Source organism: Nostoc sp. JL23 (assembly GCF_017115065.1).
Taxonomy (GTDB): domain Bacteria; phylum Cyanobacteriota; class Cyanobacteriia; order Cyanobacteriales; family Nostocaceae; genus Nostoc; species Nostoc punctiforme_A.
Genome location: NZ_JABXKN010000132.1, coordinates 1 through 115,343, shown reverse-complemented (window position 1 = coordinate 115,343; position 115,343 = coordinate 1). Strand labels below are relative to the sequence as shown.

Here is a 115,343-nt window from a genome sequence, read left to right as displayed (position 1 = left end):
GGGATAAATCTCAATCCAAAGGCAGCAGTTATAGATGCCGTACTGATTCTTGCATCAGCCCTGACTGTATATCCCACTAGAAAACAATAATACCTAAAAGACCCCACAGCCTTGCTGCGGGGTTTATTTCATTGGGCATTCAACCCAGGACAAAGAGCAAACTGGCAGTAATAGATCGGTGCTGGTCAAAGAGCAGGGATGATCGAATAAAGGGCTATCACGACATCTCCGCAGAGAGAGCAGCACCACATTTGCGACACCGAATAGCCCGCACAACTCTTGGAGACGCTCCGCGTAGCTTGCTTAAGAGGAGGGGTACGACAAGCTACTTCTCTGCGAGAGGCTGCGCCAACGGTTGCGCTCAGTACAAGTTAGTGACCATCATAGACATCGCTATATTTGCACATAGCTCTTTTAATAGTACCTGGAATAAATACCAACTTTACAGGTACTAAATCAGGAAAATGTATAGACAAGTACAATACTTGCTACCAACTAGGTGGTAAATTTTACGACTGATAAAGAATTAAAAAGCGATGAACTTAACACCCAGTGAGTTAGAACGCTATCACCGCCAAATGATGCTTCCCAATTTTGGAGAAGCAGGACAAAAGCGCTTGAAGTCTGCAACGGTTTTGGTTACAGGTGTAGGGGGATTAGGCGGTACATCAGCACTTTATTTGGCAGTAGCAGGTGTTGGGCGGCTAATCCTAGTTCGGGGTGGTGACTTACGGCTGGATGATATGAATCGTCAGGTTCTGATGACAAATGATTGGGTAGGTAAGCCAAGAGTATTCAAAGCCAGAGAAACTCTGCAAGCTATTAATCCTGATATTCAGGTGGAAGCAGTTCATGATTACGTTACAAAAGAGAATGTAGACTCTTTAGTGCAATCTGCTGATATAGCTGTTGATTGCGCCCATAATTTCACAGAGCGGAACTTGCTCAATGAAGCTTGCGTGCGCTGGCAAAAACCAATGGTGGAAGCTGCAATGGACGGAATGGAAGCTTACCTGACAACGATTATTCCTGGTGTCACTCCTTGTCTATCATGCTTGTTCCCAGAAAAGCCGGATTGGGATCAGCTTGGGTTCGCGGTTCTCGGTGCTGTTTCTGGGACACTAGCTTGCCTTAGTGCATTAGAGGTAATAAAGCTGATTACTAAGTTTAGTCAACCCCTATTGTCACAACTGCTGACAATCGACTTGATGCGAATGGAATTTGCCAAACGACATTCTTATCACGATCCTTTATGTCTGGTGTGTGGTAGCCGTTCTTGCTCGGAAAATTCGTAAATAGTTGTATAGTCGTAGCGATCGCTTTATAAGCGGATCGCCACAACTTATCGACTCATTTCGAGCTATTATGTAGCAATTATGACATCCGATGCTTTAATCACAGCGATCGCTTGTTTTCCTTCTTGAAGTTGGAGATGCTCTACTGATTCCTTGGTAATAATTGCAGTTACTTCCACCCCAGGCACAATTTCTAATATCACCTCAGAGTTGACTGCTCCTGGGTGAATTTTCTTAATAGTTCCTTTTAAGGAATTACGAGCGCTAACTTCCATATTTTGATCCTCCCTTGTTATAAGATAATTCTGAACTGAGTAATACTAACAACAATCAGATTGTTGAATTATCCTCATTTAGTGAGATATCTTCAGCCTTACAGAAGAACTTAGATATCAGTCTGGTATTAGAAGATGAATTCTCCGTTGTAGGCGTCTTTAATCAGACGAGTTTTCAGAAATATTTTGGTTTCAAAGGAGAAGCAGGAGCAGATAATATGACGATATTTCTCACATTACTAACGTAACGACCTCCAGCTTTGTCACCTGGAACTACTAAACGAGCAAATCCTTCATCTGTTAAAGGCACGACTTTACCATCACTACCTTTTTTTGCAAATGCAACTAGCACTGTTTTCCCTTCAAAGTTAGGTTGAATTTCACCAATAGCTACGACTGCACCATAGCAATCTGTGGCATCAACTAGAACATATTGCCTCAGAAAAGAGTTTTTACTATTCACCCCAGAATTCCCAGGTTTTAGACCACCTCCGGCTTTCGGATTATTAATCAATTCCCATAGGGGGATTCCATAGTATGTTTCTGTTCGTGGCCCTGAGCCGGTTTGAAAGCTGACAGTGATTTCTGTAACTAATGCTGGATTTTGTTTTTTTAAAGCATCTTGTAAATTTCGCAGTTTTGGCAAGTTATAAGTGGTTGGATTATTGAGTTCTCCACCCAAGCGAAAACTTTGTGAAGAACCTCCAAGACACTTATTTTTATCCCAGATAGAAGGTGTTTTTTCTTCTTTTTCTGAGGGAAGACTACTTCTTGAGTCAGCTAAAGTAGGCTGACATAAAACCAGTATCGATAGCATTAAAGACGCAATGGGTATCGTGCGGGTAAAACGCATAAAACATTTCTCCGTTTACTATTGAATATTGAAAAAACTAGATTGTTTTGCTGAAAGCTGTTTGCTCAACCAAAATTAGTATCGTTATCGCCAAAATTGAGCAATTTGATAATAGATTCTGTTAGATAAAAATAAAAAGGGTTCTATCGTTAAACTTTCAACTCCTTACCAAACGCTACTAAATAGCTAGTTTTTAATATGAGTTATTAAAAACTAATAAATCCTGATGCCAAAGTTAGTCGCAAATCTCTTGTTAGATTTGCGTTTTTCCAATTGGATAAGTGTATCTGTGTAATCTAATGAAGATAATACCAACTTATTGAGTAAAATACCAACTAATATAGTAATCAAACACAAACAAAATTAATTTTTATTTCTTTTTAAAATAGTTCAGCTTAATATTGTATAGAAACTAAGCTGTCGTTATTTGCCTTATAAATAGGTAACTATCAAGCTAATAAACTTTTTATAAGTGAGACTCACCTGTAAATTGGAAAACTGTCTGAGTTATGGGGAAAGGTTGTAGTTGTCCCGACACTATAGTTGAAGCAAAACCATAGAGCGGCTAGACTATTCCGTGTATACAACCAGTGTATACAACCAATAGACCAAATAAATGCTACAATTCATGGTGCAGTGAATAGAGCGATTAGCCATCTATCGCTCTATTTCATCAACTGCTTAAGAGCTTCGCAAAACGCCCATTTACTTCCGTTCTAAGTCTTGCATAAGCGCTGTTCTTTCTGGCTCAACTTCTGCGTTTTAACAACTGCAATCTTAAGTATCAAACTAAATATAAAAATGCACTACTGTGCCATCGTCATTTTGACTGCAATATCGCATGGTTTACCAAAGTATGGTGAACTTGTCACTAAAATATTTACACCAGTACTAGCATAATCCTTTATATTTTCAGAGGTAATACCACCAGCTGCTGCTAGTTTTAAGTTTGGATACTGCTGCTTCAATTTCAAAACTAGAGGCTCAAGGTCTGGTAGGGGAATTTTATCAAACTGAATTAAATCTAAACCTGCTTGAGCAGCCATCCAAGCATCTTTTGGTGTATCTACTTCAACGCAAATATGTTGTTCTGGAAACTGTTGTCGCAGTTCAGTCATGCGCTCAATTAACCCAACCATACCTCCCAGGAATATCAGGTGTTGATTAAAGATCAGAACTGTTTCAGATAATCCTAAGCGATGAAAAAAACCCCCGCCAGCTAGAACTGCTTTGATGGAAAGCGCTCTAGTACCTGGAAAACATTTACGAGTAGTCACAATAGAAACAGACTGATTTACTGTTTTGGCAGTATCTACTAATACTCTTGTACGCGAAGCAATACCGGAGGCGTATTCCATCAAATTTAAAGCAACTCTCCAGCCACTGTGCAAAGCTTGAGCAGTGCCACTAGCTTGAAGAATTAATTGCTTCTCTTGGCAGACTGTACCACTTTCGACTTGATAATGAACTTCAGCACCACAATATTTTAATACTCTGGCTGCTTCTTCAGTAGCGCAAATGGTCATCGGATGACGGGTAGAAAACTCGATTTCACCAGGTTGCTTGCCAATGCCAAGTCCGTAGGTTGTCAAATCTAGGTAGGGAACATCTTCCTGAATTAACCTAGCGATCGCCTCATCTGAGAAGAAAACACTCATTTTAGTTTTATGATCGGCTGACAGATAAATAGCTCAATCAAGATTCACACTCAACCTAATCTCATTCAGTTGTAGGAATTGTAATAATTACTACTATTGTCCCAAATAGTTGGTAACAAAATAACTTTGTTAATAAAGAATATATACCTCAGTCGCCAAAATTCGTTAAATGCTGAAATTGACACAAATATGATGCAAGTTTACCTCTTCGTTTACCATTTTTTCTTATCCCCGTAAACTTGCAGTATGGACAATGCACAGTAGTGAATCCTAATTCATCCCTCTATTATGCAACGCCACCTTTTTTCACCATGACACTCAAAGTCTCTCTTTTTAGGAGAGAGATTTTCCAGATACCGTGAAAAGTCAGATTGTAGACATCGCTCCTGAAATAACCAAACATCTACCTGAAATTCCCAACCGCAAATACATATTGGTTAGTTGCAGATTTACACAGATACTTATAAAACTTTCGCAAAAACCATATTACGAATTACTTGTTGTACCAAGCTTTTCGCCACTGTTGCATGTCTTTAATTTCTATCTCTTGGGCTTTAACAATTTCTTGGGCTAATTTCTGGATTTCAGGGCGCTTAGACTTACTCAAAGCATCTTGCCCCATTGTTACTGCCCCTTCGTGGTGAGGAATCATCGCATTGATAAAGCGCAAATCAAACTCAGCATCAGCTGCACCTAAGTCTTGACTCATCATCATAGTTTTCATTTGGTCAGATGACATTTCCATCATGTGGCCCATTTGAGTGTTGTAAGCCATTGGTTTATCTCCCGCCTTGGGATACCAAGCTTGTCGCCACTGCTTCATCTGAGTGATTTCTTGGTTTTGCGATTTGATGATATTGTCTGCTAGTTTTTTGATTTCAGGACGTTTTGATTTCACCTGCGCAACATTCGCCATTTCCACAGCCCCTTGATGGTGCGGTATCATAGCGTCGATAAATCGTAAATCAAAATTAGCATCGGCTGGGCCTAAATCCATTCCCATACTGTGATTCATCATGCCACCACCGTGATTCATCATCTGCTTGTCATTAGCATTAGTGGCGGTTTCCTTTGTTGCTTGGCTTTGGTTCTGGGAAGCAGTACTAGTACAGCCTGTAATTAACCCACCGGCTGAAGCGATCGCAGTAAAAGTTAACGCCAAAAAGCAATTCCTTAAAAATAGCAGTTGCATAAATATTACCTAAGAGTTTTCTAATTCTAATGATGTAATGAACTAATGAAATTTAGATGAAATCTAAAGATCCCCGACAACTTTTACGAAGTCGGGGATCTGGTTTCTCATTTTTATGTTGTCACTAATACCTACATTGTCAAAAGCTGTAGGAATAGCTCTAAATTTTTTTACTTTGGCAAAACCTCGACCAAATAAGCTGATGCGTGTCTAAATTGTACATTGGAATTGTTAATACTGTCCTAAATCAATTGGTCATCTGTCCTTTGAAATACAAATGACTAAATATACAACTTAAATACGTAACAGCTTAGGGTTATTGCAACCTACTCAATAGCACGGTGGCTAAAAACAGACAAGTTGGAAATAACCAGATACTAGACCCACGCAAAGACAAACGGAAAGCCTTTGAGGACAGGGGTTTAGATAATTTATTAAGTTTTGAAAATTCTTTAGTTATTACTTATTCATAGCTATATAGTTATGAATGTTGATGTTTACCTTTACTCAAAGTTTCAGAGGTTTTAACATGGGTCGTCATTGGGATAATTCTCTGCAAGAATCTAGAAATAACACAATATTGCTGGCATCGCCTACCAACACAATACCCAAGGATTCACGGCAGCGATCGCAGCAATTCATGCAGAACTTACAGGATGAGATTTGCGCAGCCTTAGAGCAACTTGATGGAAAAGCACGCTTTCAAGAAGACTACTGGGAACGAGCAGAAGGCGGGGAAGGACGTACCCGCGTGATTCGGGAAGGGCGGGTATTTGAACAGGGTGGCGTGAACTTTTCGGCAGTTTGGGGAAATAGCCTACCGCCTGCAATTTTGGCTCAACGTCCAGAAGCCGCAGGACATGAGTTTTTTGCCACAGGAACCTCAATGGTGTTGCATCCTCGTAATCCTTACGTCCCAACAGTACATCTCAACTATCGCTACTTTGAGGCAGGCCCAATTTGGTGGTTTGGTGGTGGGGCTGATTTAACGCCATACTACCCTTTTGCAGAGGATGCAGTTCATTTCCATCAGACTCTCAAAAATGCCTGTGATGCCCACCATCCAGAGTATTATCCAACCTTTAAACGCTGGTGTGATGAATATTTCTACTTGAAGCATCGCCAAGAACAAAGGGGTATTGGTGGTATCTTCTTTGACTATCAGGATGGTAGTGGCAAGCTTTATGTTGGTTCTCAAACAGATACTCCAGCAGCACTCTACAGTCAGCAAGTAGAAACGGTATCTCGGAACTGGGAAGATATCTTTGCCTTTGTCCAGTCTTGCGGTCAAGCATTTCTACCCGCTTATTTGCCGATTGTAGAACGGCGACAGGAAATAGAATATGGCGATCGCCAACGTCAGTTTCAACTGTACCGTCGGGGTCGTTACGCAGAGTTTAATCTGTTGTATGACCGGGGAACGGTTTTCGGTCTGCAAACCAATGGGAGAACAGAATCCATATTGATGTCTCTACCACCACTGGCACGCTGGGAATATTGTTACGAAGCGGAGCCAGGTACACCCGAAGCACGGCTTACCGAAATCTTTCTCCAGCCTCACGATTGGACGAATAGGACTTTTGACCAAAAATAACCAGATTTTTAGCAATAAGGATTTCACAATGAGCAGCCATTTAGATGTTCGCTTGCGAGAAGGCACTAAACATTCGCACACAATGGCAGAAAACACAGCGTTTATGAAATGCTTTCTCAAAGGTGTAGTGGAAAGGAGCTTTTTTCGCAAATTGTTGGCGGATCTTTACTTTGTCTACAGTGCTTTGGAAGAAGAGCTACAGCACTATCAGTATCACCCGATCGTTGGGATGATGCACTTTCCAGAACTGTTTCGCCAGGCAAATTTGGAAAAAGATTTAGCTTTCTATTACGGTGAAAATTGGCGATCGCAGATTGTTCCTTCTAAAGCCGGTCAGGTATATGTTAACCGGATTCGTGAGGTTAGCAACACACAACCGGAGTTACTGATTGCTCATGCCTATACTCGCTATATGGGAGATTTATCGGGTGGGCAAGCATTAAGAAAGATTGCGCGATCGGCAATGAATTTACCAAGCGATCGCGGTACTGCAATGCATGAATTTGAACAGATTCCTACCCCGGAAGCTAGACGAGAATTTAAAGAGCAGTACCGTCAAGCATTGAATTTTCTACCTCTAGATGAGGCAATGATTCAGAAGATTGTGGACGAGGCCAACTATGTCTTTAGTCTGAATAGAAATGTGATTCATGAACTGGAAGCAGATGTGAAGGCAGTGATTGGTGAGCATATCTTTGATTTAATTACTCGCCAAGATCAAGTTGGTAGCACAGAGAGTACTTCTAAAAGTACTGCGGTAGAGATGATGGGAATGGATTACAGCATTTAGTTATGTAACTAGGTCGGTGCAATTAAAGCTAACTAGTGGGCGCTGTCATTTGTCCTTTGTCATCGGTAAGAGTTTTAAGCCTGTTTACGTTTCGTGACATAGTTCGATTTATTTCCGCCGACTTACTTATACCAATTTGAAAAATGATTGCGACAGATGGAAAACTGAAACACTTATCCAATAGATGTTTCACAATCTAAAATCTAAAATCCAAAATGGTATTAGATGCATAGTCATATTTTCATAGATTCTTCGCCTCACCGCTTCATTATATCTCTGCGTTTTTGCATCTTCTGCAAATGCCCAATTTGATTACATTTGTGGTTATTGAGGAAGTATTTAGTGAGATTTAATTCATTACAAACTTTGCCAGGGAAGCCTCTGCGTCTCGATTGGGTGGGAGTGGTATTTTTTACTACTGTTCATGCAGTAGCATTGCTGTCTCCTTGGTTTTTCTCCTGGAGCGCATTGGGTATAGCTGTGTTTCTACACTGGCTATTTGGCAGCATCGGAGTTTGTTTAGGCTACCATCGTCTGTTGAGTCATCGTAGCTTTAAAGTACCTCGGTGGTTAGAGTATGCGATCGCTATTTTGGGGGCGCTATCTTTACAGGGAGGGCCGATCTTCTGGGTGGCTGGACATCGTTTGCATCATGCTCACACCGAAGACGAATACAAAGATCCTTACTCTGCGCGCCGAGGTTTTTGGTGGAGTCATATCCTCTGGATTTTGTATCCCCGTGCAGAATTCTTTGAATATGAGCGCTATCAGCGATTTGCTCCTGATTTAGCGCGAGATCCCTTTTACCGTTGGCTCAATCGCTACTTTCTCGCACTACAAATTCCAGTTGGATTGTTGCTTTATGCACTTGGCGGTTGGTCATTCGTTATCTATGGTATGTTTTTGAGATGTGTGATTCTCTGGCATACGACTTGGTTCATCAACTCAGTCACTCATCTGTGGGGATACCGCAGCTTTGACAGCAATGATAATTCTCGTAATCTTTGGTGGGCAGCTATTCTCACCTATGGCGAGGGGTGGCACAATAATCATCATGCCTATCCTCACGTAGCCAAATGTGGTTGGCGCTGGTGGGAAATCGATATGACTTGGTGGGCAATTAGATTGCTGAAAACAGTCGGTTTGGCAAAAGATGTCAACCTGCCCCCTGCGGTGTAAACGATCGGTTTTGAGCCGGACACGATATTACCCCTTTCCTCAACCTCAAGCATCTATTTTCAGTAATGATGCCAGCTTACAGCCAGAATTATTGCTCTGGCTGCTTCTACTGTTGCTAGCTAATGCTTTGTTTTTGTTCTTCAACTCTACAATATCAGCGCTCTCTTATCTAGAGAGCGCTTTTCTGGTTTTACAAGTTAGAGACAGAGTTTCACATGGAAATTCAATACAGTTCAGAATGAGCAACAAAACCCTGATACACGATTTATCGCGTCTTAAAAGACCAATAATCTACACCAATAACCCTTAACCCAAGCGTATTGTCTAGAAATCCGCAAATAGTGGTTGATGAGAGGATAAATATAACTATATAGTAATATAAGATAGATGATAAATAAATTGAATCCTTATGTCAAAGATCCCTTCTCCAAAGAATACTTCTGAACTCCTTGCTCCTGTTGCTGAGTATTTCAAGGTACTCTCTGAAACTAGTCGCTTGCAAATTTTGAGTTGTCTCAGAACCGGGGCGATGAACGTTACCGAAATAGGCGAAGCTACGGGTTTAGGGCAAGCGAATCTCTCAAAACATTTAAAAGTATTGACTCAAGCAGGCTTGGTGTCCCGTCAGCAGAAGGGAGTTAGCGTCTACTATGCGATCAGCGATCCTGTGATTTTTGATTTATGTGAATTAGTTTGCGATCGCATTGGCAATCAAATACAAAAACGGGCTAAAGAATTTGAACAGATCAAAGCCTTTAGCACCCTATGAAAATAATCCAGAAGCCTTGGTCTGGAGTTTGTCGCAGACTTCTGAGTTCTAAGTTGAGAAATCAAATTTATCATTCATCTCTTGATTCCTCACAAGTTACTCAAGTTTTTTTCCTAATTTAAGAGTAGAGCCAAATTTTTCATAGATGTAACCATATTGTTTATTTATGAAAATCCTGGTGAAAACAATAATTTCAATTTCTTGAAAATACTAAATATTCGGAAACAATTGAACAACGAGGGGAAACGTTATGACTGTTTTCAGAACTATCAAACATCAAATACGCCATCTTCTCATAGCTTTGCAACGAGTTATTCAATATGTAGCACAAGCAGTTACTAAAATTTTTGCTCCCACTAACGATCAATATCCAGCAATAGGAGTTCAGCCGTTTACAGGAGAATCTGCCGATAAGAAAAAACAAAATCACTAGCTTTGAAATAATCAGAACACTGTTGAATATTTTTCAAATGCATCATTTCAAATTGACAGTGCTTCTTTATATTTAGCTAGATGAAGATAACTTTGCTTTTGATTAAATAATTCAACATAGAGTTTCTTATGGAGATTGTAAGGAAGATAAACGATGAGTTAGCGATCGCAGGACAAATCACACTCGAACAACTGCCACAAGTTGCCCAAGAAGGATTCAAGTCAGTAATTAACCTGCGATCGCCCGATGAGCAAGGATTTCTGAATAGCGAACAAAAAAAAATTGAGCTTTTAGGACTTTCTTACATCAATATACCCGTTCAGGTTGAGTTAATGAATGATGAAACTGCTACCTCTTTGTTCGAGCAGATTAACACACTATCCAAACCACTTTTAGTACATTGTGACTATGCCATGCGGTCTGCGGTAGTCGTATTAATGTATATTGTATTACGGCAAGGAGCGACTTTGCAGCAAGCATTTAAACAAATTGAACAATTTGGTTTATTTAGGGCTGTGAACGATTAGTTACTTCATCCACAATTGATTGAACTGGACAAAAAAACATCAAGATTTGATTCCAAATCTGAAGCATGAGCAATTAGTTAGAGGATGTTTGAAAAGTATTGGATGAATAGAATTCGCTACTACTTGAAGAAGTCAGAATAAAGACGCGACGCTCGTGACGCTCGTTCGCGTAGCGTGTCGCAGACAAGACTCGCTAACACTGCGCTATCGCCTTTGGCGTCTCTCCTTGGGAGAATACTCGCTACCATTACGCTATCCGCTCTTTCGTTCAAAATACCCAACTGAATTCTGTCTCCTGACTCCTGAATTCTGTTTTGATAAATTAGACTTTTCAAACAACCTCTTAGCAAGGCTCAATAACTACAAAAAGCGTAACGGTATGTTAACTCAATTATGACTAAAACAATTGTTAATTTAACATTGCAAGTGCTTGTTGGAGAAATTGAGAATATTTTAGAAACTTATCCCCATTATCCCTATCAGCAAGCTTTCGCAATTACTGAATTACGTCAAGAACTCATTGCTTACGTACTCAATAGAACTTCAAGTTGCTATGCCGTTGTTGATGAGCAGAAACAACAATCTATTGGCTTTAATTGTTTACCTTATTCCAAAGAGGAAAGGTTATGTATACAAACTTTAATTAGAGAAGGAATCAAGCAAATTATTCAACAAAATTCTGAAGAAGTTAGTCACCAAATCCCACCAGAAATTGAGTCAGCTTACGCTCCTTCTCATTGGTTTGGCTGAAATATTATAGTCTGGGTAAAGGGTAAATTTCAGCCTTTTCCCTTTTTTTTGGGTAAGGTTATATCAACCAAAGCAAGTATCCGTTACGTTCTGACTGGTTCCCAGCCTAGAGGCTGGGAACCCATTCTAGGAGGCTCCGCCTCCAGTAGCTTGACAAGAGGCAGAAGCCCACTTTAAATACATTCCCAGCTCTAGGCTGGGAACAAGACGAAACAAGCCTTTGGGCTTTTCTTAGTGCAAATATAAAATTTATTAATACGTATCTATCTTAGGTTATAGTTTATCTAGTTTATGAAGATGTGATAGTTGATGGTTTTCAACAGCATGAGAACTACACTCATACTGGCCATGTTTTACAAAAAAATAAATCTATATGCTATGCATAGACGAGCGCCTTTATCTTTATTTTTAGGAATATTAACGAGTTCTAGCTGTTTTATCTTCAGTGTAGTAGCCCAAGTCCCATCTAATTCGCAGCACTCCTCGACTCGGAGTGAAGCTGAAGCTGCTAGTTGGCTTGAAGCCCATCGCTCGCAGCCAGCCGCTTTACGAGCATTTGTACAGCGAATGCCGAAGGGAGGAGATATCCACAGTCATCTCAGCGGGGCTGTGTACGCAGAACACTATCTGGAGTGGGCTGCCACCGATGGGTATTGTGTGAATCCAAAGATGGGAACTTTAGTTGAACCTAAAGCTTGCGGTCAGGACAGTAGCTATTTTCCAGCCTCAGAATTATTAAACCGAACATCTGTTTATGATTCCCTAATAAATCGTTGGTCTACTCGTAACCTCCAATTTGCTGGAAAATCTGGACACGACCAATTTTTTGAGGCTTTTAGTGGTTTTGGGTCAATATCAGACTCTATGAGCCGTCGGGATGATATGGTTGCGTCAGTAGCAAATCGGGCAGCTTCGCAGCATATTACCTATCTAGAGTTAATGCTTACCGTTCAGGGCAGTGAGGTTCGACAGCTAGGGCGTGAAGTTGGTTGGAATAAGGATTTGCAAGAGATGCACCGTCAATTGCTCAAACAAGGATTAACCAAGCTAGTGACACTTGGCAGCCAGCAATTTGCACAGTTGGAGGGCGAAGTCTCGAAAACACTCGGTTGCGGCACTCCATCGGCACAGGCTGGATGTGCAGTGACGGTGCGCTATGTGCAGCAAACGACCAGAACAAAGTCGCCTGTTGAAGTGTTTGCTCAGTTAGCTTATGCCTTTGCACTAGCTTCATCGGATTCGCGGGTAGTTGGCATCAATCTCGTCGCCCCGGAAGATAACCCGATTGCACTGCGTGACTACACCCTGCAAATGCAAATGCTGCAATTTTTAAAACGCCAATATCCCAATGTCAAGGTTACGCTCCATGCTGGAGAGTTAACTCTGGGGTTGGTTCCAACCGAGGATTTACGTTTCCACATTCGGCAAGCTGTAGAAGTGGCACAGGCATCTCGCATCGGACATGGCGTAGATATTCTTTTTGAGGAGCGTCCCTTCGAGTTGATGGAGCAAATGCGCCGACTCGGCGTGTTGGTCGAAATCTGCCTGACCAGTAATGAGGTAATTTTGAATGTCCAGGGAGATCGGCATCCTTTTAGGGAGTATTGGAAGGCTGGAGTACCACTGACCCTTGCTTCTGATGATGAAGGCATTTCCCGCATCGATTTGAGTCATGAGTATCTGTTAGCAACAACGAGATATGGGCTGGGATATAAAGACCTCAAGCGACTGGCTCGCAATAGCTTAGAATATAGTTTCGCTCCGGGAAATAGTCTGTGGGAGTCGCCTGAATTTAAGGCAATGGTTGCAGCTTGTGCAAGCGATACCCCTGGTAAAACTTCTATTTCTCAAGGGTGCAGTGCTTTTTTGCAAAAGAGCGATCGCGCAGTTGAGCAAGATGCTGGCAAATTCCCTCTATTGAATAAGGTATTTCTGGAATCAAAATCACATCTGCACCGCCTGCTATACCTGCTTGCAGCGCTAAATGACCTGCTTTTCTACCCATAACCTCCACAATCATCACCCGGTCATGGCTGGCTGCTGTAAAAGTCAGAGCGTTAAGAGCATTTGTAATTGTGTTAACAGCAGTATCAAATCCCACCGACCTTTCTGTGAGTGCCACATCATTATCAATTGTTTTCGGAACACCAACAAAATTCCAATTTCCTTGGTGTGCAAGATTGTGAAGAATACTTAAGCTACCATCACCACCAATGCCTATTAGTGCGTCTAGCTCTAAAGTCTGATAATCGGCAATAATCTCACTAGCATGAGCCAGTGTATCTCCTTTGTTGATAGTTCCTAAGATAGTTCCTCCCATAAAAAGCAAGGGGTCAATCCCACGCAAGTCTAGACCGTGCATCTTGAGAGTAGTTGCTTTACCTTCTAGGAGTCCCTGCGTTGCATAAGAAATTCCCAGCACTTCCCAATCATAAGTAAGTGTTGCATGGCTGACAACAGCCCGAATCACAGCATTAAGTCCAGGACAATCTCCACCACTGGTAAGAATACCAATTCGTTTGCGGTTTTTCATAAAATTATTAGATGAGAAATATCTATACGACAGAAATTGCTGGTTAAATTTAGGATGCTACTTCTAACCAGTCAAAAATTTGGTTTAGCTGGGTAAGAGTTATTAGTCCATACTGCCAAAGAACCATAGGCAACAAACTTGGAGTTTGCTCAACATGACGTAAAGCCAAGCTAATAGCAGCAGCAGGAATTGCCAACTCCTCTAGTAAAAAGTTAATTAATTTAATGTATTTTCTAGATTCCATGTTGATTCCCCTCCTATAGCTTTGTCTATACAGGATATAGATAAAATTATGCAAAACATTTGAGGAACCTGTGAGGAAGTGCAATATTATCTCTTAAGTTTCATCAAATTCAGAAAATAAGACTAGTAAATATTTATACTTAAAAAAACCAAATGTCCAAGAGTCAAGTTTTGTATCATAATTGTCATCTTCACAACTTTCTCAAACACTTTTTGTACATTGAAGCTAGAGCCAAACTATGAATTGTTCTGGCTTTAGATAAGTTAAATATCTGGGAAAAAAGTTATGAATACTGCTGTCAAATATGACCTAGAAGTTGTTAAAGAAGAAGCGCGCCAACTTATTCACAAAGGACTTGTGAGGCGTAACCAGCCAATTTATGCCTTGTGTCAGTATATTCCTGGTCGTGATTGGGTTTGTGTTGAGCTTGAGCTAGAGAAAAACGACTTTTTACTCAGAGATAAGATTATTGATCTGCTGGGTCGTGAAGACTGGATTGAAGATTGAAACAATAAATGTAAAGCTAAAAGAGCAAACAAACAGTGTTGCTTGATGAATAATCAGGTGAGAGCCAATTTTTAGCAGGGTACAATTGGCAGAATTTATCTGTAAAATCAATCCCTTCTCCCAAGAGAAGAGGCTACGCAAACGGGTTCAGCAGTCGTTCATGGGGAGAAATCCCCTTCTCTACAAGACACTCTGCGTTGGCGTTAGCCTCTGGCTTTGGGAGAAGACCACACTGCTTCATCAAAATCTCAAATTGGATGACAGCTACCATCCAACATCCTCACAAGTTCCTCAAAGTATCTTCCTATAAACATAAGTGTCAGATAAATAAAATGCTCATTAACTAAAAGCAGCCCTTGCAACTTTCTGCACTTAATATTAAGGAAGTTTTACTATGGTGCTAAAAACACTTTCCAATCAAAACACCGAACATCAAGTGTTATCACAAGCTCTTGTGTTACCTTTGGAAAAAGTAGGAATTGCAGATATTCCTACAGTGGGAGGCAAAAATGCTTCTTTGGGAGAAATGATTCAGCAGCTTAAATCTAAAGGCGTGAAAGTTCCTACGGGATTTGCTACTACCGCTAACGCCTATCGCTATTTTATGCAAACAGCAGGCGGAGTGTTAGGAATCTTGATATTTCTCGTAGTTTAAAGTTAATTCATGCGATGCGCAACTTATTCTTGAAACCCCACTTTCATTCCTCTCTTTCTGTGGGGGAGAGGCTTTGATTCTTACTCCCCAATGTTAGTGAGGAAGCAGGGTGGTTTCATACGAAAAAAGAAAAATACATAAGTCTTGATTTCTCGTTTTGTGTCTAGGTTTTTTCCCTCACTTCCATTCCTCTCCCCCACGGAGGGAAAGGCTTTGAAACTCAGTCTTAATTGTTCTCTGCTTGTATGAAACCACCCTGCCCAACGTTAGTAGGGAAGTAGTTGGGGGTTAGGTTTAAGAGAAAGTTGCACACGGCGTTAATTCAACACGAATCGTTCGCAAAGCAATAGGCATCATTTATGGTAAATGATGCCTACTTGTTGTCCGTTACGCCGTCTGTTTAGAAGCCGTTTTTGAGTCTGCGGTTGATTTTAAGCGAGTGATGGTGGCTTTCCGAATGCGATCGCTTTTGCGTACCCCGCCTGTCATCTCGTATTCCCGGCTGTCTTTGCCATACTTCAATGCCACACCACTAACTAAGCGTTCTGAAGTTTCGCGGATGGTCTTTTCAAGGGTTTCTATTTTTGCCTTTGCTGAGTCAATGGCGGTTAGCATCATATTATACTGGTCAATTTGGTTGCGGAGTTGCCCGGTTAACTCGGTTAAATGGTTTAAACTGATGGAATCCCCAAAGTCAAGGCTGGAATCAATTGATTTAAATCCGATTACTCTCTGTTCGGTTTTTTCTAGCACGGGAGAAGTTCTTTTTTTGCGTGGCATCAATGCACATCTTTTACTAAACTTATCTTTCTAGGGTGTCTCAATGGGACAATGTAACGGTTCAATAAAGCTTGCAAATAAAGGTGTTTTTTGTAATAAGATTGGATTAATAGCTCAGTAATTACACGATGCTAGAGAATAAAAGGTTGAGAACGGACTTGTGTTCTGAACGAATGGACTTGTGTTCTGAACGAATAGACTTGTTTTGTGAACGAATAGACTTGTTTTGTGAACGAATAGACTTGTGTTCTGAACGAATAGACTTGTGTTCTGAACGAATGGACTTGTGTTCTGAACTAAAACCATCAAAATGCTTCCAGGTGTTTTGGTTATGGTGGGCGAAACCGTGACAGTGGCGATCGCAGCATACTCTGTAGGTGCTAACCAAGGTTACATTTATATTCGTGCTGAATATCCCGTCGCAATCAATCGTCTGCAAATTGCCATTCGCCAAGCCCAACGCCTCGGTGTCAACTAGGTTCGATGATGGGTTCCGGCGGCATGATTGTCATGGACGAAAGCACCAACATGGTAGATGTCGCCCGCTTTTTCATGGAATTCTGCATGGATGAGTCTTGTGGTAAGTGCATCCCCTGTCGCGTTGGTACAGTGCAGTTGTATAAATTGTTGACAAAGATTAGTGAAGGTAAAGCATCCTTTGCTGACTTGAAATTGTTAGAAGAACTGTGCGATATGGTGAAACATACCAGTTTGTGCGGCTTGGGACAGTCAGCACCCAATCCGGTATTTAGTACATTGCGTTATTTCCGGGATGAGTATTTGGCTTTGATTAAACAAACCGCCATATCTTCTTAAAAATACAAAAGGTACAACTTCACAACTTCCTCAACATTTTTGTTTACTCTTGAAGTATAACCAGCGATGGAGGGTGAGAAAATGAACGCACCTATTGCTCATACCGAAGAAAATATCGAAAAGATTCAAGCTGAGATCGTGGCTACAGAGTCGGAAGCGAAAACTGAGGAAAAGATTGCTGTGGAAGAATTTAGCATCCGTGGTGATGCCTTAGTTACCAAATTTAAGGAACTCATTCATCAAGGAAATATTCGCCGGATTATTATCAAAAATGAAGAAGGAAGGATATTGATTGAAATCCCGTTAACAGTTGGAGTGGTTGGTGGTGCGATCGGTGCGGCTCTATTTCCAGTCATCGCTGCTGTTAGCGTCATTGGCGCAATGGTAGCTCATCTCACTATTGTGGTTGAGAAACGAGAATAACCTGGGGATTGAATGGCATACTTGTAGCATGTATCGCCTCATTACAGCTATTTTCAGGTAAATAGACCATGTTCTAGGGGCGCATATCTGTGCGTCCCTAATAAGTTAGGCAAATGTTTACCAAAGTTTTTTTAAGCATTGCTGCATTGGTGGCAATCGCATTCATAATTCTAGTTATCATCGGTGTAAAGAACGAACAGGAAGTTGATAGAATTTGGCGATCGCTCGAAGGATTGCCAACAGAAAATCGTTTTACTAAAGATATGGTTGCAGGATTACCTGCTCCTGTACAACGCTATTTTTTACATAGCATTGCACCAGGAACTCCTCTTGCTTCCTCTGTCAGCTTGGAAATGAGTGGCAGTTTTAGGATGGCGCAGGATAAACCGTGGATACCAATGCAAGCTACAGAAATTCTCTCAACAAAAGGATTTGTCTGGAAAGCAAGGATTGGTAGTGGTTTGTTTCAAATGATCGGCAGCGATCGCTATACCAACAAATCTGGTCGAATGCGGTTCTCTCTTTGGGGACTGATTCCGCTCGTCAATGCCCACAGTCCTGATATTACTCGCTCTAGTATTGGACGATTCGCAGGAGAATTTTTCTGGCTACCTTCTGTTTTACTACCTCAGTGCGGCGTAAGTTGGAAAGTAATAGATGAGAAGACTATCCAAGCTAGTCTAAAAGTTGATGATGAACCTGTAACGCTGACACTGTTTATAGATGCTAACGGCAAACTCCTAAAGCTTTCTCTGCCACGTTGGGGAGATCAAACAGAAGATGGTAGCTATACTTACATTCCATTTGGCGGAGAGTACCAAGAAGAAAAGACATTTGGAGGATTTACAATTCCTTCCCAGATGAGTGCAGGCTGGTGGTTTGGGACAGAGCGTTACTCTGAATTTTTCCGTGCCACGATTGAGCAAGCTGAGTTTCGTTAAAGAATATAGCTATTTAAAAATGCTGAGGTCATAAATGTCAATAAAAACTTTAACAATCAACGATCAATTAATCAGCGCCCGTGAGGAAGAAACTATTCTCCAAGCAGCCCAGGATGCAGGAATTCACATTTCAACTTTGTGTCACTTGCAAGGGGTTGGGGATGTTGGGGCTTGTCGGCTATGTTTAATAGAAATTGCTGGCAGTAATAAACTTCAACCTGCTTGTGTGACAAAAGTTACTGAAGGAATGGAAGTTCAAACAAATAGCGATCGCTTACAAAAATATCGTCGCACAATTATCGAAATGCTATTTGCTGAAGGCAATCACATTTGTTCGGTTTGTGTAGCTAATGGTAATTGCGAATTGCAAGACTTAGCCATTGAAATGGGTATGGATCATGTGCGTTTGGATTACCATTTCCCCGATCGCAAAGTTGATATTTCTCACGATCGCTTCGGCGTCGATCACAACCGTTGTGTTCTTTGCACTCGTTGCGTCCGTGTTTGCGACGAAATCGAAGGAGCGCACACTTGGGATATGGCGGGTAGGGGGACAAATTCTCATGTAATCACTGATTTAAATCAGCCTTGGGGAACCTCAGACACTTGTACTTCTTGCGGCAAATGCGTTAATGCTTGCCCAACAGGCGCGCTTTTTTACCAAGGTTCCAGCGTCGGTGAACTGAAACGCAATCGCGCCAAACTTGATTTTTTAGTTACAGCACGAGAGAAACAGCAATGGAACCTTCAGAGATGAAATAAAAAATAATTATTCATTAATCTAATTACAAATTACGAATTATTATGGCTCGTTTAAAATTAGCAACAGTTTGGCTAGGTGGTTGTTCTGGCTGTCACATGTCTTTTCTCGATTTGGACGAATGGCTGATTGATTTAGCAGCACAAGTAGATTTAGTTTTTAGTCCTTTTGTTGATACCAAAGAATATCCCCAAGGAGTGGATGTGGTATTAGTTGAAGGTGCAATCGCTAATGAAGATCACCTGCAAATGATTCAGACAGTCAGAGAGCGATCGCAAATTCTTGTCTCCTTTGGCAATTGTGCTGTAACTGGCAATGTTACTGCTTTACGCAATCCTTTAGGTAGTGCCGAACCTGTCCTTCAGCTTTGTTACATTGAAGCGGTGGATATTCATGGTCAAATTCCCCATGAACCAGGTATTGTACCAACATTATTAGATCGGGTGATCCCAGTTCATACAAGAGTCAAAGTTGATGTATAATTACCAGATTGCCCACCTTCAGCAACTAGAATTAAAGCAGTATTAGAGCCACTATTAAGGGGAGAAAAGCCACACTTAGAAGGACGCGAATTTATTAAGTTTGGTTAAACTTCACAAGTTACTCAAATTCTTTATCTAAGTTGAAAGTAAAGTAATTTCCAAATAATTTGAGGAGCAATTATGGCAGTTAATTATCGCGAAAGAATTATTGCTCTTTGGACAGTATTTCTGCTAGGAATATTGTTTCATACACAACTAGGCTTAATGCCACTTTTTCACGGTTTATCTGTTGTCGAATCTCAAAAAGCGACAAATCTCAATGATATTTCTGGAATTATGTGGTTGATGCTGGGATTTTTTGCCCTACCAATGCTCGGAATTATCGTTACTGCTTTTACCGATTCAAAGCGTTATCGAAGTATTCATTTTGGTTTAACTATCTTTTACAGCATCATCAACTTACTACACCTGATTTTAGATTTCTTTGTCCAACCAGTTCTCTGGTATCAGATAGCCTTAATGGTCTTGTTATTCTTTGTGGGTTTATTATTAAACATTACTGCTTTTAAATGGATGCGGCTGCACACCAGGGCTAATCAATCACACCACAATCTAGAAAGCTCACATTTTTAGCTGTTAACTCAAATTGTTAGCGAGATTTTTTTGGTAATTTATAACCTATTGCAACTTCAACCAAATCAATTTAGATTTTCCATATACACCTTAAATATTGGGAAAAATCTATTCTCAATCTGAAGAATATTAAATTGATTAAATCCGTATTGCATCAGCTTCCTTATACATTTGGAGAGCATTATGTTGAAAGCATCTGACATTATGACTAAAGATATTGCTACGATTCGCAGTTCTGCAACGGTAGCTGAAGCAGTCAAACTTTTAAGGGCAAGGGACTGGAAAGCTCTGGTTGTAGATCATCGCCATGAACAAGATGCCTATGGCATTATTACCGAAAAGGATATTGTCTATAAAGTGATTGCTTATGATAAAGATCCCTCTAAAGTGCGTGTTTATGAAGTGATGACCAAGCCTTGTATCGTTGTCAATCCCGATCTAGGCTTAGAATATGTAGCACGATTATTTGCTGACCATAATTTGCAGAGAGCGCCTGTTATTCAGGGCAAACTACTGGGTATCATTTCCCTGGCTGACATTCTCGCTAATAGTCACTTTCTTGAAAAACCCCATACTATCCTACTAGAACAACAGCTTGAGGACGAAATTAAACACACTCGTGCCGTTTGCGCTCAAAAAGGTATTCGTTCAGAAGAATGTGCTGCTGCTTGGGATGCAATTGAGGAATTACAAGCTGAGATAGCACATCAACGGGCAGAGAAAGTTGTAAAAACTGCTTTTGAAGAATACTGTGATGAATATCCAGAAGCCAAAGAAATTTATGACAACTGGTGTAGTGGATAAGCTCATCAATACAGCAGTTTTCTTTTGCATAAAATGTTTTGAGGCAGAAGGCAACATTCTCAACTTGTTCATCTTCCTCCTCGGTTTGGGTGCATTCTGCTGGTGGTGGATAAAACGCGATCGCATGACAGTTAAGCAACTCCAAATGGTCTAGTGCTCAGTTCGTAGTAAGCACTTTAGTGCTTCAAAATTTAGGACTAAAGTCCTGACTACGAACTTATTGTTTCCTCATATATAGCGTCTCAAAAATAACAACTCACCACCGAAAAGAGAGGCTTATGTCTCAAAAAATTATTATCGATCCAGTTACTCGCATTGAAGGACACGCCAAAATCTCTATTTACTTGGATGATAACGGACAAGTCAGCGATGCTCGGTTTCATGTCACAGAATTTCGTGGTTTTGAGAAGTTTTGTGAAGGTCGTCCTCTCTGGGAAATGCCAGGAATTACGGCGCGGATTTGTGTAATTTGTCCGGTGAGTCATTTGTTAGCCTCTGCCAAAGCAGGCGATCGCGTTCTTGCGGTGACAATTCCCAAAGCTGCCGAAAAACTGCGCCGCTTAATGAATTTGGGACAAATTATTCAATCCCACGCCTTGAGTTTCTTCCATCTCAGCGCCCCAGATTTATTGTTAGGAATGGATAGCGATCCTCAAAAACGCAATGTATTTGGCTTGATTGCAGCAGAACCAGAACTAGCACGTGGGGGAATTCGTTTGCGTCAATTTGGACAAGAAATTATCGAACAATTGGGAGGACAAAAGATACATCCATCATGGGCGGTTCCTGGTGGTGTCCGCGAACCATTATCGCAAGAAGGACGCACCCATATTCAAAACCGCATCCCAGAAGCACGCACGATAATATTAGATGCACTGGGTAGATTTAAACGCTTAATCAAAGATTACGAAAAAGAAATACAAACCTTTGGGAATTTTCCTAGCTTATTTATGGGGTTAGTCACTCCCGATGGTTTGTGGGAACATTACGACGGACATATTCGCTTTGTAGATAGCGCTGGGAATATCATTGCTGATAAACTCGATCCTACTAATTATCAAGAATTTATCGGTGAAATAGTTCAACCGGATTCTTATTTAAAGTCTCCCTACTATCGTTTTTTGGGTTATCCTGACCAGAGCGATCGCTGTCGTTTAGATAGTGGTATTTATCGGGTAGGCCCGCTAGCACGTCTGAATATTTGTAATCATATTGGCACGCCTTTAGCTGATGCGGAATTACGAGAATTTAGAGATTATGGCAAAGGTACAGTTACATCATCATTTTTCTATCATTACGCCCGATTAATTGAAATTTTGGCTGGCATCGAACGCATAGAAATTATCATAGATGACCCAGATTTAATGTCTGCCAAATTGCGGGCTGATGCTGGGATTAACCAATTAGAAGCAGTTGGTTGTAGTGAAGCGCCACGCGGGACATTATTTCACCATTATCAAGTTGATGAAAATGGGTTACTTCAGAAAGTAAATTTAATAATTGCCACAGGTCAGAATAATTTAGCGATGAATCGCACAGTAGCTCAAATTGCCCGACATTTTATTCACGGTTCGGAAATTACTGAAGGGATGTTAAACCGAGTTGAGGCAGGAATTCGAGCTTTTGACCCTTGTTTGAGTTGTTCTACTCATGTGGCGGGACAAATGCCTTTACATATTCAATTAGTTGATGTTGATGGAAGTGTTGTTAATGAGGTTTTGCGAGAGTAATTTATTTAGAATTCTGGATCATTAATTCTTGCTTAAAAACAACACATTCATAAAAGTTCTCTCGTAACATTTCACCTTCATGTTTCTGTGATTTTCATTCCAAAATGCGAATCTATTAAGAGCGATAATACCTAATGTCACGATAACAGAAGCATGAAAGCGTGAATAGAAAACTCCTCATTTCTCCTCAAGAAATCACGTCACTGCTAGCAGAAAAATCATCACAAACTGTCATTATCGATACGCGAAGTCAAGAAGATTATGCTATTTCTCATATTTCTCAAGCCATAAATATTAGAGATTTTTTCACATATCTTTTAGAGAATTCCTCCCCAACAGGATTAAAGGAATTGCAAGAGTACTTTGCAGAAATCATGAGCAGCGTAGGAATATCTGGTACGGAACAGTTAATTGTTTACGAAGATGCTTTAAATAAAGGTTATGGTCAATCTTGTCGAGCAGCTTTCTTACTGAAATATTTGGGTTGCACTCACGTATCTATTTTACACGGAGGATATAGAGCATGGCTCAAGGCAGGATTACCTACTACCGATGAAGTACCGAAGCGTGAAAGCAGCATATTTAGATTGCATCCCAACGCTGACATAATGGTGACTACCACGGAGATGTTGCAAGCAATTGACAATCCAGTAATTATTAAATTAGATGTGCGCGATCGCAACGAATGGCTTGGGTTGAGTTCTTCTCCTTACCATCCTGATTTTTGTCCCCGCAAAGGCAGAATCCCTAACGCTGTATGGTTAGAATGGCATCATCTGATGAATTCTGAATCGGAAATTCCCACGTTTCGATCGCCAGATGAAATCCGAGAAATTTGTCAGTCAGTAGGTATTACTTCAGAGTCTATTGTGTATATTTACTGCTTTAAGGGTTCAAGGGCTGCTAATACATTAATAGCCCTTGAAGAGGCGGGAATTTCTGCTAGAAATTATTTTGGCTCTTGGAATGAATGGTCTCGTGATTTTTCACTACCAATTGATAGCAGAGTCATGCAATGAGCGTATCAAGCATTGCCTTCCCAAGATCGCCATTCTTGAATTCTGCGAGACTGATGAACTTGGGCGTGAGCGCTTAATCGAACGCTGAATAAACCTTACAACACCACACCAAATCTATGATTTAGGGGTGCAATAATTACGTGGTGGCTCTGAATCATCTACCCATTGATTCTGACTCCTGAATTCTGAATTATTCTTCAATCAAACATCAACATTTATCTGTTCTATCTGTCTAGCGGCTTTATCCCAAAGCTTTGCTGAAGTCTCATCTTGCCAATGAGTTCTCAGATTTTCCGCTTTTTTGTGACATATTCGCTCTAACATTTCTAATATTGCAGATAATGTCAATTTATTAATTAATGATTCTAAAATCTCCATATATTCTTTTTGCATGATACTCACCTCTTGAACTTAATCTAATATATGCTGACAAAACCCACTTCTTCTTAATCTATGTATTAAGAATTGTTGCAGATTGTACTAATATTTTGCTAGCTTATACATACAGTTTAACCTATTTTGAATAGTCAATTTTGAGAATTTATTTTTAATAGATGAAAAAACTGTTTAATTAAAATATTTCCTCACAAGTTCCTCAAATTTTTTATCTAACCTAAAAATAGGGTTGGATAAGTAAAAAGTATGAATTGTAATGCGATGGGCTATATTCTACCGGAGGCGGTCGCAATTGGTTACGGTAATGAGTTGCGTAGTGATGATGGCATTGGTCAACGAGTAGCTAAGATGTTGCAGTTATCAAATGTGAAATCCATTGCTGTCCACCAACTTACCCCCGAACTTGCCCAAGCATCAATAAATACTGCCAAAGCAGTATTTATTGATGCTTGTTTAGTGTCCAAAAGTTCCCAGGTGCAAGTACAATCACTCTTACCTAACTCTTCCAATGTTATCACCGGACATACAGCCGATCCGCGATCGCTCTTAACTTTGACTCTAGCCCTGTACGGTCATTGTCCGCCAGCTTGGTGGGTGACGGTACCAGGAGTGAACTTTGAATTGGGTGAGAATCTATCACCTCTTGCTGAACAAGGAATAGAGATAGCAATTGATAAAATCAACCACTTAATCAAAACTGCGAGGAAAGAATTATGCATGAAGTTGGCATGATGCAAAATATTCTTGATGCTGCTGTCAAACGAGCTAAAGACGAAGGCGCTCAACATATTCGTTTAGTACAAATGCGCGTGGGTGAGGCATCTGATGTAGTGCCAGATTCTTTGGAGGTTGCCTTTGATGTTGCCAAAAAAGGAACAATAGCGGAAGATGCCAAACTGCAAGTAGAGAATGTTCCTGTTGTTTGTTATTGCTCGAATTGCAACATTGAATTTAACCCAATTAGCGAACTGAATGAATGTCCAGAGTGTCAGCAAGCTTATTGTGAAGTGCGTCAAGGCAACGAGTTTGAACTGGCTTTTTTAGAAGTGTCTTGATTCATCGCCTGAATATTATTGAAGTTATCAATCAACTTGCAATGTATCAGGCAGATAAAATCAACTGTATAATAAATGTTTGAATAACAAAGCGCTCAACTAGTCCCCAATAAATTTTATTTCTTCACAAGTTTCTCAGTTTCTTGTCCTAATGTGGATTGAGCTTAATGATGGCTAGCTCTAACGGGACTTTCGCAGGTGCAAGAAGATGAAGAACAGAACATTTGCAACCATAGACGGCAATGAGGCTGTTGCCCAGGTTGTCTATCGAATCAATGAAGTCATTGCGATTTATCCCATTACTCCTTCTTCACCGATGGCTGAGTGGGCAGATGCTTGGGCTAGTGAAGGAAAACGCAATATTTGGGGTACTGTTCCCTCGGTGGTACAGATGCAGAGTGAGGGAGGTGTGGCTGGTGCTGTACATGGTGCTTTGCAAACTGGTTCACTGACAACCACATTTACAGCATCGCAGGGATTATTGTTGATGATCCCCAATATGTACAAAATTGCTGGAGAATTAACACCTACAGTTTTTCATATTGCCGCGCGATCGCTAGCCGCGCAAGCCCTCTCTATTTTTGGCGATCATAGTGATGTCATGGCGGCGCGTAGTACTGGTTTTGCTATGTTGTGTGCCGCATCAGTGCAAGAAGCACAAGACTTTGCTTTGATCGCAACACGAGCGACTTTAGAATCACGAATACCCTTTCTGCACTTTTTTGATGGTTTTCGTACCTCTCACGAAATTAACAAAATTGAACTGTTAGCAGAAGATGACTTACGAAAATTTATTCCCGATGAATTAGTATTGGCCCATCGGTCGCGCGCCCTCACCTCCGATAAACCTGTTTTGCGCGGTACAACCCAAAACCCTGATGTCTACTTTCAAGCTAGAGAAACTGTCAATCCTTACTATCTAGCTTGTGCAGACATCACCCAGAAAGTCATGGATGAATTTGCGGCGATGACTGGGCGACAATATCAACTATTTGAATACCACGGCGATCCAGCAGCCAAACGAGTTATTGTGCTTATGGGTTCTGGTTCTGATGCTGTACATGAAATAGTAGATTACCTCAACACCTGTGGTGAGCAAGTGGGCGTTTTGAAAGTACGACTATATCGCCCATTTTATGCCAAGTGCTTTGTCGCCGCCTTGCCAGCAACTACCTGCACCATCGCCGTTCTCGATCGCATCAAAGAACCAGCCGCATCTGGTGAACCATTATATTTGGATGTAGTTGCTGCTATCCATGAGGAATGGGGAGATAAGAGAGCAGGGGAGAAATTAGAGTTAGATTCCCCTCTGCCTAAAGTCGTTGGTGGTCGTTACGGTTTATCTTCTAAAGAATTTACACCAGCGATGATTAAAGCGGTCTTCGATAACCTTGCTGCATCTGAACAAAAAAAAATCATTTTACTGTGGGAATCAATGATGATGTCAACAGCCATTGCATCGCCCACGGTATCAACATGAGTACAGCAATGCATAATCAAAAAGCTGCTGTCGATTCCGGTCAATGGTTATTGTATCGATTTAATCCAGACCGTATCAAACAGGGAGAAAACCCACTACAACTAGATTCGCGTACACCAAAGTTACCGCTAGAGCAATATATGTATCTAGAAAACCGCTTCAAAATGTTAACTAAAAGTAATCAAGAAGCGGCACAACAGTTACTTAAAGAAGCTCAAGCCGATGTCAAAACCCGTTGGCAAATGTATCAATATTTGGCTGCCAGAAATTATGAAATCGAGCAATAGACTTCTTGCAGAAGTGGGAGAAAGGGATGGAATTTCTTTTAGCCTTTCCCCGACACAAATATGGCAAAACGTTCTAGAATTTTCTGATTAGCAAGAGGAAAAAGTTTTTGTGTGTCGAATTGAATATATTTGTGGCGACGCTTTAACCCACTTTCGGCAAAAGCTTATCTATGCCAAATCTTTATTAAGAAGCGTTTGAGCTATTTTAAAGTGAAAATCTTTTCTAATATCTGAAAACTTTGCAACAGTTTGTCAAATGAGAGAATGGGCATTGGATGAGGCAGAGGTGGAGAGGGGAAAGGCTTACTGCAACTTCTCCCCTGCTCCCCTCATCTCCCTATTTACTCGAATGCGACTTTTCCGGCATGACTATATTAGTGTGGCTTGCCTTGCCATTTTTGCCGTTAGTATGTCCGTTACCATTGCGGGGATGGATAACACCATAACCACCGTGGTTACGTTCGTAAATTACATTAATCTCTCCAGTTTCAGAATTGTGGAACATATAAAAGTCGTGTCCCACGAGTTGCAGTTGTTCTAGGGCTTCTGCAACGGTCATCGGCGGCATAGAAAAGTATTTGGTGCGGACGACTTCGTTGGGCAATTCGGCGGTGCGATCGCCAATTAAATCTGTTACTATCGACTCTGGAATAACTACTTCTGTTGGTAGAGCTTGAGTTTTGTGGTCTTGACGCCGTTCTTTATATTTCCGCAGTTGACGGGCAATTTTATCTGCAACTAAGTCAATGCTGGCATATAAGCTTTCGCTGCTTTCCTCGGCACGAATAACGCTACCATTAGCATAAATAGTTACTTCAGCCGCTTGTCTTGGATTAATTCGGGGATTCCGGGCGACGCTAAGATGCACATCCACTTCATTTGTAATACTTTGAAAGTGACTAACTGCTTTTTCAATTTTTTGATGTACATACTCGCGAATCGCATCGGTGATTTCAATGTTTTTGCCGTGGATGACAAGCTTCATGTAATACTCTCCCGCTGAATATTTTGGATGTGTGAATTTGCTTTGTATGAAAAGAAATTGCGGTAAGGTTTATTACCCCCGCCAAAACAAATTGTGAACTATATTGTATCTACTGCTGTTAAGCTGTCTCTCAGCTTACTGCATCTGAGGAATTGTCAACTATACCCTTGATTTACCTCCGCATCTCTGCGCTGATGTCTAATTGTATATCCAATTAGCACTCAAGAGTTGAGGAAATCTAATTGTCGCTTCTATGACTACCTTTTCCTTTAAAGGAATGCTTACAGAACTGTTGATAGTTGCTCCTTCTGTGTTCGATTGAGGTTTGCTTGCTGTTGTTCAAGAATACAAGGTTTTGTGGAAGTTTGATTCTGTTTAAAATGCAAACAATGATATTAAAGTCATCAGCCAGTACATTCTTCCTTATTGTCTTGGCATAATGCTTATTGCAGAGAATTCCTCCTAAAACCTATTGAGGTTATATATTCAAGCTAGCACTTTGTATTTTCTAATGCATGTTCCCTTGACTTTCCTTTAAAATCCTTTGCAAAGCTTGACAATTGTTTATTCTAATCCTGTAATTTGAAATATATTTCGTTCTTTATACGGTTGAATTTTGGCATGATCCATAGTAATGATCCACAAAAAAACATTTGTTTGCTGTATAACCAAGGATTAATGCCTTACTTGGAAGCTCATGGATGGCAGCGATCGCTTCTGACTGAGCGCATTCATGACCCAAGTCTAGATGATGTGTTAATTTTGCTAGAACATCCTCCTGTCTACACTTTGGGACAAGGAAGCAACTCAGACTTTCTCAAATTTGATATTGACAAAAGCCAGTATGATGTGCATCGAGTTGAACGGGGTGGCGAGGTTACTTACCATTGTCCCGGTCAACTGGTAGGCTATCCAATTTTAAATCTGCAACGTTATCGTAAAGACCTCCATTGGTACTTACGGCAACTCGAAGAAGTAATAATTCGCGTATTGGCAATTTATGGATTGCAAGGAGAAAGAATTCCAGCTTTTACTGGCGTTTGGTTGCAAGGGCGGAAAGTTGCAGCTATTGGTATTAAAGTCAGTCGTTGGATTACTATGCACGGCTTTGCGTTAAATGTTTGTCCAGACATGACAGGCTTTGAGCGCATTGTACCCTGCGGTATTTCTGACAAACCTGTAGGCAGTTTAGCCGAATGGATTCCAGGTATCACCTGCCAAGAAGTGCGTTTTTACATAGCACAATCTTTTGCGGAAGTCTTTGGCGTGGAATTAGTAGAATCTCAGCCTCAAGGATTTTTACGGTCTGAGTAAATTCAGCTTGTAATATGTAATAAATACTATAGCAGTCCTATTTAAATTGTGAGACACTAATGAGAGTAGTCCATATTTAATAGTATTAAAATAACTATTTAATACCCATTTGAAAAAAGAATGTGATAGATACAAACCTGAAAAGCCAGATTAAATCAAACTTTTTGAATTTTGAATTGGTATAACTGCGGTTGTCAAAGCTAGAATCTGATTATTTCTAGACTTATATACTAACTTTTTACGGCTGTCAAGCACAACTTTGCGCGTGAATTACTCAAATAATCTCCAGGTATATGCCCCATCGATAACATCTCTCAGAGAACGTGATTGGACAGCTTTGATAGAACTATTTGATAGAGACGACGGTGATGAAATTGAAGCCGACATTAGCGGTAGTTTATTTTGGCTAATACCTGAACCTTGTTGGGAAGACGATCCCTTTGATTTTTTGCGCGAGTATCTTTAAAGAGTGATGAGTGCTGAGTGCTGAGTGATGTTAGCGGGAGCGGTGCATTGAGCCAGTGATGAGTGCAAAAGAAGCCTTTAATTTATAACTCCTAACTCCTAACTCCTAACTCCTAACTATCTAACGTTGAGGCGACTTAGGAAAATACGTAGGCGATCGCTTTGGGGATTGGTCAGCACTTCATAGGCTGGGCCTTGTTCTGTCACAATACCTTTGTCCAAAAATATCACTTGATGGGCAACTTCCCGCGCAAATTGCATTTCATGGGTGACAACTACCATTGTCATCCCTTCTGTGGCTAATTGCTGCATCACTTGCAGAACTTCGCCGACGAGTTCGGGATCTAGGGCGCTGGTGGGTTCGTCAAATAGCATGATTTGGGGATTCATACATAAACTACGAGCGATCGCTACTCGTTGCTTTTGTCCGCCAGAGAGTTGTTCGGGATAAGCAGAGGCTTTGTCAGATAAGCCAACTTTTTCTAAATATAATCTCGCTAGTTGGGCGCTTTCTTTTGGTGTTTTACCCAAGACTTTACGCGGTGCGAGTGTCATATTTTCTAAGACGCTGAGATGGGGAAACAGGTTGAACTGTTGAAAAACCATGCCTACTTGTGTTCGTAGTTGCCGCAGTTGGCTATAGTTGACAGTGGGTCGGGATAAGTTAATTCCGTTGATGATTAAACGCCCTTTGTCAATGGTTTCTAAGCGGTTGAAGCAGCGTAGTAGAGTACTTTTACCACAACCGGAGGAACCGATAACTGCAACCACTTCTCCCCGATTGATTTCGCCGGTGATTCCTTTGAGAACTTTGAGGGAACCAAAGTTTTTTTCGATATTGTCAAAAATAATAGCGGGGATGGTATTGTTCATTACTTATGCCAAGCTGCTCTAAATTTGATTGTAAGATTTTTAACGAACCGCCAAGACGCCAAGAGCGCAGAGGGAAGAGAATATAATATGGTTAAATTTGGTTTTGTGCGCTGGTGTGTGGTTGTAGGTTTTTGCTGTTTGTTACTGGCTGGCTGTAGGGTGAATCCTAGTGCGGGGAAAACTCTGCGGGTTGCTACTGAACCGGCATTTCCACCTTTTGAGTTTCAGGGAAAAGGTGGCGAGTTGCAGGGTTTTTCGATTGATTTGATGAATGCGTTGGCGAAGCCCGCCGCAGGCATCGCTTCCTCTGCTAACTTTAAAGTGAATTTTCAAAGTCTGCCTTTTGATGGCATTATCCCAGCTTTGCAAGCCAAAACGGTAGATGCGGCCATTAGTTCGATCACGATTACAGAGGAGAGGGCGAAGACTATTTCTTTTTCCCGTCCTTATTTTAAGGCTGGGTTAGCGATCGCAATTCGTGCAGACAATCAAGATATTACTGGTTTTGACAGTCTCAAAAATAAAAAAATTGCTGTACAAATTGGTACAACCGGGGCTGCAAAGGCTAAGAGTATTCCAGGGGTGCAAATTCGCAGTTTTGATTCTGCACCCATAGCCCTGCAAGAATTGCTCAATGGTAATGTGGATGCAGTAATTAATGATGCACCTGTAACTTTATATGCAATTAATACAGGCAATCTTAAGGAAATTAAAGTAGTAGAGAAATTGTTGACGGAGGAGTTCTATGGCATTGCTACAGCTAAAGATTCGCCGAATTTGGCATTGATAAATGATGGCTTGGATAGGGTGTTAAAAAATGGCACTTATTCCCAGATTTACCAGAAATGGTTTAAAGTTGAACCGCCATCACTACCAGCTAAATCACCATTTGAGAATCAAACTAACGCTGGCGCACCTAAAATATTAACTTCAATTAGCGTGGTTTTGCAGGCTTTTCCAAGTCTGTTGCAGGGTGCATTGATAACGTTGCAATTGACGATACTTTCGGTAGTATTTGGTTTAATTGGCGGTTCCTTAATTGGTATTGTTCGCCTTTCTCATATTGCACCTGTGCGTTGGTTGGCGAGGGCGTATGTAGATTTTTTTCGGGGAACGCCTTTGCTGGTGCAAATTTTTATGATTTACTTTGGTTTACCAGCAATTTTACAAGAACTTGGTTTGACATTTTCTTTTGATCGTCTAAGTGCCGGGGTAATTGCTTTAAGTTTGAATAGCGCTGCATACATTGCCGAAGTTGTTCGTGCTGGGATTCAATCAATTGAACCAGGACAAGCAGAAGCAGCAAAATCATTAGGTTTAAGTTCTGTGCAAACTATGAGTTATGTAATTTTTCCCCAAGCTTTCCGGCGGATGATTCCACCTTTGGGGAATGAGTTTATCAGTTTGTTGAAAGATACTAGCTTAGTTTCTGTGATTGGGTTTGAAGAATTACTACGTAAAGGACAGTTAATTGTTGCTGATAACTATCGCGCCTTTGAGATTTACGCAGGTGTAGCGGTTGTTTATTTATGTTTGACGCTACTTTCTTCCCAAGCGTTTAGCCGATTAGAAGCTTGGATGAATCCCATCAAGCGCTAAGAGACTTTCAAAAAAAATTTCTCAAAATCTAGAGAGCGATCATAAATATAATTATTTAAATTACAAGGATAGCATTATACCTTTTTTCTAGCAATTATAATTTATTGTTTAATTTTAATTAATATTTTGCGGCGAATCCAATAAAAAAGTTATGTAATATCAATCAGATAACACTATTGTTATCATGTACTTGTAATCATTAAGAAATGTAAATAGTAACTATAACCGTAAGTCAATTTAACTTAATGATTTCGTGCTTGCTATTTGAGGGCTGATTATCTCAGTACACTAGAGTTGTAATTAAAACCCAGTAAATAGGTTTGAACTATTCAATGCAAGTCTAGTTTCGGCTGCATTGTAACAGTTCACCTTGCCAGCTTACCACGCCTAATTCAGGCACCAGTTTTGCTAGATGCGATCGTGATCGCATTTATTGCTAGTACAGAAAGTTTACTTTCAGCTGTAGCAGTAGATCGACTGCATACCGGGACAAGAACCGATTTTGATCGTGAATTAACAGCCCAAGGAATTGGCAACATTATATGTGGGTTCTTGGGTGCTTTGCCGATGACAGGAGTGATAGCCCGCAGCTCTGTAAACGTAGAAGCTGGCGCTAAAACTAGATTATCAACAATGCTTCACGGTTTATGGCTGTTAATTTTAGTAATTGCAGCCCCAACCTTGCTGAAAATAATCCCTATTTCTAGTCTGGCAGCAATTCTAGTTGTTACTGGTTACAAACTAATCGAAGTAGAACATATTCGCCAGTTAAAGAAGTATGGACGTTTTCCTCTGGTGATATTTGCTGCCACTTTAATCGGGATTGTTGTTACTGACCTCATCACAGGTGTTTTAATTGGTATTCTGTTGACAGGAGTTTTACTAATTCACAAAATGTCCGTGCTGAATATCCAAATGATTAAGCACGAAAATAATCAGAGAATAGACATTTATTTACAAGGTGCGGCAACATTTGTGAGGCTACCAAAATTAGCGAATATTTTAGAACTTGTGCCTCCAGGAAGTGAATTGCATGTTTATATGCAAGACTTGGCTTATTTTGCTTGAGAACTAACGCCCTAAGTGCGATCGCAATACACTTGACCAAAGCTATGATCGGGATGAATCTCAATCACTAAATCAACCACTGTCGCATCTTTTACCAACGGCTTGATGAATAATTCCGGGTGAAGCGATCGCCAAAAATAATTGACAAATTGCTCTATCTCTGAATTGCTCATTCCCGGTTTCCCCGCAGCAATCATCTGTTGTTCCGCCTGTTTGCGCCACTCCAAAGAACAGCGGTAATCGGTGGGATAAAGCACAATTAAACTGTCTAATCGCTCCCACAGCGGTAGATAATCGTGGAGGCGAAGATTGATCTCACGGGCAAATGCTCTATCTTCATCTGTGACAATTGGCGGTGGCGCAGTATCAAATAAACCAGGGTCGATTGGTCGCACACCCACAAACCAACCTTCAAATAGTACAATATCTACATCCGTCACCATTTCGGAAGTAGTGCGATCGCCAGCACCTCCATAAGCTGATTTATCAAAGCGGGGAAGCATCACTGGGCTTTGTAACTCACGGATTTGATCTAGTACATTTAAGCCTAAGTCTATATCGTGGGTTCCTGGTGGGCCGCGCCAAATTAAGCGGGGATCTTGCTGTGTTAGGAGTAAGCGATCGCTGTAAGTTTTATATAAGTCATCCAAAGATAAACTGACAGTCCTGTATCCCAACTGATTGACAACCAAACTGAGAACCTTTGACATTGTAGTTTTACCAGTGCCTTGTCCTCCCAATATTCCTTGAATCAGGGGGCGTCCTAACTGTTGGCGCTGCGATGCTAGTTTGATCCCTAAAGGCAACCACAAGTCCCACAACACCTGTAACATTTCCTGGGGTTGTACTTGGAGAGTAGCTTGGCAGAATTCGCTAAAAGCTGGGAAGACAGATTTTAGTAAATGCGATCGCTTTTCGATCATTTCATCAACATTTTCCGGCGCGATTCCAAAAGCTTCTGCCCTTAACTTATCTACCAGTGCTGCTTCTCTTGCTTTCTGCTTCCAAGTTTCCCCCACCTCATTGGTTGCTAAAATTTCACCCAGCCACAAATTCATAATTTCCCCCTCTGCTCCTCAGCCCCTGTGCCTCTTCTCACGATCCCAGCTTAAAAGCTTCGAGAAACAGGCTGTAGATGAAACCAACTTTGAGGAGATTTAGTGAGTCTACCAAGAGCGATCGCCTATCCAAAAAGCTGCGACTATAAAATATCCGGCTGGTAATTTCCGTTAACAGTACTAAAAAAGCCGCTACCACAATATCCAATACACCTTCTTGCCCAGCGGTTGTGGAAACTGCGTTTCCCAGAAAAAAACCGAACAAAAAACTAATTATTAGCAACGATAGCCGTCGCCAAGGATTTAAAAACCATTGCCCAAAGCGTGTAGCAATGGCATCGAACAAGTTGTTGAGACGAGTGTTTTGCATCAAAAGGACTTCTGGGAAAAGTCAAGATATCTTGAAATATATCTATATTATTAATGTAAGAAGGATATTGGTTTTAACATCAGCTTGTTTGTTACTATTGTATATATCTACTGGAATTCCAGTGTTTATTCAAATTTGACCATTCTATCATCTTTAGAGAAATACAGTTTCTGAGAGGATGTTTGGAAACAAGAAATATTTAGTTTGATCCCTACGAGCAAGCCTTAAAAAATGGGAAAATGATTCAAAATTCTCCTTTTTAAAGGAAGTTAGTCCGTTAAGCGGGTTTCCTGAGTTGTATTCATGTATTGGAAGTAAGCTACTCGTAGCGTCTCCCAACAGAATAAGGGACTTGCGTAGATTTAGGAAAGAGGATCTCTAAGCACTTGCTACATCACCAGACACTTTCCCAACATCCTCTTAAGGTGCTTTTTATAGCATAAGATAAAATACACCACTTAGATTTATCTGACGTTTAGCAAAGGACGCCTTATAGAGGCTGCTAGCGGTTTCAGGAAACTTTTATTTTTTGTACACAAATCAATGGGCTAAATAGGTATCAAATTATATTGTTTTTATCCATACTTACGGTCAAAGCCCAAAGTCATGGGTGTCTCGATTTCTTGTTTGTCAAACATCAAATGAATTATTCACTTCAAATGTTTTCTAATCAAAATGATATTTATAATACATTCGTTTTCCTAATTTTAGGCAAGTCTATATTCGGCTATTTTGTGTGATTACCTTTTGGGATAATAGGCTACTATTTGGTCAAGCCTAGACAAAATATTTATTTCTAATAACTATCAATATGAAATCTTCAGTGTATCGTAATGTCGGTATTACAGCTTCTTGCTTGGGACTGCTTGTTGCTCTGGTGGGATGCTTTGGAGTGAGCGTATCTTTTGAGCCTACAAACCCAGATACATCTTCAGAACTACCAACAGAAACTCAAGAGTGGCAGACAACTTCGGTTGTACCTGAAAAAGGTATTTCCGCTAGTTTATCTACTCCAGCACCTACCCCAACTAATCAAGTAGAACATAGCAGTAAACAGAAGACTTATCCTGTCTTGGCAGATCGTGATAAATCAGCAAGCATTGCCAAGGATCAAGGGACTTTGCGAATGAGCAATCAAACAAATCAGCCTGTGCGGCTGGTTCTACTGGCACGACAGTCAGTAGTAAAAGGGTCTAGTAAAAAACAGACTCACTATGATGTACCGGCACATTGGGATTTTGCTCCCCAAGAAGGTAGTGAGAAGGGACTGGTTCTATCCCTACCTCAGAATAATTTAAAGCTGGAGAAGGGAGATGTTTTAGTTGCTTTTGCCCAAGATGGTTCCCGCCGCTACTGGGGCCCTTATATTATTGGCGAAACTCAATTACCTAAGTGGAATTCCCAAAACAGAGAATGGCAACTTGTGCTGAGTCAATAAATATTGCTAAGTGGTAAATATTGAGTACGGAAGCAATTTTTGTAGAGTGGGCATTGTTTACCGTTTGCCCAAACCTTTATTTTTACATCCTTACCCTACAGTTGGTAAAGTGTTAGGTAATGGATAGAGGAAAATTGTTGAATTAAAAACTCTAAAGAACAAGAAGAACAAAAGATAGATAACCAACGACTATTGATTAGTGATTGTTGACTATTGACTAAATGAGAATGAAATTGAGTGTTAAGCACACTGTTGATCGGTGGTTCAACAAAATAGCAAAAAATCCAGCCCTGAGTGTAACTGTGTCGATTTTGTGGTTGATGGTGGTTGGCTGGGTGGCTTTTGGGTGGAATTTGGGCAACATTGGCTTAATTGATGAGACAGAGCCGCTCTTTGCCGAAGCTTCCCGCCAGATGTTCGTGACAGGTGATTGGATTACCCCATTTTTCAATGGTGACACTCGTTTCGATAAACCTGCTTTAATTTACTGGTGTCAGGCGATCGCATATCATCTGATCGGCGTGAATGAATGGGCAGTACGCCTTCCTTCTGCGATCGCAGCATTCGGCTTAGTTTGTTTAGCTTTTTACACCATCCAGTGGTATCTGGCTAAACAAGACGAATTAGAGCAAGTTTCACGTCCTACTCGTCGCTACTTAACATCTTTTATCGCAGCCGCACTCATGGCACTCAATCCCGAAACTATTATTTGGGCGAGAACGGGTGTCTCTGATATGTTGCTCACCGGATGCATGGCATCGGCTTTGTTATGTTTCTTTCTAGGGTACGCAGGGAAGGAAGGGAGCAGGGGAGCAGAATTAATCAGCAATGCCCAATCCCCAATGCCCCATGCCCTATTCCCTAATAAGTGGTACTTAGCTTTTTATGTGCTGATTGCTGGCGCAATTTTGACTAAAGGGCCAGTGGGAATTGTTTTGCCGGGGCTAATTGTTGCCGCCTTTTTGCTTTACGTGGGTAAAGTGCGAGAGGTGTTGCGGGAAATGCACCTTCTCGTAGGTATATTGATAATTCTCGCTTTGTCAGTGCCCTGGTATGCTTTAGTAATTTGGCGCAATGGCTGGAATTACATTAACTCCTTTTTTGGTTATCACAACCTGGAACGCTTTACAGAAGTAGTTAATGGTCACTCAGCACCTTGGTATTTTTACTTTTTAGTTGTGCTGTTGGGTTTTGCACCATATTCAGTTTATTTACCAGCTTCTATAATCAGACTAAAGTTTTGGCAGCGATCGCATTGGCGATCCCTTGAACGTTTTCAGCAATTTGGTTTATTTGCCTGGTTCTGGTTTGCTAGCATCTTTGCCTTTTTTAGCATTGCTGTCACTAAACTCCCTAGCTACGTATTGCCTTTAATGCCAGCAGCAGCAATCCTGGTAGCCTTGTTGTGGAGCGACCTTTTTTCAGATACAGAGACACGGCAAACAATTCCTGTTTCCCCCTCTCCCACTCCCCCCATCTCTACGTCTTTGCTGCGAATTAGTGGTTGGGTGAATGTAGTATTTTTATCAGTTCTAGCAACAGCACTGCTCAACATAACCCACATATTAGGTACCGATCCTGCGATCAGTAACTTCCACGAACTAATTCAACAATCTGGTTTACCAGTAATCGCGGGTATAATTTGGCTAGTTTCTGCTGTTTTGGTTGCGGCTTTATTATTGAGTCGCCGCTGGAACTACATTATCGGTATTAATTTCATTGGGTTTGTGGCGTTTGTAATTTTTGTCTTAACGCCTGCTTCGTTCTTTATCGATCGAGAACGTCAATTACCCTTAAGGGAATTGTCTGCGGTCATTTTAGAAGCAAAACAACCAAATGAAGAATTGATCATGCTTGGCTTCAAAAAGCCTAGTGTGGTATTTTACAGCCACATCCACGTAAATTATTTAAAATTTCCCCAAGAGGCTGTAGAGCATATTAAAAACCAGGCTGCTAAAGGACTAAAACCTTCCTCTGTGCTGCTGTTGGCCGAACAGAAAAAGTTTTTACAAATGGACTTACAGCCAGATGATTACAAGAATTTATCAACCAAGGGTGCTTATAACTTGGTTCGAGTTCCTTTTAAGAAAATGAAAAAGGAAAAAATAGACATATCATAAATTGTCATTAGTCATTAGTCATTAGTCCTTTGAGAATAAGTAATGACCGATGACTAATGACCCCATTAACATTTGTCTTTGTAACCGTTGACAGCTAAAGCTTGATTGATCTGGCTTAATAGGTCTTCCATTGATATCGATCGCGGTAATATTTGGGTAGCGATCGCACCAACAACAGTTTCTATCGATTCCAAACCATTCTTTTTGTGTTTGTTAATTTCCTGATAAGCTACCCCATTCTGAAAACTGGTTTCTGAGCGATTTAATCGCTGATTTAGTACCAAAATTGGTGGCAACTTTAAAGGCGAATCTCCTAATGTTTTCAGTGCTTTGAGTAGATCTTTGTGGATAGACGTTTCTCCTAAACAAATTAGCAATAAGTCAACGCTTTCGTGGCGAATTTGTTGCAACACTTCTGCCCAACAAGGACTCATCGCAGCTTTGAAGCCTGCTGTTTGCAGGTATTGAATTAAAGCTTGGAACCACTCAGAACCCCGTTCAGCAGTTTCACTACTAATTGAGCAATTTTTTTCTGTCCGATAACCCTTAGCTGGCTTACGTCTTACCTGGGGGAAATCCCGCAGCATTGTTAAATCCACTACTAAGATGTTGGGAGGGCAGCAAATACCAGAAGCAATTTCTAGTACTGATAATAAAGCATCTGTTTTCTCGGTGCGACTGCTGTTATCTTTCGCAAATGGTGTTAAGTAAGGAAATACAGATAACCCTGGTATTTTAGAAGCGATTAAGGTCGTTGCAACATCGCAAGTAACCAGTGGTATAGCTGCTAAACGGGGATGTCCAATTAGTTGTTGCAAATAAATTTGGGCGGTGGTACTTTCTACATCTAGCAAAATGACATCAAACTGCCATACTCGCGCCAAAAGTTCTGCCTGATCTAGGTCATCTACTTCAATCACCCGATGTTCTCGAAGTGAAGGGTGGGGATTGACCGATTCTAACTGGGGATTCACCAAGCGGAGAATTCGCAGTGGAGTTTTAGTTGGGATAATTGCACTATTATTTAACCCTATCTGCCCAATTGCTTGTGCAGTACATAATTTTTCTAGAACTGGTGCTAAGACCTGATGCTCTACTGGCAAACTTAAGAAACCATCGGCTCGGTTAGCAAATGCTTGCTCCTTTTCGGCTCCCGTCGCGGTGACAATTACAGATATATGACGGGTTGCGGTGTCAGATTTTAGTAAAGTCAGTACATCCCAGCCTGATAGCAGGGGTAGCAACGGATTTAAAAATATCGCTATTGGTTGCAAGCGCCGCGCTTTTTCGACTGCTTCTGTGCCCGATCGCGCAATCACTACCCGATATCCTAAACCTTTGAGTTGTTCGGTCAAGTCTTCAATATATCGGGCTACTGCCTCGACTACCAAGACCAACCGTTGCGAACTCGCGAGATGATGCTGTATGGGCGTACTAACTTGCTGACGAGCAGCGGTGAGATTTTCTCGTGTCGGTTGGTATCGTGTCTCTTCGTCTTCTCTGATTCCCATATCTGGTTCCGAAAAGCCTGTTTTCGGGGGACTGGGCGGCAGAAGTAGTGTAAACTGGCTACCTTTACCTTCACGCGATAAGAAGCTGACATCTCCTCCGTGGAGGCGAGCCAAGGCGCGAGTTAATACTAGCCCCAAACCAGTACCTTCAAATTGGCGGGTGAGGGGATTTTCTAGTTGTTGGAATTTTTGAAAGATTAAGTGTTGCTGGTGTTCGGGAATGCCAATGCCTGTATCCCAAATTGTAAAGGCAATCCATCCTTCCCAACGACTCACCCGCAGCCCAATTTCGCCCGATATTTCAGTGAATTTAAAGGCGTTGGAAAGTAGGTGTACTAGCATCTGGCGTAAGCGCAATTCGTCTGCCACCATCTGATCTAAACCTAGTTCAATGGAAAGACAGAATTGAGGAGCAGATGAACGAGCATTTGGAGGTGGTGAGGCAGATGTCGCTTTGGTAGTTTGAGTGTGGATAGCTTTGGCTTCCGATAGGGCGCGATCGCACACAGCCTGAATTTTCACCGGAGTCAGCGTCAACTCCATTTGTCCCGTCTCCATCCGGGTCAAATCTAAAATGTCATTTACCACACTCATCAGGTGGCGTCCGCTTTGATGAATCAGTCCCGCATAACGGGCTTGACGCTCGTTAAGTTCTCCTAACTGCTGATCTACGAGCAAGCGCGATAATCCCAAAACGGCAGTTAGAGGAGTTTTGAGTTCATGACTAATACAAGCTAAAAATTCGTCTTTTAACCGATTTAGTTGAATTAAATCGGCATTCTTGGCTGCTAGTTCTTTACAAAGCTGCTGCTGTTCAGTGACATCAGTAGCTAAAACCAACCACAAATCAGTGCTGAGTGCAATCTCCTCTTCAGCACTCATAACTTTAAACTCAGGACTATCTAAGGGAATTTTGGCAAACTGCCAGATTCGCTCTTGACCATTTTGCACTTCCACAACGCAGGTACAAGTACCCACCTGACTATCCAAATAGCATCGGCTGTATGCAGCATCACCGGATGCTTCTGGTTGAGTCAGTTCTTCTTCACCACCATGCTGATTCTCGCGACTATTGGGATGAATGTTGATTGCAGGTTGGGTGACATATTCTGCTATTTCGGAGCGGTTCGGCACAAGTATTGCCTCCACTTGTTGCCTAACTCCTTCGGGATCTTTCAAGGTTCCTAGTTGCTGCCACCAAGCGGGATTTCGCGCTACCACCTCACCAGTACCGGTTTGCAACATCAAAGGCCAAGGCAGTCTTTCTAGCAAGTGTACTAATGGCTGATGTCCTAGCGACTTGGGTTCATTTGACCCACCATCATACTCATGACGATGTTCACTAGACGAGCTGGAAATGTCTGAACTTTCTAACCCACCCAGACGTTCTTTAGCCAGCGACCGCAACAGGCGCGAACTATCTAGCAGCCCCAAATATCGACCATCAGAGTCAATCAGCGCCCAATCTAAGTTTTGGGGTTTTTCGACTTGTGAATCGCACCAGCTTAATCGCTCTACACGCTCAGAAGCTGATATTGTCTGTATTGGCTCAATTAGACCTTGACCCCAGGTAGAGAGCGATTGTTGTAAATTTAGATTTTTATCGTCACTATGTGCTAATAATTTTGGGATTAAACGGGCAGAATACAGCAATCCGATGGGGCATTGCTGTTGATTTACTACTACCAAGCGATCGCACTGCTCTTGCTCAAAAATCTCCAACACCACTGCCAGAGAACTTGTTTGGGGGCAGCTAGGTACGGTTGCCTGAAAGTCATAAAGCGGGTAATCTAGCATTAACATAGGGATTTTGGGGTCATTCTTCCTGTGGAACCCTCCGGCATTTCCATCTGCCAGTTGATGGTCTTTTTGCCTGAAGTCATATCCTTTAAGAAGACTCATATAAGCAACTCTGGTATTTCAACGCCATTAAAACAACGGGATTTTCCCTAACGGACACGGGAATTGCAAACGAGTGCATTTTTCCAAGAGGCGACGTTTTTCATTTCTAGCAACTAGCCTCTCCAGTGTCTTACTGGTATTTAAACTCCTCATCGATAGCGACGGCTAAAACAATTATGGCCCCAAAGATTCGCTTTAGAACCTTGAGGAATTATAATGATTTGGAATGCGACAATCCTTTAAGTTCGTTTAAGTATCTTATCAAGGAGCAAAATCAAAAAATCTATCTATTTATATACATAGATATGAAAATTATGAGTTAACTACTGTGTCTTGCTATGCCGACAGATACTTCATCATCAAAGACCTACTAAGTTCTACCAGTTAGTTGCTGCACTAGATTGTTAAGTGCATAGCACTATCTGCTCCCATAGAGCGTTATTTTGGGGTATCACCAGTTTACTACATACATACGCAGTATTCCCCTAGAAGCGTTAGCCAAACTTATCAGCCCGTGTTTCTTGGACAGGGCGATCGAGGAGATATATTCAAGAATAGATGTTATTACCGATATTGATTCTGCAATCTAATGTTAATAAATGCTTAAATAATCCAGTTGACTTAGGCAACCTAAAAGGTTTGAGTGCGTGGGTGGGGAAATTAATGGACGCAATTATTGCCCAATTTTTCTCCTTACCTGTTGCTGCAACAACCTCTGGAACAATCAACTATTTACCAAATTGGCCGCCACTAAATCCCAGTAAAGCATACACTAGCAAGTACGTTTATGTATTTGCCAGTCAGATGCAAAAAAGCCAACAGCATTTTCAGGAGATGACTCCAGCAGAAAAACAAGGATTATTAAGACAGCTTAAATTAGATTATAGCCTGATTCTTATAGATTATTTTACCACAGACAAAACACTCAAAGATAAAATTGATAAATTTATCAATACTATATTTTATGCTAATATTCCTGTGCCCCAAATAATCGAAATTCACATGGAGGTAATTGAAGAATTTTCTAACCAGCTGAAATTAGAAGGCAGGAGCAATGAAACGTTACTTGATTATCGCCTAACATTAATCGATATCTTGGCTCACTTGTGCGAAGTTTATAGGAGTTCAATTTCTAAATAAATTAAGTTTATCGCTGTATATTTCACTTTGAACACACTATTGCTTGTTAGTTACTCTCTATGCGCGAATGCATCTTGCTATTTTTATGCTCATGACTAGCTATTAACTATATGATTAAAGCCAGAAAAACCTACGTTCTCAAGCTTTACGTAGCAGGAAATACCCCGAACTCAGTCCGGGCATTAAAAACACTTAAAGATATTTTAGAGCAGGAGTTTGAAGGTGTTTATGCTTTAAAAGTGATCGATGTATTGAAAAGTCCCCAACTGGCGGAAGAAGATAAAATATTGGCAACGCCAACACTATCTAAAATTTTACCTCCACCCGTTCGCAAAATTATTGGGGATCTTTCAGATAGAGAAAGAGTGTTGATTGGATTGGATTTACTCTATGAAGAACTGAGTGAAGAAGATTTTGAAGAGTAAATTTTTAATCATCAAAAATTGATTCTAAACTTTAGTAATAAAAAAACAGGTTTTAATATCCTTTTGTTATCAAGCAATGAGTGAAAACGAGCTAGTAGAACCAAAACAACCACCGATAATTAGGGGTGTAGAAAAAATTCGGACGATGATCGAAGGGTTTGATGATATTAGTCATGGTGGTTTACCAATTGGTAGAACTACTTTGATTAGTGGTACATCTGGCACAGGCAAAACCTTATTCTCTCTTCAATTTCTCTATAATGGGATTACCTACTTTGATGAACCAGGAGTATTTGTAACCTTTGAGGAATCACCGAGCGATATTATTAAAAATGCCAATATTTTTGGTTGGAACTTGCCCCGCTTAATCGAAGAAGGCAAGTTGTTTATTCTTGATGCATCTCCCGATCCAGAAGGTCAAGATATAGTTGGAAATTTTGACCTTTCTGCACTCATTGAGCGCTTGCAATATGCCATCCGCAAATACAAAGCTAAACGAGTTTCAATCGACTCAATAACAGCAGTATTTCAGCAGTATGAAGCGATGGGAGTAGTGCGGCGCGAAATTTTCCGCCTGGTAGCACGTCTCAAACTACTGAGTGTCACCACTGTAATTACCACTGAACGTAGTGAAGAATATGGGCCCGTTGCCTCTTTCGGAGTGGAAGAATTTGTTTCCGATAATGTAGTAATTGTTCGCAACGTTTTAGAAGGAGAACGCCGCCGCCGCACCATTGAAATTCTCAAATTGCGCGGCACAACTCACATGAAAGGCGAGTATCCTTTCACAATTACTAATGAAGGAGTTAACATCTTCCCACTCGGAGCAATGCGCTTGACTCAACGTTCTTCTAATGTCAGGGTATCTTCTGGTGTCAAAACCTTAGATGAAATGTGCGGTGGTGGTTTCTTTAAAGATTCAATTATTTTAGCAACAGGAGCTACAGGTACTGGGAAAACCTTATTAGTAAGTAAATTTATTCAAGATGGCTGCCTCAATGGAGAACAGGCGATATTATTTGCTTACGAAGAATCACGCGCTCAACTATCTCGTAATGCTTCCTCTTGGGGAATTGATTTTGAAGAATTAGAAGATCAAGGTTTACTCAAAATTATCTGTACCTATCCTGAATCAACTGGTTTAGAAGACCACTTACAAATTATTAAATCAGAAATTGCTATTTTCAAACCCGCTCGGATTGCTATTGATTCTCTATCAGCATTAGCGAGAGGAGTTACGAATAATGCATTTCGGCAATTTGTAATTGGTGTGACAGGTTATGCTAAACAAGAAGAAATTACTGGTTTCTTTACCAACACAACCGACCAATTTCTGGGAGCGCATTCGATTACTGACTCTCATATTTCCACGATTACCGATACAATTCTGATGTTACAGTACGTAGAAATTCGTGGAGAAATGTCGCGAGCAATTAACGTATTCAAAATGCGCGGGTCTTGGCATGATAAGGGCATTCGTGAGTATAATATTACTGCTGACGGGCCCGAAATTAAAGATTCTTTCCGAAACTACGAACGGATTATCAGCGGTGCTCCTACTCGCGTTAGTATCGATGAAAAGGCGGAACTTTCTCGCATTGTTAGACGTTTTGAAGACAAACAGAGTTCCGAACCCTAAATTTAGTATCGTAGTATATTCTTTCCTAAGTTTAGTATCGTGCTATATTCTGTGGTGAAGAAAGGTTTTCTGCCGCTAGATTGATTTTCGTGTGAGGGATGCGGTGAAAGGACAGCAATTATTTTATAGCTTCTTACCTGGTGTAACGGCAGCAGTTTTAACAACTCAGCCTGCTTGGGCTGGTACTGCGAAACTAACTGGGATACAACTGGCATCTTCTCCTAGTGTTTTGACTTCTACTTATGGTCAAGGCTTGGTTGTGGATACCATGAATAGGCAACTGTCTAACAGCGCAAATGTTAGTGTTCCAACCCTAGTACCTGCTTTGGGTTTTACTAAACTGAGTGTGAAACCTTTAAGTAATAGCAGTATTCCCGTATTTACGGCTGAAAATACTGTTGTGCCAATAAAACAACTACTTAAGAAAGATAAAGGTAGATTTTTCAGTTTGACACCTACCTCTAATTCTTCCCAAGCTCAAAAGAACCAAAAACAGAGTAATTCAAGTGCTTCTGGGCAGAAATTAAAGAAGATAGTAGTTCCCAACTACACTTTAAAACCCCTTTCTGTCCAAAAAGGAATTTTGTCCCTGTCTTCTGCACAGCAGCCAGTGGTTCAAAAGAAAAATACTGTTACTCAGTTGCAAACATTTTTACAAACTTCAGCTACAGGTGCAGGAGCAGCAAAACTGTTGTCAGCGCAGAGGTATCCACAGGAGTTGAGCAAAAGCAAAACTAACTGCTTGGCTGTGCTACTAACCTCAAGCACCTGTTTACGACAAAATGCTATTGGTCGCTTGGCTCAGAGTAATACCACGATTCCGACAGATTCGACGCCAATCACTGCGCCAGGAACTGTAACTCCTGCACCAGAGGGTTCGACGCCAACTTTCACTGCTCCAGAGGGTTCGACGCCAACTCTAATTACGCCAGGAACCGTAACTCCTGCACCAGGGAGTTCGGTGCAACCTGCTACTGTGCCAGGAACCGTAACTCCTGTGCCGTCAGGCTCGGTGCAAATTCCAGAGAACCTGATTCCTAACTCAAATCCCCTACAATTTCCCACCAAAGCAGAGGAAGTGAGACTTCAGGAAAATCAGCCGATTACTTTGGCACAGGCTCTGGAGTTAGCACGGCGTAACAATCACGATCTACAGGTGTCTTTATTGGAGCTAGAACGCAATCGAGCGGCTCTACGCGAGGCGCAAGCTGCTTTATTGCCCACTCTGGGAGTTAGCACGGATCTTACTCGTAGTCAGTCTGCTAGCAGTCAGCTTCAGGATGAAGTAAACGGGCGAAATGGCTTACTGTCTAACCAAGATCAACCCAGTACATCTTTTTCTGGTCAAGCACAACTGTCGTATAATATCTACACTTCTGGGAGAGTGCAATCTAGCATCAAAGCGGCTGAAGAACAAGTACGTTTCAACGAGTTGGCTGTAGAAACTCAGTCTGAGACAATCCGTTTGAATGTTGCCACAGACTACTACAATTTGCAACAAGCAGATGAACAAGTACGGATTGCCCAATCGGCTGTGCAGAACTCTGAAGCTAGTTTACGTGATGCAGAAGCTTTAGAGCGAGCTGGGGTTGGTACGCGGTTCGATGTGTTGCGATCGCAGGTGAATTTAGCAAATGCCCAACAAAATTTAACTAATGCTAGATCCCAGCAGTCAATTTCCCGTCGTCAATTAGCAACTCGGATCAGTTTGCCGCAAGCAATAAATATCAGTGCCGCTGACCCTGTACAATTAGCTGGTCTTTGGAACCCAACCCTAGAACAAAGTATTGTGTTGGCTTATCAAAATCGTCCAGAATTGCAACAGCAGTTGGCACAACGTAATATTAGCGAGCAACAGCGTAGGCAAGCTCTTGCGGAACTGGGGCCTCAAGTTAGTTTGGTCGCTAGCTATGACCTGCTAGACCAGTTCGATGATAATGTCAGCGTTACTGATGGTTATTCATTCGGAGTTAGGGCAACCCTAAATTTGTATGATGGGGGAGCCGCTAGAGCAAGGGCAGATCAGTCCAAAGCTAATATTGCGATCGCAGAAACTCAATTTGCTGAACAGCGCAACCAAATTCGCTTTCAGGTAGAACAAGCCTATTCTACCCAGCAATCTAGTTTGGAGAATGTTCAAACCGCTAATACCGCTTTAGAACAAGCCAGGGAAGCTCTACGTTTAGCGCGTTTGCGATTCCAAGCTGGTGTAGGTACTCAAACTGATGTCATTAACTCTGAAAATGACCTCACCCAAGCTGAAGGTAATCGAGTCACAGCAATTTTGGATTACAACCGCGCTTTAGCTCAGTTACAACGATCTGTTACTCTCAGAGCATTCCGCTAATTAGCTGAAACTCAACTGAATCAATACTTTTGACTGCTGTTGTGTTTTGTAATGCACTTTGCACCTGCTATTAGGGCATTACAGAGTTCAGTAGGTTTATGATAAAAAGCTAGCTAAAAGCCTTATTTATCCAGTAAAAACACTGAATAAATGAGGCTTTTTAGTCCAAAAGGCAGTATTTTAAATAAATTGTTATTTTTTAGAAATCCTTTCGCGATCGCGAAAGGATAAGAGTCTACTATATCTAGTCCGAGAATTTTACTCCCCTTCTTCCAGTAACAAAAGTTTTTCCGCTCCTCTTAAAAGCTGTTTACAGACGCGCTCGCTTCCGTTATGGATGGAAGAAACAAGTCAAATCCTCTTTCCTTCTGCCTTCTGCCTCCTGCCTTGTTTCTTTAAAGAGGGTTAGGGAGAGGTAGTAGAGAAGGAGTTATTTTTGTGAGGTCTATATTGGACTTAACAGAGAAGCGCTATAGTCAAATTTGGACTAACATAACTGAGTGTTCGATCGCTTGCCTTGTCAAAGACTCATGACTAAAGTAACATCTCAAGAAATTGCACAGTTTCGCTCTCAATTGGCAGACGATCCTAGCGATATGGAAGCGCTGGATTTAATTGAAGACTGTGATGGAGATTTGGAAGATGCAGCGATGACGCTAGCTATCCGAGCAGGACAACAACCAGAAAGAGCAAATTCCGAGTGGTTAGATGCCTTGGCGAGAAAATGGCGTGTCGTCATTTGCGAACAAGAATATCGAGAAGATTTGCTTAATACTTCTCTTCAGAAGATGATGGAACGTTTAAAAACAACGCCAACATTTCCTAAGATTTTGGCAACGCCAGTTTTGCTATACGTCCTCAAGCAAGGCGTAAACAATTTTTGTGAGCCACTAGATTTGTTAAAATGATCGTCCCGTCCCGCATTTAGGCAGCAGGGAGAAAGAGTTAGAGACAAATCGTTTGTATCAAGTATTTCATGAAATGGTATAAGTCTTGGAGTAATCCAGATGTGTGCTTCTAGTCATACGAGGTTCAATCGACCAGGACTGATACGCTGTTAATTAAGGCAAAACTTCTATTAGACAAATTGTAAAATCAATGAATTACCTTGTTGCCGTATTACCAGACCGCATTCAAGCCGAAGCTGCTTACTTAGCTTTAGAAAAAGAAGGCATTAACAGCACTATTTTGGGGAGGGGGTATAAAACGGCTGACGAGTTTGGCTTAATTGACCCCAAAGACCAAGCTAAAAAACAAGCAAAACAGATGGCAACCTGGCTGATACCATTTGGCTTTTTTGCAGGTTTTACATTCAGCCTGATTACTGGTTTAGATACTTTTGCCTGGGCGGGTGAAGTTGGCAATCACATTGTTGGCGGACTGCTGGGTGCTGCTAGTGGTGCAATGGGCGGTGTGTTTGTCGGTGGCGGAGTCGGTTTACTTATAGGTGGTGGTGATGCTTTACCTTATCGCAACCGCTTAGATGCAGGTAAATATTTAGTAGCTGTTCAAGGTTCTGAAACTCTGACTCGCCAAGCAACCAAAATATTACGTCAGTTTGATCCAGAAAATATCCAAGGTTATGCCGACACAAATACTGTGTATTGAATAAATCATAGTTTACAGATCGCAACACAGCGGCTTGAGTTACTTTCCTATTCTTTGGAGATGGCGTAAGCCGCTGCGATCGCAAACAAATCCCCAGTAGAAAGGCTAACCCAATCTGGACAGGAACTGTAGAAATGGGAATTAAAGCTAGAATCAGGATAGTTATAGCAAATTAATTCTCAATTCATAACTCATAATTTTTAAGAATGTTGCCACGAGAAGAACTTTTAAAAGGCGTTGAAAATCGAGATAGTGTCGCTCGTGCAATCGATCAAGCGGAGCAAGCGATCAAAACTTGGGAAGTAGTTTTGACAGATTTTCTATCTCCCCCAGAATTGGCAGAAATTCAACGGGTGTTTAACCGATTAACAGAAGTGCAATTGGTGGCATGGGGTGGATATCCGCAGGCTGAACGTCAAAGAATAGCGATCGCTCGTTCGGAACTTCCGTTAGATCAATCTCAAGTCAGCCTTGTAGCTGTAGAAATTGCTGGTAATTTCCTGTTTGATACCGCCTCTCATCGCGACTTTTTAGGCGCAATGTTGGGGACGGGAATTGTTCGTGAAAAGACGGGAGATGTGATTGTCTTAGGAGAACGAGGGGCGCAAGCGATTGTTGCACCAGAGTTGGTGGAATTTTTGTCAATGAGCCTCAAACAGGTGCGATCGGTTCCTGTGAAAACTCAGCAGATTGAGCTAACTGAATTAAAGGTTCGGGAACCCAAGAAAAAAGAATTAACTACTGTGGAGGCTTCTTTAAGATTAGATGCGATCGCATCTGCTGGTTTTGGTATGTCCCGCAGCAAAATGGTTGATTTCATCGATGCTGGTGATGTCCGCGTCAATTGGAAGGAAGTTACCCAAGCTAGTTCTCAAGTCAAATCAGGCGACTTAATCGCCATTCGCTCTAAAGGGCGTTTAGAAGTTGGGGAAATCGCCGTTACAAAAAAAGAGCGTTACCGAGTTCAATTAACAAGGTATATGTAATAAGTTAGGAGTGAAAAGTTAGGAGTGAGGAGTTTTAAATACATCAGTTTATTTAACTTTAAACTCCAAACCCCTAAACTCCTAACTCCTAAATAGATACCTAATACTTAGGCTTTAAAGCGTTTCGCTAACATATTCAGTAGAAGTTTGCGCGGTACAAGTCGAGATAATTTGCTTCTAATTTGAGTGGTACTATCAGAGCTAATAACAGTTGGATAGCCTTTTTCTAAAGCTTCTAAAGATTCCCAAACCACTTTTTCGGAAGAATAGACTTTATCTGTACTGCCTGCCAGCGCTGGAGGAAAATTAGCTTCTGCAAAAAAGTTTGTTTCTATTGGCCCTGGACAAGTGACTAAAATACGGACACCATACTGATAATTTTCTGCCCATAATGCTTCACTAAAGCTGAGAATAAAAGCTTTACTAGCAGCATAAACAGAAAGGTATGGTATTGGTTGAAATGCGGTAATAGAGGATACGTTAATAATACTTCCAGAACGACGTTGCCGCATCAATGGTAGAAATTTGTGGGTTAAATCTACTAATGCTAAAATGTTTAATTGTACGATTTTAACTTGTTTTTCTCCATCCCCTTCAGCAAAGTCGCCATAGGAACCAAAACCAGCATTATTGATTAATAAATCAATGTTTAATCCCTTTGCCTTTGTGGCATCAAATACACTAGCAGCTGCATTAGGTTCTGTGAGGTCTTTTACTACAACGTCTACTTGAATTTTGTGTTGTTCTTGTAGTTGTTTAGCTAATTTGCTTAGTTTATCTTCAGAACGAGCAACGAGTACAAGATTTGTTTTACGTGCAGCTAGTTCTTGAGCAAAGGCTTTACCAATACCACTAGAAGCACCAGTAATTAAAGCAGTTGGCATTCTACATATTCAGATAGTTTTTAAGCACTTATAAATCTTAGCTATGCTGACTAAAAGTTTTAACTACCCAAAGTGATATATCCAAAAGGGTAAAACCAGCACTTAGTACTATGAAATCTGAATGAAGGCTTGCTCCACTCAGAACTTCTCTTGACCTAAAACTTGACTTTTAGAAACTATATTAATTCTCCCAATATACCGATATGGGAGATTCTTAAATCTTCTTCATCTGTATATTGAATAGACGAGTCGATTTTTTCTGGTAATTCTACGTCCTTGCGCGACCACTCAAATACAAATTTAGAGTCCAAATGCTTAAGATTAGAAAATATCTGCTTCCATTGGCTTCGTCGAATTCGATTTCCCCACCTTGATTGTAATTCTCTCGAATAGGCTTCTTGTTGATAAATAAAGAACTCAAATGGTCTTTTTTTTGCATCTCTGTGATCTAGTAAATCAATCAGATGAAACATAAAGCCATCATCTGAGAGGCTACTTACAAGATTTTCTAAAAGTGGCACAACATCATCAATGGGGACATGCTCTAACACAGATTTAGAGAATATAAAATCTATTTTTTCTTTACTCGGCACTTTTTGAGCCAAATTAATTGGAGCAATGTATTCTATACCCAAGTCTTGTAAAACTTCTACAGATAAATTTTTTAATGAAAGCAGTTTTTTTAAACGTAAGCGGATAATATCCCGATCTTCAAATGTAGATAGACTATCTAAGATACTCCAATCTACAGAATTACACACGGCTTTAAAAATATTTTCGGGTTGTAATAACGGGCAAATATCCGTTGCATAAACCTTTTTTGCTCCAAGAAGGTAAAATACTAACGAATGAGTAAGTAACCATCCACTTCCAATTTCAAGACAAACTTTATCACGTAATACATATTTTTCTTTGCCAGACTGAAGCAGATATATAGCAACTTCATTAGCACAAATATCAAGCCTTTTGCCTGTAAGAGCTAGCCTACTGGAATGCGTTCTATTATATAAACCTTGATACAGATCGGATGATCTAACCATCGATTTGATGCGTTCATCAAGGAGATTCCTTACTATATTTTTCATTTGGTAGACCTCTATTACTGAATTTAGTGTGAATAAAACACAACATTATTAACTGTACCAGTAAGATAAATTTCTGTATGATATATAGGTATTTTTTATTAGACTGCCTTGAAAATAGGAAATAGGAAACAGGGAACGCAAAGAAGTATTTTCATTGTTCCTTGTGAGTTCCACTCATGGAGTCTCTTGCACAAATGCACAATTTGCCTGCGGTATCTTGCTACATCCCCCAACCCCTTTTCCCAATTTTGGGAGAGGGATTTAGTATGAGGGCTTTTGATTCATGTAAGAAGTTTATTAAGTCAGATATTACAAATAATGATTTTTTCATGGCGATTCAAATGCATTTTGAATTGCTAATCACCATTTTTCAGACCAGTAGATAATTTCTGAGGTGGAACTATTAATAGCAACGCCGTAGCTATCTCCATGATTCCACTTAAAGCCAGTTCTACCTTTGTCATCTGTATTTAATACCAATATTTCATAAGTAGCTGGAAAAGATTCTGTAGGAGAGTCACTAGTATAGAAGAAAGTTGTCGGCACACCGTTAGGTTGATTTATATGGTCGTTTGTGTTACCACCTATATATTTGTGCTTGGCACTATTTCTGTATTGTGAAAGTAATTTTTCTATCTTCTTTGGTGGCTCTTTCAGCCTAATTTGAAAAAAACTACTTTCTTGCAAAACTTTGGGAGAGTAAGCAATACGAACATCTTTAGCATCAGGAGGAATTTCATTAGGAAAATGTTTTACTTGGTCATTTTCAGACCATAGTTGATTACGAATTTCTTTGTAGCGTGATGTATCAGTTATGATTTTAGGCTCGCTAGTACTGCTAAAAGTTGTTCTCAGAAAAAAGCTCCCCCCGACAATACTAAGACTAGCAAGGGCTAATAGAAATTGCGATCGCTTCATCAAGTTGGGTGTGTCTAACTTTCATAGTCATATACCCAACTAATAAACTAAATTCGTACTATTGCGGATATCGAATCAGAGATATTAACAGAAACTTTGTGTATTCAGAGGAAAATGGGGATAATTGTAAAATTAATGTGAAGTTGGTCAATGATTACCTAGTCAAATACCGTAGACGATCCTCATTGAGGCTAGTACTACCGTTGTAGCTAAGTAAATCAATTCTACAGTCATCCATTTTTTTTAATTCTTCCTGATGCAGCAATAACTAAAGCGGATATATAAATAGTAGATGCACCTTAATTAAATCACAGCCTTCAGCTTTTAGTTGAGGGCTTTTTTTTATTGCTAATACTTTTTTATTCGGGAATAAAATAAATTTTTTCAAAAGTCTAATTTGCCCGGATATGGCGATAAATAAAGCGGATTAATAAATGGTAGATGCACCTTAATTAAATCATAGCCCTCAGCTTTTAGTTGAAGGCTTTTTTATTGCTGATATTTTTTCGGAAATAAAATAAATTTGTTTAAAAGTCTAATTTGCCCGGATATGGCAATAAATAAAGTGGATTAATAAATGGTAGATGCACCCTAAGAATTACAGCCCTCAGCCACAAGCTGGAGGCTTTTATTATTTCAATATCGATGGCAGCAAACTGGGAGCTAACCACACTGCATAACCAATAAATCCAAACAGCAAGGTAATCAGGGCAGTAATGCCGTAGCTGATGCAAATTAATAAACCGTCAGATTCTATGGTGGCAACAGTCAAAAGTAAAATACCAATAGTAGGGATAGGATTTGTAAACGGGATTGGTAATATTAGTAATACTGTTAATAAAGAGATACAAAACCCATTAATTCGCCAAATTAAAGGATTATGAGCTATTTTTGCCAATCGGGGACGGGCGATTTTCTGGAAAACTTTGGTAAGCCGTCCCAAGTTTTGCAAAAGTAACTGGGCGAAGGAACGAGGAAATTTGTAGTTAGCGATTCTTTTCGGTAGCCAAGGCGATCGCCTTCCTAAAACCATTTGCACTGACAACAGTAAACAAGCACCACCAAATGGGCCAGTTAATCCCGGTGGCATAGGAAGTAAAAAAGGCAAAACTAATAATGTAATTACCAGGCTGAAGCCCCGTTCTGAGGTTTCTGTGAGAATATCACCTAGAGTCAGAGGTTGTTCAGCTAGGCGTTGCAACAGGGACTTTATATCTTGAGAAAATCTCAGATGCATTTGACGTGAGTTGATGCGAGTTCCCACTTTGTAGTAAAGGAAGATGAGGCAGAATAACTTTTAAACTCTGCCAATTTTAGATTTTGAATTGAAGGAAAATCTAAAATCTAAAATCTAAAATTGAATGACTCCTAACTCCTGCTTTCTGGGGGTACAAAAACAGCTATAGCTTTAGGTATAACCCGAAAATGGGCAGGTGTGTAGGTAGTGATTTCACCATCTGTATTGATAGGGCGAGGTTTGCGAGTATGTACCTCTATTTCTTGACCTTGAAGGGAGCGTACACTCTGCCAATGTATATGTCGCCCTTGTCGCATTGCGGGTAGTAATAGTATAACCTGCCACCAGTGTTCAATCTCCAAGCTATAAAGGTCTAGTCTTTGATCGTCTATTGTGGCATCGTCAGCCACTGCCATACCACCACCGTAATAACGGCCGTTACCGACAGCAATTTGCACTGTTTTGACGTGAACCAATTCACCGTTAATCGCAATCTCTGCTGTAAAAGGTCTGGCTTCCAAAAGCACTTGCAATGCAGTGGCAGCATAAGCAAATACTCCCCAACGGCGCTTGACTTCTTTGGTAAGTCGTTGGGTAATTTTTACACTCAATCCCATACTGGCAACGTTAAAAAAGTGCTTGCCATTCACACAACCTAAGTCGATGCGCTGTAAATGTCCATCTCCAATAATTTTGCAAGCTTCGTTAAGGGAATTTGGGATTCCCAAAGTTCTCGCTAGATCGTTGGCAGTTCCCAGAGGCAAGATTCCCAAAGGTAACTGAGTTTCAATTAAAGCATCTACGGCAGCATTTAGAGTACCATCTCCTCCGCCAATAATTACCAAGTCAACTTGATACTTGTAGCGAAGTATAACTTCAGCAAGATGTTGGGGATCTTCTGTAGACTCCTCAATTAAATCAAACTCAAGTGTTTTTAGATATTGAATCGCTTCCGACAGACCCTTCTGCCCTTGGCGAGCATGACGATTTACTAACAGCAGTGCGCGGGAACTCATGGGTGGTACCTTTCGTTGTTGATATGTCCAATTATCCGCATCTATATCTTCTGCTTGATGTTTACTATAAAAAAGTGTTTAGGCTGTTATGAAAATTATCAACAATTCATTTTCCTAATACTTATTATATTGTGACTACTAATTTTTAATTTTTCTTTTTCTTTAGTTTAGCTCTACTATCTCTCAGTGTGTTTATCTTCAATGAATATAATTATTACTCCCTATCTAAATGAATTTTAGGTGTTTTTATTTATAAAATAGCGAGTTGTTCAAATATTATTATGCCAAACACAAGGAATATTTTTCATTAATCTAGATACATATACAGCAGAATTCAGAATGGGCTACGCCCCGCTGCACTAACAGAACTCAGCAGTAAAACACGCTTTATGTCTGGATAACAGACTTAGCTTGTGTACCTCAGCATTACAATTATTTAATTTTTGGTTGAGAAAGCAATTGTATCTGTCAACTTATGCTGTGACAGATTGAAAATTGTCTATGTTAAAGCGATCGCACCTTGGAAACGGCTTTTTCGGGTAAATCCCTATCTTCATCTAGAATTTTGCTTTTATGACTTTTTCGGGTCGGTGTCGCCACCAATAATTGTTTGAAACACGTCTCCTAGCAAAAATAAAAACGCTGCAACTAATACTACAATCATTAAACTCGCAAGGGCTGCAAAGGGAGAGATAATAAACAAGATTAAAAGCGCAAACATCAAAATCTTTAGTAATGTCTTATTCATCTTTTTTGATATTGAATAATATGTCTACTCTCTACAAATCAATCGATAAATCAACAATCTGTCACCTGCCCTCTGTTAGATTTAATCTGTGCGCGCTTACTTTTGTGGTCAAGGCGTTTTCTTTGAGAACTGCGAGTTGGTTTAGTGGGTTTGCGTTTGATTGTCACGACAACTGCGCTTTGAGTGAGTTCTTGAAGTCGTTTCAAGGCTGACTCGCGATTGTTCTCTTGGCTTCGGTGTTCCTGGGCTTTAATTACAACTACTCCTTCTTGGTTAATGCGTCGATCGTTGAGCTTTAAAAGCTGTTGTTTATAATAATCGGGTAATGAAGAAGCCGCAATATCGAAGCGCAAGTGGATCGCGGTGGAAACCTTATTTACATTTTGTCCTCCTGCTCCTTGCGAGCGAATCGCAGTAATTTCAATCTCAGTCTGTGGGATAATAACATTGTTGGAAATTTGCAGCATTACTCACAAGAAAAAAAAGAAACTTGTAACTTTGGGATAAATTTTATTTACTCGGTTTGTTCGGTTAAATCTATCATTACATCTGGGTCTTCATTGTTGTTCAAATTCACCTCTAAAGTCTGTCCTTGGATTGTCACTTTATCGCCCGGTACTAGTCGCCGTCCTCGTCGAGTTTCCAGCATCCCGTTGACTTGAACATCGCCACCTTGAATCATCAGCTTGGCTTGGCCTCCAGTTGGCACTATACCCATCAACTTTAAAAATTGATTTAACTTAATTGTGTTGTCTCTAACTTTCTTCATAGTAAATAAATCTACACGATCTTAATTGTATCGTTACCTTCTCAAGCTAAAGCGTAAATCTGTTACAACAGATAATCAGCTAAGTACAGTATTTCATTAATTCGTAGCAAATTTAATTTGGCAATACCCTGCAATGTCAATGCGTTGGCAAACAATGCCATTGCGTCGGCAAACAATGCCATTGCGTTGGCGAACAATGCCATTGCGTTGGCGAACAATGCCATTGCGTTGGCAAACAATGCCATTGTGTTGGCGAACAATGCCATTGCGTCGCCCTGCGTTTAACAACGTTATGCTTTTACGCAAAACTTTGGTGAGAAATGTGAATTTACAGCAGTTTTCATTTAATTGAACTGTATATGTTGTAAAAGCACAGCAATGGTGTACCTCTAGTGTGAGGTGTATTTACCTGAAAATTGCTAATTTTATTACTTGGCTGTGGTGGAGCGGCGCCAAATAGCTCGTCGTAGATATCGCTCTAACAAAAACTGTAATACCAGTTATTATCTATAATGTTGATCGACAAAACTGCCAGATATGGGCTAAAAACTAGTCTGGAAGGTTCTTTTAGTGTGTTCAGGGGACTGGATCTATGATTAAGCTTGGTTTATTGGTACAGTCCCAGAATAACTCTTTGGGTATCGGAAAAGTTACGGAAATATCTGATACCAATGCAAACGTTGAGTATTTCTGCTCTATAGGCCAACGTCTCCAAAAAACTTTACCTTTAAGTTCGCTCTCTGAAGTCAAGCTGGAACCCCAGGCTCGATGCTATATTAAGTCCCAAACTCAGGATAAGTGGATAGTGGGCAGAGTTTTTATCTGGGATGATGATACAGAAATGTATCAAATTGATTTACCAGATAAGAAAACTGCGATCGCTTCTGTTGAAGATATTTACGTTCGGTGTAATCTACCAAATACAGACCCCATCCAAACTCTGGCGATGAAGGGTCACGAAACGCCTTACTTCCATGACAAAAGATTGGCTTTCGTGAAATCCTTGATTCAGCAACGCGCTGTGAGTCGCGGGATGACGGGACTGATTTCGGCAAATATTAATCTTTATCCTCACCAAGTTGAAGTAGTGAGGCGGGTACTGGAAGACCCAATTCAACGCTACTTGTTAGCAGACGAAGTGGGACTGGGTAAAACCATTGAAGCGGGTGCGATTCTTCGTCAATTCCTCCTTGATGAACCGAAAAGAGGTGCGGTGGTATTAGTTCCGCAATATTTGCTCAAACAATGGCGGACTGAGTTAGAAAACAAGTTTTACATCTCCCATTTTGGCAAACGGGTAGCGGTGCTGGCGGTTGAAGATATTCATAAAATCAACCTGAAAGCAAGGATAGGCTGCTTAATTTTAGATGAAGCTCATCACATCGCCGCAATGGCAACCTCTAAGGATGCAACAGTACGCCAGCGTTTTCAGACTTGCAAAGAACTGGCTCATAAAAGCGATCGCTTACTTTTATTATCTGCCACTCCGGTTCTCAATCACGAGCAGGATTTTCTGGCCATGTTGCACTTGCTCGACCCGACAACCTATAAAATTGGTGATTTAGCAGGTTTTCGCGCCAAAGTTGAAAGCCGTCAGCAAATTGGTAAACTTCTGCTTTCTTTTAAAGAAGGTGCAGAACCAGAGGTTCTCAAAAGCAACTTGCAGCAATTGCGCAACCTCTTGGCTGAAGATAAGTATTTACTGAAGCTGGCGGATGATTTAGAAAATTGTTTACAAGCAAATTCTACCGAGCAAGAGCAAATCGTCCAAGCGATTCGCGTCCATGTCAGCGATATTTATCGACTACACCGCCGAATGCTTCGCAACCGTCGCGCTGCGGTGGAAGACGTGATATTTGACCGCAACTTTACGCCCAAAGAAGAGTATGATTTAGACGAGCGATCGCTTGATATCCACGAACTCCTCAATCAATGGCGGAGTGTTGCTCCTAGTGAAAAGCAATATCAGCGAATTTTTCTGTTGTTATTTCTCGCTGCTGGGACTTGGTTAGGCATTTTAGAGCAGGTAATTACGGCGCGTTTAACTGCAAAACCTCATGCTAAACTCATCCAGGAGTTTAAAGAAGATGATATTCGCCTATTAACTACAACCCCCAAATTCTCAGGGGAAGAAGAGATTCTCCAATCCTTACTAAAAATTATTCGTCAACCTCAAGAGGATGGACAACGGACGGAAAATTTGAAAACAGTGCTGCTGAATCAGCTAGGTACTTATTTCAAAATTCCCGCAAACGTTCGGAAGAATCAAAAGGAATTCATCACGAGAATACAGCAGAGAATTAAAAGACCAATTACTGGCGATATTCTGCCCAAATTTATTGTATTTACCAGTTTTGTGCAAACTTGTGGCGAAATTGTCCGTTATTTATCTGATACCTTTGGTGCAGAGACAGTAGCCAGCCATCAATTTGGAGAATCACCAGACAAGGTTGAAGAAGGCTTAAATCGGTTCAAGAATAACCCAAACTGCTTTATTTTAGTATGCGATCGCTCTGGAGAAGAAGGACGTAACCTCCAGTTTGCCGATTGGTTAATTCATTTTGACCTTCCTTGGTCGCCTAATCAATTAGAGCAGAGAATTGGTAGACTTGACCGCATTGGCAGCAAAATTGGCATCCAATCTAGTGTCTTGATTGGCCCCTACTTGGAAGATAGCCCTCACAATGCTTGGTATAAAGTCTTAAAAGATGGGTTTGGTATTTTCCAACAATCAATTGCCAGTCTCCAGTTTTATGTCGATGAGAAACTTGCAGAATTAGAAACAGTTTTGTTTCAATCAGGTGCGGCTGGATTGTTAGAGATGGTTTTACCAATTCAAGAGCAAATTGAAGCGGAAATAGCCAAAATTAGCGAACAAAATGCTCTAGATGAAATTGATGCAAACGATGAAATTGCTACCGAGTATTTTCAAGAGCTAGATAATTACGATGCTCGTCATCTAGAAATGAAACGAGCAATTGAAGGCTGGATTTGTGACGCGCTAGGATTCAGAGGACTCAATAACCCCGATTCATCAGAGATGCGACGTTATCAACCAACAACGCGTACCTTGGTTCCGATAAATGAGTTACAAAACCGTTTTGCTGAGAGTTCCCTAGACCAATTTGGTACTTATAATCGCAGGGTGGCAAACCAGAATGCTGGTGTTAAACTCTTTCGAGTTGGCGAAGGATTTGTTGAAGCACTCTTGAACTATATCAACTGGGATGACCGAGGTGAAGCCTTTGCTCTCTGGCGCACTGATGCATCTTGGGATGCGAAAGAAGGGAAAGAGTGGTTCGGTTTCCAGTGCAATTATGTAGTCGAGGCAAATTTAAGAATTGCCAAACAAGTTTTACTAGATAACAAACTAGATAATTCTCAATTCAAAAACTTGCAGCGACGTGTTGATGCTCTATTTCCACCAATTATAGAAACTATCTATGTTGATGGTCGCAAGGAGCCAATACGTGCTGTTGAGGATAAAGCTCTTTTAAGTATTCTGCAACGTCCATATAAAGATAAAAACAATAATCAAGGACGAGATTACAACCTAGCAAAAGAGCGCTTAGGAATTATTGACGATTTTGTTGATCCTAGTAAATGGCAAAATTTTTGCTATCAAGTACGTAATGCTTCTTCAGAATTACTTTCCAATCGTCCCGATTTTATTGATTTATGTCAAAGTTGTGCTAAAATCGCCGAAAAGAAATTAGCCAATCGAGTAGAACAATTAGGTCTACGTTTAAATCAGCAAAGTTGGGATAATGCATTAGCTGAAGAATTGAAGATAGAAAATGCTTTAAATGCAGCCATTCTAGAGGGAATTCGCCAGCCGCTTCTGAGGCTTGATTCTGTAGGTTTTATTGTTGTATCGGGGCGATCGCTTGTGCAATTTGAGTGATATTATGTGCGATTAAACAGCTTTGGTAATCCGATTTGATATCCAAAGATTGAGAGCTTAAAATCCCCGACTTATTTAAAAAGTCGGGGATATTTTTATTCTGGTGTTATTGATGACATTGCTGTAAAAATGCAAAACTTGCTTTAGAAAAAGTTAGGCGATCGCAGCTTCAGCGACAGCCGCAACTTTGCTAAACTGATTTACTGGACGAGGTAAACCAAGATTTTCGCGCAAGGTTCGTGCTTCATACTCTGTACGGAACAGACCGCGACGTTGCAATTCAGGAATTACCAAGTCTACAAACTCATCCAATCCTCCGGGCAACCAAGGTGGCATGATATTAAAGCCATCCGCCCCGCCATTGACAAACCAATCTTCTAGCTGATCGGCAATTTGTTCTGGTGTGCCTAAAATCTGACGATGCCCACGCGCTCCAGCTATCCATAAATACAGTTGGCGAATCGTTAAATTCTCTCTCTTCGCTAGGTCAGTCAGAAGTAGCTGACGGCTTTTGCCACCGTTAGTCTCTGGTAAATCGGGCAACGGCCCGTCCAATGGATAGCCAGATAGGTCAAATCCACCGATCATTGAGCCAAGCAAATTTAAGCCAACTACCGGATCGATCAACTCCTGAATTTGATCGAATTTGTCCTTAGCTTCTTGCTCAGTTTTGCCGATAACTGGGAATACACCTGGCATAATCTTGAGATGGTCAGGCGATCGCCCGTATTGAGCCAGTCTCCCCTTCACATCTGCATAGAATGCCTGGGCTTCTGCCAAGGTCTGCTGGGCAGTGAAAATTACCTCCGCCGTTTGTGCAGCCAGATCCTTACCGTCTTCGGAAGACCCAGCTTGAATGATTACCGGATAGCCCTGGATGGGACGCGCCACATTTAGCGGGCCGCGTACTGAAAAATGTTCACCTTTGTGGTTGGGAACGTGCAATTTATTTGGATCGAAGTAAATACCCGACTCCTTATCATGTAAGAAGGCATCGTCCTCCCAACTATCCCAGAGTTTCGTGACAACATCCACAAACTCTTTGGCACGCTGATAACGTAGGGTATGTTCCATGTGCTTTTCCCGATTGAAGTTCAGCGCTTCAGCTTCAGTGGCAGAAGTTACGAGATTCCAACCGGCACGGCCACCACTGAGATAATCCAGTGATGCAAACTTGCGGGCGAGGTGATATGGCTCGTTGTAGGTGGTCGATACTGTCGCCGTCAAACCAATGTTTTCCGTCACCACAGATAAAGCCGACAACAGGGTGAGAGGTTCAAAGTGGACGAGTTTCCCATTTCGGCTCAAAAGGTCGGCGCTTTGATTGCGGTCGCGCACAGCCACGCCGTCTGCAAAGAAGATCATGTCAAATTTGCCGCGTTCTGCCGTCTGTGCCAGCTTTTTATAATGTTGAAAGTTCAAACCAGCGTCAGCTTGCGCTTCGGGGTGTCGCCATGACGCTACGTGATGGCCAGTGCTGGGCAAGAATGCACCTAGTCTAAGTTGAGGTTTTTTTGTACTCATGCTTTTTTCTGTTTGGTAAGAAAGTGTTTTTAAACGCAAAGGCACGCAAAGTAAGCGCAGAGTAACGCAGAGTTTTGCCGAATTTATGCAATGTTGTACTAAGGTGTTATGAGTTAAATCACGCTAGTTTTTTGAATTTTGAATTGCTTACACAGGTTGGGGTTTGAGTAAATCTGTTTTGGTAACAAATTCACTGAATGTACTTGCAACCTTCTGCGGTAATGCGATTGCCGGAGTTTGTAACGGCAACCTGGGAAACAGTAATTCTGCGACTCGATAGGCTTCTTCGAGATGGGGATAACCTGAAAAAACGAAGGTATCAATTCCTAAATCGGCATATTCCAGCATCCGCGCTGCAACTGTATCTGGATCTCCCACTAAGGCAGTCCCAGCACCTCCACGCACTAAGCCAACACCTGCCCATAAGTTGGGACTAATTTCTAGATTTTTGCGATTACCTTTATGCAGTTGAGCCATACGGCGTTGTCCTTCTGATTCAGATTGAGTAAATCGCTGATGTGCAGCTGCTATGGTTTCATCATCCACATACTGAATCAGTTCATTAGCTGCATCCCAAGCTTGTTGTGTAGTTTCGCGGACTATAACGTGCATCCGAATCCCAAACCGGACTGTTCTACCTTGTTCTGCTGCTAATTGGCGTACCTTGGCAATCTTTTCGGCAACTCGATCTGGTGGTTCACCCCAAGTTAAATACACATCAATGTGTTTGGCAGCAACTTGGAGCGCCGCATCTGAAGAACCGCCAAAATATAAGGTGGGATAAGGCTTTTGTACAGGAGGAAATTGGAGTTTTGCGCCTTGAACTTTCAGATGGCGACCATTATAGGTTACTTCTTCACCTTGCATGAGCGATCGCCAAATTGTCAAAAACTCATCTGTGAGTTCATAACGCTGATCGTGAGCTAAGAAAATCCCATCTTTTGCAAGTTCTTTTGTGTCTCCACCAGTGACAACATTCAGAATAATTCGACCATTAGAAATCTGGTCAAAAGTAGCGGCCATTCTAACTGCCAAAGAAGGCGACATAATTGCCGGACGAAAGGCTACAAGAAACCGTAAGCGTTCCGTAACTGAAATTAATGAAGTAGCTACAATCCAAGTATCTTGTTTTTGTCCAGTACCAATTAACATCCCGCCATAGCCCAATTTATCAACAGCTTGGGCGATTTGCTGCATATAGGGATAAGTGGCTGGTCGCCTGCCGATTGTAGTACCTAAATAACGCTCATCTCCCTGTGTCGGCAAATACCAAAAAACTTCCATTTTCTTATCTCCTGGCGCTATTTATGGCTAATGGTTTCCGGTGTTATAGCTGCATATTGTTCGCTAGTCAGCATTGCTTCCTTAATATTGATGGGTTTAGGAATCACTTTTTCTTTGGCAAACAAATCTGCAATTTTCTGTTGTTTTTCCATAATTTCAGGCGTAATTGGTCTTATACCGTAAGTTCGCCTTTCAACCATTGTTGTTAAAATATCTTCATCAATTTTGAGGTGAGGAATAATCAGTTTTACAACTTCTGCTCGGTTTTTCTCACTCCATTGACCTGTGTTATTTATCTCCTCAAGAACTAATCGCACTAATTTCGGGTTTTCTGTGGCAAATTTTCGCGCCGCCATGTAATATCCGCCCTGAGTAGAAATGCCACTAGCATCTCGCAAAACACGAGCATTTGCTTTTTTTTGGGCCACGGCTAAATAAGGGTCCCAAGTTACCCAAGCATCTATTTTGCCTTGAATAAAAGCATCACGAGCTTCTGAAGGAGGGAGGCTAATGGCTTGAATATCACTATATTTCAAACCAGCTTCTTCTAAAGCTTTGATTAATAAGTAATGGGAAGCAGAACCCTTTTGAAAAACTACTTTTTTACCTTTGAGATCGGCTAAAGTCCGAATCGGTGAATTCTTTTGAACGATAATCCCGCTTCCTTTACCAGTACTGGGTTTATTACTAGCAACATAAACTAAAGATGTGCCAGCCGCTTGGGCAAATATCGGGGGAGTCTCGCCTACAGAGCCAATATCAACCCTACCCACATTCATCGCTTCCATCAGTTGTGGCCCGGCGGCAAATTGCGCCCATTCCACGGAAATACCTAAAGGCTTGAGACGTTTTTCAATCAATCCTTTAAGTCTGAAAATATCCCCAGAACTTTGATACCCCATTCGGACAACTTTGGTTTTCAACCCAGTGGTTTTATTTGCTGAATTTGGGGCTTGGACTGAGCAACTGATTAAGGTTGTTGAGATTGTTAATAATCCAGGTAAAAGGAATAGTGAAAAACGTTGGAAAATCTTAACTTGTGGCTGTTTGAAGGCAAGAATCATGGACGTGATACTTTGTTTTTTTATTTGCTTTTGGACTTATTTGGCTAATATTTGCCTATCTTCAGTCGTAAAGGCGCACAGATCATTGGTGTCAACTTAACGTGAAAGCCAGCCTAGAAAAAGCTTTTAGATATTGTCTCGTTCCCAGTCTCAGACTGGGAATGCTGTCTTAGAGGCTCCCGCCTCCCTTGCTGGCGGCAGAGCCGCTTTTGAGTTGCATTTCCAGCCCAGAGGCTGGAAACGAGATTTGACAAAGCTTTTAGCTTAAGTTGACACCAATGCGCACATCTGTGCGCCTCTAGTGTTGTATTACTCGTAATCTAAAGATTTAGACTTTTTGAAGCTGAAGGTTCTTTTGGAACAGTTCTTGAACATTTTTCCAAGCATCGGCGGCAGCTTCGGCATTGTAGCTGGCGCGATGATTGCAGAAAAAGCCATGTCCTGCTCCGGGATAACGGAAGATAGCATGAGTAATCTGATTTTTCTTCAATTCAGCCTCAATTTGTTCTGTATGTTCTAAAGGGATTCCCTGGTCATCAAGACCAAAGAAGGCGTAAATGGGGCCTTTAATCTCTGGAGTGCGGGTGATGGTTGGTTCTCCACCGCCGGGAGTTGAGTTGGGAATCCCGCCACCATAGAAGGAAGCTGTAACTTTAATATCTGGTAAGGTGGCAGCTAGATAAACGACGTGACCACCAAAGCAGAAACCAATAGAGCCGATCGCATCTCCTTGCACATTTGGTAAAGTTCTTAGATAGGCGATCGCAGCTTTAATATCACTCAATATTTCCTCTGCTGTTGTCTGCTCCTTATACCCTCTCCCTTGCTGCACATCTTCAGGAGTGTATCCACCCTCAAAACCGGGGGCGGTGCGTTGAAATAAAGTCGGTGCGATCGCTACATACCCATCTTTGGCAAATTTCTCAGCAACTTCCCGAATGTGAATATTAACCCCAAAAATTTCCTGAATCACAATCACGGCTGGGAAGGTTCCCTTTTTTGCCGGTTCAGCTAAGTAAGCATCAATTTGCAAATCTCCGTTAGGGACTTTAACTTGAGCAGTGCGAATTTCTGTGTTTGTCATCTTGGGATTAGCCTGTAATTGCTTTCAGGAGACGATGTTTTATCGTAATTTTTGTGCAATACTACTTAAAATATATCAATTTACCGTAGTTTAAGAGTAGTATTTCATAAACAATGTGCAAAGGCAAGTCCTTTGATTTAGAGATGTAGATGAATATAAGACCATACCAAGAATCTGATGCTGAATTAGTCAGTGCTTTGTGGGATGAGGTGTTTCCTAATAATCCGTCGCACAGCAGCCCAAAATTGGTAATCAGTCAGAAGCTTGCTGTACAACCAGAGTTGTTTTTCGTTACTGAGATTAACTCTGTAATTGTGGGCACTATCATGGCAGGATATGACGGGCATCGCGGTTGGCTATACACAGTTGCGGTCAGTCCTCAGTATCAACGGCAGGGTATTGGTAGCAAGCTAGTGCAGCACGCAGAGAAGGTATTGATAGCGATGGGATGCCTCAAAATCAATCTCCAAGTTCGTGTCTCCAATGCAGAAGTAGTTGAGTTTTATAGAAAACTTGGCTATCTCATTGAAGAACGCATCAGTATGGGAAAGCTTGTCGCATAGATGTTTGGTGAGTTTGAACAAAAAAACTATAGAAATACGCCAGTATGACGGCAAAAGGTGATTGTAGCATTACCAAATTTAACCCAAATTAGGAGAAAAATTTATGAAGCTTAATGCAGTTCATCATATTCAAGTAACCTATCCTTTTGAAGTCGAGGAAGCAATGCTATCTTTCTACAGCGAAGTTTTGGGACTGACTGAAATTGCCAGACCTGATGTCGTTAAAAATGATTCAGGAGCGTGGTACAAATTGGGAGATATTCAACTGCACGTTAGTAGAGAGAAAAACGCCAATAACCAAGCATCTAGACGGCATTTTTGTTTCCAAGTCGATAACTTGAACGCTTTTGAAGAACACCTAAAAGAGCATGGAATAGAAATTATTCCCGATCAACGACCACTTCCAGAATGCGTGCGGTTTTTCCTCCGAGATCCCGGTGGGAATCGTATAGAGATTGCAGAGTTCGTTAAGAGTACTTTTGCACAGCGACAAACAATCGATTTTGTAGCCTGAAACCCTTACTGTGGAAACAATCGACACCAATCAACGTTCGCGCAGCGTCTCGTAGAGAAGTTATGACGTTTTCAAGGTTTTGGCGAGTGGTGTCGATGAGTTCAATACATTTGGAAAAAGAGCATAGCATTTTACCTATGCTTGTCAAGATTTTGTCAATCTGACTCCTGTTAACGCAGCGGGGCGTAGCCCATTCTGATTTCTGAATTCTTTTTCAAATCAACAATTTTCTCCTGATGTTTCACACGCACCAATACTCACCCAGGTGCTAGAACCATCTTGCCAATGTTCTTTCTTCCATATAGGGGCATTGTGTTTGAGTGTATCAATAGCATATTGGCAAGCTTCAAACGCCTCACTCCGATGAGGAGAACCCACAGCTACTAAAACGCTGATTTCCCCAACTTGCAAACGTCCAACGCGATGATAAATCGCGACTCGATTCACATCAGACATAGATAAGCGAATATCCGCAGCAATTTGATAAAATATCCGCAATGCCATCGGTTCATAAGCTTGATACTCTAAAGCAATCACAGGTTTACCATCGGTTTGATTGCGAACCATACCACTCATCACAACCACAGCACCATTAGCTGGATCGTCAGATTTGGTGTAGATTTCTTCCAGAGACAATGGTGCAAAGGTAATGGCAAAACTATCTTCGGCTCTTGGTTTAACAGCAGAGGTAAGTGTGGTTGTCATAACTGCGTTGATATTATATAGGTTTTTTCTATTGTCTCTGAAAAAAGCATTACTAGTCTATGTTGAGTGGCTAAGATGGATGGAGCAACTACCATTCGCACATTGCAAGATATAAATCCGCTATTGCCGATTATTGCTGTGAGTGGACTAGTAACAAGTGAACAAGTACTGATCGATAAAAAGGTTAGAGTATACAGCCTTTTTATCTAAATCTTATACAACGCAAGAATTGTTGAAAACCTTACATACAGTTATTAGTCATTAATCTGCATTATCTAGACGATCGCAGTCATATCTACCTTTAATCTCTTGATTGAAAAAGCTGCCAATTGAGTCTGAGGAATGTAAATCTTCCCAAGTATCCTCGTCTACGCCTAAGTACTGATAAACAGCTCCACTTTGAAACTCAACTTGCAAAATATGTTCGTTGCGATCGTAGCCTACAGCCATAGCCATTGATGAGACAACTGGTAGCATGACAATTGGTTCTTCTTCAAAGGGTAATGCAGTCGTTTCGGCAATTGTTTCGTTCAGTTCTTGTAATCCTTCATAAGCTTGTATCGGTGCCGGAATTTCCAAAAACTCTAGTTCGTTGCCTCGGTCGAGCAACAACTGCAAATATCCATCAGAATGAGCGATCGCTACTAAACTGCTCAAGTCTACCTTAGATAGCTTCATTTATTTTGTACTCTCCTATTACCGTAGTCGGGAGTGGTAAAGTTTTATGCAATATCAAGCGCTTTTATAGTACATTTATACTAAAAAATTACTTAATTGTCAAGTTTTTCTCTTAAGAGAGAATTTTAGGTATGTAGAGACGCTTTAGCAAAGCAGCACGCAGTGTTTTTCTCTGACATCCTGGGAAATACTCATGATTAAATTTGGGTAAATGGGCGTATTTGAGTCACCTGCCGCAGCAATCTCTGCTTTGTGAGGGGAACTCAACAGGCGAACTAAAAAATTGCATAAATGTTCAACTCGCCTCAGTTAAGTACTTGACAATTTCAAGCAATCCTTGTTGTGTCTAGACTCAACTGAGTCTCTATTGCTGTTTGTATCACTCAATTAGCTCACCCTTTTGGGTGAGTCATAGATCAACCGATCAGATGACCTGACTGAAGGAAGCTGAGATTAATAATAAAGAGGATTCTATTACTAAAGAACACCGATTGCATTTTACCTAAATATAACTTATGAAACTTACTAACTTAATAAATTCTGCACTTATTTTTGCTTCTATTACTCTTGTACCTGGAATCGCTGGCGCTCAAACAGCTACTACCAACAACAGCGAAACAATAGCTGTTAACTCTAACAATTTATCCACTAATTCGACTTCTGCGAATTACCTCCAGCCTGTAAATCTAGTTACTTTTGCTTATCAAGGAGGTCTGCAACAACATGGTATTCCTAGCGGAGAAGCGCTAGTACTTAAAACTCTAAATAGAAATATTGTTGCGAAAGATTTGGTTAAAGCTGCTGTGAATGCAGATAAATTACCATCACAAGTTTTAAACGATCCAAATTATCTAAGTGCTGTTAATTTAGAACTCAACGTATTGCCAGATTATGCTGCTGCTGATTAATTTGGTTTTTCTTATATCTTTTGAGAAAGCTAAGTTTTTCAGTATGGTATATTTGTATGCTTGCTACTAAGGATAAATAAAAGCCTTTGCTACATAGCGATCGCTACGTATGAAAAGTATATATTGAAAAATAATTTCTAAATTTTGACATAAGTTGCATTTATCCTGTTCTAAAGACACAGAAAATTGTATAATCGACAGCTTATCGCTCAAAAATTTCTATAGAGAATGACAGAAGTAATAAGATCCGGGGGACTAAATAATATTGAGTCCATTGAGTTTGAAGAGCAGTGCTTAGAAAAAGCCAGAGAAACAGGCGATCGCAATGGGGAAGTCATTTCCTTGGCAAGTTTGGGCAATGCTTACCATTCACTAGGTGAATACCACCTAGCAATTGAGTTTTATCAGCAGTGGTTAGATATAGCTAAAGAAATAGGCGATCGCTTAGAAGAAGCCAAATCTTTATCTGGGTTGGGTAACGCTTACCAATCACTGGGCAAATACCAGCGAGCGATTGAATTTTATCACCAGTGGTTGAGCATTACCAGGAAAATAGGCGATCGCACTGGGGAAGGCATTTGCTTGGGAAGTTTGGGTAATACTTATGAATATCTGGGTAAGTATGAGCAAGCGATAGAATTTTACCAACAATGGTTGGGTATAACGAAGAAAACAGGCGATTGGACTGGGGAATGCATTTGCCTGGGAAGTTTGGGCAATACTTATGAATCATTGGGATCTTACCAACTAGCGATTGAGTTTTATCAACAATGGTTAGGGCTGGCAAAATTTATTAGCGATCGCAATGGTCAAAGCATGGCCCTGAGTGGATTGGGTGGTGCTTATAAGGCTTTGGGACAGTACCAAAGAGCGTTTGAGTTTTATCAGCATTCATTAGAGATTAAAAGGGATCTTAATGACCCAAATGGGGAAGCAAACGCCTGGTTTAATTTGGGTTTGGTATTAGAAAAAACCAATCGAGAATCAGAAGCGATGGATGCCTTTTGCAATGCTCGTGAAATTTATCATGCAATGGGACTCGATGCCAGCCTGCAAGATTGTAACCATGCCATTGAGTTTCTTTCTCAAAATATTGCAAGTGCAACATCTGCCTTCTGGTTTAAAAGATGGTTAAGTCATTTGTCGCAGTTGATCAAAACTGGTTCTAAATAAAGAGTGCTGAGTTCCGAGTTAAAAGACCCTTTTAATTCACTCAGGACTCACCACGATACTGATTGAATACTGCAACTGAGTTATTGCGATCAAAGGAAAGCACAGAAAACGGGTCTTTTCGATTCCCCATTTCCATCCCAGGAGTGCCTACAGGCATTTGAGGAACAGATAAACCAACAACATTTGGCTTTTCTTGAAGGAGACGTTTGATGTCGCCTGCGGGGACGTGTCCTTCGATGACATATCCATTAGCAATTGCTGTATGGCAAGATGACAAGTTATCCGGCACGTTGTACTTTTGTTTGACTGTTTCGATATCAGGCGTAGAAAAATCTGTGATTTTAAAACCCTGTGCCTTTAAGTGCTCAATCCACCCGCCACAACAGTTACAATCGGGACTGTGATATACAGTGGCATTTAGCACTGTTGATTTTGATGGTGTCTGTTGCTCCTGGATGTTAAAAACAGCTTGAGCATGACTCATAGGAGCAGTACTTCCCAAGATGCTCAACACCCCTAATGTTAGAACTACTATTTGCACAATGGCAGGCATCAAAATGGGAAGTAACCATTTTTGCCAGCAATAAATCAATTGTTTGTGTGACATCTGATACTTCCTAAATACAACATTGCTTCCAAAACACTTTGCGTTTAAAAACACTAAGATTTTAAATAAAAGAGATATAAGTAAAATTAAATATGTCTTATCCATAACCCAATGGCACGAAGAAAATTCTCTACGAGAGGCTACGCCAATGCGTCTACGCACTATGAGATTCCGAGCCTCCCGACATAGCAATAATCTCTCCATTGCAGTATTCATGGTGTTCTAGGTTGGTTTCTTCTATAGCCCGATACTCATCTAACATCAGGCGAGTTGTGATTACATCTGGGGTACTGGTTTGAGCAAAGACCACAATCAACCTCTTAAATAATTAGCTCTAAAACTATTATCAGCAAAGGAAAGAAGAATTGCCAATGAACGGTCGAATGCCGCAGCTTCCAAGTGAGGGTATGATGTACGCAATCGCCTCGTTGCACATGTGTTTTATTGCCTTTGGCTAAGAATCCATTCAATTACACCAACGGCAAGGAAATATTATCAACTCTGCTATAGGAATCCGGTTTGATTTTTGAAACGATCTACGTAGTCAGGGAACAGGAAAGAAGGTTTTCGAAGGTGTACTTAGTTTTTTCAGAAATCAAATATGAGTCCTATAGCACCTTGAAGTTAGTAACGATATCTTTAATATGGAACGAATCTAGGCATTTTTATAAGTAAATCTTATGGGTGTGATAGTTTTTTTTCTAAGTAATATAGACTTTATTGAAAAATTTCCAAGATACTTTAATGGTAGAATGTTATAGATTCATGACATTAAGCAATATTCTATTGGACTTGTTAATTTAGCGTTAATAGGTCTATGTAAATGTTGCTCTTAATGTCTTGAATAAATAATCTAGTCGATGCCTTATCTACAATCTGGAAAGGTACTACTGTGTGCATTGTTATCTTTAGTGTATCAACCGATTTAAGATACTATTTTTGCTAACAAACTTGAGATAGATGTGTTTGTCTATTTCGGTATTGGTAACTAGCTACAGCATCATTTCACAATTCATATTTTCTAAGTTGATGCTTATTTATTATTGTGGAGTTTATGAAAGGAAATTTCCCAAAAAAACGAACTAATCCTGCCTATTTAAGATTATTTAATTACAAAAATATTCACTTGAGATTGAAGAATTACTGGTTTAAGATAAGTGGAACCTGGCGGTCGTGTCCTCTAACATGTCCTATAGATAAACCTCATCACAAACATATTTTTTGGAGTTGGCTTGGTAGTTTCTTAGCAATCGCAGCAACGGCTTACCTGTCTGTAAAAACAAATTCTCCTCTGCTTATGGCTCCGTTTGGTGCTACCAGTGTATTGATATTTGGTGTACCAGACAGTCCTTTGGCTCAACCCCGTAATGTAATTGGTGGTAATCTCGTAGCTGCCTTAGTCAGCCTAATTATTTTACATCTTTTCGGTTCGTCTCCTTGGACAATGGGAATGGCAGTAGCAACAGCTATTGGAATGATGCAGCTGACTGGAACTCTACACCCACCTTCAGGAGCAGTTGCCTTAGTCGTAATGATGACAAAAGCTCCTTGGCAATTTCTATTAACACCTGCTTTACAAGGTTCTATTATTTTGGTGCTTTGTGCCGTGGTTTTTAATAATCTGGCACAAGAGAGGACTTATCCCAAGCACTGGCTGTAAGAATTTTTAACGTTGTTTCTATCAAAGGTGGATCTACTCACCACAAGTGTACAGTGACAAATAAAAAGTCGCTGTACACTTATTAGTCATCATATTTTCATGAAAACAAATGGAGCGATGTCTACGACGGGCTACGCCTACGCTTTTCTTGAGGCGATCTCTCATGATTGATATTTTGGTGGCTAGTCACTTCAAATACTGTTCGGTTAAGAGACGCGATAAATTGCCGTCTCTACAATAATCAGTCTTTTGTCTTGACGGTGATTTTTCGCATCTTTACGATTTATAATTTTCATCAAAAAACCTTAACCGAAACGTATTGAGTTCATTTCTATTCTGGCTTTTTGTGCCAATGCCCATCATCGCCTTTTTCGTAATCGCCCTTTACCGCACTCCAAGCGACTCGAAAGGCACGTTCTTCTCCACCATATTGTTCTTGAGCGCTGTTAAATGCAGCCCGAAAAATTTCTTGGGCGTGCTTGGGTAAGTTTTCTTTGACTGCATCTGGTAAGTCTGCAATTTGTTTGTAAGGCATAAACTTTATTTCCCCAGTCTCATGTTTGTCCTTTGCTTTGGGGTGGAAATCTATGTTTGATTCTGCCTTCATCAGTATCAAACTTTGAAAGTTTTGAAGAGTTTAAAACCTTCATCAGCGGCGTATTGGTAACAGCGATACCTGCGGTGAGCTATGCTAACGCCCAAGGACTGCATTGTTTGAAAGCTACGGGCGATGCCTGCGGTGGGCTACGCCTACGCTAAATTCTGAGGCAGTACTTTCAGATCATCAATACCGTTAACAACTGTCGCAATTTTGTCCCACAATTACACGTATTAAATAATTCGTAATTTAATTGTTAACTAAAAATTAAAAATTACGAATTATTGATTACTTAAAGACGTGATGGTGTCAAAAACTAATAGTTTGTGGCTTGAAACTCGATGCACTATCCCAATAATTAACCTGGTTAATATTCACCTTTAGCAAAGCAATATCGGGTTCGTCTAGTCCTTTAGGAAACCAGGTTTGAAGTTCCGGCTTCCATAGCTCTCGCATCTTATTGCGGTCTTTTACAAGTTCTGCTGTACCTGAGATAGAAACGTATCGCTGCTGTTCGGGTGACGAGAAACTAATATTGACCTGCTTATGGTGTTCAATTTCAGTTACCTTATGGGAAGCAGCATAAGTAAAGAACCAGAGTATGCTATCAGAGTTAATCTCACCACTCTTTGACATAGGGTAACTATGCAAACTCCCATCATCATCGACTGTGGTAAACATACCATAATCAATATCTTTGATTAGTTCATGCAGTTTTTGAATCTGTTGATTCCGGTCTGTAGAAGTTGTCATTGTTTGTAATTTTTTCTCTATTGTTCTATTTGTTCTCTGGGTTATAATTAAAAATTACAAACCAGGATTTAATACTGATAAACTTATTTTTAAGTATTAACCTTTTTAGTTTAAATTGCGTGAGTCTAAAGGTGTAATTATAATAAAATTAGCTTTTTTAGTTATATCTATAGAGATATTGCTTGAAAGTGATTGTTCTGTGCATACACAACTTTTAAGTATAGTCAGGTTAATTTTGTGCTTATTTCTTTAGACAGAAATTTGAGAAATTTTGCACTAAATTCCAAGTGCCTCTGTAACTTTAGAGTGATAAAGTCATATCTTCCGGCTGAGAATGACTATTTTGGGGCTGCCGCCTCCTTGATTTGCGGTAGCAGTGCAATAATGAGGAACATTTCTAGCCAAAGTCTAGAAACGAGGTTTTAAAAGGGTTTTAGTTGAAATTTTGTAGTTTTATTTATTCTCGCTGATTTATTTACTGAGAAATTATTAAAGCATTTTGAGAAAGTTAAATGCCATTTTGCTTGCGTAAAACACCGAAATGAGTAACTAAACTGGTGTTTGAGAAAGCATTTAAGCGTTTTGTTTGCGGAAAATACCAAAATGAGAAAGCATTTAAGCTTTTTGCTTGCGGAAAATACCAAAATGAGAAAGCATTCAAGTATTTTGAGAAAGCATTTAAGCTTTTTGCTTGCTGAAAACACCGAAATGAGAAAGCATTCAAGGGTTTTGAGAAAGCATTTAAGCTTTTTGAGAAAGCATTTCAGTATTTTGAGAAAGTATTTTAGTATTTTGATAAAGCAATTAGGCTTTTTGATAAAGCAATCAGTAAATATACCTGACGATTAAAAATTACGGCTGTACATAGCTTGCTTCCCGTTCGCCCTTGGCGTCCCGTAGAGAATGGCACAAAGCCGACGCTTAGATATTCTGTAACTGTAAAATTTTATATAACACCAGTAGCGATCGCAGATCATCATGACAATAGTTACTACATTTGCGATCGCCACTCATGACTTGTTATTTAGATATTAAAGTATTAAAATTTACGCCACAAAGTATTCTTACTCTAAAATGTTAAATTTATACCTTCTGAATGAGCCTCTTCAACCCATAGCAGGAGTATCACTTTCCATTCAGCGTCTACTATAAAGCAACTAGGAAATCAAATTGCAGTGTATCTGCCTTTCAAATTATGGACTGGAAGTACAGGTGGAAAAATGGTTATCGACCAAGCCGAGATGAAGCAGCAAAAAACCCTCATTTGTTAGATGAGAGTCAGTTCGAGAACGAACAAGACCGAAAGCTCGCTGAAGAAACTACAAGGAAGCATTTGGGCGTACCTGCACCAACCTTAGACGAAGATCAATCAATACTACCTCATGCAGCTTCGCCTAATGACAAGCTTTAATCCTAAGACATAGGCAAAAAAAGCCTATGTCTGCTCCATACTACTTATCATTATCAAATCAAGTTTAACAAAATGCAGATTTCGCAACTTTTCAATCGATTAAATAATAAGAAATTTACTAAGTTACTCACTCAGACTATAGCTTTAGGGATAGGCGCTATTGTTCTATTCTCAACTACTAATGCTAATGCTGCCGAGCAAGTTGTTTTAAAGTATGGTACTTTTCAGGGACAAATATCAGTTGAAGAATTAAGTCAGTTTACCGAAACTGGTAAGACTACCCCAACATTAAGAGCTTATTTACAGGCGGCCCAACAAGATCCCGCAGTAGCTCGTAAAGCATTGAAAGCCCCAATAAAAGCTGATGCTGACTTTTTAAATAGCTTACTAGCTAGTTGGGCAGGGCCAATTTTAGTTAACCAAATTGGTGAGGTAGTTCACCCTCCCGCAGGACAACTAGATCAGCAAGCGTTGCGAAGCGCTTTAAGTGCATCTATTAAAGAAAATGGTGAAGTTACATTACTTGGAGCCATTCAGAATTATCCAAATACATCTGTTGAACTTGAAGGAGATCGTCTGATCTCTGTTTATGAACGCCTTAGCAATCTTGCAGAACTTTTATAAAGGTTACTTAAAGATAATGCATTTGTCATCCGATGATTGGTGTAGTATCTCAATAGTCGTGAATTTTAGTCACGAGCGCAATGAAGTTAATACTAATGAGTCTATCTTAGGGTTCATACTCTGTTACTCAGAAATTCCCTAATCTAAATGTAGAGTTTAGTCTAAGAATAGGGAAAAGATTTTTATGACAACCGATGTTTCTAAAGATATTAAGAAGGATGTTAATGGGTCGCTGATCAGTGGTGTTATCCTAAGTATTTTAGGGGTTATTGCGATCGCAGCGCCTAACTTCACCACCATATTCGCCGAAACTTGGATTGCGGTGATTTTGATTTTCGCCGGATTTACAAAACTAGTTTATGCCACTCAAACCCGCCACCAAGGAGGTTTTATTTGGAAACTTCTATTGAGCGGACTCTATATTGCAACCGGCATCATGTTGTTTGTTTATCCTTTTACAGGTGTACTCACACTAACTCTGTTGCTTGGCAGCTTTTTACTGGCTGAAGGTACATTCGAGTTAATTCTGGCATTCCGGTTACGCCCACAAGATAACTGGACGTGGATACTAGGTGATGGGATTATTACGCTGATCTTAGGTGCAATGATTTGGTTCCAGTGGCCCTTCAACGCCCCCTGGCTTCTGGGTACACTAGTTGGTGTCAGCATTATTTTCACTGGCGTTTCACGCGTGATGCTGGCGTTGAATGCGCGTTCTACCTTGAATCCTCCTGACCAAGCTACAAACGCTACTTAGTAGATAGGAGTGGGGAGATGAGGGGCAGGGAGCAGGGGCACAGGGGTAGGGGAGAAATAATAACTCCTAACTCAGCACTCGGAACGGGCTAAACGCCCCGCTACCGCTAATGGAACTCAGAACTGTTTTACCCAATGCCCCATTCCTAAACCTGAGTAGTTAAAGTTTACAAGACATTGCAGCAGCGATGCCTACGGCTGGCTATGCCTACGCCAACAAAATTGCTAAATTAACTAAGGAAATCAAAATCAAGGCCAGCTAGCTGCAATTAAATAATGGTATCTATTGCTACCCCCTTCTCGGATATTCAAAACCATTGGGCACGCTTATTTATTACAGCCTTAGCCCAACGCGGTATTGTCAGTGGGTTGCCTAATGGCACTTATCGCCCCGATAATTCACTTACCCGTGCTGAATTTGCCGCTATTATCGCTAACGCATTTGGCACAGTTTCCAAGAAGCGGCAGTATGTTCCCTTTGTTGATGTACCTACAAATTATTGGGCAGCAGCAGCCATCAAAACAGCTTACGAAAAAGCATTTATTAGTGGGTTTCCTGATAAAACTTTCCGTTCCGCTAACCGAATTACTAGAGTAGAAGTCTTAGTTTCCTTGGTAGCAGGCTTAGAAATTGCCACCAAGGTAAAACCTGACCTCCTCTCAAAACTCTCACAAATTTATCAAGATTCTGTTCAGATTCCCGAATATGGTAGAAATCACGTAGCTATTGCTACCAGCGCTGGATTGGTAGTTAGTTTCCCAAATATTAAATTACTTAATCCTAATCTTGCAGCCACCCGTGCAGATGTGGCAGTGATTATTTATCAAGCTTTGGTGTATTTAGGTCAGGCAGAAAAAATTGCCTCTAGTTACTTAGTGCAGCCGCCAATATTAACGCCCACGCCGATACCGACACCAACTCCAACTCCAACTCCAACTCCAACTCCAACTCCAACTCCAACTCCAACTCCAACTCCAATACCAACTCCAACGCCCACGCCTATCGGTAGCGTTAAGGTAAATCATAGCCGGGAATTTCGAGGGGCATGGGTAGTATCTGTGTGGAATGGTGATTGGCCTTCCAAACCAGGACTTACTGTTGCTCAACAAAAAGCAGAACTTAGCGAGATTATTACTAAATTACAAGCGCTAAACTTCAATGCCCTGATTTTCCAGGTGCGACCAGAGGGAGACGCTTTGTATGAATCTCGATTAGAGCCTTGGAGTGCTTGGATTACAGGAACTCAAGGGAAAGCGCCAGAACCATTTTACGATCCTTTAGCGTTTGCGATCGCAGAATGTCATAAGCGCAATATTGAACTCCATGCTTGGTTTAACCCTTACCGCGCTAGCACCTCCACCGACCCTGCGAAAACAGTCCGTCCCCACATCGCAGCAACCAATCCAGAAAGCGTTTATTTGTGGAAAACTCAACGCTGGATGGACCCAGGACTAAAAATAGTTCAGGACAGGGCATATAACGTAATTCTTGATGTAGTGAAGCGCTACGATGTTGATGGCATTCACTTAGATGATTATTTCTATCCATATCCCATTGAAGGACAGCCTTTCCCCGATGGTAAAACCTACGCTGCATATAAAGCAGCTGGTGGTACACTCAGCCTTGGCGACTGGCGACGAGACAATGTTAACAAAATGGTACAGCGCCTTTGGCAAGGAATTAAAACAACCAAACCCGACGTTAAATTTGGTATCAGTCCTTTTGGAATTTATCGCCCCGGACAACCCGCTGGTATTACTGGGTTGGATGCTTACAACGTGCTGTATGCTGACTCAAAGAAATGGTTAGAAGAAGGCTGGATTGACTATATCGCACCTCAACTTTACTGGCGCACAGACCAACCACAACAAAGTTATTCAGCGTTGCTACAGTGGTGGACACAGGTAAATACAAAACAAAGACACGTTTACGCTGGTAACAATCTGACAGAACCAAGCAACAAAAGTCGGGAGAGTGATGAGATTGAAAAGCAGGTGAAAATTAGTCGTAGCCAAGCTGGACGGTTATCACTGGGGAATATCTTCTTTAATCTCGGTGTTTTGACAGAAAATAGTCAGGGCATTGCTGATAAATTCCAAAGTCTGCTTTATAACAAACCTGCACTACCACCAACTTTGCCTTGGCAGGATACAACACCACCACCTCCACCCATTGGACTACAAGTCAATAACCGCAAACTGAGTTGGCAGCCTGGAGATAATCAGCCAGTTCGTTCCTGGACACTTTATCGCCTGAGTGGCGATACTTGGACAATTCAGCGAATTTTGTCTGCCGGCACAACCTTCGCTACCGTCCAACAAGCGGGAACCTATGCCGTGTGTGCAGTGGATAGATTAGCCAACGAGAGTGTGGGAACAGTTATTACAGTTAGTTGAACAAAAGTGCTGCCCAGATTTCTGACAACTTTTATGGATACAACTGACGAATAGAGGTCTAACTCTTCAAGATAAAACCAGTCTGATAATAGTGTAACTGCGGCATTAAAACCATCAGTTTTGTGGCGCGTACAGTCTAAAATTCATTCATACTTTCTTTCTCAAATAGTTAATGCCCAGCAATTCCAAAAAGATAATTTTGATGCCATACTGGGATTATTTTTGTCGGCACAGCAGGGACTGATTTTAAAATTTATTAATATAAGGCGAAAAGGATATCTAGCGATCGCTTGGATATTAAAGTATTCTGCCATGACAGATGCGATGTCGAATACACACAAAACAAGAATTAATCAGGAGAATTAACATGACTATTGAGCAAAAAGGTTTACTGCAACCACCCGGCGAAGGGACTTCTTACTGGTTTGCTCAGGACCTCTATACTTTCAAAGCAGTGGGTGAAGAGACAGGACAGGCTTATGCACTCTGCGAAGTCGTAATTGCATCACAAGGGGGTGGAGCACCTCCTCATCGTCATTCGCGGGAAAATGAATCATTTTACATCCAAGAGGGAGAATTAGAATTTAATCTGGATGGGCAAATAATAATAGCAACGCCTGGTACATTTCTCCACTCTCCTAAAGGACAGCTGCATCAATTTACTAACAAAACCTCTTTACCTGCAAAGATACTAGTTTGGGTGACACCAGCTGGTTTTGAGAAATTTATTGCAGAAGCTGGGAAACCAGCAAATCAGGTTATTTCTGTACCACCTCTCAGCCCCACAGATTTAGAAAAAATTCTCGCTACAGCGCCTAAATATGGCATTGAGATTATTCCTCCACCTGCTGAACTTATTTCATAATAAGCTTATATATGGTGAATAAAATTATACGTTTGTCTAGTTCCTGCTGAAATGTAATTCCTCAGCTACAGCAAAAAAGTAGCTCAGTATCGTAGTCCCAGATTTTTGAGACTTTATAAGTCTCAATTTTAAATAAATATATATTGGACATCTCAAAGAAGGCTACATATCATACTCGTACAGAGATTTGATTGAGGCCAGAGCAATGAGTGAAAAAACAACGTCAGAGAATTTCAGAAGTAAAGTTGTTACACAAGGGGTACAGCGATCGCCAAATCGGGCTATGCTGCGTGCAGTAGGTTTTCAGGATGAAGACTTTAAGAAAGCAATTGTCGGTGTGGCTAATGCCTACAGCACCATCACTCCCTGTAACATAGGAATTAATCAACTAGCACTCATAGCTGAAGCGGGAATTAAACTAGCCGGGGCAATGCCGCAAATGTTCGGCACAATTACTATTAGTGATGGGATTTCTATGGGAACTGAGGGAATGAAATATTCCCTAGTGTCACGAGAAGTGATTGCTGATTCCATTGAAACCGTCTGTAATGGTCAAAGTATGGATGGTGTGATTGCCATCGGTGGCTGTGATAAAAATATGCCAGGGGCAATGATTGCAATGGCACGGATGAATATTCCGGCTATCTTTGTTTACGGTGGGACAATTAAACCCGGACACTACCACGGTCGTGACTTGACTGTTGTGAGTTCCTTTGAGGCTGTGGGTGAATACAGTGCTGGTAAAATTGACGACACCGAACTGATGGAAGTAGAACGCCGCGCTTGTCCTGGTGCTGGTTCTTGCGGTGGGATGTTCACAGCCAATACTATGTCCTCGGCTTTTGAAGCGATGGGTATGAGTTTACCCTATTCTTCCACAATGGCGGCGGAAGATGATGAAAAAGCCGATAGTACTGAAGAATCAGCCAAGGTATTAGTAGAAGCAATTCGTAATCAACTGTTACCTCGACAAATTATCACGCGCAAATCTATAGAAAATGCTATTTCTGTAATTATGGCTGTGGGTGGTTCAACTAACGCCGTGTTACATTTTCTAGCGATCGCTCGTGCGGCTGGTGTAGAACTTAATCTAGATGATTTTGAAACTATCCGCGATCGTGTCCCTGTTTTATGTGATTTAAAACCCAGTGGTAGATATGTCGCCACAGACTTACATCAAGCTGGTGGTATTCCCCAAGTGATGAAAATGCTATTGGTGCATGGATTACTTCACGGTGACTGCATCACCATCACAGGTAAAACCATCGCTGAAATTTTAGCAGATGTCTCCAATGAACCACCAAGCAATCAAGATGTGATTCGCCCTTGGAATAACCCGATGTATGCCCAAGGTCACTTAGCCATCCTGAAAGGGAATCTCGCTACAGAGGGAGCAGTAGCAAAAATTACTGGGGTAAAAAATCCTGGCATTACCGGTTCTGCACGGGTATTTGATTCCGAGGAAGAATGCTTAGATGCCATCCTTGCAGGTAAGATTAAAGCCGGTGATGTAATTATCGTCCGCTACGAAGGGCCGAAAGGCGGCCCCGGTATGCGGGAAATGCTAGCACCCACCTCAGCAATTATTGGTGCGGGTTTAGGTGATGCAGTCGGGTTAATTACTGATGGACGCTTTTCAGGCGGTACTTACGGAATGGTAGTCGGACACGTTGCTCCCGAAGCCGCCGTTGGTGGTGCGATCGCTCTGGTCGAAGAAGGTGATAGCATCACTATCGATGCTAATTCTCGCTTGTTACAAATCAACATTTCTGATGCAGAATTAGCCAGTCGCCGCGCCAAATGGCAACCCCGTCCACCCCGTTATACAAAAGGCATCTTAGCAAAATATGCGAAGTTAGTTTCCTCTAGTAGTGTTGGTGCTGTTACAGACTTGGATTTATTTCATGAGTAGGGAGTAAGGTTGGAGACGCGAGATGTCGCGTCTCTCTACAAGAGTATGGAAAGACTATTTGCTGGCATTGGCTGTGAAACTTACAGCAGAATTCAGGAGTAAACATCCTTTATATCTGGGTAGCAGACTTAGCTTGTGTACTTCACCAACTTGAAATATGCTGTAAGTTGCTCTACTTATGTTTTAAAGTAAAAAGTAGTTGATTCAAAGTGTTTGTTACTACCAATGAAAGTTTTAGGGTCAGTCCTGCCAATCCTGTTGCTGCTATGCAGTCCTGCTATGGCAGTTGAGCTTAAAGGACAAAATATTGACGGTCAAAAGCTACCTGCTACAGCTTATTACTATGCAACTGGTGGGGTCTACAAAGTTCAGGTGCGCTTTCACAACAAACGAGCCACAATTTACTTTGACGACGGCAACCAAACAACTATACAGTTGAACCAGCAAGCGATCGCTGACTCAAAGAATATTGAAGGTTTTGGAAAACTAGGACAATATCCTCTAAATAGAACATTTAGTGTTGGGTTGGTGTATGACAATAATTGGCCCGGTAGCAGTGATAATCAATTCCAACAGTCTAATCCGCTAGACGGGTTGTGGAAAATTAGTTTGGAGTGAATACTCATCCGACTTTAAAACATTTCTTACTTCTGACAGGGCAACTCAACAATATGTCCTCTGCTAGACTCGAAGTCACTACTGAATTTATAAAGTAACATATATTTATGATTCCTATTTGATTTTTGAATAACTAAGCTCCTTAAAAGCTTGCCATACAAAGATTTACTTTTCAATATACTGAGCAATATTCAAGTAGGATTACTATATGTATATGAACATAATAATTACATAAATGAAAGTTGGCATTCAAAATACAGTAGAAATCCTAGAGCAAGTTCACCAATTAGAGTCCACACTAGGTCTTAAAAATGAAGCCTGCCGTTCTAAATTTTTGATTCATCCTGACTTCACATCAAAAGTTTTTTTATTTTTGCATGGTTTTACAGCAGGCCCTTACCAGTTCGAGCCGCTTGGTAAAGCCTTCTTTAACAAGGGATATAACGTTTTGATTCCTTTACAACCTGGTCATGGACGCTCAGGTGACTGGAGGTCTCAAAATCCTCCACCACTACCAACAGATATTGAGATTTATCAACAATTTGTAATCAAATGGTTGCAGATTGCCAAAACGCTAGGTCAACAAGTTGTGATTGGTGGATTATCAACAGGTGGAACTTTAGCTGCTTGGTTAGCTTTGGAGCATCCTGAAGAAATTGAACGCACTTTATTGTTTACGCCTTATTTAGGTAGCCGCTATTTACTATTCGATCAACTCATCAAAATTCTGCCAATTTACTTTGAATGGTTCAACAAAGATGCACCTGGGAATTTTGGTTATAAAGGTTTTCGTCTCAAGGCCTTACGGATATTTCTAGAATTGGGATATCAGGTTTTAGACAAGGTTCAAGACTGTGTTTCTGCCCCAATCTTAATGGTATGTAGTGAGGCAGATCGTGCTGTTAGCCGCTCGAAACAGCAGGATTTTTTCCGAAGAGTACTTAAGCAGCAACCGAAATCCTGGTATTACTGTTTCGATGATTCGCTTCACATTGAACACCGAATGATGACAAAATTGGAAGACAATGATTATGAAGAACTGGTAATTACCCTCGCTAAAGCATTTGTTGAGAGCGATTTAACTTGGGTAGAGTTTCAGGAAATGGCAAAGCGGATAGCGCAGGGACAAGCTTATGACCAAATCATCCGAGAACTCAACTTTGACGAACAAGTTTTTCAACAGCTATCCGCAATGATGACTCAAGGTTTTGGCTGTGAGCATCTTAAATGTATCAATCCAGATTTATAATGCAATACAGTTCAGTTAAGCAATTTTTTCCCTCTCTTTCTTCTCTCTGTGTACTCTGCGCCTCTGTGGTTCGTTAAAAAAAAACGGCTTTGACAAAGAGTGCTAGCCTTAACTCAACCATATTGATTTATCATGAGCATCCCAATTTTTCAACAAGGTCTTTCAAGACGCGATAAATCGCGTCTCTACATCAGGGTTTTGTTGCTCATTTTGAACTGTATTGGCTCAACTCTAACTTTTGCTATTGGCTGATAGTGGTTACAAGTTAATTTTGAGTCTGAGCCAGAATCGGTAAGGTAATTACAAATTCTGTTCCTTCACCTTGGGTAGAATTCACAACCAGTGAACCGCCATGTTTTTCTACAACAATAGACTGAGCGATCGCTAATCCTAATCCCGTTCCTTTACCAACACCTTTTGTAGTAAACAAGTGGTCAAATACTTTTTGTTTGACTGATTCACTCATGCCTTGACCATTATCAGCAATGCTCACCTCAACTTGTTTAACTTTTAAACAGGTGGTAATTTTAATCCGATTGGGATTGGCTTGAATTTCTCCAAAACTCTTATCTGCATTTGATTCATCCAAGGCATCAATGGCATTCGCTAAGATATTCATAAATACTTGATTTAGTTGGCCAGCAAAACATTCAATTTTGGGTAAATTTCCGTACTTATTGATTATTTCAATAGCTGGACGTTCTTCGTTAGCTTTCAGGCGATGTTTGAGAATTAAAATCGTACTATCAATGCCTTCATGAATGTTAAACGGTACTTTGTAATCTCTGTCGGCACGGGAGAAAGTACGCAGACTGGTGCTAATGTTTTTGAGCCTGTCACACGCTATTGTCATCGAATCAATCATCTTGACCAAATCTTCTAAGCTATATTCCAAATCGATTTCTTCGGCATGAGTAAAGATTTCATCTCCGGGAATAGGAAACTTTTTTTCATATAGTTTCAAGTGTTCAATAATATCAATAAATGTTGGTTTAGCTTGTTGGAGACTGGCAGCAATAAAACCAAGAGGATTATTCATTTCATGAGCTACGCCAGCAACTAAGTTACCCAATGCAGACATCTTTTCACTTTGGACTATTTGTAATTGAGCTTGTTGCAAATCTTGTAAAGCTTGCCCAGCTTGTTGATAAAGCCGAGCATTTTCTAAGGCAATTGCTGCTTGGGAGGACAGTAGGTTAATCACCTTTAAACGATTACTAGTAAATACTCCTTGATTCAATTGATTTTCTAGGTAGATAATCCCCACTAAATTACCTTGGTTAATAATGGGTGTACATAATACACTTTGAGGTTGATGTAGGAGCATATATTCTCCAATTACACCAGGAATATTTGTTTTACAATTGTCTATGATCACAGTTTCTTGAGTATTCTTAACGTAATTGATTAGTTTTCGCGGAATATATTGGCAAGCATCTATTAGTTGTGAATCAAGAATGGTTTTGACATCAGTCTGGGAATTTGACTGTTCATCGATAAAGGTAATTGCCCGCACTTGCCAAGTATCTTTTTGAGGAAGAATTAATACAGATATTTTGGCACCAGAATTTTCTAAGATAATGCGAGTGAGACTGCTGATAAGTGCGTCTAATTCGATACAACTGGAGATAGTTTGAGCTGCTTTGAGAATGCAGGTTAAATCTAGAGCATCAGAAATATTAGTACTGCTGGTAGTGTAACTAGATGTGCGAGCAATGCTAGCTATGGTTTCTAAGGGATTTAAGTTGAATTCTTGCTGTTGCAAAATGGGTTTGAGTAATTTGGGATAGCGTTTTTCCAAGTCATCAGTTTTGGCTTTTGCTCCCCAACGGGCATAACTGTAATATGCTTGTTGCAGATATCCTTCTGCGGCTCTTTCTTTACCCCATTCTAGGTAAAATTTGGCAGCAAGTTCGTTAGCGATCGCGGCTTCCTGAATATAGTCATTGGCGATCGCTCCTTGGATCGCTATTTCATAATAATCTGCGGCTTGTAAGCGATCGCCAGTTACACGAGCTTGTTCAGCTAAAATTAAATTGTACTTGTGCTGATAATTGACTGGCGCATGAGCCGCCCATTCTTGCATTTTTGACTGGTTTTCGGCTACTTTTTGGAGATAAAGCTGTTGCTGTGCTTCATTTACCTGAGAACAAAGAGTTAACAAACTCAAAGATTGATAGAAATTCCGCAAAGGAACAATTAATAAGCCTGCTGCTCCCTGCTCATACTGCTCAAATTTTTGAGAATATTCCCAAGCAGATTCGTATTCACCAAAAAGATAAGCCAGTAGCGTTTTTGCTAGATAGACATAACAAATACCATTGATATTATTAGTTTCAATTAGAGTCGGTAACATTTCGACTTCGTGAAAATGCTTACCAATTAAACAACAGGGATTAGCCGCTTCTCCTTGTAAATTTAGAACCGTCTGCCGCCAGATATTTCCCCAAACTAGAGATACCTCTTGTTTGATTTGCTGCATTAGATCGCAATATTTATCTGCTTCCAGCACAGCATTTTCTAGGTTTTCTCCACTCCAAAAGAGAAATTGACAATAGCAATTGGCACAATAGCCTACATATTCTAAATTTCCGGTTTCTAATCCACTTTGTAACCCATCTAAAAATAAACTTAATGTGGATTTAATTGAATCTTTCCAGTGCTTAATAAATAGGCTGAATGTGAGATAAACTCTACTTTTAAGTTCTTTAGTTTGAAATTTATCTAAAAGTTCTATTGCCAGTTTACCAAAGCTATATCCATCTTCAATTGCACCAATACTGCACAAAAACAATCCATAGAGACTGTAAGCTACAGCAGCCTGTGGTGAGTTGCCGTACTTGATACAAATTTTGATCATTGTAAAAATCTTGAGTGGCAGCAACATCGGTTTGGCTATATAAACCGGGGCAAATAAACCCGATAAAATGCGAAGTGCAACTAATTTTTTGGGATCGGTTATTTCTGGCATATCTGCCAATGCTGCAATTGATTGATGAACCAACATTTGTTGCAACTGGTCATATTCATCAAAAATCATTTGAGTGTTGCCATCTTCAGGTAAGGTAAAATCTAGTAATTGGAGTGCTTCTCTACCTGTGGCTATTGCTTCAATGAATTTATTTTGTGCCGTATAAGATTGGATTTGAATCTCATAGGTACGAACTTTTTCTAATGGAGATTTAGCATTTTTGAGGATAATCTCTACTAGTGATTTTGATGAATCAAAGTTTGTATTCAGATATTCTGCCTCAGCCGCCGATTCATAAACAGCAAGAGCCAAATCGTAGCTGCTTTGCCAAGCATTTATCGGTAATAAAAGGATCGCCACTTTTAAATACTCAACTGCTGTCGCATAAGCAGTCGAGTTTTTGGCTTTACAACCAGCTATCAGATTTAACCGAGATAAATGTTCTCGTTCGTCAACTTCCTTTAATAATTCCAGTCCGTAATTGAATTGGTTAACGATCGCAAAAATTCCTGACTCTTGCTGCTCTTTAGGTGTATTCTGCAATAACAATTGCCCAATTTGCAAGTGTGTTGACTGTTTTTGTGCTTCTGGAATGAGTGAATAGGCAGCTTGTTGGACGCGATCGTGTAAAAATTTATATACAACCATCTCAGACTGTTCTTGAGTAGCTGCTTGATTTTCGGAACCAACAAAAAACTTATAAACCTCACTTTGCGGCAAAATCAACCCTTCTTGCAAAGCTTTCCACAAGCAGTCTGCGGTTTCTACCTCCGATTGTTTAGAAACAATCGCTAATGTTTTTAAATCGAACTGATTACCAATACAAGCGGCTAGCTTCAATTGTTGTTGAGTTGATTCTGGTAGTCTTCGTAATTGGAAAACCATAAAATCAACAACATTGTCTGCTAGAGTTTGCTGATTGATTTGAGAAATGTCACATTGCCAGCATCCCTCGGCAAAATTGAATTGAATCAGTTGGTCTTGATGTAATGATTTCAGAATTTGAGTTGCAAAAAATGGATTTCCTTGAGCTTTACGGAAAATCAATTGTGAAAGAGATAATGCCAAATTCTCTGCACAATTTAATGTATCGGCTACAAGTTGATTCAATTGTAATTGGTTAAGTGGCTTTAGGTTAAGACTATTTAGCTTGACACCTGTTTTGCGAATTTCATCCAACATTACCATCAATGGATGTGCTGAGAATACTTCATTGTCTCTATACGCACCAATTAACAATAAATATCCCTGATTAGCTTCATTCATTAATAATTGTATGAGTTTCAATGAAGCCGAATCTACCCACTGCAAGTCATCTAAGAATATAACTAAAGGATGTTCTTTAGTTGTAAATATTTGGAGAAATTTCTGAAATAATAAATTAAATCGGTTTTGTGCTGCGTTACCTGATAATTCTGGTGCAGGTGGTTGTCTGCCAATAATTTTTTCTAATTCGGGAATGACTTCAATAATTACCTGTCCGTCTTCACCTAATGCTTGAATAATTTGATTTTGCCATTTTTGTATTTGTACATCACTTTCTGCCAGTAATTGCTCCATGAAGTTACGGAAAGCTTGGACAAATGCAGAAAAAGGAATATTCCGATTAAATTGGTCAAATTTGCCTTTGATAAAATAACCGTGTTGACGAACAATAGGTTTATGAACTTCGTTAACAACCGCAGTTTTACCAATCCCCGAAAACCCAGATATCAGCGTTATTTCTGTTCCACCCAGGCTGACATTTTCAAATGCTTCTAGCAGAGTTTCTACTTCTGCTTCTCGTCCATATAGTTTATCAGGGATAATAAATCTGTCGCACACATCCCTTTGACCAATTGGGAAACTTTCAATTTTGCCAGTTGTTTTCAGTTGAGCAAAACAAATTTCTAAATCATGTTTCAATCCTAATACACTTTGATAGCGCTCTTCAGCATTTTTTGCCATTAATTTGCTGACAATATCCGAAATTATCGGCGGAATTTGTAAGTTAATTACATCTATTGATGAGGCTACCTTAGCAATATGGGAATGCACCAACTCCATTGGATCGTTTGATTGAAAAGGTAACTCACCTGTGAGTAATTCATAGAAAGTTACACCAAGTGAATAAAAATCAGTCCGGTAGTCAATTCCCCGATTCATTCTCCCTGTTTGTTCTGGAGAAATATAAGCTAGTGTTCCTTCTGATACATTGGGACTGATTAGCGTTTGCGTTTCCCTTGGTAATAGAGAGGCAATACTAAAGTCGATTAATTTAACTTGTTTGGAATCAGGATTAATTAAAATATTGCTCGGTTTGATATCTTTATGAATGATCCGCTGACTATAGAGTATCTCTAAGGTATTACACAGTGCGATCGCTATTTGAAAAAACTCTTGCAAAAACCTAATATCTCGCGTTTGATCGCGAGCAAAATAATCTTTTAAAGAAATGCCACCAAAATCTTCCATCACCAACGCATAGGCATTTTGATACACCTCCAGGCTGTAAGTTTGGACAATTAAAGATGAGTTGAGATTTTTGGCAATGGTGTACTGATTGCGAAACTGCACCAGTTCATTAAAGGAGGGATATGGATTTTTCAGCAGTTTGATCGCTACAGGTAATGAATCAGTTTCTCTATACCCTCGATAAACTATAGTTCTCGAACCATTGTAGATTTCTTCAATTATCTGGTATCCAGAAATATTAACATGAGTACTAAACATACTGTTAAAACCTAGTGATTTATAAATTGATTGTTCCCAAATTAGTAACCGCAGCTGTGAGGACAAGCTTTGAAAGCATCAAATGCAGAGATAGAATATCCTACACAAAAACGTCAAGATTCTCAGTAGAAAATTAGGAAGCTGCAAAGCGTAAGCTAGTAATTTGTCAACTCAAAAATGTGCTTGTGAGGGATTGGGAAAGATTAAAGGTAAAGGGATTAGAAACCTTTCACCTTTTCCCTTTAATCTTTAAAAAGCCAAGTTAACAAAAGCTAACTATTAGCACCTGCTGGGATTTTTAGTTAGGTTTCGTCGTCTGACGAAAGGCAATTACCTACTCAAACAATAGAGACTATTATTGATTGACAGTAGCGGAAGTTTGTTATTCCGCCGACTGTGATTGATAGGGTTATATTGAAACCAGCCCTCAACTACGGTTATCTGGAATTACCGCATAAGCATCAATTTCAAACAACATACCGTCAAGTGCAAGTCTAGGAACGGGAATAAGAGTGTTTGCTGGTGGTTTATTCCCCCATAAATTTATAATTTCACGTCCTAACGGGATCAATTTACTTTGGTTGTGATCCACTATAAGAACAGTAGTTTTTGCTACATCTTGTGGTTGTGCCCCAACCGCTGCTATGGCATAACGGAGGTTTTTAAAAGCCTGTATTAACTGCTTTTCAAATTCATTGGAGACAAGATTCCCTTGTAAATCGGAACCAAACTGACCAGAAATATAGACGGTTCTCGCCCTTGATGGTGTCACAGCTATATGGCTATAGCCATTTTGGGTTGGATTATATAATGTTGGTGGGTTCACCAATTTCAACTCTTTGTTGTCTTTAGCGTTCACTTCCTTTTGTGTTGCCACCATCAAGGCGGTAGTCATTCCACTACCTCCAAGCCACAAAAGTGCATTTCGTCGCGAGAAGTTTGCTACTAGTGAATTTACAGCACCGGTAATACCTTTAGTCATTAAAGCTCCTTAAATGTGAGTTCTCTATTTTTGCTCATATTTACTTTTATTATCTATCTAGTCAACCTAAAAAGCACTAGTCTACAAAGTAATTTTAGTGTAATCACGTAGATAATTTACCTTAATCGTCTTCAGTTGGTTTAGCTTCCGATATAAATACAGTTAATACTTATACCAAATCAGGTTTTTACCCCTCAAAAAGTGCGCATGCGCAGTGCCTCATATCTTGCACCTAGCCCTGGCGATTAGAAATCGCGGCTATACAAACTTTCGTCCGCCTACGCGGACTAATGCAAAATCAAGGTTTTCAACCCGCGCAGGCGGGTTTTGCCTGTGTAGCCGCGACTTCCAGTCGCCTGGTGCAAGATATCAGGTGCATGAATAACTTCAGAGCGCAAATAACAGCTACAGCAGTTTTCATATATTTGAACCACACCTGTCGTAGGGGCTTTTGGCCTTGCGCCCCTACTTCTTTCTAAGCTTCTGCGCAAGTTTCTTTGGCAGCCCTCAATATTATGTCTGCATGATTACTTATTAAACTAGTGAAATTTTATATAAGGATATCTAAGTTTCCCGGCTTAGATATCCACTAGCAACATAACCTACATTTAATAGATTGTTAAGTCTATTCTAATTACTAATTTTTGTTTTTAAATGGTTCTTAGGACAGTTATAAATTCATCCTTAAGTTGGATGTCAAAATTAGATGAATATTTTAATGTAATACAGGTTACAAATTTAATTAATATTTTTCTTGTACAATAAAATATTACTTGTTAATCATATCTTCCTAAAAAGTTATTAAGTAAATTTTTCTGAGTTTTACCTTAAACTTTTATACTGAGACTAACTTCTCAAGTTGATTAGCGATCGCAAGCATAAACATAAGCTATTTACAGGTGCGTTACACTGTGTTAACGCACCCTAATTTCTAAGATAAGTTAGGAATACTAGACTTTTCTAAACTTGCTACTAGTTTCACTCCAAACTCTTCTTCAAACACTCCTTTTTTATAATCTAAGCTCCAAAGTTCTAAAGCACAATCATCATCTGATTGAGATGGAAAAATTAGCAGGTTGACCTGCCTAAGCTGTTGATAATACTCACATTGCACTTGAGCAACTGCACCAATTTGTCGTCTATCTAATGCTACTGCCAACCTTAAAATTGCACTTAATTGACTAACAATTTGTCGCTGTTGTTTAGTCAGCAAACTCTGGTAGTTTTCATGTTTTTTCTTGGGCGGCGATTTGCGATGATAACGCGCTAAATTGGCAATAATTTCAATCTCGGTTTCTGTATAACCGAGTAATTCTCCATTGCGAATTAAATAGTAAGAGTGCTTGTGGTGAGACGAATGGCTGATATAGTGACCGCAATTGTGTAATATTGCCGCTGCCCACAGCATTTGTCGCTCGTCAGTTCCCCAATGATGTAGAGTACCTTGAGTTTGGTCAAATAAACTCTCGGCAAATTTCGCCACGCGATCGCTGTATTCTAAGTTGATGTGGTATTTATCCGCGAGTTTGAGAACATTCCGTTCCCGAACTGAACTTTGATAGCGTAGCTTATCTTCAATTAAACCGTGGGTTAGCATCCAGTCTACGATTACGCCTTCTCTCAGAGAACGCTCACAAACTGTAATCGATTCACTACCCAAAAGGGTCATTGCTTCCTGTAATATTACTGCCCCAGCGAGGATAACTTCAGCACGCTTATCTGGCATACCAGGAATCTCAGCCCTTTCGGAATTACTCAGTTTCCGCAAGCGATTTACCAACTCTTGCAAGTCTTTAAGACTAAACTGGTAGCCATTGAGAGTGGAAGGAATAACACCCGACTTTTCTCGTGCATGAATCATTGCCAGGGTTTCAATTGTGCCAGATGTACCCACCAAACGGGGAGATTCCTCAAGCTTTAGGTTGGCTAGGATCTCATCCACGGAACGTTCCAACATCCCGCGTGTATAAGATTCCAAGTAGTGAAACTCAGTGTTGCTGATGGGGTCAGTGGTGATTAACTCGCTAGTGAGTCGCACTGCACCAACTTTGGTACTGGTGAGAGTGCGGGCTTGCTGACTATCGCCTAAAATCAATTCTGTAGAACCACCGCCAATATCAATAATTATCTGGGGCTGGTTATTAAATTCCATCCCCGACAACACGCCAAGATAAATTCGCCGCGCTTCTTCTTGACCAGAAATCAAGTCAACGCTTAAACCCAACTCCGTTTCTATTTTGTGCAAAAAATCTTTACCATTGGGGGCTTCCCGTACAGCACTAGTTGCCACAGCGATGATAGTTTCAGCGTTGATAGTTTTGGCAACTTCTTGGAAGCGTCCTAAAGCAGCGATCGCCTTTTTAACGATCTCTGGTTTGAGTTCTCCAGTGTTAAGATTGCGATCGCCAAGCCTCACGGTTTCCTTTTCTCTTGCAATAATACTGAAAGCTGGTAGTGTGGGGTCAATCTTGACTACTACCATGTGTAGAGAATTTGTTCCCAGGTCAATGGCAGCAATAATCCGATGTTGCTTAGATGGTTGAGTAGGAATACTCTCCCAGCTAGAAACTAAATTCAGCATCTAGTTTTCTCTCTTTATTAAGAAATGATGGCAAACGGTGATACGTCGGGGTAGCTAGCACTGATATTTATGACAACACACTTGCTCAGACTGAGTGCTGTTAGCGGTAGCAGGGCATTGAGCCAGTGCTGAATATTGAGTAAATGAAAAAATACTCAGCATTCGCAACTCAGCTTGATCGAGGGTAACTGAGCTATGTCTATTCACCCTACTATTTATAACCTGAGTGACTATTTTAAAAATATTTAAAGTTGCCACTTTGGGTTATGTTTTTACAAATAACAAATAACGTTATTCTATAGATGTAAAGAAATGTGAATTCATCTCTCTAAAGTTATTTGTTGATTTCTATGTTAACGACGCCAGAACGCCCCCAGTCACCAATTTGGCTTGTAATTATCCGGCTTTTACGCTGGCATAAACCAGAAGGGCGGTTAATCTTAATGATTCCTGCCCTTTGGGCTGTGTTTTTGGCAGCTTCAGGAAAACCGCCTTTACCTCTGGTTGGTGTGATTATATTGGGTACTCTGGCCACAAGTGCGGCTGGGTGTGTTGTCAACGATTTGTGGGATCGGGATATCGATCCAGAAGTGGAGAGAACACGCGATCGCCCCCTCGCTTCTCGTGCCTTATCTGTGAAAGTTGGGATTGTAGTTGCTATAGTCTCGCTAGCTTGTGCAGCAATCTTGGCCTTTTATCTTAACCCCCTGAGTTTCTGGTTATGCGTGGCAGCAGTGCCTGTAATTTTGCTTTATCCAGGTGCAAAGCGGGTGTTTCCTGTACCGCAACTGGTGCTTTCCATCGCTTGGGGTTTTGGGGTATTGATTAGCTGGAGTGCAGTAACGCAAAGCATTTCTCAACCAACTTGGTTACTTTGGGGCGCGACAGTACTGTGGACATTGGGATTTGATACAGTTTACGCTATGAGCGACAAAGAAGACGATCGCCGCATTGGTGTTAATTCTAGCGCTCTATTTTTTGGTAATTATGCCCCTCTAGCCATTGGAATTTTCTTTGCTGGCACAATCTTGTTATTGTCTTGGTTAGGCGTAATTATACATCTGCACTTAGCCTTCTGGATTAGCCTTGCAGTTGCTACTATCGGATGGGTTTGGCAGTATCTACGATTAAGAGAGCGACACTTACCTAATTCTGTTTATGGTGAAATGTTCCGGCAAAACGTGTGGATTGGTTTTATTTTACTTGCTGGGATGATTGCTGGATCTTTATAAGGAGTAAATTTAGGATTTACCCCCCTCCCTTGTAAAGGGGGGAAATGAATGTCCGGTTCTCCCCCTTGACAAACTACAGTGTACACACAAGTCTGAAATAGTTGATGAACCAGGGTTTTACCCCACCCTAACCCTCCCCTTGGAAAGGGGAGGGAACTAGATTTCCGGTCTCCCCCCTTTCCAAGCAGGGCTGTTTCATTCGATCTCTTAAAGATTTTGTCAAGAGTATGAGTCAGAAATTTGCTTGATTGGGGAAAAGAAAAGCTACCACCTCAACGAGTAAATTTAAGTGCGATCGCGATTTTATTGCCCAATCAGATTTTTTAGTCACCTGACTTTTTTGCTTGAAACGCTTGTAAATCAGAGTCTTTTAGGGAATGAAACAGCCCTGCCTTTCCAAGGGGGGATTAAGGGGGGTAATTCGACTTATGTGTACACCGTAGCCTCGCTTGCTCTTAGGTGATTAGATATAGGATTCTTACTAATATGCCTTGAAAATTTCCCATGCTATTTGATGCGTTTAAAAATCGTAAATCTCCTAAAATTGAATTCATCAAAACTAACCCAACCTGGCGCGTAGCGTGGGGAACAGTTGATGCAAACTATGAAGATATAGCTTGGCGAGATGAAAAAATTTCTGTAATTTTACCACGCACAACTTCGGAATTGCCGACGGAGAAATTAGCAATCAGTTCTAGAGGACGATTTGTTGTTGTTGGTGATGTTTGGTTAACTAACCGAGTGCAATTGCTGCAAAAGTTGGGAATTGAACCGGATAGCTTTCAAGGAAGTTCTCTGCAACTGGTGGCCAATCTTTGGGAACAATGGGGTAATGAAAGTCTTAGCCAACTTGTGGGGATGTTTGCGTTAGTGGTTTGGGATAGAGACAAACAGGTGTTGAGATTGATTCGCGATCGCATCGGTGTTCGTACTCTCTATTACACTACTAATGGTTCAGTTCGTTGGATTGCGCCTCAACTGAGAACTTTAGCACCCCATCGTTCATCTGATTTAGATTTGGTAGCGTTGCGAGATTATCTTTGTTGTGCCTTTGTTCCTGGCGAACAAACCCTCTGGGAACAGGTGCGGGAACTGCGACCTGGAACCGTTTTAGAATTTCCTGACCATAAAGTTACAGCTTATTGGCAGCTTCAAGAACAGATTGTAGCAATAGATCAACCCTTAGCATGGCATGGCGATCGCTTGCGAGAACTTCTAGAGCAAGTTGTTCAAGAATATTTACCACCAGCAGATGAACCCGTTGGCGTTTTTCTTTCTGGTGGTTTGGATTCTAGCAGTATCACTGCTTTAGTAGCAAAATTCCATAAAGCACCAGTTCACACCTTCTCGATTCATTTTGGTGCGGAATGTCCCAACGAGTTAGAATTTTCCAGTCTCGTTGCATCCCATTGTCAGACGCAGCACCATATTTTAGAAATTACTTTTAAGGATATGTGGTCACGTCTGCCGGAAACAATGGCTTATTTAGATGACCCCATTGGCGACCCATTGACTGTTCCCAACTTGTTGCTGGGACGACTGGCGAGAGAAAGCGTAGAAGTAGTTTTGAATGGTGAAGGTGGCGACCCTTGTTTTGGTGGGCCAAAAAATCAGCCGATGCTAATTAATAGTTTATATGGCTCTGTCACCAATCAGGATGCATTGCAAGCTTATTTAATTTCTTTTCAAAAGTGCGCTGTTGACTTACCGCAACTTTTAAAACCAGAAGTTTGGACAGCAGTAGAAACAGCACCTTGGATTTTTGCAGAAGACTTATACTCTCAAGCTAGCTATCTGAATCGTTTGATGGCAATGAACATCAAATTTAAAGGCGCTGACCAAATTTTGACCAAAGTCAGTAACTTGACTCAAGCTGCTCTTTTGCAAGGTCGTTCTCCTCTGTTTGACCAACGAGTAGTAGAGTTAAGCATGGAGATACCTCCAGAGTATAAGCTTTCTGGAGTGGAAGAAAAAGCAGTTTTAAAGCAAGCTCTTGCAGATATTTTACCAGACACAATTATTCATCGTCCCAAAAGTGGCATGATGGTACCGGTGCAGTTAGGATTTCGGAAATATTGGCAGCAAGAAGCCAGAGATTTATTGTTAAATCGGAATGCAGCTATCACTCCTTACTTAAACCAGTTGTCAATTCGTAATTGGTTAAACTATCAAGGAGATACCTGGAGTCGTTATGGAGTAAAGCTGTGGTTGCTTGCTAGTTTAGAAATTTGGTTACAAGTAAATAAAAAAGCGTAGTAGTGAAAGCAACAAAAGGATACGCCATTAATATTACTTATGGTAATTTTGAATTTGGAGTCAGCAACATGATTCTTGTTATATGAATATTTCTTGACTTATGTCAGCATTTTTTGTTTTAAAAACCACTGAAAAAACGCATTTTCAAGTGATTGCCGATTTTTTGTTAATTTATTTTTGATTATTTACTGAGCTAATCTCCATTTGCGGTGTACTCTCAATATACGGTAACTACCAATACTTCTCGGTTAAGGGGAAAAAAAACCTTTAACCCAAATCCAGTAACCTTTTTTCAAAACCCGATTCCGAATTAAAAATGCCTAACCGAGAAGTATTGCGGTAACTACCACACTCAACCTTTGAGATCAATTACACCCAGAGGTGAATGCCATGAACAATTATGCTCAACAACAGGAATTTATTTTAAGTCAAATCACAAATAAATATTTTCAGCGCCGAGATTTCAGTGGATGTGACTTGAGGGGAATCGACCTGAAAGGAATTAATTTAAATGGTATTAACTTTATCGGAGCGGATTTGCGTGATGCAAATTTGTCTGGCTGTGTTCTCACTCGTGCTAATTTAAGTGGCGCAAATTTGATGCAAGCTAGTTTACGTGAAGCTAATTTGTATGAAGCATCTTTATGTGAAGCCAATTTGACTAATGCTGATTTAACAAGAGCAAATTTGTGCGGAACTTTCTTATGGCGGGTGAAATTCACAGGTAGCAATCTTTGGGGTGCTTCTTTATGTGATGTAGATTTGAGAGAAGCAGACTTAAGTGAAGCCAAATTAATTGAAGCATCGCTGATTGAAGCTAACTTAAGTTTTGCCAATCTCACACGAGCAAAGTTATGTGGAGCAAAATTACTAGAAGCTAATTTGACTGAGGCTAACTTAACTAGTGCAGATTTGACATGGGCAAATTTAACCAAAGCAAACTTGAGTAAGGCAAACCTTTGGAAAACAAATTTGATTTATGCAAAGTTGCGAGATACTATCATGCCTGATGGCACAATTGAGCAACCTCAAATAGTTATTTATTAGATAGAGTTAACCTTGTAAAGAGATAATCTCAACAGCTATTTTCTCTCCGACTCTTTCGGCTGCCAAAAATAGGGTAACAGCTATAAGTACTGTTTAAGCCGTACTTGATACAACTTAAACAGCACTTATTAATGGTGAAGCTGTAGTTATAAATGCTCATTATCTGATAAGTAAACTTGAAGCCTCAATTAATACATCTTGGAAAATAACTATAAATATTACTTATCATATAAGTAATTCTTAAGTTGTAGTTAATACGACTTATTCTGTGATTATGAATGCTCAAGCTGTAATTAACACAGCTTCTTCTGTAGTTATGAATGCTTAAGCTGTAGTTCACATAGTTTCTTCTGAATTTAACACAGCTTCTTTTGTAGTTATGAATGCTCGAACTGTAATTAAGATTAGATAAACGCTTGAAATCAATTAAGAGAATTTACCAGGATCTATTTTATAAAAAATATAATTATTTTTGTGGATTTTGCTGAACCAGAATATATTTTCAATAGGGCATAGTAACTGTATAAATATTACAAGTAACTAAATTTATGTCTTTGAGAAAACGTACATCCCGCGTTCTAGAAAATGCTGAGTTAAGATTTGCTGGCCTCAAAGCAATTGATGTCAATCTGGATCTTGGAGAGACTTGTAATTTAAAAATGCTGACAGAACTAATTGAGCAATTACGCAGCAAATTAGAGGCTCATAATACTGCTCTCAGCACAATTGACTCTTCCAAAGTAGAAATTGACAAGTTAGAACAAACCTTGGGTACTTTCTCCGAAAAAATGCTCATGGGAATCGGCTTTAAATACGGCAAAGATAGCCGCGAATATGAGATGGCTGGTGGAGTTCGCAAAAGTGAACGTATCCGTAAAAGCAGAGCGACTCGCTTGAAAACTATTGCACAAAAAGCATCTAGCCAAGGTACTCAGCCCTTGTAGATGTTTAAGCAGTACAGTTCGGATAAGCAAGCAGGGGGGCAGGGGAGACAAGGGGACAAAAGTTAGAACTTACAACAAGTCTTTCCCCTTGTACTCTCCCCTATGCCCAATGCTTAAAATTCCCGTTGTGAAAAGATAAAAATAGCGATCGCTAACAACATGGCACTATAAATTAAGCCATAACCAGCATTCATAATCAGTGCAGTGGTGTCAGGTAGTGCTTGCAGACCATATACGGCATCATTTTTCAAATCTAATCGAGATAAATCTGGCAAGAAAAGAAACAAAGTTTGAGTTAGACGTTCCATACCGGGATTACGGCTAAGACGACCAAGTTGTACTAAATCTTGAGTAATATTTCCGATTAAATATACCGCAAAGGTTAAAACAGTCGCTAGCAGAGAAGCAGTAAAAACACCGAAGGTAATAGCCACAGCAGTAATTAATGACAACTGCAAAAATAAGAAAATTGCAGCAATTAGAATGCTTGCTGTTGGATGAGGAATATTACCAATTTGCAGAAATACCAGATAAATTGCTGTCATCGTGGCGACAAGCACAGCTAGGACTGCGGATAAACCCAAGTATTTGCCGACGATAATTTCACTGCGACTAACAGGTTTAGCAATTAATACTAAAATAGTGCGTTTTTCAATTTCTTTATTAATTAGTCCCGTACCAATAAATATCGTAATAATTAACCCGATGGCATTCATTGCTGCCATCCCAAAGTCTAAAAACATTTTATCTTCAGCCGTAGCTGCAAATTCAGGAAGGACGCGGAAGGCAGTGGCGATTACTAGCGCATAAAAACCAATAATATATAGGATGCGATCGCGTACCACTTCCTGAAACACATTCTTTGCCAATACAAAAATTCTGTTAATAGTCATTTGTCATTTGTCATTGGTCATTTGTCATTTGTCATTGGTCATTGGTCATTGGTCATTTGTCATTTGTCATTGGTCATTGGTCATTGGTCATTGGTCATTTGTCATTTGTCACTGGTCATTGGTCATTGGTCATTGGGAAGAGGTCATTGGTCATTGGGAAGAGGTAGAGGGTAAAAAGGTAATTTTATTATTCTTCCCCCTGCTCCCCTGCCTACTGTGTACATACAAATCAGAGTTACTTTGAGATCCGGGTTTTACCCCCCTTAATCCCCCCTTGCCAAGGGGGGAAACCGGAAAATCTAGTTCCCTCCCCTTTGCAAGGGGAGGGTTAGGGTGGGGTAATTCGAGGACTGGTAGTGATTCGATAACTTGTGTGTACACCGTAGGCTCCCCTGCTCCCCTGCCCCTCTGCCCCTCTCTGCCCCACTCCTCACTGCTGCGGAGGCGGTGAACCAGGAATTAATTTACTGGCGCGATCGCATTCAATTTCTGCAACTGTAATCTTATTCTCTGAATTAGTAGCTGCTGCAACTGGTTCAATGCGACAAGATTTTTTTAAGTAATAGCCCCGTGGGTTAGAACTTGGGCCTATCCAAATACTTAATAAATCTAATATATATCCAGACTTTGTATTAGCTACACGCGGTTCAATGCGCCATAGTTCCTTCTCTTCATATTTACTCAGGTTTTTTTGAATTACTCCCCTACCCAGATTTCCTACCCGTTGTTTCGCATCTAACAACCATTTTTCTACTTCTGACCAAGGTCTTTCAGCTATTTGTTCTACTACCATTGGTTGAAGTTTTTCTAGAATTACAACGCCGTTTTGGGGAATTTTTACTGCTGCTTCTGTTCTGACAATAAAGGTACTATGTTTAAAAGTATCTGCTTGCAAACTGGGATATTGTCGTAACCAATTATCTGTCACAAAGTGAAACTGAATCCAACAACTTAGCAGCATACTACTAGCAACTAAGATTATGATTCTTTGGCGGTCTTGTGGCTTAGGAATTCGAGCTTTGGCATCGGTGTCATTGCCTTCAATAAACTCTGGTATTGCCGTAATTAATGCTGAAATTGTTGGCCAAAAAACGATTGTTCTGGGTGTAATTACATCTCGTTGATCTCCAAATGCAAAAACACTCACTAAGAATCCAGTGATTACTGCCCCGACTGGCATAAAAGTCCCAGGAACCCTCAAAGGATCTTCAGTTGTATACCAAGCTGTACCGGCAATTAAAAATAACCAACCGAAAAAGGCAATTATATCTTTGATATAACCTGTGGCACAATATGAAAGTATCCAAGAAAAAACACTTAAATAAATAAATGTCTGCCAAGAGTAAGCTTTGGGTGGAACTAATATTTTTCTAATTCCTGCATAAAGCCCTTCAGCAAATCTAAAAACCCCAAAGACATCTTTTAGTAACGTATTCATATTCCTCCCTACACCTGATTAATCAATATTTTTCCTCTAAATTAAACAAGTAATTTCTTGCTATTTTGAACGAAATAATAAAATAATAGTTATTGCAGTATAACTCAGAGAATTTGCTATTAGTATAGTAGTAACTAAATTATTATTTTGTAAATTAAGGGTACTAAAACGACGCCGTTGCAACCGCTGAGATATTTTCGGTTCTTCTTCTTTTTTCGCAAATGATTCATTTAATGAGAATAACAAAACCCTTAAAATGAAAAATTTCATCAAAAATGTAGTAAAAAATATGATGCAAGCTGTTAAAATAATTAAAGTTTGTGTATTCGGTGATCTGAAATTATTAAAAAACATATAATTAATTAATTCTGATTTCACCTGTATTGGCAAGATTGGTTCTGAGACAAAAAATATGAACCAACCAATTACACTCGAAAACAGATTGATAGAAATTGCATAAAAAGTACTGGTTTTTTTGTCAAATTTTAGTCGAGAATGCAAAACATAAGCTTCGATGGGGATGGCAATCAGTACAAATAAAAAGTCAAACAGAAATCCACCAATGGGAAAAATCCTGGGAAGCATCCAATTGTCAGGCATAAATGGTTACGGGTAAGGGTGAACTGTAGTGAGTATAACTGGGATAGTAAGGGTGATGGGGGAAATTATCCCATTGTTCTTGTTCTTTACTATGCGGGTGTGCCAGTATTCCTCTATTGATATTGTTAATAGATCAAACTGACCCTTGTACAGTCGTGTTAGAGGGGTAGTTTCTCTATCTGAGAGTACAAGAGGTTAGGTAAGATTAAAGACTGCCATAGTTATAGCTTTTTGAGAGATGACAAGGAACGGTATTGGGATTCGAACGGCGCAAGTGCGTCAAGAACGGCTTATTGGTCAAATTCACGTCTACGATGGTCTGGGTAAAGGTAAATCTCAAGCGGCTTTGGGAGTGGTTTTGCGCTCCATTGGCTTGGGAATAAATACGCCTAGCAATTCTAATCGTGTTTTACTGCTGCGATTTTTAAAAGGGCCAGAACGTGATTATGACGAAGATGGTGCGATCGCAGCTTTGCAACGTGGGTTTCCCCATTTAATTGACCAGGTTCGCACCGGGAGAGCGGAATTTTTTGGCCCAGAGGAAATTACCACCTTTGACCGAGATGAAGCAATGCGCGGTTGGGATGTAGCCAAAGGTGCGATCGCTAGTGGTTTATATTCAGTTGTTGTCTTGGATGAAATTAACCCGGTTCTGGATTTAGGTTTGCTACCAGTGGATGAAGTGGTAAAAACATTAAAATCCAAACCCCAAGAGTTGGAAATCATTGCTACCGGACGCGCCGCACCGCAAAAGTTGCTCGATATTGCAGATTTGCACTCAGAAATGAAACCTCATCACCACCCAACAGCTAAGGCCCTCTTCCTGGAAGGGATTGAAATTTATACTGGTGCTGGTAAAGGCAAGTCTACTAGTGCTTTGGGTAAAGCTTTGCAGGCCATTGGTAGGGGAATTAATCATCCAGGGTCTACCCGTGTATTGATTATGCAGTGGCTTAAAGGTGGTAGCGGCTACACAGAAGACGCTGCGATCGCTGCTTTGCAGCAGTCATATCCAGAAGTGGTGGATCATCAGCGTTGCGGTGGAGATGCGATCGTCTGGCGAAATTCCCGGCAAGAATTAGATTATGTAGAAGCCGAACGAGGTTGGGAAATTGCAAAAGTTGCGATCGCCTCTGGATTGTATAAAACTATTATTCTCGATGAACTCAATCCCACCGTTGACTTAGAATTACTCCCCGTTGAACCCATTGTTCAAGCTTTACTCCGCAAACCCCGCGACACCGAAATTATTATCACTGGACGTTGCCAAAATCCACCCGCGTACTTTGATTTAGCTAGCGTCCACTCAGAAGTTTATTGCCACAAACACTATGCTAATCAAGGCGTAGAACTTAAACGAGGTGTAGATTTTTAAATGGGGCATGGGGCAGATAACTGAATGTTGGCACATTAGCGGGAATTTTTACTTCTGTGGTAGTAAAATATTTTGCACAAAGCGATCGCGTCCTGCTGCCTTTGCTTTATATAACGCCCGATCCGCTGTGGCAATCATTTCTTCTAAGTCAGAATCTGGCTGAGGAATTTCTGTCGTAAACCCAACACTAATAGTTACATAAGGACTAACTTGGGAATTTTGATGAGGAATTGCTAGACCTCGGACAGCATGACAAATTTCGTCGGCAACATGAGTCGCCCCCTTGGTGTCTGTGTTAGGTAAAATCACAGCAAATTCTTCCCCACCATAACGGGCAACTAAATCTCCGGGACGTTTAATCATATCTTTGATAGCTTGGGCAATTTTCTGAAGACAGCGATCGCCTACCCGATGACCATAGGTATCATTATATAATTTGAAGAAATCAACATCGCAAAGAATCAGAGAAAGCGGACGTTGCTCGCGTTTTAGACGCTGCCACTCTTGAAAAAAATACTCTTCAAACCGTCGGCGATTAGCTATTTGAGTTAATCCATCGATAGTAACTAATCGCTGCAATTCCAGATTCACGGCTTCCAGTTTTTGCTGCAACTGAGATTGCTGAATCAAGCGTTTTACCCGTTGTCGCAAAACTGCCCAGTGAATCGGTTTGGTAACAAAATCTATTGCTCCCACTGTAAATGCACGGTCAACTGACTCTTGATCATCAAGTCCTGTAATCATTAAAATTGGAGTGTGCTTGTTACAATCCAGAAGCTCCAACTGAGTGCAACACTCGAATCCATCCATATCCGGCATTATGGCATCCAGGAGTACTATATCAGGGTGCAGTTGCTTAAAAACATTTATTGCCTCTATGCCATTTTGAGCTTCCGCTATTTGATAGCCTTCCCGCTCTAAGAAATGCCGTAGTATCAGGCGAATAAAAGGTTCATCATCAACGATTAAAACTAAAGATTGACTTTCTTGATCTGTGGCTTTCATGGTGCTTCCTTGGCAAGTTCTTGTTCTAAGGCAGTTTTAACTTGTTCATATTCCTGATACAGTAGTGAAAGTAATTCTAGATTGTTTTCTAAGTTACTGTTGCGTGCCTGTGCTTCTAACACCTTGCAAAGCTGCGCTAAGGCGATCGCTCCAATAGAACCACTGCTGGACTTGAGTTTGTGTGCTGTCTGCCATATAGTCTGGATATCCTGAGTTGCGATCGCTGTGCTAATATGTTGCACTAGTCTGGCTGTCTCTGTAAGATAACACTCAATTAGTTCAGCAAATGCCACACGATCTCCTCTAAGCATAAGCTGCAAGGATTGGAGGACTTTGGCATCAATTTTCGCGCTTTTTAATGTCTGGTTTTTTCCTGACTGTAAGATATTTGACGAAGGTTGCAATTCTTGGCGTCTCACTTCCCCTTGTTGTTTGATAGAAGTGAATTCAAAATTTCTTTTGCGTGAACATTTGCTGAGTGCCTGAGCTAACTCTTGCAGCAGAATAGGTTTGCTAATGTAGTCATCCATACCAGCGGCAAGACAAACTTGGCGATCGCCCCGTATGGCATTGGCAGTAATGGCGATGATATGGGGACGAACACCCACCCCCCATTCTTGACAAATTCTCCGAGTTGCTTCTAACCCATCCATTTTGGGCATGTAAACATCCATCAACACTACGTCAAATTGCTGTTTTTGCAGAGCTGCGATCGCTTCTAGCCCATTGCTGACCACATCTGCGCCATAACCTATTTTCTGTAGCATCAGTAGAGCAACTTTCTGATTAACAACCGTATCCTCTGCCAGAAGAATTCGCAGTGGCAGTCGATGACCCAAATGCCGATCTACCAAAGGAAAATGAGAAATGCTGGCTAGGATCGGCTGATTTCCCAAAACACGAGTAATAACATCGTAGAGTTGAGAGTGTTTGATCGGTTTACTCAAAGAAGCAGCAAACTTGACATCATTAAAGTCTGAAGGAGTTTCTATTTTCGCTAAAGAAGTCATAATCACCAAAGGCAGATTTTGACAACCAGATTGCTTGCGGATTTGACGAGCTAGGGTTATGCCATCCATTTCTGGCATCTGCATATCTAAAATAGCAATATCAAACTGTATTCCCTGAGCAAGTTTAACTAAAGCTTCTTTGCCAGATTTGGCGGCATAAGTTTCCATCTTCCAAGACTCAGCTAGCAAGCTGAGAATTTGGCGATTGGTTAGATTGTCATCCACAATCAATAATCGTTTGGATGCAAGCAACGGCGAAATGCTTAATTCGGCTTGTTCTGACTGAGCAACTACTTTGGTAATAATGGTGAAGTAAAATGTTGAACCTGGTGAAGAGTCAGGAGATGATAATAATTTTCCTTTATCCCATCTACGGCTAGGATTGCCACCAACCAACCCCTGGCTTTCTACCCAAAGAGTGCCGCCCATCATCTTACTGAGCCGCTTACTAATCGCCAATCCCAGCCCTGTGCCACCATATCGTCGAGTCATGGAGACATCAGCCTGAGTGAAGGGTTGAAATAATCGCTCTATTTTCTCTGGTGCGATGCCAATACCTGTATCTTTGATCGCAAATTGAATTTCGTAGAGAAGTTGCTCTTTTTCAACGGGTATCGGGGATTGGGGAGCAGGGGAGGAAGGGAGCAAAGGAGAAGTTGCAGTAAGTCTTTCCCCTGTGCCCCTCTGCCCCTGTGCCCCTCTGCCTCTTGTGCCCAGTCCTCGATCGCCAATCCCCAGTTCAACAGAGAGTACTACTTCTCCGGTTTCCGTAAACTTAATAGCATTGTTGAGCAGATTCATCAAGACTTGGCGCAGACGAGTTAAATCACCGACGATCTGAATGGGAACTTGGGGCTGGATTAGATAAACTAGTTCGATATCCTTTTGGGCAGCTTTCGGAGCTAAAAAGGAAATAGCCTCCTCTACACAAGCTCTCAAATCAAAAGGCTGTTCTTCTAATTCCAGTTTGCCCGACTCAATTTTGGAGAAATCTAGAATATCGTTGATGATGGTAAGTAAAGTATCTCCGCTACTGTGAACTATTTCCAGAAAGTCTTGCTGTTGAGGTGTGAGATCGGTATCCAGCAGTAGACCTGTCATCGCAATAACAGCATTCATTGGAGTCCGAATTTCGTGACTCATCATTGCTAAAAACTCACTTTTTGCCCGATTTGCGGCTTCTGCTTGGCGTTTTGCCTGCTCCAAGGCAAAGTTTTTCAAGGTAAGTTCTTCACGTTGGCGCGTTTCTTGTTCCAGTAAGTGAGCTTGTGCTAGAGCAATACCTAGTTGAGCCGCCACAGCTTCTAGTAATTCGATTTCGTCTTGTGTCCATTGGCGAAAATAGTTGCACTGATGTAAGCCGATCGCACCATTGGGTTCTCCTTGATAGGAGGTGCGGATTGACAGCATGGACTTCAGCCCAATTTCTCGGCAGATAGCTTCAGTCCTTTGCAGCAAAGGTTCAACGTACACATCTGGAGAAGCGATCGCACTTTCTTGGGTCATCATCTGCTCGGCATGAGGATTGTTAGTCATGGGAACTTCCAATTTCAATACAGAGCAGTAACCAGGGAGTGTATTATATTGTGCTACTAGGGGAATTTGTGGTGTGGGGTTACTAATGTAAGAGTGGATCAGACAGCGATCTGCTCCAAATGCTTGTCCAATTTGGGTAGCAGCCGTCTTAAAGATTTTGCTGGTGTCAAGACTTTGACGAATTTCCTGAGTAATTTGTTCAAGTAGTAGAGTGCGATGTAATTGCCGTTGCAGTGCCTCTTTAGCTCGTTTGTTTTCGGTAATGTCGTGATTGATGCCGACAGTAGCAACAATTTCTCCCTGTTCATCCTGTAGAGCGACTACGGTTGTTTCGCAAATTCCCTCACTGCCATCTTTACGAATAAAGTGTATTTCCCCTGACCAACGTCCTTGCTGGTTGACTGTTGACAAAATGTTGACGCTTAATGTTGCGGCTACTTCCGGTTGATGCAAAATACTGGAATATTGAGTTAAAATCTCGGCTTTGGTATAGCCAAACATACTTTCGGCAGCAGGATTCCAGTCAATAATACTTCCGGTTAAATCTGTGATAATTACGCCATCATGCATGTTTTCAAAGGTGAGGGCTTGCCGACGCAGATTGGCTTCGGTTTGCTTGCGTAAGCAAAGCTTGTCGTAGACATCGCTAATATCTCTCTGAATGCCAATGAAGTGGCTTAACTCACCATTCTTGTCATGAATAGGAGAAATACTCAATTCATTCCAAAACAAAGTACCATCTTTGCGATAGTTGCGAAGAACAACTTTGCAACTTGTTCCAGTTTGAATAGATGAGCGCAATTCATTAAGTGCTGGTTGCTGGGTATCTGTGCGTTGCAAAAATCGACAGTTTTGCCCAATTACATCAGTAGCACTGTAGCCTGTTATTTGCTCAAAGGCAGGGTTGACGTAAATAACTGGATTGTAGGCGAGTTTAGCATCGGCAATAATAATCCCATTACTGGTAGCGGCAAGTGCCCTCTCTCTAAGTCTCAAGGTTTCTTCAACTAGCTTCAAATCAGTAATGTCAAACATAAAGCCCCTGAGCATGATCGCAGTTCCGGCTTCTTCAACGACACTAACAATGTCTCGCAGCCAAACAACTCGCCCATCAGCAGCTAACATCCGGTATTCCAGTTCGTGATTCTCGCACCTAGCAGTTGCTTCTTGACAAAAACGAACAGAATTTTTCTTGTCATCTGGATGCAGATGATTAACCCAAAAATTTTCCTCGTACCACTCTGCGATCGGATAATTTAGCAAGTCTACCGCTTGCGGCCCAACGTAAATAAATCGCCAAGTTTTTAAGTCCAATTCCCAAGGGATGACTTTGACTGTTTCCAGCATCTGTCGCAAACGATTTTCACTGGCGATCAGGGCAGTTTCTACCTGTTTCTGTTCAAAAATCCTGTGATTTAACTCCTGATTGATTGCTATTATTTGTTGGTTTATTGCATTCATTGCCAAGGCAAAATAGATTGATAATGCCAACGTGACAACAACTAATAACCCTGCAATCAATTCTACTTGTGTTAATAACCCCGGATTTGGGATTAAAAGTCTCTGCCAGAGTAGGAATACAGAGATTGAGAAAAAAATCCCCAGCAACAGCGCGAGTAATTCTCGTTGACGGAAAAATATCACAGCTTTGAACCAGTCATATCGGTGCTGTTTTACCACTTATTAACTCTCTAGGACTTTCAGGACTTATTGCACTAACTTTTACTTTTAAGTAATCTAAAACATTAGTAGTAAGGGGGCAATTACGGAATTTATTTTTAGTTAATATATCAAAATGTTTATATATTGCCAGAAAAGCTTAATCATTTATGATTGTAATTACACTTCTTTTGATACCAATTATTTCTGAAGACCCATAGACAGAACCCTACGCCTGCGGGAGAGGTTTGCCCAGGTCAAAATCATGTGCAACTTCACCAAGAATTAGTATGAGAACTGCAAATTTTCTGTAGTACACCGTGGTGGAAGTTTGTTTACCTTTAAGGAGTTGCTTTGAGCAACTTGTCTGGTTAATTGAGATGGAAGCAGGTATTGCAAACCAAAAGACCCCCGACTTCTTGAAAGAAGTAGGGGATCTAAGCCTCTCGCTGGAGAGCAAATTAAATATAGTGGTTTCCACAAATTTTAAGTAGACTATGCCTGCGATCGCAACAAAAGAGTAATGGAGATTAAAAACCAATACAGTCCAGATAAACCCAAAACCCAGATGTAGAGACGCGATTTATTACGTCTTGATTTATCGCGTCTTGAAGACCAATTATCTACACCAATAACCTTTAACCCAAGTATATTGGATGAAAAACAAGGGTTAATGCCATTCGCTTGTAATTTAAATTACAGCTGCTTGGCGTTGACAATCAAAAACAACCATATAGGAAGCATTTGGTATTTCTTGAGGAAGGTGCCGCATATAGCCATCGGCATCAGAACGGCTGCGGAAGCGAGCAACAATCTCCCGTTGCGTATTAGGAAGTAGACGAGCGATCGCCCAAGAATTGAGGCGTTCTTTATACGCAATAGTCTGATTGTCTGATTGAGAAGCTTTGTTATCCGTATTTTCTGGCATAATTATGTTAACCGTATGAAGTTTAATGAAGGGCGTTAATTAGTTTCTAGGTAGGAATGCACTAACGCTTTTTTTTATGCTGCTGCCACCTTGTTATTCGATTCTTAATAAATTGTCAACACTGAGCGCTATATTTTAGACCAATTAAGTTGGAATTTTCAGGTACAAATGAATCTCAAAGCCTTAACTTGCAATTGTTTCCAGGACACAACCATGTTCAAGCAGAAAGTTTGGCAATTATTGGGTTTGCATAATTTGTATGCATACACATAAGTAAAGTCCGCATCAGTGGTAAAACAAACATCAATGTCTGAAAACATACTATTAGAAGCTGAAGAGAAAACGAATAATAATGTGCGTAAAATTAATCAGCACGTAGACGCTCTTAATTTTTCTATAGTGTAGTTAGTAAAGCTACATTGCGAGCATTTACATTTTTTATAATTAGTTGAGAATAATTAAATTGTTAAAGTCTTTTTAAATATTCAAGAATGAATTTTTATTCAGCTTTTGACTAGAGCTTTAAGGACAACATATAGTGCAATTATTTAAATTAAAAATTCTTGACTAATTGTCACCAAATAGTTAAAAAATTCTCGAGAAAATTACAGTTATTAATAATGAAAACACCATTCGTAACATCAATAATCCAAAAAATAGCAGAGGAAATAGGAGCAGTAGTTTTAGTAGACCCAGAATGCGACTTTATGGGATTGATTACATTTAAAAACGGCAATAAAACCTTCTTTCGTAATACCAGGTTTAGTATTAATTCTCTTGGCTCAGTAGCAATAGCTAAAGATAAAGCAGTTTCAAACTTTTTTCTGAATAAATTTGGCTATAAGGTTACTGAAGGAAAAACATTTTTTAGTAACGAATTATGCGAAGAAATAGCTAATACTAGAAATATAGATGCAGGATTTTATTATGCCCAGAAGTTGGGATTTCCTGTAATTGTCAAGCCGATTAACCTTAGTCAAGGAATGTTTGTTACCAAGGTTCACAATAAACAAGAATATTATCAAGTAGCTAAGAAAATCTTGCGAAAAATCTCAGGATTTATTGTTGAGCGGTTTTATAGTGGCAATGATTATAGAATTGTAGTACTTGATGATAAAGTAGTTTCGGCATATCAAAGAATCCCCTTATTTATCATCGGAGATGGTCAATCTACTGTTTTGCAACTTATGCAACAGAAGCAAGAAACTTTTATCAAAAATGGTAGAAAAGAAATTATAGATTTTGAAGATTACAGAATCAAAAAAAACTTGCAAAGACGGAAGCTAAATTTTAGTAAAGTTATACCTAAGAATAATATAGTCTATCTTTTAGATAATGCAAATTTATCAACTGGAGGTGAGGCAATAGACTTCACTGACAATATCCATCCTGATTTTAAAAAATTAGCAGTAAATATTACAAAAGATATGGAGTTAAGATTATCAGGTGTGGATATTCTTGCTAGTGATATAACGTCACCAATGGGAGATTATACAATTATTGAAGTAAATGGCGCTCCTAGCTTAACTCACTATGCATCATTTGGTGAAGTTCAGACGAAAAGAGTCGAAAATTTATATCTCCAAGTTCTCAAAGTACTTGAAAATGAGAATAACAGAGTAAATTATTGATTTTGACTGGAGACGAAGCAGGTATTGCTCGCCTCCTGAGTTCTTTTTAAATTCTATCTATCTCTCTCTTCACCAATCCTTATCTAGTAGGGATTCAAATTCAGCTTGCAAGGCGTTTATATCCGCCAACCTTGTGACTAGTAAATTATCTTTACCAGCATCATTTAAACGTACTTTCCAATAACGAATACTGTCTGAGTTATTCAACCAAAACTTAATCACTGTATCTACTACTTGATCCAGATTCCAATCCCACTTTGCTGGAACTGATTCCACCGATTCTAAAAACGTATCTAGCGTACACGTATGCATTCCCAAGTATTCCACACCTTGGTGGGGTGGTTTTTGCCCATTTTGCTGTTGCTGATTAAAAAACTGCAAAAGCGGAGATATTCCTACAATATCAAAAGTGTATTTCATGCCAGTACTCTCAATTTTATATTACTTACAAGAAATATTTAGTTTTTTCTATTTCTAAAATAATATCTGGAAAGGAACTAAAGCATCTGCAAAAAGTGCAGTTTTGGTCTATATCATAGGCATTAAATCTCAGCTATAAATTAGCACTGACAAGCATTGAGTGCTAATATTTATTTGAGAGTTTGATTGATTACTAAAAAGTTTCAGGCATTAATTCAAAGATGTATATATCTTTAATAATTATTTAATTAGTTACGTTACGGCTTGTAAAGGCTAGATCTTTTTTAAGACTTGTGATGATAAATAAAGTGGCTGTGTAATGAAATCAGCAGCCCAACACGTATGCTAAATGCTATCAATGCCAACCAAACCGCCTTTCTGGAGCGATCGCATCCAAATATACAGATGGGGTCAAGTCAAGGGAGTATAAATTTAAACTCACTTGACAGTGCAGTTTTAAAAGTGTCACTTACTAGACTCGCCTTTTGATTGAAGCAGTGATACTATTTATTTGTGTGAGGAGCAAGTTAAAAATAAAAAACGCCTGGGGTGGAAACACGGCAACACTCCCAGGCGTTTTTTAATTGGTACACAGAAAACAGTCTTTGCAGATTCGCCCAAACCGGATTGCTATACATCGGATGTAGCAATAGCCCAATCTAAAATTTAAAATTCCTTAAGTTGCACCAAATTCAGTTTGTAAGGCTTCATCGTTATTATCAGCGATCGTTGCCACAACGGTAATTAACCGAGATACTTCGCCAGGAGATAACTCTGCTAAAGTGCGTGTCGATATTACAACCACCCGGTTTTCAATAATGCCGAAGCGCGCCTCAAAAGTGCTGGAGCAGTTTAACTCCAAAAGATACCGCATTAACTTAGGTTCATTTTTCGCAGGTAAATTTAGCACCGCAGACCAAACCGTTATAGTGTCTTCATCGCTTGTGCCGTTGAGTTGGACAAATACTTGCACACTTCCATACTTAAACTTCCAAAGATAACCAGCCTCTGGAGTGTGGCTAACCATCGCACTATCATCTTGTTCCAAAGAGTCGATGACATTTTCAATTACCTCAACATGGTTAATGCTTGTCGTCTCGGCGATTAAATCATTAACGGATTCGTTACTAGTTACGGTTTCTGGGTAGCTTGCCATACAGATTTTTTTCTCAACATACTCGCTCTACACATACTTTATAACTTGTGGACGTAGTTGGAGGGGCAATTCATGAATTACCCCTACTAATTGCTCCCGCCACCATCTGGTATGGTGGCGGGAGGAACAAAGAATTATTCTGGAAAAATCAATGACGATCGCGCTTAACCTACATCATCATGGGCAAAGCGGTTAAAAAGGAAATCTAATGCATAGTTACGCAGTTGGTAATATTGTGGATCTTCCATGATGCGGCTGCGATCGCGCGGACGAGAAAAAGGAATTTCCATAACTTCGCCTATTTTCGCGTGTGGGCCGTTGGTCATCATTACCAATTTGTCTGCTAAAAATAGTGCCTCGTCGATGTCGTGGGTAATCATCAGCACTGTACAACGGTTATCGCCCCAAATTTTCAGCAATTCTTCCTGTAATTCTTCTTTGGTGATGGCATCTAGCGCCCCAAAAGGTTCATCTAAAATTAAAACTTTCGGACGAATCGCCAAAGCACGGGCGATAGAAACCCGTTGTCTCATCCCGCCGGACATTTGCATTGGTTTCTTTTCCATCGCATCAGCCAGTCCCACCATTGCTAAATGATCGCGGACGATCGCTCTTTTTTCAGCTTGTGGTTTGTTGGGATAAACGGCGTTAACAGCTAAGTAGATATTTTCAAAAGCAGTGCGCCAAGGTAGCAAGGCATAGTTTTGGAAGACAACCATTCTGTCTGGGCCTGGTTGGGTAATGGGTTCTCCTTCGAGTAACACTTGCCCGGAGGTGGGAAAGTTAAAACCGGATACCATATTTAACAGTGTCGATTTGCCACAGCCAGAGTGGCCGATGACGCAAATAAATTCCCCCTGTTCGACGTTGAGGTTAACGCCGTCGAGTACGGTGAAGGGGCCTTTCTTTGTCGGGTAGACTTTGGTAACGTCTTTAATTTCTAGGAAAGGTCTGCGGCTGGTGGTTGCAGGGACGAATGGTTTTCCTAGTGTGTTTGTAGCTGTTGAGTTGCGGTTTTGCATGGTATGGTATTTGGGGATTAAAAAGCTTAATTTAGGCGACGTGCAACTGAATATTCTGACCTTTCTTCTTCTAAGGGCTACGGTGTGTACACAAGTCTGAAATAGCTGATTAACCAAGGTTTTACCCCACCCTAACCCTCCCCTTGCAAAGGGGAGGGAACTAGATTTCTTTTTTTCCCCCCAATGCATCGGGGGGATTAAGGGGGGTAAATCGAGGATTTGTGCTTCATTACCAACAAGATGCGTGTACACCGTAGTCTAAAAGGGTGAGGCTTTGAATTTTCCCGCTTTTCTTGTAGGGAAGAGGTTAGGTCTTTTGTTGGTTTTTCCACATGACTTAAAAAGTCAAATCATTAATGGAGTTCAGAGGTTCATTGATGGAGTTCAAAGACTCATTAATGGAGTTCAGAGGTTCATTAATGGAGTTCAAAGACTCATTAATGGAGTTCAAAGACTCATTAATGGAGTTCAAAGACTCATTAATGAAGTTCAAAGGTTCATTAATGAAGTTCAAAGGTTCATTAATGAAGTTCAGAGGCTCATTAATGGAGTTCAGAGGTTCATTAATGAAGTTCAGAGGTTCATTAATGAAGTTCAGAGGTTCGCGCGTGATGTGCTACTCCTTCCACTCCCTCTTTCTCTCACGATTTTTTTATGATGCGAGTCTCCTTCTTGGTGCATCGAGAACAACTTCCGCAACTGAAAAATCACGTTTAATTTTCAAGCTGTTGAGATAAGCGATCGGATCGTCGGCATTAAAGGGAGTACCATCGAACAGTTGGATCGGTTGGCGAATATAGCTAATATCCAAACCTAATTCCCGTGCGGCGGTGCTGAAAACACGCACGCGACACACCCGTTCAACAACTTCTACCCAATTTCTGGGGAAGGGAGTGTCACCCCAACGCGCCAATTGACTCATAATCCAAATTTGTTCGGTGCGACTGGGGCGGTTGATCGCGGAATCGGAATAAAACTGGTGATGGGCATAGTCCCGCAACGGATGGTCTAAGTCACAGGTGAGATTATCTGGATCTTCGAGTTGAATGTATTCTAAATCAGTGCTGACGTACTCTCGCCCTGCTAAAATTTGCCGAATTTCTTGGGTATTTTCGGGATTTGCACAATAGTGACAAGCTTCCAACAAAGCTTTAGTCAAGGCGATATGCGTATTTGGATAATTTTCTGCCCAATCTTCCCGCACACCAAGAACTTTACCTGGGTGTCCCAACCAAACTTCTAAGTCGGTAGCGATGGTAAAGCCGACATTTTCCACAGCAGCGCGGTAGTTCCAAGGTTCACCCACGCAGTAACCATCAATGCTTCCGGTTTTTAGGTCAGCTACCATCTGCGCTGGGGGAATGGTCTTCATGTCCACATCGCTATCGGGGTCAATTCCACCAGCCGCTAACCAGTAACGCAGCAGCAAATTGTGCATAGAAGCGGGATGCACTACTCCCATTGTGTGCCTTTGTTCGTGGGTAAGAATCAGATGATTTCTGAAGTCAGATAAGGTTTGCACGCCTTGATCGTAAAAGCGTTTTGCTAAGGTGATGGCGTTACCGTTGCGAGTCATGGTAAGGGCGGTGACAACGGGCAAAGGTTGGTTATTATGCCCTCCCAAAGTTAGCCACATCGGCATCCCTGAAGGCATTTGAGCCGCATCCAAATAACCACCACTTATGCCATCTTCTATACCCCGCCAGCTACTTTCCCGCACGAGGTTAACTTCATCTAAACCATGTTTGAGAAAGAAACCTTTTTCTTTAGCAACTGCTAAAGGGGCGCAAGCTGTCAGAGGTAAAAAGCCAATTTCTAGGTTAACTTTTTCTAATCCATGACGGGCAACGTCGGCAGTTTTTCTCGCCCGAATTTTCTTAATCCGTTTTTGCTGATTGAGGAAGTAAATCATCTCACTCCGCAAGCTGTAATAGCTGGGATGTTCTACTACTTCCATCCGCTTGCGGGGTCTGGGAATATCCACTTCTAAAATGTCGCCGATTTTAGATTCGGGGCCGTTAGTTAACATCACGATTCTGTCAGATAACAGCACGGCTTCATCGACATCATGTGTCACCATCACCGCAGTGACTTGATTTTCTTCACAGATTTGCATTAGTTGTTCTTGCAAATTGCCGCGTGTGAGTGCATCCAATGCGCCAAAGGGTTCATCTAGCAAGAGTAATTTGGGACGAATCGCTAAGGCGCGGGCGATCGCAACTCGCTGCTTTTGTCCACCTGATAACATTCCTGGTTGTTTATCAGCATGGGGACGCAAACCCACCATATTAATATGTTTTTCGATAATGGCGTTGCGTTCGGCTGCGGGTAAACCCTTCATTACTGAGTCCACAGCGAGGGCAATATTTTCTCTTACCGTCCGCCAAGGTAATAGCGAATAATTTTGGAACACCACCATCCTGTCTGGGCCGGGTTTGGTGATTTTTTGTCCTTCGAGAGTGACAATACCTTCAGTTGGCAAATCCAAACCCGCAATCATATTTAATAGAGTGGATTTACCGCAACCGGAGTGACCAATCAAAGAAACGAATTCTCCTTTTTTAATTTGGAGGTCGATTCCTTTGAGGGCGATATATTTGCCACCACCAGTTAATTCAAAAACTTTTTCAATTTGATCGACAGCTACGAACATAAGATATTTGGTATTTGATATTTGGGCATTGGGCATTGGGCATTGGGCATTGGGCATTGGGCATTGGGCATTGGGC

General features: G+C 40.7%; 103 protein-coding genes and 7 pseudogenes (1 of these 110 running past the window's edge). 63 read left to right on the top strand and 47 right to left on the bottom strand.

The genetic code is table 11. The annotated features are described in order from the left end of the window. A pseudogene (locus HWQ42_RS28300) lies at positions 1 to 65 on the bottom strand (substrate-binding domain-containing protein); its annotated part reaches 91 nt to the left of the window's first position; the annotation flags it as partial. Positions 66 to 536: 471 nt separating this feature from the next. On the opposite strand from HWQ42_RS28300, the gene HWQ42_RS28295 reads away from it, so the two are divergent. Continuing rightward, positions 537 to 1,295: a HesA/MoeB/ThiF family protein gene (locus HWQ42_RS28295; protein WP_292817733.1), complete on the top strand. Its 759-nt coding sequence runs from the start codon at positions 537 to 539 to the stop codon at positions 1,293 to 1,295. A gap of 68 nt (positions 1,296 to 1,363) precedes the next feature. Here the strand turns inward: HWQ42_RS28295 and HWQ42_RS28290 are convergent, their stop codons facing one another. The 4 genes from HWQ42_RS28290 to HWQ42_RS28275 form a co-directional block, all read right to left on the bottom strand. Continuing rightward, positions 1,364 to 1,570, bottom strand: coding sequence for a molybdopterin-binding protein (locus tag HWQ42_RS28290; protein ID WP_292817731.1), 207 nt, complete (start codon positions 1,568 to 1,570; stop codon positions 1,364 to 1,366). Positions 1,571 to 1,745: 175 nt separating this feature from the next. After that, positions 1,746 to 2,423: a hypothetical protein gene (locus tag HWQ42_RS28285; RefSeq protein ID WP_292817729.1), complete on the bottom strand. Its 678-nt coding sequence runs from the start codon at positions 2,421 to 2,423 to the stop codon at positions 1,746 to 1,748. An 806-nt stretch (positions 2,424 to 3,229) separates the two neighbouring features. Next, positions 3,230 to 4,081, bottom strand: a complete 852-nt coding sequence (gene modD, locus HWQ42_RS28280; RefSeq protein ID WP_292817727.1) for a ModD protein — start codon at positions 4,079 to 4,081, stop codon at positions 3,230 to 3,232. Between the two features lie 493 nt (positions 4,082 to 4,574). Beyond that, entirely contained in the window at positions 4,575 to 5,273 is a 699-nt protein-coding gene (locus HWQ42_RS28275) for a DUF305 domain-containing protein (RefSeq protein WP_292817725.1), read from the bottom strand. A gap of 529 nt (positions 5,274 to 5,802) precedes the next feature. Here HWQ42_RS28275 and hemF point away from each other — a divergent pair. From hemF to HWQ42_RS35640, 8 genes and pseudogenes are all read left to right on the top strand, one after another. After that, positions 5,803 to 6,867, top strand: coding sequence for an oxygen-dependent coproporphyrinogen oxidase (gene hemF / locus HWQ42_RS28270; protein ID WP_292817722.1), 1,065 nt, complete (start codon positions 5,803 to 5,805; stop codon positions 6,865 to 6,867). A 28-nt stretch (positions 6,868 to 6,895) separates the two neighbouring features. After that, entirely contained in the window at positions 6,896 to 7,657 is a 762-nt protein-coding gene (locus HWQ42_RS28265; protein ID WP_292817720.1) for a heme oxygenase (biliverdin-producing), read from the top strand. Between the two features lie 342 nt (positions 7,658 to 7,999). Then, positions 8,000 to 8,836, top strand: a complete 837-nt coding sequence (locus tag HWQ42_RS28260) for a fatty acid desaturase (RefSeq protein WP_292817718.1) — start codon at positions 8,000 to 8,002, stop codon at positions 8,834 to 8,836. A gap of 409 nt (positions 8,837 to 9,245) precedes the next feature. After that, entirely contained in the window at positions 9,246 to 9,605 is a 360-nt protein-coding gene (locus tag HWQ42_RS28255; protein ID WP_292817716.1) for a helix-turn-helix transcriptional regulator, read from the top strand. A gap of 250 nt (positions 9,606 to 9,855) precedes the next feature. Continuing rightward, entirely contained in the window at positions 9,856 to 10,038 is a 183-nt protein-coding gene (locus tag HWQ42_RS28250; protein ID WP_292817841.1) for a hypothetical protein, read from the top strand. 128 nt (positions 10,039 to 10,166) lie between these two features. Beyond that, the gene (locus tag HWQ42_RS28245) at positions 10,167 to 10,565 is read left to right on the top strand and encodes a sulfur transferase domain-containing protein (protein ID WP_292817714.1); all 399 of its coding nucleotides are present in this window, start codon (positions 10,167 to 10,169) and stop codon (positions 10,563 to 10,565) included. A gap of 393 nt (positions 10,566 to 10,958) precedes the next feature. Further along, on the top strand, positions 10,959 to 11,315 hold the full coding sequence (locus HWQ42_RS28240) for a hypothetical protein (protein WP_292817712.1): 357 nt from the start codon (positions 10,959 to 10,961) through the stop codon (positions 11,313 to 11,315). A 309-nt stretch (positions 11,316 to 11,624) separates the two neighbouring features. Beyond that, positions 11,625 to 13,070: pseudogene (locus HWQ42_RS35640) on the top strand (adenosine deaminase); the annotation flags it as partial. Between the two features lie 121 nt (positions 13,071 to 13,191). Here the strand turns inward: HWQ42_RS35640 and HWQ42_RS28230 are convergent. Further along, positions 13,192 to 13,848 (bottom strand): annotated as a pseudogene (locus HWQ42_RS28230) (ATP-dependent 6-phosphofructokinase); the annotation flags it as partial. A gap of 49 nt (positions 13,849 to 13,897) precedes the next feature. Continuing rightward, positions 13,898 to 14,092: a DUF2949 domain-containing protein gene (locus tag HWQ42_RS28225; protein ID WP_292817710.1), complete on the bottom strand. Its 195-nt coding sequence runs from the start codon at positions 14,090 to 14,092 to the stop codon at positions 13,898 to 13,900. A 285-nt stretch (positions 14,093 to 14,377) separates the two neighbouring features. Here HWQ42_RS28225 and HWQ42_RS28220 point away from each other — a divergent pair, with 285 nt between their 5' ends. Further along, positions 14,378 to 14,599: a DUF4327 family protein gene (locus HWQ42_RS28220; protein WP_292817708.1), complete on the top strand. Its 222-nt coding sequence runs from the start codon at positions 14,378 to 14,380 to the stop codon at positions 14,597 to 14,599. A 133-nt stretch (positions 14,600 to 14,732) separates the two neighbouring features. On the opposite strand, the gene HWQ42_RS28215 is transcribed toward HWQ42_RS28220, so the two are convergent. After that, positions 14,733 to 14,870, bottom strand: a complete 138-nt coding sequence (locus HWQ42_RS28215; protein ID WP_292817706.1) for a hypothetical protein — start codon at positions 14,868 to 14,870, stop codon at positions 14,733 to 14,735. A gap of 123 nt (positions 14,871 to 14,993) precedes the next feature. Here HWQ42_RS28215 and HWQ42_RS28210 point away from each other — a divergent pair. Continuing rightward, positions 14,994 to 15,218: pseudogene (locus HWQ42_RS28210) on the top strand (PEP/pyruvate-binding domain-containing protein); the annotation flags it as partial. A gap of 423 nt (positions 15,219 to 15,641) precedes the next feature. Here the strand turns inward: HWQ42_RS28210 and HWQ42_RS28205 are convergent. Continuing rightward, positions 15,642 to 16,034, bottom strand: a complete 393-nt coding sequence (locus tag HWQ42_RS28205) for a hypothetical protein (RefSeq protein WP_292817704.1) — start codon at positions 16,032 to 16,034, stop codon at positions 15,642 to 15,644. 331 nt (positions 16,035 to 16,365) lie between these two features. On the opposite strand from HWQ42_RS28205, the gene HWQ42_RS28200 reads away from it, so the two are divergent. The 11 genes and pseudogenes from HWQ42_RS28200 (at position 16,366) to HWQ42_RS28150 (ending at position 23,642) form a co-directional block, all read left to right on the top strand. Then, entirely contained in the window at positions 16,366 to 16,512 is a 147-nt protein-coding gene (locus HWQ42_RS28200) for a hypothetical protein (protein WP_292817702.1), read from the top strand. A gap of 5 nt (positions 16,513 to 16,517) precedes the next feature. Then, positions 16,518 to 16,850 (top strand): NADH-ubiquinone oxidoreductase-F iron-sulfur binding region domain-containing protein, encoded by a 333-nt coding sequence (locus HWQ42_RS28195; protein WP_292817700.1) that lies wholly within the window; start codon positions 16,518 to 16,520, stop codon positions 16,848 to 16,850. A gap of 81 nt (positions 16,851 to 16,931) precedes the next feature. Beyond that, a complete protein-coding gene (locus HWQ42_RS28190) occupies positions 16,932 to 17,273 on the top strand; it encodes a DUF4342 domain-containing protein (protein ID WP_292817698.1) in 342 nt (113 codons plus the stop codon). Positions 17,274 to 17,386: 113 nt separating this feature from the next. Beyond that, a complete protein-coding gene (locus tag HWQ42_RS28185; RefSeq protein WP_292817696.1) occupies positions 17,387 to 18,214 on the top strand; it encodes a DUF6544 family protein in 828 nt (275 codons plus the stop codon). Between the two features lie 34 nt (positions 18,215 to 18,248). Continuing rightward, positions 18,249 to 18,971: a bidirectional hydrogenase complex protein HoxU gene (gene hoxU / locus HWQ42_RS28180; protein WP_292817694.1), complete on the top strand. Its 723-nt coding sequence runs from the start codon at positions 18,249 to 18,251 to the stop codon at positions 18,969 to 18,971. A gap of 47 nt (positions 18,972 to 19,018) precedes the next feature. Then, positions 19,019 to 19,564 (top strand): annotated as a pseudogene (locus HWQ42_RS28175) (oxidoreductase). A 72-nt stretch (positions 19,565 to 19,636) separates the two neighbouring features. Then, the gene (locus HWQ42_RS28170; protein ID WP_292817692.1) at positions 19,637 to 20,089 is read left to right on the top strand and encodes a hypothetical protein; all 453 of its coding nucleotides are present in this window, start codon (positions 19,637 to 19,639) and stop codon (positions 20,087 to 20,089) included. A gap of 183 nt (positions 20,090 to 20,272) precedes the next feature. Further along, on the top strand, positions 20,273 to 20,893 hold the full coding sequence (locus HWQ42_RS28165; RefSeq protein WP_292817690.1) for a CBS domain-containing protein: 621 nt from the start codon (positions 20,273 to 20,275) through the stop codon (positions 20,891 to 20,893). Next, positions 20,871 to 21,047, top strand: a complete 177-nt coding sequence (locus HWQ42_RS28160) for a hypothetical protein (RefSeq protein ID WP_292817688.1) — start codon at positions 20,871 to 20,873, stop codon at positions 21,045 to 21,047. Before HWQ42_RS28165 ends, HWQ42_RS28160 begins: the two co-directional genes overlap by 23 nt. Before the next feature lie 124 nt (positions 21,048 to 21,171). Next, positions 21,172 to 22,623 (top strand): Ni/Fe hydrogenase subunit alpha, encoded by a 1,452-nt coding sequence (locus tag HWQ42_RS28155; RefSeq protein WP_292817686.1) that lies wholly within the window; start codon positions 21,172 to 21,174, stop codon positions 22,621 to 22,623. Between the two features lie 161 nt (positions 22,624 to 22,784). Beyond that, positions 22,785 to 23,642 carry a sulfurtransferase gene (locus HWQ42_RS28150; protein ID WP_292817684.1) on the top strand — a complete coding sequence of 286 codons (858 nt, stop codon included), beginning with the start codon at positions 22,785 to 22,787 and terminating at the stop codon, positions 23,640 to 23,642. Positions 23,643 to 23,843: 201 nt separating this feature from the next. On the opposite strand, the gene HWQ42_RS28145 is transcribed toward HWQ42_RS28150, so the two are convergent. Then, positions 23,844 to 24,035 (bottom strand): hypothetical protein, encoded by a 192-nt coding sequence (locus HWQ42_RS28145; RefSeq protein WP_099099305.1) that lies wholly within the window; start codon positions 24,033 to 24,035, stop codon positions 23,844 to 23,846. Between the two features lie 249 nt (positions 24,036 to 24,284). Between HWQ42_RS28145 and HWQ42_RS28140 the strand changes: the two genes are divergently transcribed. The 4 genes and pseudogenes from HWQ42_RS28140 (at position 24,285) to HWQ42_RS28125 (ending at position 26,860) form a co-directional block, all read left to right on the top strand. Then, positions 24,285 to 24,770 (top strand): hydrogenase maturation protease, encoded by a 486-nt coding sequence (locus HWQ42_RS28140; RefSeq protein WP_292817682.1) that lies wholly within the window; start codon positions 24,285 to 24,287, stop codon positions 24,768 to 24,770. Continuing rightward, positions 24,752 to 25,093, top strand: coding sequence for a hydrogenase maturation nickel metallochaperone HypA (gene hypA / locus HWQ42_RS28135; RefSeq protein ID WP_292817680.1), 342 nt, complete (start codon positions 24,752 to 24,754; stop codon positions 25,091 to 25,093). Before HWQ42_RS28140 ends, hypA begins: the two co-directional genes overlap by 19 nt. A 208-nt stretch (positions 25,094 to 25,301) precedes the next feature. After that, positions 25,302 to 26,542: pseudogene (locus HWQ42_RS28130) on the top strand (pyruvate:ferredoxin (flavodoxin) oxidoreductase); the annotation flags it as partial. Between the two features lie 39 nt (positions 26,543 to 26,581). Further along, complete coding sequence (locus tag HWQ42_RS28125) at positions 26,582 to 26,860, top strand: hypothetical protein (RefSeq protein WP_292817839.1); 279 nt, start codon at positions 26,582 to 26,584, stop codon at positions 26,858 to 26,860. A 337-nt stretch (positions 26,861 to 27,197) separates the two neighbouring features. On the opposite strand, the gene raiA is transcribed toward HWQ42_RS28125, so the two are convergent. Beyond that, positions 27,198 to 27,845, bottom strand: a complete 648-nt coding sequence (gene raiA, locus HWQ42_RS28120) for a ribosome-associated translation inhibitor RaiA (protein ID WP_292817678.1) — start codon at positions 27,843 to 27,845, stop codon at positions 27,198 to 27,200. Positions 27,846 to 28,466: 621 nt separating this feature from the next. Here raiA and lipB point away from each other — a divergent pair. Both lipB and HWQ42_RS28110 read left to right on the top strand, forming a co-directional pair. Next, positions 28,467 to 29,159 carry a lipoyl(octanoyl) transferase LipB gene (gene lipB, locus HWQ42_RS28115; RefSeq protein ID WP_292817676.1) on the top strand — a complete coding sequence of 231 codons (693 nt, stop codon included), beginning with the start codon at positions 28,467 to 28,469 and terminating at the stop codon, positions 29,157 to 29,159. Positions 29,160 to 29,424: 265 nt separating this feature from the next. Beyond that, the gene (locus HWQ42_RS28110; protein ID WP_094348136.1) at positions 29,425 to 29,625 is read left to right on the top strand and encodes a hypothetical protein; all 201 of its coding nucleotides are present in this window, start codon (positions 29,425 to 29,427) and stop codon (positions 29,623 to 29,625) included. Between the two features lie 116 nt (positions 29,626 to 29,741). Here HWQ42_RS28110 and HWQ42_RS28105 read toward each other — a convergent pair whose 3' ends face one another. Continuing rightward, positions 29,742 to 30,497, bottom strand: coding sequence for an amino acid ABC transporter ATP-binding protein (locus HWQ42_RS28105; protein WP_292817674.1), 756 nt, complete (start codon positions 30,495 to 30,497; stop codon positions 29,742 to 29,744). Positions 30,498 to 30,584: 87 nt separating this feature from the next. Here HWQ42_RS28105 and HWQ42_RS28100 point away from each other — a divergent pair, with 87 nt between their 5' ends. Next, entirely contained in the window at positions 30,585 to 32,096 is a 1,512-nt protein-coding gene (locus tag HWQ42_RS28100) for an ABC transporter permease subunit (protein ID WP_292817672.1), read from the top strand. A gap of 405 nt (positions 32,097 to 32,501) precedes the next feature. Continuing rightward, positions 32,502 to 33,164 carry a SulP family inorganic anion transporter gene (locus tag HWQ42_RS28095; RefSeq protein WP_292817670.1) on the top strand — a complete coding sequence of 221 codons (663 nt, stop codon included), beginning with the start codon at positions 32,502 to 32,504 and terminating at the stop codon, positions 33,162 to 33,164. An 11-nt stretch (positions 33,165 to 33,175) separates the two neighbouring features. Here HWQ42_RS28095 and HWQ42_RS28090 read toward each other — a convergent pair whose 3' ends face one another. Then, complete coding sequence (locus HWQ42_RS28090; protein ID WP_292817668.1) at positions 33,176 to 34,222, bottom strand: glycerate kinase; 1,047 nt, start codon at positions 34,220 to 34,222, stop codon at positions 33,176 to 33,178. Positions 34,223 to 34,259: 37 nt separating this feature from the next. Beyond that, a complete protein-coding gene (locus HWQ42_RS28085) occupies positions 34,260 to 34,592 on the bottom strand; it encodes a DUF565 domain-containing protein (RefSeq protein ID WP_292732922.1) in 333 nt (110 codons plus the stop codon). An 811-nt stretch (positions 34,593 to 35,403) separates the two neighbouring features. Here HWQ42_RS28085 and HWQ42_RS28080 point away from each other — a divergent pair. After that, positions 35,404 to 36,030, top strand: a complete 627-nt coding sequence (locus tag HWQ42_RS28080) for a hypothetical protein (protein WP_292817666.1) — start codon at positions 35,404 to 35,406, stop codon at positions 36,028 to 36,030. Positions 36,031 to 36,251: 221 nt separating this feature from the next. Then, complete coding sequence (locus HWQ42_RS28075) at positions 36,252 to 38,150, top strand: glycosyltransferase family 39 protein (protein ID WP_292817664.1); 1,899 nt, start codon at positions 36,252 to 36,254, stop codon at positions 38,148 to 38,150. A gap of 65 nt (positions 38,151 to 38,215) precedes the next feature. Here the strand turns inward: HWQ42_RS28075 and HWQ42_RS28070 are convergent, their stop codons facing one another. Beyond that, complete coding sequence (locus HWQ42_RS28070) at positions 38,216 to 41,464, bottom strand: ATP-binding protein (RefSeq protein WP_292817833.1); 3,249 nt, start codon at positions 41,462 to 41,464, stop codon at positions 38,216 to 38,218. A gap of 657 nt (positions 41,465 to 42,121) precedes the next feature. Here HWQ42_RS28070 and HWQ42_RS28065 point away from each other — a divergent pair. The 7 genes from HWQ42_RS28065 (at position 42,122) to HWQ42_RS28035 (ending at position 49,708) form a co-directional block, all read left to right on the top strand. Next, positions 42,122 to 42,703, top strand: a complete 582-nt coding sequence (locus HWQ42_RS28065) for a KaiA family protein (RefSeq protein ID WP_292817663.1) — start codon at positions 42,122 to 42,124, stop codon at positions 42,701 to 42,703. Positions 42,704 to 42,813: 110 nt separating this feature from the next. Then, complete coding sequence (gene kaiB / locus HWQ42_RS28060) at positions 42,814 to 43,128, top strand: circadian clock protein KaiB (protein ID WP_069069132.1); 315 nt, start codon at positions 42,814 to 42,816, stop codon at positions 43,126 to 43,128. 76 nt (positions 43,129 to 43,204) lie between these two features. Beyond that, complete coding sequence (gene kaiC, locus HWQ42_RS28055; protein WP_292732932.1) at positions 43,205 to 44,767, top strand: circadian clock protein KaiC; 1,563 nt, start codon at positions 43,205 to 43,207, stop codon at positions 44,765 to 44,767. 103 nt (positions 44,768 to 44,870) lie between these two features. Continuing rightward, positions 44,871 to 47,114 (top strand): TolC family protein, encoded by a 2,244-nt coding sequence (locus HWQ42_RS28050; RefSeq protein WP_292817660.1) that lies wholly within the window; start codon positions 44,871 to 44,873, stop codon positions 47,112 to 47,114. A 530-nt stretch (positions 47,115 to 47,644) separates the two neighbouring features. Beyond that, on the top strand, positions 47,645 to 48,022 hold the full coding sequence (locus tag HWQ42_RS28045; RefSeq protein ID WP_292732936.1) for a hypothetical protein: 378 nt from the start codon (positions 47,645 to 47,647) through the stop codon (positions 48,020 to 48,022). A gap of 190 nt (positions 48,023 to 48,212) precedes the next feature. After that, a complete protein-coding gene (locus tag HWQ42_RS28040; protein WP_292817658.1) occupies positions 48,213 to 48,722 on the top strand; it encodes a hypothetical protein in 510 nt (169 codons plus the stop codon). Between the two features lie 206 nt (positions 48,723 to 48,928). Continuing rightward, positions 48,929 to 49,708 (top strand): photosystem II S4 domain protein, encoded by a 780-nt coding sequence (locus HWQ42_RS28035; RefSeq protein WP_104909074.1) that lies wholly within the window; start codon positions 48,929 to 48,931, stop codon positions 49,706 to 49,708. A 107-nt stretch (positions 49,709 to 49,815) separates the two neighbouring features. Here HWQ42_RS28035 and HWQ42_RS28030 read toward each other — a convergent pair whose 3' ends face one another. The 9 genes from HWQ42_RS28030 to HWQ42_RS27990 form a co-directional block, all read right to left on the bottom strand. Continuing rightward, positions 49,816 to 50,592, bottom strand: coding sequence for an SDR family oxidoreductase (locus tag HWQ42_RS28030; RefSeq protein ID WP_292732940.1), 777 nt, complete (start codon positions 50,590 to 50,592; stop codon positions 49,816 to 49,818). Positions 50,593 to 50,768: 176 nt separating this feature from the next. Next, on the bottom strand, positions 50,769 to 51,677 hold the full coding sequence (locus HWQ42_RS28025; RefSeq protein WP_292817656.1) for a hypothetical protein: 909 nt from the start codon (positions 51,675 to 51,677) through the stop codon (positions 50,769 to 50,771). A 360-nt stretch (positions 51,678 to 52,037) separates the two neighbouring features. Continuing rightward, positions 52,038 to 52,595 carry a hypothetical protein gene (locus HWQ42_RS28020; protein WP_292732943.1) on the bottom strand — a complete coding sequence of 186 codons (558 nt, stop codon included), beginning with the start codon at positions 52,593 to 52,595 and terminating at the stop codon, positions 52,038 to 52,040. Between the two features lie 631 nt (positions 52,596 to 53,226). After that, positions 53,227 to 53,832: an exopolysaccharide biosynthesis protein gene (locus HWQ42_RS28015; RefSeq protein ID WP_292817654.1), complete on the bottom strand. Its 606-nt coding sequence runs from the start codon at positions 53,830 to 53,832 to the stop codon at positions 53,227 to 53,229. A 131-nt stretch (positions 53,833 to 53,963) separates the two neighbouring features. Continuing rightward, entirely contained in the window at positions 53,964 to 54,848 is an 885-nt protein-coding gene (locus HWQ42_RS28010) for a lipid kinase (RefSeq protein WP_292817652.1), read from the bottom strand. Between the two features lie 571 nt (positions 54,849 to 55,419). Continuing rightward, entirely contained in the window at positions 55,420 to 55,596 is a 177-nt protein-coding gene (locus HWQ42_RS28005; RefSeq protein ID WP_292817650.1) for a hypothetical protein, read from the bottom strand. 50 nt (positions 55,597 to 55,646) lie between these two features. Further along, positions 55,647 to 56,063 (bottom strand): alternative ribosome rescue aminoacyl-tRNA hydrolase ArfB, encoded by a 417-nt coding sequence (gene arfB / locus HWQ42_RS28000; RefSeq protein WP_292817648.1) that lies wholly within the window; start codon positions 56,061 to 56,063, stop codon positions 55,647 to 55,649. A gap of 47 nt (positions 56,064 to 56,110) precedes the next feature. Beyond that, the gene (locus HWQ42_RS27995; RefSeq protein WP_292732953.1) at positions 56,111 to 56,365 is read right to left on the bottom strand and encodes an RNA-binding S4 domain-containing protein; all 255 of its coding nucleotides are present in this window, start codon (positions 56,363 to 56,365) and stop codon (positions 56,111 to 56,113) included. Between the two features lie 62 nt (positions 56,366 to 56,427). Beyond that, complete coding sequence (locus tag HWQ42_RS27990; RefSeq protein ID WP_292817646.1) at positions 56,428 to 56,631, bottom strand: hypothetical protein; 204 nt, start codon at positions 56,629 to 56,631, stop codon at positions 56,428 to 56,430. Positions 56,632 to 56,957: 326 nt separating this feature from the next. Between HWQ42_RS27990 and dpdE the strand changes: the two genes are divergently transcribed. Then, positions 56,958 to 60,269, top strand: coding sequence for a protein DpdE (gene dpdE, locus HWQ42_RS27985; protein WP_292817644.1), 3,312 nt, complete (start codon positions 56,958 to 56,960; stop codon positions 60,267 to 60,269). Positions 60,270 to 60,422: 153 nt separating this feature from the next. Here the strand turns inward: dpdE and HWQ42_RS27980 are convergent, their stop codons facing one another. From HWQ42_RS27980 to HWQ42_RS27970, 3 genes are all read right to left on the bottom strand, one after another. Beyond that, positions 60,423 to 61,793 (bottom strand): LLM class flavin-dependent oxidoreductase, encoded by a 1,371-nt coding sequence (locus tag HWQ42_RS27980; RefSeq protein WP_292817642.1) that lies wholly within the window; start codon positions 61,791 to 61,793, stop codon positions 60,423 to 60,425. A 147-nt stretch (positions 61,794 to 61,940) separates the two neighbouring features. Continuing rightward, on the bottom strand, positions 61,941 to 63,077 hold the full coding sequence (ssuD, locus tag HWQ42_RS27975) for an FMNH2-dependent alkanesulfonate monooxygenase (protein ID WP_292817640.1): 1,137 nt from the start codon (positions 63,075 to 63,077) through the stop codon (positions 61,941 to 61,943). 17 nt (positions 63,078 to 63,094) lie between these two features. Then, on the bottom strand, positions 63,095 to 64,141 hold the full coding sequence (locus HWQ42_RS27970; protein ID WP_292817638.1) for a sulfonate ABC transporter substrate-binding protein: 1,047 nt from the start codon (positions 64,139 to 64,141) through the stop codon (positions 63,095 to 63,097). Between the two features lie 133 nt (positions 64,142 to 64,274). On the opposite strand from HWQ42_RS27970, the gene HWQ42_RS27965 reads away from it, so the two are divergent. Next, positions 64,275 to 64,409, top strand: coding sequence for a hypothetical protein (locus tag HWQ42_RS27965; protein ID WP_292817636.1), 135 nt, complete (start codon positions 64,275 to 64,277; stop codon positions 64,407 to 64,409). 60 nt (positions 64,410 to 64,469) lie between these two features. Here HWQ42_RS27965 and HWQ42_RS27960 read toward each other — a convergent pair whose 3' ends face one another. Beyond that, positions 64,470 to 65,225 carry a dienelactone hydrolase family protein gene (locus HWQ42_RS27960; RefSeq protein WP_292817634.1) on the bottom strand — a complete coding sequence of 252 codons (756 nt, stop codon included), beginning with the start codon at positions 65,223 to 65,225 and terminating at the stop codon, positions 64,470 to 64,472. Between the two features lie 149 nt (positions 65,226 to 65,374). Between HWQ42_RS27960 and HWQ42_RS27955 the strand changes: the two genes are divergently transcribed. Together HWQ42_RS27955 and HWQ42_RS27950 are read left to right on the top strand one after the other, a co-directional pair. Then, the gene (locus HWQ42_RS27955) at positions 65,375 to 65,788 is read left to right on the top strand and encodes a GNAT family acetyltransferase (protein ID WP_094350604.1); all 414 of its coding nucleotides are present in this window, start codon (positions 65,375 to 65,377) and stop codon (positions 65,786 to 65,788) included. A gap of 103 nt (positions 65,789 to 65,891) precedes the next feature. Continuing rightward, positions 65,892 to 66,302, top strand: a complete 411-nt coding sequence (locus tag HWQ42_RS27950; protein WP_292732970.1) for a VOC family protein — start codon at positions 65,892 to 65,894, stop codon at positions 66,300 to 66,302. 219 nt (positions 66,303 to 66,521) lie between these two features. On the opposite strand, the gene HWQ42_RS27945 is transcribed toward HWQ42_RS27950, so the two are convergent. Both HWQ42_RS27945 and HWQ42_RS27935 read right to left on the bottom strand, forming a co-directional pair. Continuing rightward, on the bottom strand, positions 66,522 to 67,007 hold the full coding sequence (locus HWQ42_RS27945) for a molybdenum cofactor biosynthesis protein MoaE (protein ID WP_292732972.1): 486 nt from the start codon (positions 67,005 to 67,007) through the stop codon (positions 66,522 to 66,524). A 261-nt stretch (positions 67,008 to 67,268) separates the two neighbouring features. Next, on the bottom strand, positions 67,269 to 67,685 hold the full coding sequence (locus HWQ42_RS27935; protein ID WP_292817632.1) for a KTSC domain-containing protein: 417 nt from the start codon (positions 67,683 to 67,685) through the stop codon (positions 67,269 to 67,271). A gap of 515 nt (positions 67,686 to 68,200) precedes the next feature. On the opposite strand from HWQ42_RS27935, the gene HWQ42_RS27930 reads away from it, so the two are divergent. Beyond that, positions 68,201 to 68,593, top strand: a complete 393-nt coding sequence (locus HWQ42_RS27930; RefSeq protein WP_292817630.1) for a hypothetical protein — start codon at positions 68,201 to 68,203, stop codon at positions 68,591 to 68,593. A gap of 228 nt (positions 68,594 to 68,821) precedes the next feature. Then, positions 68,822 to 69,766, top strand: a complete 945-nt coding sequence (locus tag HWQ42_RS27925) for a tetratricopeptide repeat protein (protein ID WP_292817628.1) — start codon at positions 68,822 to 68,824, stop codon at positions 69,764 to 69,766. Between the two features lie 40 nt (positions 69,767 to 69,806). On the opposite strand, the gene HWQ42_RS27920 is transcribed toward HWQ42_RS27925, so the two are convergent. Then, positions 69,807 to 70,373, bottom strand: a complete 567-nt coding sequence (locus tag HWQ42_RS27920; protein WP_292732980.1) for a DUF411 domain-containing protein — start codon at positions 70,371 to 70,373, stop codon at positions 69,807 to 69,809. A 157-nt stretch (positions 70,374 to 70,530) separates the two neighbouring features. Further along, positions 70,531 to 70,683, bottom strand: a pseudogene (locus HWQ42_RS27915) (Uma2 family endonuclease); the annotation flags it as partial. A 987-nt stretch (positions 70,684 to 71,670) separates the two neighbouring features. On the opposite strand from HWQ42_RS27915, the gene HWQ42_RS27910 reads away from it, so the two are divergent. Further along, positions 71,671 to 72,033, top strand: coding sequence for an HPP family protein (locus tag HWQ42_RS27910; RefSeq protein ID WP_292732982.1), 363 nt, complete (start codon positions 71,671 to 71,673; stop codon positions 72,031 to 72,033). 331 nt (positions 72,034 to 72,364) lie between these two features. Here HWQ42_RS27910 and HWQ42_RS27905 read toward each other — a convergent pair whose 3' ends face one another. Then, positions 72,365 to 72,568, bottom strand: a complete 204-nt coding sequence (locus HWQ42_RS27905) for a ChaB family protein (RefSeq protein ID WP_292817626.1) — start codon at positions 72,566 to 72,568, stop codon at positions 72,365 to 72,367. Between the two features lie 56 nt (positions 72,569 to 72,624). Between HWQ42_RS27905 and HWQ42_RS27900 the strand changes: the two genes are divergently transcribed. Next, complete coding sequence (locus HWQ42_RS27900) at positions 72,625 to 72,792, top strand: hypothetical protein (RefSeq protein WP_292817624.1); 168 nt, start codon at positions 72,625 to 72,627, stop codon at positions 72,790 to 72,792. Positions 72,793 to 72,940: 148 nt separating this feature from the next. Here the strand turns inward: HWQ42_RS27900 and HWQ42_RS27895 are convergent, their stop codons facing one another. After that, positions 72,941 to 73,384 (bottom strand): pyridoxamine 5'-phosphate oxidase family protein, encoded by a 444-nt coding sequence (locus tag HWQ42_RS27895; protein ID WP_292817622.1) that lies wholly within the window; start codon positions 73,382 to 73,384, stop codon positions 72,941 to 72,943. Positions 73,385 to 74,253: 869 nt separating this feature from the next. On the opposite strand from HWQ42_RS27895, the gene HWQ42_RS27890 reads away from it, so the two are divergent. The 9 genes from HWQ42_RS27890 (at position 74,254) to HWQ42_RS27850 (ending at position 83,216) form a co-directional block, all read left to right on the top strand. Next, positions 74,254 to 74,400 carry a hypothetical protein gene (locus HWQ42_RS27890; protein ID WP_292817620.1) on the top strand — a complete coding sequence of 49 codons (147 nt, stop codon included), beginning with the start codon at positions 74,254 to 74,256 and terminating at the stop codon, positions 74,398 to 74,400. A gap of 179 nt (positions 74,401 to 74,579) precedes the next feature. Beyond that, complete coding sequence (locus HWQ42_RS27885; RefSeq protein WP_292732994.1) at positions 74,580 to 74,795, top strand: bromodomain-containing protein; 216 nt, start codon at positions 74,580 to 74,582, stop codon at positions 74,793 to 74,795. A gap of 72 nt (positions 74,796 to 74,867) precedes the next feature. Next, on the top strand, positions 74,868 to 75,419 hold the full coding sequence (locus tag HWQ42_RS27880; RefSeq protein WP_292732996.1) for an alpha/beta hydrolase: 552 nt from the start codon (positions 74,868 to 74,870) through the stop codon (positions 75,417 to 75,419). 184 nt (positions 75,420 to 75,603) lie between these two features. Continuing rightward, entirely contained in the window at positions 75,604 to 76,176 is a 573-nt protein-coding gene (locus tag HWQ42_RS27875; RefSeq protein ID WP_292817618.1) for an HdeD family acid-resistance protein, read from the top strand. A 275-nt stretch (positions 76,177 to 76,451) separates the two neighbouring features. Beyond that, the gene (locus tag HWQ42_RS27870; RefSeq protein ID WP_292817616.1) at positions 76,452 to 78,572 is read left to right on the top strand and encodes a family 10 glycosylhydrolase; all 2,121 of its coding nucleotides are present in this window, start codon (positions 76,452 to 76,454) and stop codon (positions 78,570 to 78,572) included. Positions 78,573 to 78,939: 367 nt separating this feature from the next. Beyond that, positions 78,940 to 79,437 carry a cupin domain-containing protein gene (locus tag HWQ42_RS27865; protein WP_292817615.1) on the top strand — a complete coding sequence of 166 codons (498 nt, stop codon included), beginning with the start codon at positions 78,940 to 78,942 and terminating at the stop codon, positions 79,435 to 79,437. 205 nt (positions 79,438 to 79,642) lie between these two features. Next, complete coding sequence (gene ilvD / locus HWQ42_RS27860) at positions 79,643 to 81,349, top strand: dihydroxy-acid dehydratase (RefSeq protein WP_292817613.1); 1,707 nt, start codon at positions 79,643 to 79,645, stop codon at positions 81,347 to 81,349. Between the two features lie 279 nt (positions 81,350 to 81,628). Next, the gene (locus HWQ42_RS27855; RefSeq protein ID WP_292817611.1) at positions 81,629 to 81,967 is read left to right on the top strand and encodes a hypothetical protein; all 339 of its coding nucleotides are present in this window, start codon (positions 81,629 to 81,631) and stop codon (positions 81,965 to 81,967) included. Between the two features lie 235 nt (positions 81,968 to 82,202). Further along, complete coding sequence (locus tag HWQ42_RS27850; protein WP_292817608.1) at positions 82,203 to 83,216, top strand: alpha/beta fold hydrolase; 1,014 nt, start codon at positions 82,203 to 82,205, stop codon at positions 83,214 to 83,216. A gap of 265 nt (positions 83,217 to 83,481) precedes the next feature. On the opposite strand, the gene HWQ42_RS27845 is transcribed toward HWQ42_RS27850, so the two are convergent. The 3 genes from HWQ42_RS27845 to HWQ42_RS27835 form a co-directional block, all read right to left on the bottom strand. After that, positions 83,482 to 88,899, bottom strand: coding sequence for an ATP-binding sensor histidine kinase (locus HWQ42_RS27845; protein ID WP_292817606.1), 5,418 nt, complete (start codon positions 88,897 to 88,899; stop codon positions 83,482 to 83,484). 427 nt (positions 88,900 to 89,326) lie between these two features. After that, on the bottom strand, positions 89,327 to 89,881 hold the full coding sequence (locus tag HWQ42_RS27840; RefSeq protein WP_292733015.1) for a RidA family protein: 555 nt from the start codon (positions 89,879 to 89,881) through the stop codon (positions 89,327 to 89,329). A gap of 931 nt (positions 89,882 to 90,812) precedes the next feature. Then, positions 90,813 to 92,462: a Ppx/GppA phosphatase family protein gene (locus HWQ42_RS27835; RefSeq protein ID WP_292817604.1), complete on the bottom strand. Its 1,650-nt coding sequence runs from the start codon at positions 92,460 to 92,462 to the stop codon at positions 90,813 to 90,815. A 350-nt stretch (positions 92,463 to 92,812) separates the two neighbouring features. Between HWQ42_RS27835 and HWQ42_RS27830 the strand changes: the two genes are divergently transcribed. The 4 genes from HWQ42_RS27830 (at position 92,813) to HWQ42_RS27815 (ending at position 97,941) form a co-directional block, all read left to right on the top strand. Next, entirely contained in the window at positions 92,813 to 93,694 is an 882-nt protein-coding gene (locus HWQ42_RS27830; protein ID WP_292817602.1) for a 4-hydroxybenzoate solanesyltransferase, read from the top strand. A 504-nt stretch (positions 93,695 to 94,198) separates the two neighbouring features. After that, positions 94,199 to 95,950 (top strand): asparagine synthase-related protein, encoded by a 1,752-nt coding sequence (locus tag HWQ42_RS27825; RefSeq protein WP_292817600.1) that lies wholly within the window; start codon positions 94,199 to 94,201, stop codon positions 95,948 to 95,950. A 390-nt stretch (positions 95,951 to 96,340) separates the two neighbouring features. Beyond that, positions 96,341 to 96,997 (top strand): pentapeptide repeat-containing protein, encoded by a 657-nt coding sequence (locus tag HWQ42_RS27820; RefSeq protein WP_292817598.1) that lies wholly within the window; start codon positions 96,341 to 96,343, stop codon positions 96,995 to 96,997. 548 nt (positions 96,998 to 97,545) lie between these two features. Further along, entirely contained in the window at positions 97,546 to 97,941 is a 396-nt protein-coding gene (locus tag HWQ42_RS27815; protein WP_292817596.1) for a hypothetical protein, read from the top strand. A gap of 113 nt (positions 97,942 to 98,054) precedes the next feature. Here HWQ42_RS27815 and HWQ42_RS27810 read toward each other — a convergent pair whose 3' ends face one another. From HWQ42_RS27810 to fraC, 3 genes are all read right to left on the bottom strand, one after another. Further along, positions 98,055 to 98,834, bottom strand: coding sequence for an ABC transporter permease (locus tag HWQ42_RS27810; protein ID WP_292817594.1), 780 nt, complete (start codon positions 98,832 to 98,834; stop codon positions 98,055 to 98,057). Between the two features lie 430 nt (positions 98,835 to 99,264). After that, positions 99,265 to 100,272, bottom strand: a complete 1,008-nt coding sequence (fraD, locus tag HWQ42_RS27805) for a septal junction protein FraD (protein WP_292817592.1) — start codon at positions 100,270 to 100,272, stop codon at positions 99,265 to 99,267. Between the two features lie 60 nt (positions 100,273 to 100,332). Beyond that, the gene (gene fraC, locus HWQ42_RS27800; protein ID WP_292817590.1) at positions 100,333 to 100,872 is read right to left on the bottom strand and encodes a filament integrity protein FraC; all 540 of its coding nucleotides are present in this window, start codon (positions 100,870 to 100,872) and stop codon (positions 100,333 to 100,335) included. Between the two features lie 238 nt (positions 100,873 to 101,110). Between fraC and HWQ42_RS27795 the strand changes: the two genes are divergently transcribed. Beyond that, positions 101,111 to 102,247, top strand: coding sequence for a cob(I)yrinic acid a,c-diamide adenosyltransferase (locus HWQ42_RS27795; RefSeq protein WP_069068662.1), 1,137 nt, complete (start codon positions 101,111 to 101,113; stop codon positions 102,245 to 102,247). A 48-nt stretch (positions 102,248 to 102,295) separates the two neighbouring features. On the opposite strand, the gene HWQ42_RS27790 is transcribed toward HWQ42_RS27795, so the two are convergent. The 3 genes from HWQ42_RS27790 to HWQ42_RS27780 all read right to left on the bottom strand — a co-directional run bounded on the left by HWQ42_RS27790 (position 102,296) and on the right by HWQ42_RS27780 (position 108,385). Then, positions 102,296 to 103,252, bottom strand: coding sequence for a PleD family two-component system response regulator (locus HWQ42_RS27790; protein WP_292817588.1), 957 nt, complete (start codon positions 103,250 to 103,252; stop codon positions 102,296 to 102,298). After that, positions 103,249 to 107,478, bottom strand: coding sequence for a PAS domain S-box protein (locus HWQ42_RS27785; protein WP_292817586.1), 4,230 nt, complete (start codon positions 107,476 to 107,478; stop codon positions 103,249 to 103,251). The genes HWQ42_RS27790 and HWQ42_RS27785 overlap by 4 nt, the downstream gene beginning before the upstream one ends. 670 nt (positions 107,479 to 108,148) lie before the next feature. After that, positions 108,149 to 108,385 (bottom strand): hypothetical protein, encoded by a 237-nt coding sequence (locus HWQ42_RS27780; protein ID WP_292817584.1) that lies wholly within the window; start codon positions 108,383 to 108,385, stop codon positions 108,149 to 108,151. A gap of 620 nt (positions 108,386 to 109,005) precedes the next feature. Here HWQ42_RS27780 and HWQ42_RS27775 point away from each other — a divergent pair. Next, entirely contained in the window at positions 109,006 to 110,016 is a 1,011-nt protein-coding gene (locus HWQ42_RS27775) for a cyanophycin synthetase (RefSeq protein WP_292817582.1), read from the top strand. 69 nt (positions 110,017 to 110,085) lie between these two features. On the opposite strand, the gene HWQ42_RS27770 is transcribed toward HWQ42_RS27775, so the two are convergent. The 3 genes from HWQ42_RS27770 to HWQ42_RS27760 form a co-directional block, all read right to left on the bottom strand. Beyond that, a complete protein-coding gene (locus tag HWQ42_RS27770) occupies positions 110,086 to 110,436 on the bottom strand; it encodes a hypothetical protein (protein ID WP_292817580.1) in 351 nt (116 codons plus the stop codon). Positions 110,437 to 111,112: 676 nt separating this feature from the next. Continuing rightward, on the bottom strand, positions 111,113 to 111,592 hold the full coding sequence (locus HWQ42_RS27765) for a YbjN domain-containing protein (protein WP_292738951.1): 480 nt from the start codon (positions 111,590 to 111,592) through the stop codon (positions 111,113 to 111,115). 164 nt (positions 111,593 to 111,756) lie between these two features. After that, positions 111,757 to 112,614 carry a nitrate ABC transporter ATP-binding protein gene (locus HWQ42_RS27760; RefSeq protein ID WP_292817578.1) on the bottom strand — a complete coding sequence of 286 codons (858 nt, stop codon included), beginning with the start codon at positions 112,612 to 112,614 and terminating at the stop codon, positions 111,757 to 111,759. A gap of 274 nt (positions 112,615 to 112,888) precedes the next feature. On the opposite strand from HWQ42_RS27760, the gene HWQ42_RS27755 reads away from it, so the two are divergent. Next, positions 112,889 to 113,272, top strand: a complete 384-nt coding sequence (locus HWQ42_RS27755; protein ID WP_292817576.1) for a hypothetical protein — start codon at positions 112,889 to 112,891, stop codon at positions 113,270 to 113,272. Here HWQ42_RS27755 and HWQ42_RS27750 read toward each other — a convergent pair. Next, positions 113,267 to 115,267: a nitrate ABC transporter ATP-binding protein gene (locus HWQ42_RS27750; RefSeq protein WP_292817831.1), complete on the bottom strand. Its 2,001-nt coding sequence runs from the start codon at positions 115,265 to 115,267 to the stop codon at positions 113,267 to 113,269. The genes HWQ42_RS27755 and HWQ42_RS27750 overlap by 6 nt on opposite strands. Positions 115,268 to 115,343 lie beyond the last annotated feature (76 nt).

What these genes read in the sequence shown, in the direction of transcription:
- HWQ42_RS28295 (WP_292817733.1), top strand. Translation starts at nt 537, where the DNA reads ATGAACTTAACACCCAGTGAGTTAGAACGCTATCACCGCCAAATGATG.
- HWQ42_RS28290 (WP_292817731.1), bottom strand. Translation starts at nt 1,570, where the DNA reads ATGGAAGTTAGCGCTCGTAATTCCTTAAAAGGAACTATTAAGAAAATT.
- HWQ42_RS28285 (WP_292817729.1), bottom strand. Translation starts at nt 2,423, where the DNA reads ATGCGTTTTACCCGCACGATACCCATTGCGTCTTTAATGCTATCGATA.
- modD (WP_292817727.1), bottom strand. Translation starts at nt 4,081, where the DNA reads ATGAGTGTTTTCTTCTCAGATGAGGCGATCGCTAGGTTAATTCAGGAA.
- HWQ42_RS28275 (WP_292817725.1), bottom strand. Translation starts at nt 5,273, where the DNA reads ATGCAACTGCTATTTTTAAGGAATTGCTTTTTGGCGTTAACTTTTACT.
- hemF (WP_292817722.1), top strand. Translation starts at nt 5,803, where the DNA reads ATGGGTCGTCATTGGGATAATTCTCTGCAAGAATCTAGAAATAACACA.
- HWQ42_RS28265 (WP_292817720.1), top strand. Translation starts at nt 6,896, where the DNA reads ATGAGCAGCCATTTAGATGTTCGCTTGCGAGAAGGCACTAAACATTCG.
- HWQ42_RS28255 (WP_292817716.1), top strand. Translation starts at nt 9,246, where the DNA reads ATGTCAAAGATCCCTTCTCCAAAGAATACTTCTGAACTCCTTGCTCCT.
- HWQ42_RS28250 (WP_292817841.1), top strand. Translation starts at nt 9,856, where the DNA reads ATGACTGTTTTCAGAACTATCAAACATCAAATACGCCATCTTCTCATA.
- HWQ42_RS28245 (WP_292817714.1), top strand. Translation starts at nt 10,167, where the DNA reads ATGGAGATTGTAAGGAAGATAAACGATGAGTTAGCGATCGCAGGACAA.
- HWQ42_RS28240 (WP_292817712.1), top strand. Translation starts at nt 10,959, where the DNA reads ATGACTAAAACAATTGTTAATTTAACATTGCAAGTGCTTGTTGGAGAA.
- HWQ42_RS28225 (WP_292817710.1), bottom strand. Translation starts at nt 14,092, where the DNA reads ATGGAATCTAGAAAATACATTAAATTAATTAACTTTTTACTAGAGGAG.
- HWQ42_RS28220 (WP_292817708.1), top strand. Translation starts at nt 14,378, where the DNA reads ATGAATACTGCTGTCAAATATGACCTAGAAGTTGTTAAAGAAGAAGCG.
- HWQ42_RS28215 (WP_292817706.1), bottom strand. Translation starts at nt 14,870, where the DNA reads ATGGTAGCTGTCATCCAATTTGAGATTTTGATGAAGCAGTGTGGTCTT.
- HWQ42_RS28205 (WP_292817704.1), bottom strand. Translation starts at nt 16,034, where the DNA reads ATGCCACGCAAAAAAAGAACTTCTCCCGTGCTAGAAAAAACCGAACAG.
- HWQ42_RS28200 (WP_292817702.1), top strand. Translation starts at nt 16,366, where the DNA reads ATGGTGGGCGAAACCGTGACAGTGGCGATCGCAGCATACTCTGTAGGT.
- HWQ42_RS28195 (WP_292817700.1), top strand. Translation starts at nt 16,518, where the DNA reads ATGATGGGTTCCGGCGGCATGATTGTCATGGACGAAAGCACCAACATG.
- HWQ42_RS28190 (WP_292817698.1), top strand. Translation starts at nt 16,932, where the DNA reads ATGAACGCACCTATTGCTCATACCGAAGAAAATATCGAAAAGATTCAA.
- HWQ42_RS28185 (WP_292817696.1), top strand. Translation starts at nt 17,387, where the DNA reads ATGTTTACCAAAGTTTTTTTAAGCATTGCTGCATTGGTGGCAATCGCA.
- hoxU (WP_292817694.1), top strand. Translation starts at nt 18,249, where the DNA reads ATGTCAATAAAAACTTTAACAATCAACGATCAATTAATCAGCGCCCGT.
- HWQ42_RS28170 (WP_292817692.1), top strand. Translation starts at nt 19,637, where the DNA reads ATGGCAGTTAATTATCGCGAAAGAATTATTGCTCTTTGGACAGTATTT.
- HWQ42_RS28165 (WP_292817690.1), top strand. Translation starts at nt 20,273, where the DNA reads ATGTTGAAAGCATCTGACATTATGACTAAAGATATTGCTACGATTCGC.
- HWQ42_RS28160 (WP_292817688.1), top strand. Translation starts at nt 20,871, where the DNA reads ATGACAACTGGTGTAGTGGATAAGCTCATCAATACAGCAGTTTTCTTT.
- HWQ42_RS28155 (WP_292817686.1), top strand. Translation starts at nt 21,172, where the DNA reads ATGTCTCAAAAAATTATTATCGATCCAGTTACTCGCATTGAAGGACAC.
- HWQ42_RS28145 (WP_099099305.1), bottom strand. Translation starts at nt 24,035, where the DNA reads ATGCAAAAAGAATATATGGAGATTTTAGAATCATTAATTAATAAATTG.
- HWQ42_RS28140 (WP_292817682.1), top strand. Translation starts at nt 24,285, where the DNA reads ATGAATTGTAATGCGATGGGCTATATTCTACCGGAGGCGGTCGCAATT.
- hypA (WP_292817680.1), top strand. Translation starts at nt 24,752, where the DNA reads ATGCATGAAGTTGGCATGATGCAAAATATTCTTGATGCTGCTGTCAAA.
- HWQ42_RS28125 (WP_292817839.1), top strand. Translation starts at nt 26,582, where the DNA reads ATGCATAATCAAAAAGCTGCTGTCGATTCCGGTCAATGGTTATTGTAT.
- raiA (WP_292817678.1), bottom strand. Translation starts at nt 27,845, where the DNA reads ATGAAGCTTGTCATCCACGGCAAAAACATTGAAATCACCGATGCGATT.
- lipB (WP_292817676.1), top strand. Translation starts at nt 28,467, where the DNA reads ATGATCCATAGTAATGATCCACAAAAAAACATTTGTTTGCTGTATAAC.
- HWQ42_RS28105 (WP_292817674.1), bottom strand. Translation starts at nt 30,497, where the DNA reads ATGAACAATACCATCCCCGCTATTATTTTTGACAATATCGAAAAAAAC.
- HWQ42_RS28100 (WP_292817672.1), top strand. Translation starts at nt 30,585, where the DNA reads ATGGTTAAATTTGGTTTTGTGCGCTGGTGTGTGGTTGTAGGTTTTTGC.
- HWQ42_RS28090 (WP_292817668.1), bottom strand. Translation starts at nt 34,222, where the DNA reads ATGAATTTGTGGCTGGGTGAAATTTTAGCAACCAATGAGGTGGGGGAA.
- HWQ42_RS28085 (WP_292732922.1), bottom strand. Translation starts at nt 34,592, where the DNA reads ATGCAAAACACTCGTCTCAACAACTTGTTCGATGCCATTGCTACACGC.
- HWQ42_RS28080 (WP_292817666.1), top strand. Translation starts at nt 35,404, where the DNA reads ATGAAATCTTCAGTGTATCGTAATGTCGGTATTACAGCTTCTTGCTTG.
- HWQ42_RS28075 (WP_292817664.1), top strand. Translation starts at nt 36,252, where the DNA reads ATGAGAATGAAATTGAGTGTTAAGCACACTGTTGATCGGTGGTTCAAC.
- HWQ42_RS28070 (WP_292817833.1), bottom strand. Translation starts at nt 41,464, where the DNA reads ATGTTAATGCTAGATTACCCGCTTTATGACTTTCAGGCAACCGTACCT.
- HWQ42_RS28065 (WP_292817663.1), top strand. Translation starts at nt 42,122, where the DNA reads ATGTTATTACCGATATTGATTCTGCAATCTAATGTTAATAAATGCTTA.
- kaiB (WP_069069132.1), top strand. Translation starts at nt 42,814, where the DNA reads ATGATTAAAGCCAGAAAAACCTACGTTCTCAAGCTTTACGTAGCAGGA.
- kaiC (WP_292732932.1), top strand. Translation starts at nt 43,205, where the DNA reads ATGAGTGAAAACGAGCTAGTAGAACCAAAACAACCACCGATAATTAGG.
- HWQ42_RS28045 (WP_292732936.1), top strand. Translation starts at nt 47,645, where the DNA reads ATGACTAAAGTAACATCTCAAGAAATTGCACAGTTTCGCTCTCAATTG.
- HWQ42_RS28040 (WP_292817658.1), top strand. Translation starts at nt 48,213, where the DNA reads ATGAATTACCTTGTTGCCGTATTACCAGACCGCATTCAAGCCGAAGCT.
- HWQ42_RS28035 (WP_104909074.1), top strand. Translation starts at nt 48,929, where the DNA reads ATGTTGCCACGAGAAGAACTTTTAAAAGGCGTTGAAAATCGAGATAGT.
- HWQ42_RS28030 (WP_292732940.1), bottom strand. Translation starts at nt 50,592, where the DNA reads ATGCCAACTGCTTTAATTACTGGTGCTTCTAGTGGTATTGGTAAAGCC.
- HWQ42_RS28025 (WP_292817656.1), bottom strand. Translation starts at nt 51,677, where the DNA reads ATGAAAAATATAGTAAGGAATCTCCTTGATGAACGCATCAAATCGATG.
- HWQ42_RS28020 (WP_292732943.1), bottom strand. Translation starts at nt 52,595, where the DNA reads ATGAAGCGATCGCAATTTCTATTAGCCCTTGCTAGTCTTAGTATTGTC.
- HWQ42_RS28015 (WP_292817654.1), bottom strand. Translation starts at nt 53,832, where the DNA reads ATGCATCTGAGATTTTCTCAAGATATAAAGTCCCTGTTGCAACGCCTA.
- HWQ42_RS28010 (WP_292817652.1), bottom strand. Translation starts at nt 54,848, where the DNA reads ATGAGTTCCCGCGCACTGCTGTTAGTAAATCGTCATGCTCGCCAAGGG.
- HWQ42_RS28005 (WP_292817650.1), bottom strand. Translation starts at nt 55,596, where the DNA reads ATGAATAAGACATTACTAAAGATTTTGATGTTTGCGCTTTTAATCTTG.
- arfB (WP_292817648.1), bottom strand. Translation starts at nt 56,063, where the DNA reads ATGCTGCAAATTTCCAACAATGTTATTATCCCACAGACTGAGATTGAA.
- HWQ42_RS27995 (WP_292732953.1), bottom strand. Translation starts at nt 56,365, where the DNA reads ATGAAGAAAGTTAGAGACAACACAATTAAGTTAAATCAATTTTTAAAG.
- HWQ42_RS27990 (WP_292817646.1), bottom strand. Translation starts at nt 56,631, where the DNA reads ATGGCATTGTTCGCCAACACAATGGCATTGTTTGCCAACGCAATGGCA.
- dpdE (WP_292817644.1), top strand. Translation starts at nt 56,958, where the DNA reads ATGATTAAGCTTGGTTTATTGGTACAGTCCCAGAATAACTCTTTGGGT.
- HWQ42_RS27980 (WP_292817642.1), bottom strand. Translation starts at nt 61,793, where the DNA reads ATGAGTACAAAAAAACCTCAACTTAGACTAGGTGCATTCTTGCCCAGC.
- ssuD (WP_292817640.1), bottom strand. Translation starts at nt 63,077, where the DNA reads ATGGAAGTTTTTTGGTATTTGCCGACACAGGGAGATGAGCGTTATTTA.
- HWQ42_RS27970 (WP_292817638.1), bottom strand. Translation starts at nt 64,141, where the DNA reads ATGATTCTTGCCTTCAAACAGCCACAAGTTAAGATTTTCCAACGTTTT.
- HWQ42_RS27960 (WP_292817634.1), bottom strand. Translation starts at nt 65,225, where the DNA reads ATGACAAACACAGAAATTCGCACTGCTCAAGTTAAAGTCCCTAACGGA.
- HWQ42_RS27955 (WP_094350604.1), top strand. Translation starts at nt 65,375, where the DNA reads ATGAATATAAGACCATACCAAGAATCTGATGCTGAATTAGTCAGTGCT.
- HWQ42_RS27950 (WP_292732970.1), top strand. Translation starts at nt 65,892, where the DNA reads ATGAAGCTTAATGCAGTTCATCATATTCAAGTAACCTATCCTTTTGAA.
- HWQ42_RS27945 (WP_292732972.1), bottom strand. Translation starts at nt 67,007, where the DNA reads ATGACAACCACACTTACCTCTGCTGTTAAACCAAGAGCCGAAGATAGT.
- HWQ42_RS27935 (WP_292817632.1), bottom strand. Translation starts at nt 67,685, where the DNA reads ATGAAGCTATCTAAGGTAGACTTGAGCAGTTTAGTAGCGATCGCTCAT.
- HWQ42_RS27930 (WP_292817630.1), top strand. Translation starts at nt 68,201, where the DNA reads ATGAAACTTACTAACTTAATAAATTCTGCACTTATTTTTGCTTCTATT.
- HWQ42_RS27925 (WP_292817628.1), top strand. Translation starts at nt 68,822, where the DNA reads ATGACAGAAGTAATAAGATCCGGGGGACTAAATAATATTGAGTCCATT.
- HWQ42_RS27920 (WP_292732980.1), bottom strand. Translation starts at nt 70,373, where the DNA reads ATGTCACACAAACAATTGATTTATTGCTGGCAAAAATGGTTACTTCCC.
- HWQ42_RS27910 (WP_292732982.1), top strand. Translation starts at nt 71,671, where the DNA reads ATGGCTCCGTTTGGTGCTACCAGTGTATTGATATTTGGTGTACCAGAC.
- HWQ42_RS27905 (WP_292817626.1), bottom strand. Translation starts at nt 72,568, where the DNA reads ATGCCTTACAAACAAATTGCAGACTTACCAGATGCAGTCAAAGAAAAC.
- HWQ42_RS27895 (WP_292817622.1), bottom strand. Translation starts at nt 73,384, where the DNA reads ATGACAACTTCTACAGACCGGAATCAACAGATTCAAAAACTGCATGAA.
- HWQ42_RS27885 (WP_292732994.1), top strand. Translation starts at nt 74,580, where the DNA reads ATGGACTGGAAGTACAGGTGGAAAAATGGTTATCGACCAAGCCGAGAT.
- HWQ42_RS27880 (WP_292732996.1), top strand. Translation starts at nt 74,868, where the DNA reads ATGCAGATTTCGCAACTTTTCAATCGATTAAATAATAAGAAATTTACT.
- HWQ42_RS27875 (WP_292817618.1), top strand. Translation starts at nt 75,604, where the DNA reads ATGACAACCGATGTTTCTAAAGATATTAAGAAGGATGTTAATGGGTCG.
- HWQ42_RS27870 (WP_292817616.1), top strand. Translation starts at nt 76,452, where the DNA reads ATGGTATCTATTGCTACCCCCTTCTCGGATATTCAAAACCATTGGGCA.
- HWQ42_RS27865 (WP_292817615.1), top strand. Translation starts at nt 78,940, where the DNA reads ATGACTATTGAGCAAAAAGGTTTACTGCAACCACCCGGCGAAGGGACT.
- ilvD (WP_292817613.1), top strand. Translation starts at nt 79,643, where the DNA reads ATGAGTGAAAAAACAACGTCAGAGAATTTCAGAAGTAAAGTTGTTACA.
- HWQ42_RS27855 (WP_292817611.1), top strand. Translation starts at nt 81,629, where the DNA reads ATGGCAGTTGAGCTTAAAGGACAAAATATTGACGGTCAAAAGCTACCT.
- HWQ42_RS27850 (WP_292817608.1), top strand. Translation starts at nt 82,203, where the DNA reads ATGAAAGTTGGCATTCAAAATACAGTAGAAATCCTAGAGCAAGTTCAC.
- HWQ42_RS27845 (WP_292817606.1), bottom strand. Translation starts at nt 88,899, where the DNA reads ATGTTTAGTACTCATGTTAATATTTCTGGATACCAGATAATTGAAGAA.
- HWQ42_RS27840 (WP_292733015.1), bottom strand. Translation starts at nt 89,881, where the DNA reads ATGACTAAAGGTATTACCGGTGCTGTAAATTCACTAGTAGCAAACTTC.
- HWQ42_RS27835 (WP_292817604.1), bottom strand. Translation starts at nt 92,462, where the DNA reads ATGCTGAATTTAGTTTCTAGCTGGGAGAGTATTCCTACTCAACCATCT.
- HWQ42_RS27830 (WP_292817602.1), top strand. Translation starts at nt 92,813, where the DNA reads ATGTTAACGACGCCAGAACGCCCCCAGTCACCAATTTGGCTTGTAATT.
- HWQ42_RS27825 (WP_292817600.1), top strand. Translation starts at nt 94,199, where the DNA reads ATGCTATTTGATGCGTTTAAAAATCGTAAATCTCCTAAAATTGAATTC.
- HWQ42_RS27820 (WP_292817598.1), top strand. Translation starts at nt 96,341, where the DNA reads ATGAACAATTATGCTCAACAACAGGAATTTATTTTAAGTCAAATCACA.
- HWQ42_RS27815 (WP_292817596.1), top strand. Translation starts at nt 97,546, where the DNA reads ATGTCTTTGAGAAAACGTACATCCCGCGTTCTAGAAAATGCTGAGTTA.
- HWQ42_RS27810 (WP_292817594.1), bottom strand. Translation starts at nt 98,834, where the DNA reads ATGACTATTAACAGAATTTTTGTATTGGCAAAGAATGTGTTTCAGGAA.
- fraD (WP_292817592.1), bottom strand. Translation starts at nt 100,272, where the DNA reads ATGAATACGTTACTAAAAGATGTCTTTGGGGTTTTTAGATTTGCTGAA.
- fraC (WP_292817590.1), bottom strand. Translation starts at nt 100,872, where the DNA reads ATGCCTGACAATTGGATGCTTCCCAGGATTTTTCCCATTGGTGGATTT.
- HWQ42_RS27795 (WP_069068662.1), top strand. Translation starts at nt 101,111, where the DNA reads ATGACAAGGAACGGTATTGGGATTCGAACGGCGCAAGTGCGTCAAGAA.
- HWQ42_RS27790 (WP_292817588.1), bottom strand. Translation starts at nt 103,252, where the DNA reads ATGAAAGCCACAGATCAAGAAAGTCAATCTTTAGTTTTAATCGTTGAT.
- HWQ42_RS27780 (WP_292817584.1), bottom strand. Translation starts at nt 108,385, where the DNA reads ATGCCAGAAAATACGGATAACAAAGCTTCTCAATCAGACAATCAGACT.
- HWQ42_RS27775 (WP_292817582.1), top strand. Translation starts at nt 109,006, where the DNA reads ATGAAAACACCATTCGTAACATCAATAATCCAAAAAATAGCAGAGGAA.
- HWQ42_RS27770 (WP_292817580.1), bottom strand. Translation starts at nt 110,436, where the DNA reads ATGAAATACACTTTTGATATTGTAGGAATATCTCCGCTTTTGCAGTTT.
- HWQ42_RS27765 (WP_292738951.1), bottom strand. Translation starts at nt 111,592, where the DNA reads ATGGCAAGCTACCCAGAAACCGTAACTAGTAACGAATCCGTTAATGAT.
- HWQ42_RS27760 (WP_292817578.1), bottom strand. Translation starts at nt 112,614, where the DNA reads ATGCAAAACCGCAACTCAACAGCTACAAACACACTAGGAAAACCATTC.
- HWQ42_RS27750 (WP_292817831.1), bottom strand. Translation starts at nt 115,267, where the DNA reads ATGTTCGTAGCTGTCGATCAAATTGAAAAAGTTTTTGAATTAACTGGT.